Annotated in this window: 87 protein-coding genes (2 of these 87 cut by a window edge); 36 read left to right on the top strand and 51 right to left on the bottom strand. The window is 73.2% G+C overall.

The window, feature by feature from the left end; all coding sequences use genetic code 11:
• Together WMF33_RS20850 and WMF33_RS20845 are read right to left on the bottom strand one after the other, a co-directional pair.
• Positions 1-248, bottom strand: the beginning of a protein-coding gene (locus WMF33_RS20850) for a parallel beta-helix domain-containing protein (RefSeq protein WP_437338785.1). Its footprint begins 1,027 nt before the window's first position; the window shows 248 of its 1,275 coding nt (coding positions 1-248); its start codon is at positions 246-248; the stop codon falls past the left edge of the window.
• A 330-nt stretch (positions 249-578) separates the two neighbouring features.
• Positions 579-1,295 (bottom strand): SDR family oxidoreductase, encoded by a 717-nt coding sequence (locus tag WMF33_RS20845; protein WP_437338784.1) that lies wholly within the window; start codon positions 1,293-1,295, stop codon positions 579-581.
• Between the two features lie 49 nt (positions 1,296-1,344).
• Here WMF33_RS20845 and WMF33_RS20840 point away from each other — a divergent pair, with 49 nt between their 5' ends.
• Positions 1,345-2,244, top strand: a complete 900-nt coding sequence (locus WMF33_RS20840; protein WP_437338783.1) for a LysR family transcriptional regulator — start codon at positions 1,345-1,347, stop codon at positions 2,242-2,244.
• 26 nt (positions 2,245-2,270) lie between these two features.
• Here WMF33_RS20840 and WMF33_RS20835 read toward each other — a convergent pair whose 3' ends face one another.
• The gene (locus WMF33_RS20835) at positions 2,271-4,670 is read right to left on the bottom strand and encodes a glycoside hydrolase family 31 protein (RefSeq protein WP_437338782.1); all 2,400 of its coding nucleotides are present in this window, start codon (positions 4,668-4,670) and stop codon (positions 2,271-2,273) included.
• Between the two features lie 106 nt (positions 4,671-4,776).
• Here WMF33_RS20835 and WMF33_RS20830 point away from each other — a divergent pair, with 106 nt between their 5' ends.
• Positions 4,777-6,372 carry a protein kinase domain-containing protein gene (locus tag WMF33_RS20830; protein WP_437338781.1) on the top strand — a complete coding sequence of 532 codons (1,596 nt, stop codon included), beginning with the start codon at positions 4,777-4,779 and terminating at the stop codon, positions 6,370-6,372.
• Between the two features lie 136 nt (positions 6,373-6,508).
• On the opposite strand, the gene WMF33_RS20825 is transcribed toward WMF33_RS20830, so the two are convergent.
• The 5 genes from WMF33_RS20825 to WMF33_RS20805 form a co-directional block, all read right to left on the bottom strand.
• Positions 6,509-8,824 (bottom strand): peptide ABC transporter substrate-binding protein, encoded by a 2,316-nt coding sequence (locus tag WMF33_RS20825; protein ID WP_437338780.1) that lies wholly within the window; start codon positions 8,822-8,824, stop codon positions 6,509-6,511.
• A 45-nt stretch (positions 8,825-8,869) separates the two neighbouring features.
• Positions 8,870-9,886, bottom strand: coding sequence for a UDP-glucose 4-epimerase GalE (gene galE / locus WMF33_RS20820; protein ID WP_437338779.1), 1,017 nt, complete (start codon positions 9,884-9,886; stop codon positions 8,870-8,872).
• 170 nt (positions 9,887-10,056) lie between these two features.
• Complete coding sequence (locus WMF33_RS20815) at positions 10,057-12,462, bottom strand: peptide ABC transporter substrate-binding protein (protein WP_437338778.1); 2,406 nt, start codon at positions 12,460-12,462, stop codon at positions 10,057-10,059.
• Positions 12,463-12,603: 141 nt separating this feature from the next.
• Positions 12,604-12,981 carry a type II toxin-antitoxin system RelE/ParE family toxin gene (locus WMF33_RS20810; protein WP_437338777.1) on the bottom strand — a complete coding sequence of 126 codons (378 nt, stop codon included), beginning with the start codon at positions 12,979-12,981 and terminating at the stop codon, positions 12,604-12,606.
• A complete protein-coding gene (locus WMF33_RS20805) occupies positions 12,978-13,256 on the bottom strand; it encodes a type II toxin-antitoxin system Phd/YefM family antitoxin (protein WP_061629788.1) in 279 nt (92 codons plus the stop codon). Before WMF33_RS20805 ends, WMF33_RS20810 begins: the two co-directional genes overlap by 4 nt.
• Before the next feature lie 141 nt (positions 13,257-13,397).
• Between WMF33_RS20805 and WMF33_RS20800 the strand changes: the two genes are divergently transcribed.
• A complete protein-coding gene (locus WMF33_RS20800; protein WP_437338776.1) occupies positions 13,398-17,801 on the top strand; it encodes a hypothetical protein in 4,404 nt (1,467 codons plus the stop codon).
• Positions 17,802-17,827: 26 nt separating this feature from the next.
• Here WMF33_RS20800 and WMF33_RS20795 read toward each other — a convergent pair whose 3' ends face one another.
• Positions 17,828-18,832, bottom strand: coding sequence for an OmpA family protein (locus WMF33_RS20795; RefSeq protein ID WP_437338775.1), 1,005 nt, complete (start codon positions 18,830-18,832; stop codon positions 17,828-17,830).
• Between the two features lie 234 nt (positions 18,833-19,066).
• Entirely contained in the window at positions 19,067-20,113 is a 1,047-nt protein-coding gene (locus WMF33_RS20790) for an RNA polymerase sigma factor (RefSeq protein ID WP_437338774.1), read from the bottom strand.
• 331 nt (positions 20,114-20,444) lie between these two features.
• Here WMF33_RS20790 and WMF33_RS20785 point away from each other — a divergent pair, with 331 nt between their 5' ends.
• Both WMF33_RS20785 and WMF33_RS20780 read left to right on the top strand, forming a co-directional pair.
• Positions 20,445-20,870, top strand: coding sequence for an EVE domain-containing protein (locus WMF33_RS20785; RefSeq protein ID WP_437338773.1), 426 nt, complete (start codon positions 20,445-20,447; stop codon positions 20,868-20,870).
• A gap of 32 nt (positions 20,871-20,902) precedes the next feature.
• Positions 20,903-21,712, top strand: coding sequence for a hypothetical protein (locus tag WMF33_RS20780; protein WP_437338772.1), 810 nt, complete (start codon positions 20,903-20,905; stop codon positions 21,710-21,712).
• 402 nt (positions 21,713-22,114) lie between these two features.
• On the opposite strand, the gene WMF33_RS20775 is transcribed toward WMF33_RS20780, so the two are convergent.
• The 18 genes from WMF33_RS20775 to WMF33_RS20690 form a co-directional block, all read right to left on the bottom strand.
• Positions 22,115-23,614, bottom strand: coding sequence for a DUF6519 domain-containing protein (locus WMF33_RS20775; RefSeq protein WP_437338771.1), 1,500 nt, complete (start codon positions 23,612-23,614; stop codon positions 22,115-22,117).
• Between the two features lie 21 nt (positions 23,615-23,635).
• Positions 23,636-25,792, bottom strand: a complete 2,157-nt coding sequence (locus WMF33_RS20770) for a hypothetical protein (RefSeq protein WP_437338770.1) — start codon at positions 25,790-25,792, stop codon at positions 23,636-23,638.
• On the bottom strand, positions 25,789-28,806 hold the full coding sequence (locus WMF33_RS20765) for a baseplate J/gp47 family protein (RefSeq protein ID WP_437338769.1): 3,018 nt from the start codon (positions 28,804-28,806) through the stop codon (positions 25,789-25,791). The genes WMF33_RS20770 and WMF33_RS20765 overlap by 4 nt, the downstream gene beginning before the upstream one ends.
• A complete protein-coding gene (locus WMF33_RS20760; protein WP_437338768.1) occupies positions 28,803-31,451 on the bottom strand; it encodes a putative baseplate assembly protein in 2,649 nt (882 codons plus the stop codon). Before WMF33_RS20760 ends, WMF33_RS20765 begins: the two co-directional genes overlap by 4 nt.
• Positions 31,448-31,810 (bottom strand): GPW/gp25 family protein, encoded by a 363-nt coding sequence (locus tag WMF33_RS20755; protein WP_437338767.1) that lies wholly within the window; start codon positions 31,808-31,810, stop codon positions 31,448-31,450. Before WMF33_RS20755 ends, WMF33_RS20760 begins: the two co-directional genes overlap by 4 nt.
• Positions 31,811-32,152, bottom strand: coding sequence for a hypothetical protein (locus WMF33_RS20750; protein ID WP_437338766.1), 342 nt, complete (start codon positions 32,150-32,152; stop codon positions 31,811-31,813).
• Between the two features lies 1 nt (position 32,153).
• Positions 32,154-32,723, bottom strand: a complete 570-nt coding sequence (locus WMF33_RS20745) for a phage baseplate assembly protein V (protein ID WP_437338765.1) — start codon at positions 32,721-32,723, stop codon at positions 32,154-32,156.
• Complete coding sequence (locus WMF33_RS20740) at positions 32,720-33,838, bottom strand: hypothetical protein (RefSeq protein WP_437339505.1); 1,119 nt, start codon at positions 33,836-33,838, stop codon at positions 32,720-32,722. Before WMF33_RS20740 ends, WMF33_RS20745 begins: the two co-directional genes overlap by 4 nt.
• A 2-nt stretch (positions 33,839-33,840) precedes the next feature.
• A complete protein-coding gene (locus WMF33_RS20735) occupies positions 33,841-34,131 on the bottom strand; it encodes a LysM domain-containing protein (RefSeq protein WP_437338764.1) in 291 nt (96 codons plus the stop codon).
• A 13-nt stretch (positions 34,132-34,144) separates the two neighbouring features.
• Positions 34,145-34,798, bottom strand: a complete 654-nt coding sequence (locus WMF33_RS20730) for a hypothetical protein (protein ID WP_437338763.1) — start codon at positions 34,796-34,798, stop codon at positions 34,145-34,147.
• A complete protein-coding gene (locus WMF33_RS20725; protein WP_437338762.1) occupies positions 34,795-35,040 on the bottom strand; it encodes a hypothetical protein in 246 nt (81 codons plus the stop codon). The genes WMF33_RS20730 and WMF33_RS20725 overlap by 4 nt, the downstream gene beginning before the upstream one ends.
• An 11-nt stretch (positions 35,041-35,051) precedes the next feature.
• On the bottom strand, positions 35,052-37,028 hold the full coding sequence (locus tag WMF33_RS20720) for an ATP-binding protein (RefSeq protein ID WP_437338761.1): 1,977 nt from the start codon (positions 37,026-37,028) through the stop codon (positions 35,052-35,054).
• Positions 37,028-38,269: a DUF4255 domain-containing protein gene (locus tag WMF33_RS20715; RefSeq protein ID WP_437338760.1), complete on the bottom strand. Its 1,242-nt coding sequence runs from the start codon at positions 38,267-38,269 to the stop codon at positions 37,028-37,030. The genes WMF33_RS20720 and WMF33_RS20715 overlap by 1 nt, the downstream gene beginning before the upstream one ends.
• Before the next feature lie 6 nt (positions 38,270-38,275).
• Positions 38,276-39,349 (bottom strand): hypothetical protein, encoded by a 1,074-nt coding sequence (locus WMF33_RS20710; protein WP_437338759.1) that lies wholly within the window; start codon positions 39,347-39,349, stop codon positions 38,276-38,278.
• Positions 39,346-40,077: a phage baseplate protein gene (locus WMF33_RS20705; RefSeq protein ID WP_437338758.1), complete on the bottom strand. Its 732-nt coding sequence runs from the start codon at positions 40,075-40,077 to the stop codon at positions 39,346-39,348. Before WMF33_RS20705 ends, WMF33_RS20710 begins: the two co-directional genes overlap by 4 nt.
• A gap of 2 nt (positions 40,078-40,079) precedes the next feature.
• Positions 40,080-40,607, bottom strand: coding sequence for a phage tail protein (locus tag WMF33_RS20700; RefSeq protein ID WP_061624199.1), 528 nt, complete (start codon positions 40,605-40,607; stop codon positions 40,080-40,082).
• Positions 40,608-40,618: 11 nt separating this feature from the next.
• The gene (locus WMF33_RS20695) at positions 40,619-42,448 is read right to left on the bottom strand and encodes a phage tail sheath family protein (protein ID WP_437338757.1); all 1,830 of its coding nucleotides are present in this window, start codon (positions 42,446-42,448) and stop codon (positions 40,619-40,621) included.
• Positions 42,449-43,108: 660 nt separating this feature from the next.
• Entirely contained in the window at positions 43,109-43,930 is an 822-nt protein-coding gene (locus WMF33_RS20690; RefSeq protein ID WP_437338756.1) for a fatty acid desaturase family protein, read from the bottom strand.
• 334 nt (positions 43,931-44,264) lie between these two features.
• On the opposite strand from WMF33_RS20690, the gene WMF33_RS20685 reads away from it, so the two are divergent.
• Positions 44,265-45,347 (top strand): fatty acid desaturase family protein, encoded by a 1,083-nt coding sequence (locus WMF33_RS20685; protein WP_437338755.1) that lies wholly within the window; start codon positions 44,265-44,267, stop codon positions 45,345-45,347.
• A gap of 13 nt (positions 45,348-45,360) precedes the next feature.
• Positions 45,361-46,221 (top strand): hypothetical protein, encoded by an 861-nt coding sequence (locus WMF33_RS20680; protein WP_437338754.1) that lies wholly within the window; start codon positions 45,361-45,363, stop codon positions 46,219-46,221.
• Between the two features lie 59 nt (positions 46,222-46,280).
• Here WMF33_RS20680 and WMF33_RS20675 read toward each other — a convergent pair whose 3' ends face one another.
• Complete coding sequence (locus WMF33_RS20675) at positions 46,281-46,943, bottom strand: HAD family hydrolase (RefSeq protein ID WP_437338753.1); 663 nt, start codon at positions 46,941-46,943, stop codon at positions 46,281-46,283.
• Between the two features lie 302 nt (positions 46,944-47,245).
• On the opposite strand from WMF33_RS20675, the gene WMF33_RS20670 reads away from it, so the two are divergent.
• On the top strand, positions 47,246-49,849 hold the full coding sequence (locus WMF33_RS20670) for an efflux RND transporter permease subunit (protein WP_437338752.1): 2,604 nt from the start codon (positions 47,246-47,248) through the stop codon (positions 49,847-49,849).
• A 541-nt stretch (positions 49,850-50,390) separates the two neighbouring features.
• Here WMF33_RS20670 and WMF33_RS20665 read toward each other — a convergent pair.
• From WMF33_RS20665 to WMF33_RS20655, 3 genes are all read right to left on the bottom strand, one after another.
• Complete coding sequence (locus WMF33_RS20665) at positions 50,391-50,867, bottom strand: SRPBCC family protein (protein WP_061624192.1); 477 nt, start codon at positions 50,865-50,867, stop codon at positions 50,391-50,393.
• A gap of 94 nt (positions 50,868-50,961) precedes the next feature.
• Positions 50,962-52,002 (bottom strand): hypothetical protein, encoded by a 1,041-nt coding sequence (locus WMF33_RS20660; protein WP_437338751.1) that lies wholly within the window; start codon positions 52,000-52,002, stop codon positions 50,962-50,964.
• The gene (locus WMF33_RS20655; protein WP_437338750.1) at positions 51,983-53,011 is read right to left on the bottom strand and encodes a hypothetical protein; all 1,029 of its coding nucleotides are present in this window, start codon (positions 53,009-53,011) and stop codon (positions 51,983-51,985) included. Before WMF33_RS20655 ends, WMF33_RS20660 begins: the two co-directional genes overlap by 20 nt.
• A gap of 346 nt (positions 53,012-53,357) precedes the next feature.
• Here WMF33_RS20655 and WMF33_RS20650 point away from each other — a divergent pair, with 346 nt between their 5' ends.
• The 5 genes from WMF33_RS20650 to WMF33_RS20630 all read left to right on the top strand — a co-directional run bounded on the left by WMF33_RS20650 (position 53,358) and on the right by WMF33_RS20630 (position 56,784).
• Positions 53,358-53,642 carry a hypothetical protein gene (locus tag WMF33_RS20650; protein ID WP_437338749.1) on the top strand — a complete coding sequence of 95 codons (285 nt, stop codon included), beginning with the start codon at positions 53,358-53,360 and terminating at the stop codon, positions 53,640-53,642.
• A gap of 67 nt (positions 53,643-53,709) precedes the next feature.
• Positions 53,710-54,582 (top strand): MNIO family bufferin maturase, encoded by an 873-nt coding sequence (bufB, locus tag WMF33_RS20645; protein WP_437338748.1) that lies wholly within the window; start codon positions 53,710-53,712, stop codon positions 54,580-54,582.
• Positions 54,566-55,453, top strand: coding sequence for an HvfC/BufC family peptide modification chaperone (locus WMF33_RS20640; protein WP_437338747.1), 888 nt, complete (start codon positions 54,566-54,568; stop codon positions 55,451-55,453). Before bufB ends, WMF33_RS20640 begins: the two co-directional genes overlap by 17 nt.
• 9 nt (positions 55,454-55,462) lie before the next feature.
• Positions 55,463-55,894, top strand: a complete 432-nt coding sequence (locus WMF33_RS20635; RefSeq protein ID WP_437338746.1) for a secondary thiamine-phosphate synthase enzyme YjbQ — start codon at positions 55,463-55,465, stop codon at positions 55,892-55,894.
• A gap of 137 nt (positions 55,895-56,031) precedes the next feature.
• Complete coding sequence (locus WMF33_RS20630; RefSeq protein WP_437338745.1) at positions 56,032-56,784, top strand: lysophospholipid acyltransferase family protein; 753 nt, start codon at positions 56,032-56,034, stop codon at positions 56,782-56,784.
• A 119-nt stretch (positions 56,785-56,903) separates the two neighbouring features.
• Here the strand turns inward: WMF33_RS20630 and WMF33_RS20625 are convergent, their stop codons facing one another.
• On the bottom strand, positions 56,904-57,776 hold the full coding sequence (locus WMF33_RS20625) for an SGNH/GDSL hydrolase family protein (protein ID WP_437338744.1): 873 nt from the start codon (positions 57,774-57,776) through the stop codon (positions 56,904-56,906).
• 148 nt (positions 57,777-57,924) lie between these two features.
• Here WMF33_RS20625 and WMF33_RS20620 point away from each other — a divergent pair, with 148 nt between their 5' ends.
• Together WMF33_RS20620 and dut are read left to right on the top strand one after the other, a co-directional pair.
• Complete coding sequence (locus WMF33_RS20620) at positions 57,925-59,304, top strand: site-2 protease family protein (protein WP_437338743.1); 1,380 nt, start codon at positions 57,925-57,927, stop codon at positions 59,302-59,304.
• 50 nt (positions 59,305-59,354) lie between these two features.
• On the top strand, positions 59,355-59,810 hold the full coding sequence (gene dut, locus WMF33_RS20615; RefSeq protein WP_437338742.1) for a dUTP diphosphatase: 456 nt from the start codon (positions 59,355-59,357) through the stop codon (positions 59,808-59,810).
• Positions 59,811-59,824: 14 nt separating this feature from the next.
• Here the strand turns inward: dut and WMF33_RS20610 are convergent, their stop codons facing one another.
• Together WMF33_RS20610 and WMF33_RS20605 are read right to left on the bottom strand one after the other, a co-directional pair.
• Complete coding sequence (locus WMF33_RS20610; protein ID WP_437338741.1) at positions 59,825-60,733, bottom strand: LysR family transcriptional regulator; 909 nt, start codon at positions 60,731-60,733, stop codon at positions 59,825-59,827.
• Between the two features lie 8 nt (positions 60,734-60,741).
• Entirely contained in the window at positions 60,742-62,241 is a 1,500-nt protein-coding gene (locus WMF33_RS20605; RefSeq protein ID WP_437338740.1) for a serine/threonine-protein kinase, read from the bottom strand.
• 513 nt (positions 62,242-62,754) lie between these two features.
• Here WMF33_RS20605 and WMF33_RS20600 point away from each other — a divergent pair.
• Positions 62,755-65,496, top strand: coding sequence for a phosphoenolpyruvate carboxylase (locus WMF33_RS20600; RefSeq protein ID WP_437338739.1), 2,742 nt, complete (start codon positions 62,755-62,757; stop codon positions 65,494-65,496).
• A gap of 296 nt (positions 65,497-65,792) precedes the next feature.
• Positions 65,793-66,992 carry a 6-phosphofructokinase gene (locus WMF33_RS20595; RefSeq protein WP_061622868.1) on the top strand — a complete coding sequence of 400 codons (1,200 nt, stop codon included), beginning with the start codon at positions 65,793-65,795 and terminating at the stop codon, positions 66,990-66,992.
• A gap of 13 nt (positions 66,993-67,005) precedes the next feature.
• On the opposite strand, the gene WMF33_RS20590 is transcribed toward WMF33_RS20595, so the two are convergent.
• From WMF33_RS20590 to WMF33_RS20580, 3 genes are all read right to left on the bottom strand, one after another.
• Positions 67,006-67,884 (bottom strand): NmrA family NAD(P)-binding protein, encoded by an 879-nt coding sequence (locus tag WMF33_RS20590; protein ID WP_437338738.1) that lies wholly within the window; start codon positions 67,882-67,884, stop codon positions 67,006-67,008.
• Between the two features lie 103 nt (positions 67,885-67,987).
• A complete protein-coding gene (locus WMF33_RS20585) occupies positions 67,988-68,995 on the bottom strand; it encodes an inorganic phosphate transporter (protein WP_061621731.1) in 1,008 nt (335 codons plus the stop codon).
• Complete coding sequence (locus WMF33_RS20580) at positions 68,992-69,609, bottom strand: DUF47 domain-containing protein (protein WP_437338737.1); 618 nt, start codon at positions 69,607-69,609, stop codon at positions 68,992-68,994. The genes WMF33_RS20585 and WMF33_RS20580 overlap by 4 nt, the downstream gene beginning before the upstream one ends.
• Positions 69,610-69,740: 131 nt before the next feature.
• Between WMF33_RS20580 and WMF33_RS20575 the strand changes: the two genes are divergently transcribed.
• Entirely contained in the window at positions 69,741-71,540 is a 1,800-nt protein-coding gene (locus WMF33_RS20575; protein ID WP_437338736.1) for a HAMP domain-containing sensor histidine kinase, read from the top strand.
• 34 nt (positions 71,541-71,574) lie between these two features.
• On the opposite strand, the gene WMF33_RS20570 is transcribed toward WMF33_RS20575, so the two are convergent.
• Both WMF33_RS20570 and WMF33_RS20565 read right to left on the bottom strand, forming a co-directional pair.
• Positions 71,575-72,066, bottom strand: a complete 492-nt coding sequence (locus WMF33_RS20570) for a hypothetical protein (RefSeq protein WP_437338735.1) — start codon at positions 72,064-72,066, stop codon at positions 71,575-71,577.
• A gap of 179 nt (positions 72,067-72,245) precedes the next feature.
• On the bottom strand, positions 72,246-72,761 hold the full coding sequence (locus WMF33_RS20565; RefSeq protein ID WP_437338734.1) for a peptidylprolyl isomerase: 516 nt from the start codon (positions 72,759-72,761) through the stop codon (positions 72,246-72,248).
• Between the two features lie 168 nt (positions 72,762-72,929).
• Here WMF33_RS20565 and WMF33_RS20560 point away from each other — a divergent pair, with 168 nt between their 5' ends.
• Positions 72,930-73,586 (top strand): hypothetical protein, encoded by a 657-nt coding sequence (locus tag WMF33_RS20560; protein WP_437338733.1) that lies wholly within the window; start codon positions 72,930-72,932, stop codon positions 73,584-73,586.
• A 383-nt stretch (positions 73,587-73,969) separates the two neighbouring features.
• Here WMF33_RS20560 and WMF33_RS20555 read toward each other — a convergent pair whose 3' ends face one another.
• Together WMF33_RS20555 and traA are read right to left on the bottom strand one after the other, a co-directional pair.
• The gene (locus tag WMF33_RS20555; protein ID WP_437339504.1) at positions 73,970-75,844 is read right to left on the bottom strand and encodes an OmpA family protein; all 1,875 of its coding nucleotides are present in this window, start codon (positions 75,842-75,844) and stop codon (positions 73,970-73,972) included.
• A gap of 2 nt (positions 75,845-75,846) precedes the next feature.
• A complete protein-coding gene (gene traA / locus WMF33_RS20550; protein WP_437338732.1) occupies positions 75,847-77,934 on the bottom strand; it encodes an outer membrane exchange protein TraA family protein in 2,088 nt (695 codons plus the stop codon).
• A 390-nt stretch (positions 77,935-78,324) separates the two neighbouring features.
• Here traA and WMF33_RS20545 point away from each other — a divergent pair, with 390 nt between their 5' ends.
• From WMF33_RS20545 to WMF33_RS20535, 3 genes are all read left to right on the top strand, one after another.
• Positions 78,325-79,143 (top strand): SDR family NAD(P)-dependent oxidoreductase, encoded by an 819-nt coding sequence (locus tag WMF33_RS20545; RefSeq protein WP_437338731.1) that lies wholly within the window; start codon positions 78,325-78,327, stop codon positions 79,141-79,143.
• Positions 79,144-79,240: 97 nt separating this feature from the next.
• Positions 79,241-80,902 carry an SBBP repeat-containing protein gene (locus tag WMF33_RS20540; protein ID WP_437338730.1) on the top strand — a complete coding sequence of 554 codons (1,662 nt, stop codon included), beginning with the start codon at positions 79,241-79,243 and terminating at the stop codon, positions 80,900-80,902.
• A 246-nt stretch (positions 80,903-81,148) separates the two neighbouring features.
• Positions 81,149-81,277, top strand: a complete 129-nt coding sequence (locus tag WMF33_RS20535; RefSeq protein ID WP_020736078.1) for a hypothetical protein — start codon at positions 81,149-81,151, stop codon at positions 81,275-81,277.
• A gap of 18 nt (positions 81,278-81,295) precedes the next feature.
• Here WMF33_RS20535 and WMF33_RS20530 read toward each other — a convergent pair whose 3' ends face one another.
• A complete protein-coding gene (locus tag WMF33_RS20530) occupies positions 81,296-85,597 on the bottom strand; it encodes a DNA topoisomerase 3 (protein WP_437338729.1) in 4,302 nt (1,433 codons plus the stop codon).
• A gap of 887 nt (positions 85,598-86,484) precedes the next feature.
• Here WMF33_RS20530 and WMF33_RS20525 point away from each other — a divergent pair.
• From WMF33_RS20525 to WMF33_RS20490, 8 genes are all read left to right on the top strand, one after another.
• Positions 86,485-86,922, top strand: a complete 438-nt coding sequence (locus tag WMF33_RS20525; RefSeq protein ID WP_437338728.1) for a chemotaxis protein CheW — start codon at positions 86,485-86,487, stop codon at positions 86,920-86,922.
• Entirely contained in the window at positions 86,919-88,508 is a 1,590-nt protein-coding gene (locus tag WMF33_RS20520; protein WP_437338727.1) for a CheR family methyltransferase, read from the top strand. Before WMF33_RS20525 ends, WMF33_RS20520 begins: the two co-directional genes overlap by 4 nt.
• A complete protein-coding gene (locus WMF33_RS20515) occupies positions 88,505-89,077 on the top strand; it encodes a chemotaxis protein CheW (RefSeq protein ID WP_437338726.1) in 573 nt (190 codons plus the stop codon). Before WMF33_RS20520 ends, WMF33_RS20515 begins: the two co-directional genes overlap by 4 nt.
• A complete protein-coding gene (locus WMF33_RS20510) occupies positions 89,074-90,546 on the top strand; it encodes a CHASE3 domain-containing protein (protein WP_437338725.1) in 1,473 nt (490 codons plus the stop codon). The genes WMF33_RS20515 and WMF33_RS20510 overlap by 4 nt, the downstream gene beginning before the upstream one ends.
• A gap of 9 nt (positions 90,547-90,555) precedes the next feature.
• Entirely contained in the window at positions 90,556-92,625 is a 2,070-nt protein-coding gene (locus tag WMF33_RS20505; protein ID WP_437338724.1) for a hybrid sensor histidine kinase/response regulator, read from the top strand.
• Entirely contained in the window at positions 92,622-93,728 is a 1,107-nt protein-coding gene (gene cheB, locus WMF33_RS20500; RefSeq protein ID WP_437338723.1) for a chemotaxis-specific protein-glutamate methyltransferase CheB, read from the top strand. Before WMF33_RS20505 ends, cheB begins: the two co-directional genes overlap by 4 nt.
• The gene (locus WMF33_RS20495; RefSeq protein WP_437338722.1) at positions 93,725-94,864 is read left to right on the top strand and encodes a response regulator; all 1,140 of its coding nucleotides are present in this window, start codon (positions 93,725-93,727) and stop codon (positions 94,862-94,864) included. The genes cheB and WMF33_RS20495 overlap by 4 nt, the downstream gene beginning before the upstream one ends.
• A gap of 167 nt (positions 94,865-95,031) precedes the next feature.
• Positions 95,032-95,826 (top strand): hypothetical protein, encoded by a 795-nt coding sequence (locus WMF33_RS20490; protein ID WP_437338721.1) that lies wholly within the window; start codon positions 95,032-95,034, stop codon positions 95,824-95,826.
• A gap of 7 nt (positions 95,827-95,833) precedes the next feature.
• Here the strand turns inward: WMF33_RS20490 and WMF33_RS20485 are convergent, their stop codons facing one another.
• Positions 95,834-97,081 carry a pectate lyase family protein gene (locus tag WMF33_RS20485; protein WP_437338720.1) on the bottom strand — a complete coding sequence of 416 codons (1,248 nt, stop codon included), beginning with the start codon at positions 97,079-97,081 and terminating at the stop codon, positions 95,834-95,836.
• Positions 97,082-97,100: 19 nt separating this feature from the next.
• Entirely contained in the window at positions 97,101-98,270 is a 1,170-nt protein-coding gene (locus tag WMF33_RS20480) for a pectate lyase family protein (protein ID WP_437338719.1), read from the bottom strand.
• Positions 98,271-98,791: 521 nt separating this feature from the next.
• On the opposite strand from WMF33_RS20480, the gene WMF33_RS20475 reads away from it, so the two are divergent.
• The 3 genes from WMF33_RS20475 to WMF33_RS20465 all read left to right on the top strand — a co-directional run bounded on the left by WMF33_RS20475 (position 98,792) and on the right by WMF33_RS20465 (position 102,861).
• Positions 98,792-100,015: a pectate lyase family protein gene (locus WMF33_RS20475; RefSeq protein ID WP_437338718.1), complete on the top strand. Its 1,224-nt coding sequence runs from the start codon at positions 98,792-98,794 to the stop codon at positions 100,013-100,015.
• A 119-nt stretch (positions 100,016-100,134) separates the two neighbouring features.
• Entirely contained in the window at positions 100,135-101,634 is a 1,500-nt protein-coding gene (locus WMF33_RS20470; RefSeq protein WP_437338717.1) for a pectate lyase family protein, read from the top strand.
• 117 nt (positions 101,635-101,751) lie between these two features.
• Positions 101,752-102,861 carry a vWA domain-containing protein gene (locus WMF33_RS20465; protein WP_437338716.1) on the top strand — a complete coding sequence of 370 codons (1,110 nt, stop codon included), beginning with the start codon at positions 101,752-101,754 and terminating at the stop codon, positions 102,859-102,861.
• A 175-nt stretch (positions 102,862-103,036) separates the two neighbouring features.
• Here the strand turns inward: WMF33_RS20465 and WMF33_RS20460 are convergent, their stop codons facing one another.
• Entirely contained in the window at positions 103,037-103,696 is a 660-nt protein-coding gene (locus WMF33_RS20460) for a hypothetical protein (protein ID WP_437338715.1), read from the bottom strand.
• A gap of 303 nt (positions 103,697-103,999) precedes the next feature.
• Here WMF33_RS20460 and WMF33_RS20455 point away from each other — a divergent pair, with 303 nt between their 5' ends.
• Positions 104,000-105,085, top strand: a complete 1,086-nt coding sequence (locus WMF33_RS20455; RefSeq protein ID WP_437338714.1) for a pectate lyase — start codon at positions 104,000-104,002, stop codon at positions 105,083-105,085.
• 49 nt (positions 105,086-105,134) lie between these two features.
• On the opposite strand, the gene WMF33_RS20450 is transcribed toward WMF33_RS20455, so the two are convergent.
• A complete protein-coding gene (locus WMF33_RS20450) occupies positions 105,135-105,764 on the bottom strand; it encodes an HD domain-containing protein (protein ID WP_437339503.1) in 630 nt (209 codons plus the stop codon).
• 86 nt (positions 105,765-105,850) lie between these two features.
• On the bottom strand, positions 105,851-106,840 hold the full coding sequence (locus tag WMF33_RS20445) for a diguanylate cyclase (RefSeq protein ID WP_437338713.1): 990 nt from the start codon (positions 106,838-106,840) through the stop codon (positions 105,851-105,853).
• A 132-nt stretch (positions 106,841-106,972) separates the two neighbouring features.
• On the opposite strand from WMF33_RS20445, the gene WMF33_RS20440 reads away from it, so the two are divergent.
• A complete protein-coding gene (locus WMF33_RS20440) occupies positions 106,973-108,298 on the top strand; it encodes a sigma 54-interacting transcriptional regulator (protein WP_437338712.1) in 1,326 nt (441 codons plus the stop codon).
• A 269-nt stretch (positions 108,299-108,567) separates the two neighbouring features.
• Positions 108,568-108,939 carry a hypothetical protein gene (locus WMF33_RS20435; RefSeq protein WP_437338711.1) on the top strand — a complete coding sequence of 124 codons (372 nt, stop codon included), beginning with the start codon at positions 108,568-108,570 and terminating at the stop codon, positions 108,937-108,939.
• Between the two features lie 846 nt (positions 108,940-109,785).
• Here the strand turns inward: WMF33_RS20435 and WMF33_RS20430 are convergent.
• From WMF33_RS20430 to WMF33_RS20420, 3 genes are all read right to left on the bottom strand, one after another.
• On the bottom strand, positions 109,786-110,463 hold the full coding sequence (locus tag WMF33_RS20430) for a leucine-rich repeat domain-containing protein (protein WP_437338710.1): 678 nt from the start codon (positions 110,461-110,463) through the stop codon (positions 109,786-109,788).
• Positions 110,460-114,353, bottom strand: a complete 3,894-nt coding sequence (locus WMF33_RS20425) for an RHS repeat-associated core domain-containing protein (protein WP_437339502.1) — start codon at positions 114,351-114,353, stop codon at positions 110,460-110,462. Before WMF33_RS20425 ends, WMF33_RS20430 begins: the two co-directional genes overlap by 4 nt.
• A gap of 283 nt (positions 114,354-114,636) precedes the next feature.
• On the bottom strand, positions 114,637-115,343 hold the 3' portion of the coding sequence (locus WMF33_RS20420; protein ID WP_437338709.1) for a hypothetical protein. 115 nt of this gene lie beyond the right edge of the window; 707 of the gene's 822 nt are visible here — the last part of the coding sequence; its start codon lies off the right edge, out of view — the gene reads right to left on this strand; it ends in the stop codon at positions 114,637-114,639.

The following is a 115,343-nucleotide window of genomic DNA, read 5'->3' as shown; positions in this document are numbered from 1 at the left end:
CCCGCCTCGAAGCAGACCGTCGCCCCGGGCGCGGCGTCGATCAGCGCCGTCTGCACCGCCGTCGTGTCGTCGTCGCCCGGCGCGAGCCGGATCGCGCACGCGTCCTCGCCCCCCGCTCCGCCGCCGCCCCCCGCCCCGCCGGTGCCGCCGCCCGCCCCGCCGGTGCCGCCCCCCGCCCCGCCAGTGCCGCTGGCCGGGGTGACCCCTTCCTCGCTGCTGCAGGCGACCGCCGCGAGCGCCAGGCTCATGCAGGCTCCCAAGAAGACATTTCGCTGGAATTTCACACCGAGCAGGCTACCGGAGCGCGCTCGGGTTGTCCAACCTCGCTCCGCGGTCGAATCGCGCACAAGTTAGCGCAATGACACAACAAATCGGCGAGCTCTCCGGCGGTGAGCCCCGTCTCTGCGCCTCGCGCCTCGCCGCTTCCCGCCGCGTCACGCCGCCTCGGCGGGGTAGTGCTCGAATCTGCCCGGAGAGAGCTCCCCTGAAGGCGGGAAGGCAGGAAGATCATTGATCTTTTCTTCCCACCTTCCCGCCTTCATGTTCGATTTTTTGAGCACTGCCCCCGGCGGACGGGCTCAGACCAGGCGGTGCCCCCCGTCGACGTGCAGCGTCTCGCCGGTCGTGAACCCGTTGCCCATCAGGAAGAGCGCGGCGTGCGCGATGTCCGCGGGCGCGCCGACGCGCCGGGCCGGCAGACGGCGCGCGTGCTGCTCGAACCGCTGCTCCTTCTCGCCGCCGGCGATGGAGTCCCAGATCGGCGTGTCCACCCAGCCCGGCGACAGCGCGTTCACGCGCACCGGCGCGAGCTCGATGGCCAGGGCGCGCACGAGCGCCTCGAGCGCGCCGTTCGCCGCCGCGATGACCGCGCCGCCCGGCCCCGGCCGCGCCGCCGCGATGCCGGTGGTGAAGACGAGCGAGCCGCCCGGCTCGATCCGCGCGTGCTTGGCGATGTGGAGCGCCGCCACGAGCTTCGAGTCGATCGTGCGGCGCGCGGCGGCGACGTCGAGCTCGCGGATCGGCTGGTAATGGCCCTGCACCGCCGTGACCACCACGTGGTGCGCCGGCGGATGCTCGCTGAACAGGCCCTGCACCTCGGCCTCCTGGGTCGCGTCGGCCGCGACGGTGCGCACGCGGCGCCCCTCCCCGAGCTCGGCCGCGGCGGCGGCGAGCCTCTGCGGCGAGCGGCTCACGAGGGTCAGCGTCGCGCCCCGCGCGAGGCAGGCCCTGGCCACGCCGAGGCCGATGCCCGACGAGCCCCCGATGATGACGACATGCTGGTGTTCAAGGTTCATGAAGGAGGGGTAACGCGCGCGCCCCGCGAGCACCATGGGACGATATGGCATGCTTCGTCCCATGAACGGGATGATCTCCCTCGAGGACGTGCGGCTCTTCGCGGCCGTCGCGCACCACCTGAGCTTCGTCGAGGCGGCGCGGCGCACGGGGGTGCCCACCAGCACCGTGAGCCGCCGGGTGGCGCTGCTGGAGGAGGCGCTGGGGGTGCGGCTGCTCCAGCGCACCTCCCGCCGCGTCGGCCTCACCGGCGAGGGCGCGCGGCTGCTCGAGCGCGCCGGGCCCCTGCTCGACGAGCTCGGGTCGGTGCTCGACCGGGTCGCCGATCGCGAGGACGAGCCCGCGGGCAGGCTCCGGGTGACGGCGCCGGTGATGACGGGCGCGCAGCGCATCGCGCCGGCGCTGTCCGCCTTCGCCGCCCGGCACCCTCGCCTGACCGTGGAGCTCACGCTCACCAACGCGGTGGTCCCGCTGGTCGAAGAGGGCATCGATCTGGCGTTTCGCGCGGGGCCCGTTCAGGACGCCGAGCTCGTGGCGCGGCGCCTGTGGTCGCTCCCGTACGCGCTGGCCGCGTCGCCGCGCTTCGTGCAAGAGGCCCTGCGCGGCCGCACGCGGCTCGCGCGCGCGTCGCTCGGCGACTTGCCCGCCGTCCTGAGCCGCGCGGACGCCGCGTGGCGCCTCCGCCGGCGGGACGGCTCCGTCGAGGAGGTCCGGCCGCGCGCGCGCTTCTGCGTCAACGATCCGCGCGCGGCGATCGCCGCGGCGGCGCAGGGGCTGGGCGCGGTCTGCGCGCCCCGCGAGGTGATCGCGCAGCACGGCGAGGCGCTCGTCGAGCTCACCGTGGCGGGCCGCACCGTCGAGCCGCGCGAGCTCTTCGCGGTGTACCCGTCGCGGCGGCTCCTCCCCGCGCGGGTGCGCCTGGCGCTCGACTGGGTGATCCGGCACGGCTGAGCGCCCCGCGCCGGCGCCGCCGGCGCTCAGGACGCCCGGAGCTCGATCCGCCGCCAGTCGGCCGCCACCTCGAGCTCGACGCCGCCGTCCAGCGCGCGGTGCGACCTCGCCCCGACCACGGCGCGCGGCGGCGGCACGCCGTAGATCCGGATCGTCTCCACCTCGCGCGCCGCCGGCGCCGGCAGCTCTCCCTCGACGCTGCGCTCGAGCGTGAACGCCGCGCCGTCGAAGCCGCCCGAGAGCCGCGTCGTGCGCGACGCGCCGTGCCCGTCGCCCTCGTCCTCGTAGAGGCGGCCGCTCACCCGCTCCGCGGCGTGCACGTGCCAGGTGATCTCCTCCCAGCGCGCGCTCGTCGTGTGCATCCGCGGCGCGGTGAGCGCGACCGCGCCCCCGGCGCGCAGCCATACGGGGACCACCCCGAGCGGCGCATCGGCGATGACGTGGCGCCCCCCCTCGTCCACCCTCCCCGCGCGCTCCAGGTTGGCGAAATCCATCCACGCGCCGGCGGGCAGGTACGACAGCCGCTTCGACTGCCCCGGCCGCACCACCGGCGCGACGAGCAGGTCGTCGCCGAAGAGGAACTGATCGTAGGCGTGGAGCGCCTCGGGATCCTCGGGCGCCAGGAGGGACAGCGGCCGCATGACCGGCAGGCCCGTCTCCGCCGCCTCGCGCATCAGCGTGTACAGGGTCGGCAGGAGCCGGTAGCGCCGCTCGAGCACGGCGCGCGCGAGGCCGAGGTACGGCTCGCCGAAGCGCCACGGCTCCTGCGCAGGCCGGCCCCGCGCCGCGTGGTTGCGCATCAACGGGTAGAACAGCCCGGCCTGCATCCAGCGCACGAGCAGCTCGCCGTTGGCGCGGCCGACGAAGCCCGGGATGTCCGCGCCGACGAACGGCACGCCCGAGAGGCCGAGGCCGAGGAGCATCGGGATGGACGCTTCCAGGTGCGTGAAATTGCTGGCGAAGTCGCCGGTCCACACCGCGGCGTAGCGCTGGATGCCGGCGAAGGCCGCGCGCGTGAGCACGAAGGGGCGCCGCTCCGGCGCGTGGCGGGCGAGCCCCTCGTGGGCGGCGCGCGACATGCCGAGGCCGTAGACGTTGTGGACCTCGAGGTGCCGGCGGGCGCCGTGGCGCGCGTCGTAGGGGAGCGTGCTGCCCTCGATCGTGCCGAGGCCCGAGGTGCGCCCGCCGTTCGGCGCGGGCAGGCCCCGGTCGGGCCGGACGGAGAAGCACGCCGGCTCGTTCATGTCGTTCCAGATGCCGGCGACGCCCGCGTCGATGAAGGCCTTTTGCAGATCGCCCCACCAGCGCTGCACGTCCTCGCGCGTCAGATCCGGGAAGACCGCTGGATCGGGCCAGACCTCGCCCACGAGCGTGTCGCCGCGCGACAGCCGGACGAGGAAGTCGCGCGCGCGCGCCTCTTCGTACACGGCGTAGCCCACATCCGCCTTGATCCCGGGGTCGACGATGGTCACCAGCCTGACCCCCTCGGCCGCGAGATCGCGCGCGAGCCGCGCCGGGTCCGGGAAGCGCGAGCGGTCCCAGGTCCACACCCGGTAAGCATCCATGTAATCGATATCGAGGTGGACCACGTCGAGGGGGAGGCCGCGCGAGCGGTAGCCGCGGACGACGCCGCGCACGTCGTCCTCGTTCTCGTAGCCCCAGCGCGACTGGTGCGCGCCGAGGCTCCAGAGGGGCGGCATCGCGGGGAGCCCGGTGAGCGCGGCGTAGCGCCGGAGGACGTCGGCCGGGCGCGGGCCGGCGAGGAGATAGACGTCGAGCTCGGGCCCCCGCGACTCCCATTCGATGCGATCCGGGTGGCTCAGGGCGATATCGACCTCCGAGCGCCACGGCTCGTCGAGGAAGAAGCCCCAGGCGGCGCCGCCGCGGAGGGCCAGGAAGAAGGGAATCGAGGCGTAGAGCGGGTCGGACTCGACGTGCGGCGGGAAAGCGTCGGTGTTCCAGAAGGTGAAGCGCAGGCCGCGCTTGTCGAGGGGCCCGACCTTCTCGCCGAAGCCGAGGTAGGCCTCGCCGGGCGGCGCCGCGAGCGAGAGCCGCGAGCGGAATTCGTCGACGGGGAAGGCCGGCCGGACCTCGCCGGACACGCCCTCGCTGCGCGCGAGGGCGCGGCCCTCTCCGTCGCCGAAGGTCCATGTGCCCGAGGCGAGCGAGACCTCGAGAGAGGCGCCCTCGGCGCTCACGTGGAGCGCGTCCCCCTCGCGGCGCGCGGAGAGCGGCAGCGCGCCCTCGGCCACCACGGCGAAGGAGCGCTTGGGCGGCAGATCGGGGTGCGTGAAGCCCGTCACGGCGGACGAGGGGGCGTGGCGCACGCGCAGCACGCCGGGGCCTGGACAGCGGATCTCGACGGCGGCGCGCGCGCCGGAGAGGAGCACGTGAGTCGCGCCGATCGCGGCGTCGGTGAGGAGCATGCGGCGACTCTAGCCGGGGCCCGCCGCGCTCGCCACGATCGCCGCGCGGCGCGGAAATGCGGGCCTGCTGTTGCAAGCGCCGGCGAGGTTCTCCTACGCTCGCGCCGTGGTCGGGGAGACGCTCGGCGGGAAATACAGGATCATTCGCCTGCTCGGCCAAGGCGGGATGGGCGCCGTCTACGAAGCGCAGCTCGCCGCGTCGGAGCGGCGGGTCGCCGTCAAGGTCATGCACGGCGCTGCCCTTCAGGGGGGTGGCCTCGCCCTGAAGCGCTTCCAGCGCGAGGCGCGCACCGTGGCGATGCTCGACGACCCGCACATCGTCAGCGTGATCGACGCCGGGGCGGACCCGGCGACCGGCGCTCCCTTCATGGTCATGGAGCGCCTCGAGGGCGAGGATCTGCACCAGCGGCTCCGCCGCGCCGGCGCCCTCGCGCCGGAAGCCGCGCTCCGGATCGCGGCGCAGGCGTGCCGCGGCCTGTCGCGGGCGCACGAGATGCGCATCGTCCACCGGGACATCAAGCCCGCCAACCTGTTCCTCGCGCGCGTCGATCAAGGAGAGATCGCCGTCAAGCTGCTCGATTTCGGCATCGCCAAGATCAAGGAGCAGGCGGCGCAGGGCCTCACGACGACGACCGGCCTCACGCAGAGCGGGGCGATCCTCGGCTCTCCCCACTTCATGTCCCCGGAGCAGGCGCGCGGGCTCCGGGACATCGATCATCGAACCGACATCTGGTCGCTGGGCGTCGTGCTCTATCACGCCCTGACGGGCCATGTGCCCCACGAGCATATCCACGCCCTCGGCGACCTCATCCTGGCGATCTGCACCGAAGGGCCGCCGCCGATCCGGGCGCGGGCCCCGTGGGTCCCGGCCGAGGTGGCGGCGCTCGTGCAGCGCGCGCTGGAGCGCGATCCGGACCGGCGCTTCCCGAGCGCCGCGGCGATGCTGGACGCGATGGGGCCGCTCTTGCCGGCGGGCGGCTGGGCGCTCGACGAGCAGCTGCTGGCGCGTCCGGCGCCGCGCGAGGTGGCCGCGGCCCCGGCGCCGGAGGCCGGGCGGGACGCGCCGACGGTCGTCGGGACGGTCGAGGGCGTGGAGCGGTGGGTGGTGCAGGTCGGCGGCGCTTCGCCGGTGAGCGGCACCGACACGACGGTTCCGGCGCCGGGGCCCGCGGGGGGCGTGGAGCCGACGGCGCCCAGCGAGGCCGCGGGCGCGCCGGCGGCGCGGCGGAGGGCGCGCGCCTCGCTGGGCGCGGGGGAGCAGGTCGCCCGGCGGCTCCGCCACGGCCCGTTCAGGGCCCGGGCGAGCCACGCCGCCGCGCTCGCGCTGGCGGCCACGGTGGCGCTCGGCGTGGCGTGCTTCTTCCTGCTGTCCGGGACGACGCGCACGCTCACGCCGACGTCGGCAACGCGTGCCGAGAAGATGCGAGAGCGCGTGAGCTTGGCGGCTGGGATCTCCGTGCCGGCTGTGCCGTCTTCCGTGGTTGACCCCTCAGGGACTTCACCGGCGTCCCCTTCGGGTCGCGTTCCTGGAATCATGGGTCCACGAATCATGGGTCCACCACCGGCAGCTTCGCCTGCCGGAACCAGGGTGCGCGGTCCGCGTAAGCTACCGGTGACGGCCCCTTCGGCTCGACCTGTTGCCAAGACCAACGAAGACGACTCTGCCCTGGAGGGCCCCATCGATCCGAGGTTGGGATACTAGGAGACGCCCTCCAGCGATCGCGCGGTGGCGCCTCTCACGGCGTGCCGACCGCGCGACCCGGGTGTCCGGTCGGCGAGGGCGCGCTCGACGGCCGGGCAAGCCCGGAGCCGGTGGCCGCGTGCATCGCGTCGACCGGTCACGGCGGCGGCGCGCCCGGCGCCGCCCCCAGCCGCCCCGGCGGCGGCAGCTCCAGCACGGGCGGGGGCTCGCCGGCCGGCCGGTGCTGCCAGTCGGGGTCGATCCAGAGCCATTTGACGAGCTGCGTGTTCCGCGCGTTGGGGATGTACCCCCTCACCCACGGCTTCACCAGCGTCGTCTTCTCCTCGAAATAGAGCGGGATCCGGCACATGCCGTCGAGCGCCCGCCGCTCGGCCGCGCGGAAGCGACGGATGCTCTCCCGCGGATCGGCGATCGCCGCGGCCCGGCGGAGCTCCTCGTCGAACTCCGCATCTGCCCAGCCGCTCCGGTTGTTGGGGCTGTACGAAAGGAAGTTGCCGAGCCACGTCTGCGGATGGTTGTAGTCGGCGTACCAGGCCAGCCGGATCACCTGGAAGTTGCCGTCGCGGAGGTTCTTGAGCATCACCCGCCACTCCTCGTTCCGCAGCGTCGCGGAGATCCCGAGGTGGCGCTTCCACATGTCCTGGATGGCCACGGCGACCTGCCCGTGCCCCTCCCCCGTGTTGTAGAGGACCTCGAGCGGCGGAAACCCCTTCGCGCGGAGCTCGTCCCCCTCGCGGACGACCTCGTACCCGGCCTCGGCGAGCAGCGCGCGAGCGCGCGCGGGGTCGTGGCCGACCTCGGGGCTCGCGAACGGATCGGCGCCGCGCGCCCGGTCCTCCGCCACCTGCTCGGCGTAGCCGGATCCGGTGATGTCGGGCACGTAATGCGTCGCCGGCTTCCCCACCCGCGTGATCTTCTCGACGAGCTCGCGCTTGTCGACGGCGAGGTTCAGCGCCCACCGCACGCGCGCGTCGTCGAGCGGCGGCTTCGCCGTGTTGACCTCGTAGTACACGGTGGAGAGGTACTCGATCCGCCGGAGGTCCTTCTTCCCGGACAGCCAGCCGAGGTGATCGTACGGGAGCTCGGAGTTGTCGCCGAGGTAATCGAGATCCCCCGCCTTGTAGAGCTGCAAAGTGGCGTTGTACTGGGCGATCTCCATCCAGACGATCCGGTGGATCCGGAGGGCGTCATGGGCCCAGTACGCCGGATTCCGCTTCATCGTGATCTCGTACCGGAACTTCCACTCGTCGAGCTGGTAGGGCCCGTTGACGACGATGTTCTCGGCGCGAAACCAGAGCTCCGGCTCGCCGCGCGCCTCGAACGGCTCGATGACGTCGCGGCGCACCGGGAACAGCGTGACGAAGCTCGTGAGATCGGTGAAGTAGGGCGTGGGCTGCTCGAGCTCAACCTCGAGGGTGAGGTCGTCCCGGGCCCGCACGCCCACGGCGGCGTCGTCCTCGACGAGCTCCGAGGCGGCGACGAACCCGGTCACCCCGCCGCCGGAGGGCGGCGACGACCGCGGCGCGGCGGGGTCGTACGTGGGGAGGCTCGCGTGGGGCGCGACGAGCGCGTACGCGGCATCGTCGGCGGGCCCGAGCAGGCAGCCCGGGAGGAAGCCGCGGCCCTGGGGGCCCTCGATCTCGAACCAGCGGTCGGCCGCGCCGTTGCAGGCGACCGGCGGGCCGGCCGCGAGGAGGGCGACCTCGGCGCCGCGCCACGCGCCGTCGGCGGCCGCGTCGACGGGCGCGGGCGCCGGGGCCGAGCCGACCGCGCCGAACGAGAGCCGCTCGCCGGCGCCGGTCTTCTCGTCGGGCTCGGCGTACGTCACCGAGGCGACCCCGGGAGGCGGCGCCGCGAGGGGCGGCACCGCCGACGTCACCCGGGCGGGCGACTGGCCGAGCACGACGACGAACGCGCCCCGCGGCAGGGCGAGCGCGGGCGGCGCGTCGGGCCGCGGCGCCGCGCGCAGCGTCGCGGCCTCGCGCAGCGCCTTGAGCTTGCCCAGGTTGAAGAGCTCGCCGTTCTTGAGGACGTGCAGGTTCGTCGCGGCGAGCGAGGCGGTGGAGGGGCGCAGCACGCGCTTCCACGCGTACTCGAAGTCGCGCGCCGTCACCGGCTTGCCGTCCGACCAGCGCGCCTCGGGCCGCAGGTGGAACCGGAAGATCCGGTTGTCGTCGCTCTGCTCCCAGCGCGTCGCCACCCCCTGGACCGGGCGGAGGTCGCCGGGGCCGTAGGCGGTCAGCCCCTCGAACATCTGCTGGAGCAGCGAGATGCTCACCGAGTCGACGGCCTTGCCGGGATCGAGGTATTCCGGCTCCTCGCCGTTGTTGACGTAGAAGGTCGCTGCGTCCTTGCCGGTGCGCGCCGTCGTCCCGACGTAGCCCTCGCCCTCGCTCGTGCAGGCCGCGAGCGTCGCGAGCAGCGCGCCGAGGACTGTGCCACTGTGGTTCAAATTCCACCCATCACGGATCCAGCGACGCGCTCGAGAGATGCGGTGTCAGTCGGCGAACCCCTTCGGGTTCTGCTCTTGCCAGCGCCAGCTGTCGCGGCACATGGTCTCGAGGTCGCGCTCCGCGCGCCAGCCGAGGAGCTCCGTCGCGCGCGCCGGGTCCGCGTACACGGAGGCGACGTCCCCGGGGCGCCGCGCGACGATCTCGTAGGGGACCCGCTTGCCGCTGACCTTCTCGAACGCGGCCACCACCTCGAGCACGGAGTTCCCGCGCCCGGTGCCGAGGTTGACGGTGAAGCTGTCGCCGACGGTGAAGATGCGGTTCAGCGCGGCGAGGTGCCCGAGCGCGAGATCGACCACGTGGATGTAGTCGCGCACGCCGGTGCCGTCCGGCGTCGGCCAGTCGCCCCCGAACACCCGGAGCTTGTCGCGCCGCCCCACGAGCACCTGCGTGATGAACGGCGTCAGGTTGTTCGGAGTGCCGTTCGGGTCCTCGCCGATGAGCCCGCTCTCGTGCGCGCCGACCGGGTTGAAGTAGCGCAGCGACGCGAGCGACCAGCCCCCGGTGGCCGCGACGTCGCGCAGGATGTACTCCACCATGAGCTTGGATTGCCCGTAGGGGTTGGCCGGCCCGAGCCGGCACCCCTCGTCGAGCGGCACGCGCTCCGGATCCCCGTAGACGGTGGCCGACGAGCTGAACACGAGCTTCCGCGCGCCCCGGGCGTCGAGCGCCTTGAGCAGGGACACCGTCCCGGCGACGTTGTTCTCGTAATAGGCGAGCGGCTTCTCGACCGACTCGCCGACCGCCTTGAGCCCCGCGAAGTGGATCGTCGCGTCGATCGGGTGCTCGGCGAGCAGCCGATCGAGCAGCGCCGCGTCGCGGATGTCGCCCCGGACGAACGTCACCTGCTTGCCGGCGATCCGCTCCACGCGGTCGACGGCCGCCTTGCGGCTGTTGCAGAGGTTGTCGAGGATGACCACTCGGTAGCCCGCGCGGAGGAGCTCCACGCAGGTGTGCGAGCCGATGTAGCCCGCGCCTCCGGTGACCAGGATCGTCTTGCTCATGTCGTTCTCCCGAGAGGGTCCATGCTGCTCTCCGGTGGATGAGGCCATGGCCCAGGCCAGCGCGTCAACGGGGACGTCTCCTCACCCCGCGGCCGCTCGGCCCGCGAAATCGTTGCGCCGCATCATCGCGCCGCGCGGCCCGCGGGCGCTGCCGCGGCTGCCTGTCGCGCTCAGGGCGCGGTCGGCCCGCCCAGGGCCGGGCCGAGCCGGCCCGGCGCGGGGAGCTCGAGCTGAGGAAACGCGATCTCGTTCGACGGGTCGTCGCGCCAGCGCGGGTCGATCCAAAACCACTTCACGAGCTGCAAGCTCCGCGCGTTGCCCTTGAACCCCTTGACCCAGGGCTTCACCAGCGCCGACTTCGTGTAGAAGTAGAGCGGCATCTTGGGCATGCGGTCGACGGCCCGCTTCTCCGCCTTGCGGAACGCCCGGATGCCCTCCGCGGGATCGGACGTCGCCGCGGCGGCGCGCATCAGCTCGTCGAACTCCTTGTCGGCCCAGCCCGTCCGGTTCTGCGGGCTGTACGAGAGCAGCGTGCCGAGCCAGGTCGCCGGGTGGTTGTACTCGCCGATCCAGCCGAACCGCACGACCTGGAAATGGCCGTCGCGCACGTTCTTGAGCATCACCTTCCACTCCTCGTTCCGCAGCGTGGCGGAGACGCCGAGGTGGCGCTTCCACATGTCCTGGACCGCGACGGCGATCTGCTTGTGCCCCTCGCTCGTGTTGTAGAGGATCTCCAGGGCCGGGAAGTTCTTCGCCCGGTATCCGTCGCCCTCGCGGACGACCTCGTAGCCCGCCTCGGCGAGCATCGCGCGCGCGCGCTCCGGGTTGAACATGACGTCCGGCGACGAGAACGGATCGACCCCGAGCCGCCTGTCCTCGGCGACCGCCTCGGCGTAGCCCGAGCCCGTGTAGTCCGGGACGTAGTGCGTGGCCGGCGTCTGCCCGCCGCGCGTGATCTTCTCGACGATCTGCTGCTTGTCGACGGCGAGGTTGAGCGCCCGGCGGACGCGGACGTCGTCGACCGGCGGCTTCCTCGTGTTGAACTCGAACCAGTACGTGGAGAGGTAGGGATAGCGCTGGAAATCCTTCTTGGTCGACAGCCAGTCCAGGTGCTCGGAAGGAAGCGAGGAGTTGTCGCCCGAGTAATCGAGATCGCCCGCCTTGTAGATGTTCATCGCGGCGTTGTACTGCTCGATCTCCAGCCAGACGATGCGGTGGATCTTCAGCTTGTCGCGGTTCCAGTACATCGGGTTCCGCTTCATCGTGATCTCGTAACGGAACTTCCACTCATCGAGCGTGTAGGGGCCGTTGACCACGATGTTCTCGGGGCGGAACCAGAGCTCGGGCTCGCCGCGCTGCGCGAACGCCTCGATGACGTCCTTGCGCACGGGGAAGAGGGTCACGTAGCTCGTGAGATCGGTGAAGTACGGCGTGGGCAGCTCCAGCTGCACGTCGAGGGTGAGGTCGTCGCGGGCGCGGACGCCGACGGCGCTGTCGTCCTCGACGAGGAGCGCGTCGGGCACGAACCCGACCGGGGGCTCGCCCTGCGCGGGCGCCGGGGCCGCCGCGGGCTCGTACGTGGGCAGGTCCGCGTGCGGCGTGACGACCGCGTACGTCTCGCGGGGCGCCGCGCCCGCGCCGGCCTTGCCCGCGGCGGGGGGGACGAGCAGGCAGCCCGGGAGGAAGCCGCGCGCGCCGTCCCGCGCGACCTCGAACCAGCGGTCGGCGGCGCCGTTGCACTGGCACGGCGGGCCCGCGCCGACGATGTCGACCACGGCGCCCTGCCAGCCGCCGCCGGCCGCCGGGCCGAGGGGCGCCGCGCCGCCCTCCCCGAACGAGAGCCGGTCTCCGGCGCCGCCTTTGCCGTCGCCCTTCGCGAACGTCACCGCGGCGGCGCCCTCGGGCAGCGCCGCGAGCGGCGCGATCGCGGTGTCGACCTGGATCGGCGAGCGCGCCAGCACCACGACGAACGACCCCTTGGGCAGCTCGAGCGCGGCCGGGGCGTCCGGCCGGGGCGCCGCGCGCAGCGTCGCGGCCTCGCGCAGCGCCTTGAGCTTGCCGGCGCTGAAGAGCTCGCCGTTCTTCAGGACGTAGAGGTTTGTCGCGGCGAGCGAGGCGGTGGAGGGGCGCAGCACGCGCTTCCACGCGTACTCGAAGTCGTGCGCCGTCACCGGCTTGCCGTCCGACCAGCGCGCCTCGGGCCGCAGGTGGAACCGGAAGATCCGGTTATCGTCGCTCTGTTCCCAGCGCGTCGCCACCCCCTGGACCGGGCGAAGGTCGCCGGCGCCGTACGTGGTCAGCCCCTCGAACACCTGCTGGATCAGGGTGGCGCTCGCCGAGTCGTTCGACTTTCCCGGATCGACGTACTCCGGCTCTCCGCCGTTGTTGATGTAGATGGTCGTCTCGTCCTTGCCGACGCGCGAGGTCGACCCGGCGTATCCGCCTTCGCCCTCGCTGCACGCCGCGAGCGCGAGGCCCGCGAGCCCGAGCGCCGCGAAGGCCCCCCGCGCCGCTCGACCGGCGCTCCCGCCGCCCCCCTCGCCGCCGGCACCTCGTCGCTCCGGAGCCCGTCGCATGCTGCGGAAGTAGCACGGGGCGGTAGGGGCAGGAAGACCGTGGCTGCGCGGCTCGGACGTGGCGCAGGCGACGCGCGTCCTCGTCGTGGGCGGCCGCGCGGGCGGACCTCCACGGTCGCACGGAACATCGAAGGCGTGCGCTCACCGGCGCCAGAGCGCCTGCAGATCGAACGACAGCTGGCGATGGTGCTTGATGGAGAGCAGATGAACGCGCTCGCCGCTGAGCGTATAGAGCAGCAGATAGTCGCCGACGATATACTCCCTCAGCGACGAATCGGGGCCTAGACGGCGCCGGAGCGCCTGAATCCGCGCGTCGGCCTCAATGGATTGCGGCGCCCGCGCGAGGAAATCGAACCCGATCTGAGGAGAGACCTCCAGGCTCGGGATCACGTCGTCGAAGAGGAGATCCAGCAGGTCGCCGAACGCCGAGGAGAGCTCCGCCTCCTCGAGAAAGCGCCGGATGTCGTCCAGGTTGCGCTCGAAGTTCTCGGTGACCCGAACCGCGGCGCGACGGCTCATCGGCCGTGCTTTTCGCGGAGCTCCTCGACGCTCAGCGTCCGCCCTGCCTCGAGATCGTCGAGACCGCGCTCCGCCTCATCCAGGAGGGTGAGGTGGACATGCTCCCGTTCCAGGCGATGGTAGTGATCGAGCCTGCGCGCATCGACGAGGGCGATGTAGCTCTCCCCGTCGCGCGTCAGGATTTTCTCGTGACCCGCGCGAACCTGGTCTGCAAGCTCCGTGAGCCGAGCCTCCGCCTGGCTCAGCGGCACGATGTCCTCGGGAGAAATCGCCATGCGGTGCTCCTGTCGCGTCGAGGTGCCCCGATCTTCTAACGGATCCCCGGGTCGTCGCAACCCGGCGGAGAGCCGGCCCCATCCGATCCGCGATCCCATCGCAGCCCTCCCGCGGTCTTCGTGGTAGGTCGCGCGCTCGTCATGCTGCACGCTCGCGTGATCGTCTCGTCGGCCGCTCTCTCGGTCTGCTCGGCGCTCGCCCTCGGGCTCCTCGCCGCCGGCTGCGGCGGCGCGAGCCCCGCGGGCGGCGCGCCCCCGCCGGCGGCGCGCTGCGATCCCGCGCACCTCGACGCGTGCGAGCGCGCCCTCGCCGCGGCCCTCGCCGAAGGCCGCGCGCCGCGCGAGCTCGCCCTGGGGTACGTCGAGGCGCGCGCCGCCCGGGACGAAGGCGATCCGTGGGCGCGCCTGCTCCGCGACCTCGACCGGCGCGGCGGATCGAGGCCTGGCGTCGCGATCGTCGTCGAGGCGGGCGCCGAGGGCGCCGGCAAGGCGCCGCGCGGGGGCGCGGCGGACGCGGCCTGGATCCGCGCCGCGCCGCTGCCGGACCCCGGCGCGCTCGGCGCCGACGCGCTGCTCCTCGCGCTCGGCGAGGCCCTCGGGTACGAGCACCTCATCCACGCGCGCGCTCGCGGCGGCGCGGTCCAGATCTTTCCGCGCGACCCGCTCGGGCCGTTCATGGCCGGCCTCGCGCCGATCGCGCGCGGCGAGGCGGCGCTCGCGCGCGCCGCGGACGACATCGCGCTCGCGGCGCTCGTGCGCCGCGCCTTCGGCGCCGCCGGCGCCTTCCGCTACGTCGAGGCCGCCCGCGCGGCCGACGCCCTCGCCGCCGCGCTGAAGGGGCGCGACCCGAACGACGAGCCCGCGCTGCGCGGCCGGTACGCGCTGCAGCTGCTCGGCGCGGCCGGCGTCGCGCTCGAGGACGACGGCGACGCGACCGGCGCCGCCGGCGCGCCCGCGGGGGGTCCTCCGCCCGCCCCGGGCGACACGCCCTACGGCGATCTGCTCCGCGTGCGCACGGCCCGCGACGGCCGCGCGGCGTGGCGCGCCCGCGGCGCGGCGGTGCTGCGGGCCGTGCCCGCGGACCGGCGCGCCGCGCTCGACGACCTGCTCGGCAAGGCCCCGGGCTGCGGCCGGGACCTCGCCCCGCCCATGGACGGGCCCCGCGACCTCGTGTTCGCCGCCGCGCTCGCCGGCGCCCTCGCCCCGGGCGACGCCGCGCCCGCGGCCGGGAGCTCCGGGGCGGCGGCGCCGGGCAGGCGGCTGCCGCTCGACGCGTGGCTGCCGCGCTACGAGGCGCTCGTCCGCGCCGTCGACCAGACGAGCACCGCGTGGGCCCACGCGCCGAGCCTGCTCTACGAGCGCGGCCCCGCGCCCGCCGCAGGCCAGGCGGGCAGCGCCGTGCGCCGCCGCGTCACCGAGCTCGGCCTCGCGCACCTCGCCGCGCTGCGCGCGCTCGCCGAGGCCGAGCCGCGCCGCTACCGCGCGCTCGCGCAGATCCCCCTCGCCTACAGCCCCGGGGTGCTCGCCGACGAGCGCCTCCGCGACGCCATCGTCGACCTCACGCAGGTCGCCGTCCAGCGCCGCATGGCCGACGCGCGCGACCCCGAGGCGGTCCTCGGCGCGGCGCTCGCCGGCGTCTTCGCCGGCATGTCGTACCCGCCCGAGGTGCAGCCCGCGCACTTCCTGGCCCTCCAGGGCGCGCTCACCGCGAAGCTGCGCGGCGACCTCACCGCGCAGGCCGGCTGGGGCGTCGCCGGCCTGTACGCGGCCGACGCGGCGTACCGGCTCCTCTCGGATCAGGCGCCCGACCTCGCGTTCTCGTCGGCGCAGATCGAGCGCGCGCTCGCGCCCGCGCCGGCGCTCCCCTACCCCGGCCTCGCGGCGCTCGCCGCGAGCCTCTCGCGCTACGCCGCGCTCGGCGCCGCCGGCGCGCTGGATCCGCGGGCGACCGACGCGGCCCGGCTCCCCCCGGAGCGCCGAGCGGCGCGCGACGCGCTCCGCCGCGCGGTCGCGGGGCTCGCGGCGCCCGGAGCTCCGGGCGGCGACGCGGCGGGCGACGCGGACGCGCCCCCGCCCGGCCTCGTGGAGGACATCACCGCGCTCGCCGACGGCGTCCTCGCCGTGGTGCTCACCGAGCGCTCGCGCAAGCCCCCGCCCGCGAAGGACGCGTGCGCCGCCGCCGGGCGCGGGCCGACCCCCGAGGCGCGCCGCGCGCTCGCGCGGCTCGGCGACGTCCGCGGCCGGATCCTGCTCGCGCCGCGGTACCGGCAGGGCGACGGCGCGTGGGCGCGGCAGGCGCGGCTCCTCGTGACGCTCCTCTCCGACGCGATCGACCTGCTCGCCGCGCCAGGCGCGGGCCGAGCCCCGCGCGCCGGCGCGCAGGAGCCGCGCGTGCGCTTCACCGTCCCCGACGCCGACGCCGAGGCCGCCGTCGCCGCGGGCCTCGACGGGCTCGGCGACCCTGGCCTCGCGGACGCGCTCACCGGCGGCTACGCGCTCGCCCGCGCGCTCTTCTCGTCCGCCACCGCGGACCGCTTCGCGCAGCAGAGCGGCGCGCCGCTCGGCCGGGTGCTCCGCGGGCTCTCCGCGGCGCTCGGCGGCGGCGCGTCGCCGCGCGGCGCCGGGCAGGGCCCGGCCGGCGTCGCCCTCCTCGACGCGCTCGCGTCGCTGCCCGCCTCCCGGGCGGACGGCGACGTCCGGGGCCTCTTCGTCGGCTACGCCAGCGCGCTCTCGGCGCTCGGGCTGCGCGACCAGGCCGACCTCGCGCTGCTCACCTCGCTCCTCGGCGCGGCCGTGCTGGGCGGGCCGCCGTCGCCGGAGGCCGTCGCGCTCGCGAGCGAGCGCGGCAGCCGGGTCGCGTGGGCGCTCTCGTACCTGAGCGAGATCGCGAAGGCCCGGCGCGGCGTCGCCCCGGACCCGTCGGCCTACGCGGACGCGATGCGCGCGGCGTCGGACGACGCCTGCCAGACAGCCGACGCGGGCGACGTGCTCGCGGTCATGGGCGCCGTGCGCGACTTCGCCGGCGGCCGGCGCGCCGAGGCGCGCGACGCGCTCGACCGCGTCCTCGCGTCCGCCGACGCGCGCGGCCTGCGCGTCCCGCGCATGACCTACCGCTACGAGGAGAAGACCGCGACCCGCGTGTTCTCGCTCAGCTTCGACGTCTCGTACGGCGCCGGGCTCCTCGAGGGGTCGACCGGCTTCCAGCTCGGCCTCGGCCTCCGCACCCGCGGCGAGCCCGAGGGCGCGCTCACGGCGGCGCTCGCGCCCGAGGGCTCGCCCCAGAGCGACGAGGACGCCGCGCGCGCCTACGTCGCCGCGGCGGCGCTCGCGGCCGCCTACCACTTCCTCGACGGCGACGCCGAGCGCGGCGCGGCCGCGGCGCGCCGGGCCATCGCCGCGCTCTCGTTCGGCCTGCGGCTCGGGCCGCGGGCGCTGCGCCCCGAGCAGCCGCTCGCCTGGGGCCACGACGCGCGCGCGCTGCTCGCGATCGACGCCCAGCTCGCCGCCGAGGCCGGCCACCCCTTCCTGGCCGGCGATCTCTGGACGCTCGTGCGCGGCCTCCTGCCGCCCGACGCGGACGACGCCGCGGTCCGGGCGCTGCTCGATCCGCTCCCCGCCGGGCTCGCCGCGGCGCCGGGCGTCGGCCCGCTCGTCGCGAGGACCGCGCGCTCGCTCGCCGCGGTCGCCGGCCCGCTCGCGTGCACCGAGGCGAAGGTCGAGCTCGGCGGCTACGAAGAGCCCGCGTGCGGCACCTATCCGCTCGCGCTCTCGCTGCGCATCGCGGACGTGCTCGGCAGGCTGCCGCACCTCCGGCGCGCGGGCAGCGCCGCGGCGTGCCCCGTCCTGCGCAGCCTCGACGGCTTCCTCACGGCCGCGGAGCGGGGCACGTACGACCCCGACGCGTTCACGGCCGCGGTGGAGGCGCTGCGCCGGAGCGGCCGGCTCTACGACGCCGGCGTCCTGCTCACGCGGCAGCGGCGCGAGGGGCACTGCGGCCCGCTCGTGCTCGCCGCCGCGCGCGCGCTCGGCCGCGAGCCCGCCCTCGGCCCGGCGCTGCGCGCCGACCTGCTCAGCGTCGCGGTGCGCTGCGCGGCCGCGGCGCTCGACGCGAGCGTCGTCGACGACGTGCTCGCGCTCGACGGCGAGACGCGCGCCCTCCCGGACCTCGGCCGCAACCTGAAGGTCGTGCTCTTCGCGACGGAGCTCGCCGTGCGCGCGGAGCGCTGGGACGTCCTCGCGCGGCTCGCGAAGCAGCCCGAGTTCGTCGATCGGTGGACGGGGGAGAGCGACGACGCGGCGGCGACCGCGCACCTCATCGAGGCCGCCGCGGCCGCGCTCGCGGGCGAGCCGCCGCCGCGCAGCGCGCGGGCCGACGGCGCGCACGCGCGGCTCTGCGGCGAGCCTCCCGCCGATCGCGCCGCGCTGTGCGCCGACGTCGAGCGCCTGCGCGCGGGCGCGCTGCCCGACGCGCAGCGGAGGCAGCGCGCGAAGGAGGCGCTCCTGCGCCTGCTCGCCGCCGCGCGCGGGCAGGCCGACGACCGGTAGCCGCCTGCCCGCCCGCCGCCTCGCGCCTACTTCACGCTGGCGGGCTTCGTCTCGGCCGGCTTCTGATCGGCGGGCTTCGCCGCGGCGGGCTTCGTGTCCGCGGGCTGCGCGGGCTGCGCCGCGGCGGGCTGGGCGGCGGCGGGCTGGGCGGCAGCGGGCTTCGCGTCCGCCGGCTTCGCCGCGGCGGGCTGCGCGGCGGCGGGCTTCGCGTCGGAGGCCTTCGGGGCCGGGGCCGCGGCTGCGGCGCCCTTCGGCGCGGTGGCGGGCACGCCGGCCGGCTTGAGGCCCTTGGTGACGGCCGCGGCGCACGCGAGCTCGACGCCCGTGTCCTTGCCATCGAGCCGCATGATCTTGATCTCGACCCGGCGGTTCTTCTCCTTCGCCTCCTCGGTCTCGCCCGCGTCGGACGCGCAGTGCGCCCCGTAGCCGGCGGCCCGCAGCCGGTTCTTCTCGACGCCGAGCGCGGTCAGCGCCTTCACCACGGCGTCGGCGCGCTTCTTCGTGAGCGCCACGGTGGCGGCGTCGTTGCCGACCTTCTCGGAGTAGGCCGCGACCTCGACGAACTGGATCTGCGGATGGTCCTTGAAGATCTGGGCGATGTTGGCGAGGAGCTCCTGCGAGGCGGGCTCGATATCGGCCTTGCCGGCGGCGAAGGCGATCTTCGCGTTGAGCTTCACCTCATTGTTGGCGAGCTCGACCGGGGGGACGTCGGGACAACCGTCATCGTCCTTGTAATTGTTCTTGACCTCGGCCTCGTTCGGGCACTTGTCGGCCTCGGCCACGAAGCCGTCACCGTCCGGGTCGGTGGATTTACATCCGTCCTTGGCGTCCGGCGGCAGGCCGTCCTCTTTCTCGGCGACGCACTTGTCGGTGCCGTCGTCGAGCACGCCGTCCGCGTCCGCGTCCGGCGGCGGGGCCGGCGGGGCCGGCGGCGGGGTCGGCTGCGCCGGCGGCGCCGGCGGCTGCGCCTGCATCTGGGGCTCTTTCGCGCAGCCGGCGTTCGCGGCGAGCAGCGATACTGCGAATGCCATTCCAAGCCATCTCGTGGTTCGCATCTCCTGGGCTCCTCTCCTTGGCGTCCTTGATTGCGCCGAGCGCCAGCGTGTTTAGACGACTGCGCCGGAAACTGCGAGATTTAAACGCACGGCGAGGCGCGCGTCTCCCCCTCGGCGGCGCGTCGGACCCGCTCCGGAGACGACAGCACCGCTGGCGAGCCATCGAGATCGACTCCCCCGGGCGCGACGTGGCTCGCCTGGCGGGCGGAGCTAGCGTTTCTCGGGCGGGAAATCCATTTTTTCGAATGCACCACTGCGCTTCAGGTCAGGCGCCTGTGGCTTCTTCGACTTGAGCAGCGGCCTCACAGGCGCCGACAAGGTGGGCGTCGGGGCGACGTCCTGGCGGGGCGGGGGCGCGGGGCGAACGTCGGTCTCGTCCCGCGCTTTCGACTTCTTGACGGGCAGCTGCTCCTGGATCGGCCGCGGCGCCGGCGGCTTGTCCGTCGGCGCGCGGAGCCCGTCGAGCGCACGCTCGCGCGCCGCCGCGACGTCGGGCGCGGCGCCGCCTCGCGGGTCGAGCCGGTCCGCCTCGTCGAGCTGCTCGAGGCACCGGCGCCACGCCGCGTCGTCGCAGGCGCGCAGCGCCTCGGCCCTCAGGGAGCGCGCGCGCTCCAGCGGGTCGAGCCGCTCGAGCGGCGGCGGCGCCTCGACGGGCGGGGCGCTCGGCGGCGGCTCGGGCAGCGGCGCGACCTCGGGCAGGTCCCTCGTCGATCGCAGGAGCCGGACGATCACGATCGCGAGGATCGCCAGAGCCGCGGCCGCGGCGAGCTCCGCGAGCCAGCGCTCCCGCATCCACCGCCGCATCCGCGACACGCGCTGCCGCACCCGGGCGGCGGGCACCTGCTCCTCGGCGGCGATGCTCTCGAGCTTCTCTCCCTCGCCTTCGCGGGCCATCCACGAGAGCGTCTGCCGCCCGTCGCGGTTCGCCGCGGCCTGCTCCTCGGCCCAGCGCGCCAGCTCGCGCGCCTCGACGGGCGGCGGACCGACCGGCAGGTCGGGCAGCTCGGTCGCGGTCTCCCGGAACGAGCGCCGGTGGTGGTCGGCCACCTTGTGGCGCGCGATCCCGAGCAGCCATCGCCGGAGCTCCGTCGGGTCGGCCGGCCGCGCGGGCGAGGCGAGCGCCTCGCAGAGGACGGTCTGCACCACGTCGTCGACCTCGCCGCTCGGCACCCGCCGTCGCACGAACTCCTCGAGGGCGCGGCGGATCCCTGGCTCGGCCAGGGGGTTCGTCGCGGGGGGGCTGGGCTCGGTGGTCATCGTCGTGCTCATCGCCCCTGCATCGCGCGGCGGCCGCGGAGTGTGACGCGCCCGCTCGAGAATACGGCACACGTCGCTCGGGCGTCACACGCCGTGGCGCGGCGCGCGGTGCCGACCGTCGGGCATGGTCCTCCGGCCCCCTGCCGCTCGACGGCGACGAGGTTGACGAGGGCGCGGCCCGGCGGGACCTCGCCGGACGGCGCCAAGATCGTGATCACCGACGGAACGGGGGGGTGCTAGGGTACCCGGTCACATCGACGGGCTGTCCGTCGAAGATGGGGGCGCGACGGCCCGACCGCCGCCGCCCTCATGCCCGCCCGGGAGATCGTGCATGTCTCGCCGTTACTGGCTGATGAAGAGCGAGCCTCAAAAATATTCGTTCGCGCAGCTCATACGCGACGGCCAGACGATGTGGGACGGCGTCCGGAACTTCGAGGCCCGCAACAACATGCGGGCCATGAAGCCGGGGGATCTCGTGCTCTTCTATCACTCGAACGAGGGCAAGGCGGTCGCGGGCGTGGCGCGCGTCAAGCGCGAGGCGTACCCGGATCCGACCGCCGAGGCGGAGGAGGACTGGAGCGTGGTGGACATCGAGCCGGTCGCCCCGCTCAAGGTGCAGGTGACCCTTGACACGATCCGCGGCGACGAGTCGCTGGTCGAGATCGCGCTCTTGAAGAAGTCCCGGCTGAGCGTGGTCCCCGTCTCGAAGGAGCACTTCGACCGGGTGCTGAAGCTGGGCAAGACCAAGATCGCTTGACGCGGGCACCCGGGGTAACGACTAATCCCGGCGTGAACCTCCGCCCTGGAGCCCGAGCCCTCGCCCTCCTCCTCCTCTCCAGCGCCGCGTGCGGCGGCCCGCCCACGCCGTCCCCGGTCGAGGGCGAGCCGATCTGCCCCGACTTCGAGGTCGGGGCGACGCGCGCGCCGATGCGCGGCAGCCTTCGCTTCCCGGTCGCGCTGACGGTGCGCGACGGCAAGGACCCGATCACGCGCGCGACGCTCACCGGGCGCCGGTCGAAGGACGATCCGGTGAGCCGCATCCTGCTCGCCGACGAGGACGCCGAGTACGAGCTCGAGTGGGCGCAGTGCGAGAACGAGCGCGCGCCGAGGGCGCGCACGCTGTCGCGCGAGACGAAGGACGCCGCCGAGTACGCGTGCGGCAACGCGACGGTGTACAAGACCGACAAGCTCGTCACCCGGAAGGGCGACGCCGCGTCGCGCACGGTCCACTTCGCGGCCCCGCCGAAGCCGGAGTGCTGGGAGAGCGAGCTCCCGGCGGCGCCCGCTCCCTCGCCCGACGCGGGCGCCGAGCCGGCGCCGACCGACGCGTCCGCCGCCGAGCCGACGGCCGCCGACGGGGGCGCGGTCGACGCAGGCGCGGCCAGCGGGGGCGCGGTCGACGCAGGCGCGGCCAGCGGGGGCGCGGTCGACGCGGGCGCGCGCGGCGAAGGCGCCACGCCGGCGGACGCCGGCGCGCCCCGCGACGCAGGCGCGCCCCGCGACGCCGGCGCCGCGCCGCGCGACGGGGGCGCGGGCGGCGCGCCGAAGCCCCCGAGCGCCGGGGCCGGGGACGCCGGCACGCCCGCGCAGGGCAGCTAGCCTCGACCCGGGCGCTTCTTGCCGGCCGGGCGGCGCGGAACGGCCTGGATTGGAAGGCGGCGCGCACGTTCGCACGGGTCGCCGGAGGCGCCGCGACCCGCCGAAACCCGGCGGATGCACGGGTAATCCTCCCAATAAGGGCCGACGCACAGACGATCTGAGAGGGTACGTCACCGCGTGCCTACTCCGCTGTCCCGAGCGCCTCGCTCAATCCTTTCGTCTCTTCCGGGGGGCCCTCCTCAATCCAGTATTTGACGTCCTCACTGATGAAGTGGGCGGCGCGAAGCTCCTCGGGCACCAAGGGCACGCTCTCGGCCGTGACAATGCGGAATCTGTCCGCCGACTCGCGCCGGAACACGACGCGCGCCCACTGCGCCTCGTTGCGGCGCCGCCGGCGCGCCGTCAGGTGGGCGGCACCTGCGCCAGCGCAGCAAAGCGCTTTCGCACGTCCGCCACATTGGATATCCGCTGCCCGGCTCCCAGCGTCACGAAGGCCAGCGGCGCGTGGTGCAGGACGACGCCATGAGGCGGACGGAAGCTCGCCTCCCGCGCGCCCTGGCCGCTCGGGGGAGGCTCCGTCGGCCAGAGCACGTCGCCCGTCGCCGTGCGCGCCGGGATCAGCCAGAAGTCCCCCGCGCGGAGGACGCGCAGGCCCTTGTCCTTCTCGGGCCTCTCGAAGCGCACCTGCACGCCGTCCTCCAGCGGAATCCACGTCCCGAGCTGTGACAGCGTCACGGGGAGCGCGCCCGCCTCGAGCGCCTGCGCGCCGCTCGCGCCGTGATCCCAGCGGCGGAGATACGGGTGCAGGGAACGGACGCAGATCTTGGCGATCTTCGAGCCGATCACGGTCACGGTCACGTCCCGCGTCTCGGGATCGATCGCCGTCACGCGACCGAGCGCGCCCGCCTGGCGCAGGTCGTCCTGCCCCTGCTCGTGGACCGCGACGCCGCCCCGCGTCACGCCGTCGTGCACGAACTCCACGATGTCGCCCGGCGTGAGCCCGAAGCGCGCGTCCCGCCCCAGGTGAGCCACCTTCACCGTGACCGAGATCTCCTTTCCCTCCTCGACGCGATCGGGCCCGCTGTACGACTCGATGGGAAACACCACCGAGCCATTGTCGCGCGACCACTTGAACGTAAAGAGGGTCTGATCGTCCAAGGGCTCTTCGCCGGCGAAGGCGGCCTGCGACACCCCGCGGTGGATCTCCAGGCGATAGAGCTGGTTCTCGTGACCGCGATAGCGGGCCCCGGGCGCCAGCTTGCACGGGTCGCTCGAGGCGTCCTCCGCAAAGGCCCGGGCCGCGAGCCGCAGGCTGCGCCGCGACCGGAGGTGATCGCGCAGGAGCTCCTCGGCTCGCTCCGAGCGGTTCACGTCGTCACTCGTGCCGTCATCGCGCTCCAGCCGGAGCAGGTTGACCCGCCACACGACCTCCGCGCGCGTCGCCGTGTCAGGCCCGAGCAGCGCGATCTCCCGGATCGCCGGATCCTCGACGGCGTTCACATGGCGCTCCCAGACCTCGAGATAGGCGAGGAAGCTGGCGCCGTTCTGCCCCGGGCTGATGCCGGTCTCCACCCGCCGCCACTCCGGCAACGCGATCCGTATCCCGTCCACATAATAGGTGCCCTGGCTGACGAAGAAGTCGATATCTGCCTTGTCCGTGTTCGGGTTCACGCGGCTCGCTTCCACGCCGTCCGGCAGCTCCGCCGCGATCTGGAAGCCCAGGTCGCCCGCGGGGCCCCCGTGCTGTCCGATGATGTCCTTCAGCGCGAGCCGCAGCGCGCGCGTGTGGATCGCCCACTGCTCGTTCCAGTCCGCGTCGAGCTGGACGCGGCCCTGCTGCATCAGGACGCCGCTGTAGCTCCGATCGGGATCGTCACTGCTTCGCGTAAAGTCGCCTTCCATCTCGCTCACCCCGTTGGCTGATCACGTCACAAAGAAGATCCCGGCCTCGGTACCCGCGGGCACGTACTCCGAGAGCCGCGCCGCGAGCGCGTCCTCCCGCTGGGGGAGGTAAAGATCGTGGAGCGCGCCCATCTCGCCCTCGTCGTCGGCGCCGCGCGCGATCTCCCGCGCGACGTCCCGCCAGAGCTGCACGTACGCCGGATCGCCGTAGCTCCGGCTCGTCCACACCGGCCTCACGCGCTGCGCCGCGAGCTGCCGCTCCGCCTCGCCCTTGACCGCCTCCAGCGCCAGATCGGGCTGGCAGTGGTAGCGCCGCGGCGTGCGCGACCCCTCGGGCACGTAGCAGAAGCGCATGCAGCCCGGCTGCCGCCGCGCGACCTGCACCTCGCCCGAGAAGATCGAGTTCTCCGCCAGCGCGATCGCGTGCGCCATCACCCGGCCGAGCACCGTCGTCGTCCGCACCGTGAGCGCCGCGCGCGCGATCCTCCCCTCGCCGTCGCTCACCGCCTCGTCGTCGTCGTGCCCCGCGTCGACGACGCTCCCCACGATCTCCACGCGCGCCGGCTCCACGGACGCGGCCTCGCCGTGGCTCGAGACGATCACCGGCCCGAGGATCGACCGCTCGATCCGCACGTCCCCCGCCACGCCGTCGAGCACGAGGCTCGCCCCCGGCCCCGCCTCCCGCGGCTCCTCCGAGCGCCCCGCCGGCAGGAGCGTGGTGTGCCGGATCACCACCTGCTCGAGCGGGCCGCGCACGTCGACGCCGCGGCCGGCCACCAGGAGCCCGTCGAGCACGAAGCGGCTGCCGCGCTCGCCCCGCACGTGCATCGAGTCGGCGCGGTCCGCCTCCTCGTCGAGCAGGCGGATCACGGGGCGGGACCGGTCCGCCGCGCGCAGGACCAGCGTCTCGCCCGCGGGCAGCTCGATCGTCACGCGCCCGGTCTGCGCCCCGCGCGTCGCCACCTCGATGATCGACCGCGGCGGGATCGCCGGATCGTCGCGCCGCTTCGCCGTGTCCGCGCGCCACCTCGAGAGCGCGTCGCGGAGCGTCGCGCACTGCCCCGGGCCTTCCCCCACGACGTAGCACCGGTGCGCCTCCGCCGGGCCGATCAGGTCGCGGTCGTACTCCCCGCCGCCGATCGCCGCGCTGAAGCCGTAATGAAAGCCCACGCGCGCCTTGCGCACCTCGCCTGCCACCTTGAAGCGGCCGAGCTCCGGGTCGACCAGCACCGCGTCGGCGGGGACGCGGTACCGCCAGTCGGTCAGGTCCGCGGCGACGATCCGCGCCGCGGGCACCGGGGCGAGGCCCTGGCCGTCGCGATCGAGCCAGATGCACAGGCTCCGGTCCTCGCCGTAGTACCGCTCCTTGTCCCGCTCCAGCATGCCGCGCGTGAGCGGCGCCGGGACGTGCCACGGCTCGGAGAGCGTGTGCGCGTCGGGCTCGGCCTCGGGGCGCACGAAGAGCGGCGTGTCGTCGCCGAGCACGTTGAACGAGAAGCACCCGAGGCCGCCCCGCCCGATGTTCTCGTGCAGGTACGCCTGGCAGCGCGTCACCGGCCACGCCCGCAGGCGCCACACGAACACGCCCACGCTCGGGATGTTGTGCCGCCCGCGGCCGCGCGCCGACGTCGGGCGGCGGATGTCCGCCGTGTGCGCCGCCGCCCCGAACGCGCCGCCCAGGGCCTCGAGCGCGGCGCCGTCGCGGAGATCGATCGTGCGCCCGCGCTCCAGGCGCTGGTGGCGGATCGGCTGCGTGTACGAGAGCTGCCGGTAGAGCTCCACCGCGTGCGCCGGCCACCCCGCGACCATGCGCGCGAGCTCCTCGAGCAGCGGCAGCGTGCCCTTGCGACGGCGCTGCGCGAGGGTGCGGGCGATGTCGCTGCGCGGGGCGAGCGTGCGGCGGAGGAGCATGCCCTCGGCGCCCTGGACCTCGCCCGGCTCGCCCGCGCTCGCCACGGCCCGGAAGCCCACGAGATCGCCGAGGTACGGCACCACCCAGTCGTCGCAGGTCTCGATGAACCAGTTGTCGTAGAGCCGATCGAGATCCCGCTCGATCACGGAGGCCTGCTCCTCGATCACCCGCAGCAGCGTGCGCAGGGGGTGGCCCCGCTGCGCGTCGCGGAAGCGGTAGACGTAGGGCAGCAGCGCGTAGAGCCGGTCGTTCACGGGGGCGGTCATGGCGTCACCTCCTGGAGGCTCACCGCGTCGGGGAGCGAGCGCGCGAAGTAGAGGACCTGGTCGCGGGCCGCGGCGAAGCTCCACACCGGCCCGCCGCGCGCCTCCTTGAGGCGGGTGACGAGCCCCCAGAAGCGCCTGACGAGGCTCGGATCGATCGCGCGCGGCGCGCCGCCGGCGGACGGCGCCGGCGGCGCGATCTCCTCGCTGTACATCGGCCCGAACACGTCGATGTCGACCGAGCGCACCCCGGCCACCGACTGCATCACGTCCATGACCCGCGAGCGCCACGCGGGCTCCCCGATCGACCGGGCGGCCCAGCCCTGGCGCGCGTACAGGGCCTCGCGCAGCGCGGGCTCCACGCGCGACCACGTGTACCGCGGATCGAGCCCCACCCTGGCCTGCAGCGCGAGCGGTACGCCCTGCGCGACCTTCAGGTGGAGGCGCGTCGACGGATCGCCGTACCGGCGGAACGCCTCGCGCAGGTTCACGAACAGATCCGACGTCTCGTCGATGGGGACGTCCTCGTCGCCCGCGATGACGACGGTGACCGTCGCGCCGCCGTGCGGATCGGCGCCGAGCCAGGCGCTCGCCTTGTCGACGCCGGCGGAGTTGAGCGCGAAATCCGCGTGATCCTGCACCGAGACGAGGCGATCGATCGCGCGCGCGGCGATGGGGATGCGCTCGCGGATCTCGTCGCGGCCGTCGGGGTCGGCGCCCCCCGAGGCGCGGAGGGGGTTCTTCACGTCCTGCACGCCCATCGGCCGGGTCACCAGCGTCGTGATGAGCCCCGCGCCGACGTTGCCGGCCGCCCCGAGCCCCGCGCGGTACCGCGCGGTGAGGTTCTCGACCCCCGTCGGGAAGCGGGCCCCCCGGTGACCGTCGCCGCCCATCACCTCGTCGCGCCCCTCGCCGGTCGTGCGCGTCACCACCACCTCGTCGCGCGGCCCGAGCCCCGTGGGCGACCGCGCCTCCGGCCAGAGCACGCCGCTCGCGCGCACCTCCAGCGTGCTGGCCACGCCCGACGGCGTCGGCGCCGACACCCACGTGCGCGGCGGCTGCCGCAGCTCGAAGCGCTGGCTCGGCGCGGAGGCGTCGCCGCTGCCGAGCACCTCGTCGCGCGTCTCGCCGTGCGTGGCGCGGGCGACGTTGCCCCGGACCACCACCGACGCGCGCGCGTACGCGGACGAGAGGGGCTCGACGAGGTGGATGCGCGTGAACGGCGCTGTCGGGATGGGGGCGTCGTCGTCCCCTGTCGCGTCCTCGGTCGTCCTCGTCTCCGCGTACGCGACGCGCGCGAGCTCGGCCGAGGCGACCCCCGAGGCCCCCTGCACGGCGCGCTCCCCCTCGACGATCAGCCAGCGCCCCGCCTCGAGCCCGTCGATGATCCCCTCGACGTCGATGAAGCTGCCGGATACGTCGGCCTGGATCGGCTCGCCCACGAGGGCGATCGGCTCGCTCTGCACGTACACGAGCGCGCTCCGGATGGCGGTGATCTTGTTCCTGCTCTCTCCCTCGACAGGCGCCCACCACGGGGCCCCGAGCTCCAGGCGGGTCGTCTTGCCAGACAGCCCGTACGCGTAGCGCGACCGCACGGACACGCCGTCGACCCGGATCAGCTTCGTGCGGAAGTCGGCGTCGGTCGGGCCGAAGATCGAGCGCACCACGACGTGGTCTCCCGCCCGGATCGTGGGGAAATCGCCGTCGAGGAACATCACGTCGCCGTCGACGTCCTCGTCGGCCGCGGCCTCCCACTCGTCGTACGTCGTCGTCACGGGGACACCGCTGTCCTCGTTCGTCGTCACGGTCATCCGCAGCGGGGCGTTGTGGCCGAAGACCTGCGCGGTCGCGCGGAGCACGTAGGCGCCGGGCTGCTCGGGCGCCGGGGCGCCGCGCAACGCCGCCGCCAGGCTGTCGCGGAGCGCTGGGCTGTCATACGCCAGCAGGCTGAGCAGACCCGGGCGGCTCCGGAGGTACGCCACCGCCCGGCGCCACCGCTGCTCCGGCTCGCCCTCCCGGTCCGGCTCGCCGTCCCCGTCCGGCTCGCCGTCCCGGTCCGGCTCGCTGAAGAGGTGGGCGGCGTCGCCCCCGATGAAGCGCTCCTCCAGGCTGCGCGTCGGCGGCGCCGCCACCGTCGCCCGCGCCGGCTTCATGGCCGTGGTGACCGCACCGAGGTTGAAGGGGGCCGGCGCGTCACTCCAGCTCTCGGGGAAGTTGAGCCCGTCGAACAGCACCATCCGCAGCGTGGTCTGGTCGCGCGCGACGTCCGGACGGCTCGCCGCGACACGATAGATCGAGAGGAGCTCGGATTCGGAGGAGGACTCCTGCAAGACCACGACGTCGCCAGCGTGCACGTTCTGATCGATCCCCTTCAGGAAGATCTCGATCCTGCCGGTAGGCTGCGTCTTGTACGTCTCGCGCCGGATGAACAGCCCCCGCGCCTGCGCCCTCGCCGGGAGCGCGTTCCACTGCGCGCGGGCGATGAGCGGCTCGGTCGTCTCGAACGTCTGCGCGGTCTGCCCGGGCCGCGGCACCGACTGCACCTTCGTCCGCGCGGGCACCTCGCCGTCGAAGCTCTCCTGCACCGTGAACGCGAGGCGCACGCTGGCCGCCACGCCCGGCCGCGGCTCGTAGCCCGTCAGCCGGCCGAGCTCCACCACCGACCGCCGCTCCGTCGCGGTGCGCAGGTACCCCTCGTTCGCGATGCGCTCCTGGTAGAACGTCAGCACGTCGGCGACGCAGGCCCAGCCGTCGAGCAGCGCGGTCGCAGCCTCGGGCTCGCCGCCCGGCAGGAACGTCACGTGCGACTCGCCCAGGCACCCGTCGCCCGCGGGGCCCTGGCCCCCGGGCGCGACGTCGGCCGCCGCCCGGAGGGCCGAGAGCCGCGCCAGCATCGCGCTCAGGAAGGTCCCGTGCGTGCCGACGCGGTACGACAGCGTCGGCTGTCCGGGCGGGTTCTCGATCGCCTCCGGCCCGCTGGACGGGCCCCCCTCGCAGCAACCGCGGTCGTCGCTCATCGCCCCCCTCGCATCGTGATGTCGAGCACGCCGTCCTCCGGTCGCGCCGGGTCGTTGTCGAGCCGGACGATCTCCAGCGGGCCGACCGCCAGCTCGCCGGCGTCGAGCTCGCCGCGGTCGCCCTCGAACATGCGCGCGAGGCGCGTGACCTGGACGTCGAGCACGCCGGGCACCGCGTGCACCGCGGCGACGAGCGCGCTGAGCGACACCGCCTGCCCGAACGTGAGCCGGTCCGGATCGAAGAACCCGCGCGACGTCGCCGTCCCCACCAGCGCGCCCGCCACCGCCTTGCGGACGTGCGCGCGCAGGTAGCCGGGCTCCACGCACACCGTGAGCGCCACGTCCAGCGGGACGTACCGCGCCCCCGCGACGCGGAGGTCGTGGCCGATGCGCCGGTAGCGCTCGAGGCGGCGCTCCACCGCGCCGCGCAGCGCCGGGGGCGTCTCCTCGGAGCCCAGCGGATCGATGGCGACCAGCGCCTCGTACCAGCTCCCCGTCCACCGGAGGGCGCCCGCGGCGCGATGCAGCGCCGCGTGATCCCGCGCGGCGATCTCCGCGTAGTCGTCGGCCGTCACCGCGCGCTCGCGCCGCGCGCGCAGCCCCTCGGGCGCCAGGAGCCGCACGTCATCGACGGGCTCGGGCGCGGCGCCCCCCGCCGCGGGCAGCGGGTTGCGCACGCGCACGGACACGCCGCTCAGCCCCCCGCGCAGCGACACATGCGCGATCGCCTCGGCCGCCACGTTGCCCGACGGGCCGCACCCGACGCGGTAGCGCGCGACGAAGCCCATCCCCGGCTCCGGCGCGCGGCCGTTCACCCCGTCGCCGAACCGCACGTGGGCGTAGCCCTCGTCGTCGATCTCGACCGCGATGTGCGCGTCGTCGCCGCTGCTGTCGAGCAGGTCGAAGCGGGCGGTCCAGTCGATCGTCTCCAGCGCCGCGGAGCACGCGACGCACGCGGGCGGCGGCTGCGCGTCGCGGGGGCGCCGCCGGGCGACGCTCCCGCGCGGCTGCTCGGCGCCGCAGGCGGTGCAGCGCGCGCAGCGGCGCTCGTCGCCGCAGGGGGTGGACCGGAGCGAGACCACGGGCAGCGCCTCGCGCGGATCGTGGCGGAGCGCCGCGCTCGCGGGCGGCGGGACGCGGACGACGTTCCCCTGCGCGTCGAGCGCCTCCCACGCCAGGAGCGGCGCGCGGAACGTCACGGGGCGCTCGCGCAACGTCGGCCGGTACGGCCGCGCCCGCGGGCTCGTCAGCGCGGTCCTCCCCGGACCGTCGCACACCGGCGGCGCCTCGTCGCCCTCGACGCAGCCGAGGTCCTCCTCGCGAAAGCGGCCGTGGTCGACGAGGATCACGTTGCCCCGCGCGACGCTCACGTCGCGGATCGGCGCGCACCCGCGCGCGGCGTCGAGCGACGACAGGCGCAGCGGGAACGGCAGCGCGTCCTCCGCCATCCACTCGACGTCGTAGAGCGCGACCTCCTGCTGCGGGCCCTCCCCGGGCCCCGCGCCGCGCTCCGCCAGCGGGTCGCGCACCTCCGTCACGCGCGCGAGCCGCACCGGGTGGCGGTGCGCGGGATCGGCGTGCTCGGGGAGCCCCGTCGCCGGTCCGACCACCTCCTCGAGGATCAGCACGTCCCCGGGCGCGAGGAGCGGCTGCTCGCTCCGGGGGAGCGCGAGCGTGGCCCGCGTCGCGCCGCGGGGCAGGCAGCACTCCTCCCCGCCCCACGTGTAGAACGAGATGCGCCCGAGCGCCGCGCGCAGCGTGATCTCCGCCCGGTCGGTCACCGGCAGGAAGACCTCGTGGCGCTCGCCCGACGCGGCGATCTTCTCCTCGGCGACCGCCGAGGAGAGCCCGGTCACCTTCGTGTAGAACGCGACGTCCTCGGCCTTCCAGGTCACGTCCTGGTCGACGCACACGGTCACCCACGCGCGGGCGTTCGCCCCCTCGTGCATGCGGTAGTCGACCAGCCGCGCGTGGCGTCGCACGGAGATGCGCTTCCTGGCCGTCTCGAGGTACGCCTCCGTGGCGACCGCGTCCTGCTGGTAGCTCAGGTGATCGGCCGCGTACGCCATGAGCTCGACGAGCGCCACGCCCACGTCGGGCGCGTGCGTCTCGCGCCAGGCGGGCAGCGTGAGCGAGAGGCGGTCGAAGAGGAGCCGCCGGAAGCTCGCGTAGTCCTTCGCGAGGTAGTCGAGCACGGGCCCGCCCCCGCCGGCGTCCGCGCGCGGCGCCCGCGCGCCCTCGCAGTCGATGTCCGCCGGGCAGTCGAGCTTGAAGCTGAAGCTCGCCCGGTCGTACCTCGGATCGACGCCGTCCGGGAGCGAGCGGTCCCGGTCGGCGTCGCGCACGAGGCGCACCGTGTACGTCGACGGGTCGCCCTCGGCGTCGAGCTGCAGCGCCACCGCGGGGTCGGCCTCGTCGCCCCGGACGCGCGCGAGGCTGACCACCCGGATGCCCGTCACGCGCCGCCCGCCCTCGATGACGAACGACCGCGCGGTGATCCCCTGCGGCAGCGGGCCGAGCAGGTGCACGGTCAGCGTCGGCGCGGGCGCGCGCGCGTAGTCCACGTAATCGATGCCCGTGAGGCGCGGCGCCTTCCGGACGCGCGCCCGGCGGTCGCTCGATCGGCAGCGGAGCGCGTCGCTCATGGCCCGACGCTCCAGGTGAAGGTCTCGGCCCTGCGCTCGCCGGTCCTGCGGCGCGCGTAGCTCACGGTGACCCGCAGCGCGCCGTCGTCGGCGGTGACCTCGACGGCCTGCGGCTCGATGATGTCGCCGAGCCAGCGGAGGATCGACGCCTGCACGGTGAACTGCACGCCCGCCGCGAGCTCGAGGCTGTTCGGCTCGAACACCTGGCGCAACAGCCCGCAGCCGAAATCGGGGCGGTTCACGCGCTCGCCGGGGCTCGTGAGCAGGAGCTGCTCGAGCATGTCGCGCACGTGGTCGTCGTCGTCGGTGGTCGCCGCGGCGCCGCGCGGATCGAACCGAAACGGGTGATCGATGTTCATCTACTTCCCCCTCGCGCGCGTCTGCGTCACCGCCGTGCAGAGGCCCTGCGCGATCTGCTCGGCGCTCTTGCAGAGGCCCTGGCTCGATTGCAGCAGCGCGAACGAGCCGTTCACCTTCACCCGGGTCGCGGGCCTGCTCCACTGGATCGTCACGCACGGCTGGGGCTTGGTCGTCGCCCCCGCGGGCACCTGGAACGGACAGCCCGCGATCTGCCACCCATCGACCGCCGTTGCGACGGCCATGCCGCTCACCTTCACGCGCGTGTTGGTCGACGCGTCGCTCGCCTTCGCGAGGTGAGGGCAGGTCACCTGGGCGTTGACGTGCAGGAGGGGATTGCCCATGTCACGTCACCTCCAGCGCGTTGCCGTTGATGGCGGTCGTGTTGCCCGACAGCTCGATCGTCGCGCACACCAGCGGCTTGGCGCCGGGCGTGGGCTCGTTCGTGAGCTTGAGGCTCGTCCCGTCGATCTTCACGCGGGCGCGCGGCACGAGGGCCGAGACGTGCTCGATCTTGAGCGAGTCGTCCTCGACCGTGATCACCCACGATCCGACCTTGAGCACCTTCTTGGCGGGATCGATGCCGTTGAGCGGCGCGAGCGACGCCCTGATGGCCGCCAGCGCGGTCTCGTCCGCCGGGAAGAAGCACCCCGTCCAGATCGGCCGCTCGGGGTCGCCGTGCTCGAACTCGGCCCACACCCAGGCGTCCTTCGGAGGAATCAGGAAGAGCCCGACGCCCTCGCCGGGCGTCAGGCTCGGGGACGCGTACGGGAACGACGGGAGCGCCCAGCCCGAGACGTTCGTCCCGAGCACGTCGGGGATGATGAGCTGGAGCCGCCCGAGCTTGTAATCGTCCTTGTTGCTGTGGACCCGCGCGCGGTACTTGCCCCAGAACTGTCGTCGCGACTCCGTCATGGCATGACCACCGGGATGGGCGAGATGAACCCGCTCCGCTTGAGGGTGAACTGCTGCTTGTACTCGCCGCGCTGGAGCCGGTGCGTCACCTGCTCGACGGCGTAGAGGCCGTCCCACGTGAGGCCCATCCCGCGGACGCCGACGAGCCTGCGCGTGCGCAGCACCGAGCGGTAACGCACGCCGTCGACCTCGCCCGACACCCGGACCGGATCGCTCCCGCGCGCCGCCGACGCGAAGCCCTCGAGCGCGGCCTGGACCGGGCTCAGGCCGGCGGTGTTGCGCGCGAGCGTCCTCCGCATCGGCGCCGCGGGGCGCACCACCGGTGGGACGGCGAGGAGCTGCGGGACCGGGATCGGGATCTCGACGCCCGTGTTGGGCTCCGTGACGGTCACCACGGGGGTCGACGCGCTCAGCGCGTCGAAGCGCCCCTGGAGCGCGCCTTCCGACGATCGGTGGCTGTCCATGCCGACGTTGATCGCCGGCTGGACGCTCGTCGGCGCGTCGGGGCCCCAGTAGGCGCGCGACACGCCCGGCAGCATCGGCTCGACGTAGAACACGAAGCCGTTGCGCGAGGCCAGGTGGCGGACGTGCGCGAGGTCGGTGCCGTGCTGCGACGGCATGCGCTGCGTCGACAGGGGGATGTCGGCGGTGGGCGTGATCGCCGGCACGATCTGGAAGCGCGCCATGTACGGCGCGAGGATCTCCGTGACGATCGCGGCGTCGGGGCGGAGCTCGAAGGTGCGGTTCTTCTCCTCGAGGTCCATCATCAGGGTCAGGTCCTCGCCGGTGACGTGGAGGGTCGACTGCCCGGGCTCCGGCGACGCGCTGAACTGCACGTCGGTGATGATCCCGTCGATCAGCACCTCGGGCATCGCGCCCATCAGGAGCGACACGACGATGCGGCTCGGCGGCTCGAGGATGCCGCTGGCGACGAGCGACGCGTCGATCGGGGTGTCGTGGCCCACCGCGAAGGTGAGCTGGAAGCCGTCGCGGCCGTCGTTGCTCATCCTCACCTCGACGGAGCGCAGCGCCTCCGCCACCGGGAACGGCGCCGGCAGCGGGAGCGTGGGCCCGACCTGGAGGAGGACCTGGATCCCGAGGACGTCGAGCAACATCGTCACGGACCCTGGGGCAGCGGGATCACGATCGTCCGGCCGACGCGCTCGGTGAGCTCGTCGGGCCGCACGGCGCCGTTGGCGTCGCACACGCGCCAGAACTGCTCCGGATCGCCCAGGTGGCGCGCGGTGATGTTGTCGAGCCGGTCGCCCGCCGCCACCACGTGCTCGGCCAGCGCGACCGGCGGGGCGCGCGGGATGAAGCGCCTCCGCACGTAGAGCACCGTGCGCCCGTCGGGGGCCGTCCACTCGGCCCGTTCCAGGTTGTAGTACCGGCTCGTTCGCTGGAGCATCGTCGCGCCTCCTTCAGAACAGCTTCAGGGACGTCCCCGCGTTGGCGATCGACCAACCGGTGTTGGTCACCGCCAGCGCCTCCTTCGTGATCTGGTGCACCAGGAAGAGCGCCCACCCGGGGTTGGTCGGGTGCAGGTCGTAGTAGCTGAGCACGTGCATCGAGAGATCGACCTTCGCCCGCACCGGGTTGAGCAGGTTGTCGTGGGCCTCCTCGGTGATCGTCATCTCGGTGATGCGCACCGGGACGACGCGGGTCGGCCCCCACACGAACAGCGTCAGCGGCGCCTCGGGCGCGATGAAGTTGATGATCCCGGCCTGGATGGTCGCCATGTTGGCGATCACGAACGCGCTCTTCGGGTAGAGCAGCATCTCCAGCGCGGCGAGCGGCGCGTGCACCCCGACGGCGGACGCCGCGCCCCCGGCCTGGTCCGCGGCGTCGACCTCGATGTTGACGCTGATGGTCTCCTGCGGCGGCCCGCCGAGCCGCTGCGCGTCCGACCGCGCCCCCGCGTCGCCGCCGCCCGCGCGGCCCGAGCGCGCCTGGAGCCGCCGCGTGATGGTGTCGGGGTTGTACTGGAACACCACCACGCTCGCGAGCGGGTTCCACTTGTCCATCCCGATGATGGCGCCCTTGAGCATCCGCGGAGAGATCGGCGTGCCGCTCACGGTCGCCCCCGCGGCGCGGCGGCCTGCGCGATGGCCTCGCCGATCCCCCTCCACGCGCTCCCCGAGCCGCGCGGATCCGGCGTGTGGGTCGCGCGCAGGAGCGGCGCGTCCTGCGAGAACGCGCGCGGCGCCCTGCCCTCGGAGAACGAGGCAGCGATGCCCGCGCGCACCTCGTCCGCGAGCGCCGCGACGTCCGCGCCCTCGGGCGCGTCGATGACGATCTTGTCGATGCGAATGATCATCCTGGGAGACGTCACACCCACCCCCCGATCTCGGCCGCGGACACCGACTTCTCGATGCGCGCGCACTCGTCCCTCGCCGCCATGAAGAGGTGCGCCATCCGGACGGGCGCGCGCTCGGCCGCGGCCAGGAAGGCCGCGTGGAGCGCGATGTTGCGGATGCTGGCGCCCGTCGCCTCGAGGCGCGCGAGGCGGTCGACGTCGAGGCCCTCGCGCGGCGCGGCGGCCGGCAGCGCGCGCCGCCACATCTCCCGGCGCTCGGCCGCGCCCGGGAACGGGAACGCCACGACGAAGCGCAGCCGCCGCAGGAACGCCGTGTCGAGCGACTGCTTGGCGTTCGTCGTCAGGATCGCGAGGCCCCGGAACGCCTCCATGCGCTGGAGCAGGTAGCCGACCTCGATGTTGGCGTAGCGATCGTGGCTGTCCTTGACCTCGGTGCGCTTGCCGAAGATGGCGTCGGCCTCGTCGAAGAGGAGCACCGCGCCGCCGCGGTCGGCCGCGTCGAAGATGCTCCGCAGGTTCTTCTCGGTCTCGCCGATGTACTTGCTCACCACCTGGCTCAGATCGACCCGCACCAGATCGAGGCCGAGCCGCCCCGCGATCACCTCTGCCGCCAGCGTCTTGCCCGTGCCGCTCGGCCCGTGGAAGAGCGCCGTCACCCCGAGGCCCCGCGCCTCGCGCCGCAGGAAGCCCCAGTCCTCGAGCACCGTGCGTCGGTAGCGCACGTGCAGCTCCAGCTGCCGGAGGATCTCCGACTGGGCCTCGGGGAGCACGAGGTCCTCGCGGCGGGCGACCGGCACGCTCACGTGCGCCAGCCCCTCGTAGCGCCCGCGGTTCGCCGCGCGCAGGCGCCGGCGGAGCGGGTGCTCTTCGGCCGGGTCCGCGGTCTCCCCCGCCTCCACCCGGCAGCGCCACTCGTCCGCGACGCGCGCGATCTCCTCGGGCTCCGGGCGGAACTCGCTGACCAGATCGTCGAGCACGTCCTCGGCCACCGCGGCGCCGCCGAGCGCCTCCACCCAGATCGCGCGCTGGCCCGCCGCGTCGAGCGCCGGGAGCGCCACGCTCACCGTCGGCCCCTCCAGCCCGAGCTCGCCCCCGACCGAGACCACCACCGGGTGATCGCTCCCCTGCGCGAGCGAGCGCGCCGCCGCGATCCGCTCGGCGGAGCTGCCCGGCGCGGCCTCGAGCAGGAGCCCGCCGCCGCGCAGCATGAGCTCCCGGCGCACGAGCGCGACGAAGAGCTCGCGCTCGGCGGGCTGCGCCGGCACGTCGCCGACGCGCGCGACGAGCGGCGCCGCGCGCCTCGCCCGGAGGGCCGCGCACGCGACCGCGGCGCGCGACGCCGCGCTCCCGCCGCTCACGACCACGACGGGGGCCGACGGCGCCTCCAGGCAGCGGGCGATCTCCTCGACGGCGCCTCGGTACCGCGCGGGGACGCGGGCGCCCTCCGGGATCGTCACGACGCCCCGCAGGCGCTCGTCGAGCGAGGTCACGCCCGCGATCTCGTGGAGGATGCGCTCGTCGATGCGCAGGGCGGCGTCGGTGATGCCCCCCTCCTGCAGCGTGACGAGCTGCCACCTCCGCAGCGCCGCCTCGGGGCTGAGGGCGCTCCAGTCGGCGTTCGGCAGCACCCAGAGCGCGAGCCCGAACGAAGCGTGGCGCCGGCGCGGATCGCCGTGCAGCGCCCCGCACGCCTGGCCCACGGCGCCGGCGAGCTCCACCGCCGCGACGAGGAGCAGCACCTCGTATTCGAACGGGCTCAGATCGAAGACCCGCCGGATCCGCTCGAGCGCCGCGGGGACGGGCATCGCCTGCGCGAGCTCCCGGAGCTGCCGCGCGGCCTCGTCCCCCGCGCCGTCCGGCGGCGCCTTGTCGTCGATCCGCCGCGCCGCGTCGGTGAGGCGCGCCTGCACCAGCCGCACCGCCGCGGAGACGTAGCGCTGGTTGGCGTCGATCCAGGCGCTCCCGGCGCCGGCGCCCGCGCCGTCCATCACGCCACCACCTCGACGAAGGGCGACGCCACGGCGCCCGGCGCGGTCGGGTCGGGCGGGTCCGTGAGCGCGCTGGTCGCCCGGTCGACCTCCACGCGCACCGGGTGACGGCCGGCGCCGACGGCCGCGGGCAGCGTCACCTCGATGGTCGAGAACTCCGTCGGCCCCCCGGGCGACGGCGCCGGCGGGGCCCACGCGGCGGCGTGCCTGCCGACGATCACGCGCACGGCCTGCGCGCGCCCCACCGGGGGCTCGACCGCGAGCGAGAGCGCGCCGCCGACCGTGGCGGCGAGCGGCGAGGCGCTCGTGATGGCCGGCGCGAGCACGAACGGCAGCGCGTTCGACTCGAGCTCGAACGGGCGCGCCTCGCCGGCGTTGTCGAACGCGTGGGTGACGAGCGCCTGCGCCACGTGGACGCCGGCGCGCAGGTCGTCGGGGACGGCGACCACGACCTCCGCGTCGTCCGCGGAGATCGCCGCGACGGGATCGAGGGGGCCGAGGCGCACGCGCGTCGACGCGCCGCGGAGCGCGGCGCCGGCGAGTGTGAGGCGCGCGCGGCCCCCCGCGACCGTGCGCGGCGTCAGCTGGGGGCTCACCGCGGTGAGGGACGGCGGCCGCGGCGCGCCCGAGTAGATGCCGCGCTCGCGCACCGGCGGGCGGGGCGCCGGGGTGAGCGGCGCCTCGAGCAGCAGCACCGATGCCTGCACCCCGACGGAGAGCTGGTACGGCGTCTGGAAGAACACCGACCAGAGCTTGGAGAGCTCCTCCAGGTTCATCGCGGCGAGCGAGAAGCGCACCCGCTCGACCTGCTGCGCGAGGTCCGCCTGGCGCAGGTAGCTCCCGGGCGCGGCGTTCATCACGATCGCGTCGATCTTCTCCGCGGTGAGCTCGGCGCGCGCGTGGAGGCCCGACAGCGCGACGCCCATGATGCGCTGCGGCTCGAGCGACGTCTCGTCGCCCGTGAACGTGAGGAGGTAGTGCAGGTCGAGCGCGAGCTGCGGCCGCCGGATCAGCTCGCCGCTCGCCCGCCGCGTCGGCAGATCGGCGTTCCTCAGGGCGACGTTCGGCGTCACCTGGTAGAGGAACGCGTTCACCCCGCGCGCGCCCGCGTCGAGCGTGTGAGGCCGCACGGAGGTCACGACCGCGCCGGCGACGCTGACGTCTCCCGCCTCGAGGAAGGCATCGGAGAGCAGGGCCTTCAGGCCTTCCGTGGCGACCGCGATGGCGATTCCGTTGCTCACTGTCCCTCACCCCTGCTCGCGTCGCCGGAGATACTCGCCGAGGTCGACCACCGGACGAGGCGGCGCCGCGGCGCTGCGCGGCGCCGCGCGAGGCGCCGGCGCGACGCGCACCTCGATGCGGCCGATCGAGACCTCGACCGTCGGCCCAGCGCCGCTCGCCTCGGCCGCCGGCGGGCCGGGCGGCGGCGAGGGCCTCCCGTGCGCCCCGGGCGCCTCCCCATCCCCTGTCCGCGCCCCTGGGGTGGCGCGTTCGCCGTCGGGACCGCGCTCGCCCGCCCACGGGGCGGGGCGCGCCAGCGGCCGCCCGTCCGCGGACCACGCCCCTCCGGCGCGCGTGCGCCGCGCCGCCGGGCGTCGATCCAGGAGCGCCTCCGCGTCGATCGGCGCCACGGACGACCATGTCCCGGCGCCGGATTCCCCTGTCGCTCCAGGCGGCGGCGCCTCCACGGCGATGTCGGCGAGCGCCTGCCCCGCGACGCGCGGCTCGCGCTGCGGCGCCAGGCGGCCCTCGCCGGACGGCGGCGCGGCGCGCCCCTCGACGGGCGGCGGTGCCGCGAGGCGATCTCCGCGCGGCGCCGGCTTCGCCAGCGGCGCCGCGGCGGGCTCGCGTCCGGCCGGCGCCTCGGCGCGCGCGCGCCCCCCTGGCGCGGCGGGCTCGATCGCGGCGGGCGCGGCCGACGCGGGCGGGTGCGCGCCGCTCCCGAGGAGGCCGCTCGCCGGCGCGCGCGGGCCCGGCGGCATCGCCTCCTCCGCGCGCGCAGCGCCGTCGGACGCGCGACCGACCGAATCGACCGGGGCGGCGAGCGCCGTCGGCTCCTCGAAGGAACGCGCTCCCGGCGCCGCGGCTGCCGCGGCGCGCGGCGCGGGTCCGCGCGCCGCCGGGTGCAGCGGGAGCGCGCTCGGCGCGCCCGTCGCCTCGTCGGTCGCGCGCCCCGCGGGATCGGCCACGGCGGCGTGCGCCGTCCGGTCGTCCCACGCCTCTGCGCCCGGGTCGGGCGCCGTGATCGCGGGCGTGAACGGGCGCACGACCGCGCGCTCCCCGCGCGTGTGCTGCACGAGCCGCGAGAGGTAGCCGCTCATCGCCCCACCATCTGGAGGTACGCCTCCCGGCGGCGCCCGGACATCGCGAGGATGTCCGCCTCGCGCCAGCCGTAGCTGCGGGCCAGGGTGTGGACCTCGTACACGAGCCGCCGCGCCCTCGCCGTCACCTCGCGAAAGAGGAACTCCCCCGCGTCGAACGCCAGCACCCACCGGTGCTCGCACCGCGCGCAGGCGAGCTCGATGAGCGTCTCGGCGTTCTCGTCCATCGCCGCGAGCGCGTCGCCGACCCGGGCGAGCACGGCCTCCGGGAGCGCGGCCGGGTCGCACGGCTGCCCGCCGCGCGAGGCCGACAGGACGCAGCGGCGGACGAGCACGCGCAGCGCCTCGTCGGCGTCGTGGCACCAGGTGAGCGCCGCCTGATCGCGGCTGTCGGGCACCCGCACGACGAGCTCGTGGTCGAGGACCGTGAGCGCCACGGGCTCGCGGGGCGCCTCCGGGGCCGCGAGGATGGCGTCGATCGGCGGATCCACCTGGTACACCTCCCCGCAGCCGGGGCACTCGCCCACCCCCTCGCATCGCGGCCCGAACGTGTGCACCCGCAGGGCCGCGGCGCGGCGCTCGCGCTCGCCGATCGGCAGCGCGGCGAGCGCCTCGGGGGCGTCGTGCGGCCACCCTGCCTGGAGCATCGCGAGCGCGCGATCCACCGGGTGCAGCGAGGCGCACCGCTCCCACAGCTGGAGCACGTCGACGGCCGTGAGCGCGCGCACGATCACCTCGGGGTCGCGTCGGGTTCCTTCGGCTCCGTGACGCTCTCGTCGAGCTCCCAGCCCTCGTTCTCGATCTTGATGTGCTCGAGCGCGACGGCGTTCGCGTTGGCGTCGAGATCCGGGAGCGCCTGGTACTCCGACACCCAGCAGCGATAGACCTTGTAGGCGAGCACCTTCTGTCCGGACTCGTTGTAGAGCTCGATGATGATGTCCTTGCGGAAGTTGCCGAGCCCCATCTGCTCCGGGGAGCTGCCGACGACGTTGAACGCCTGCGCCGCGCGGGCCCAGTTCTGGAACTCCTTGTCGTGCGTCACGCCGCGCTCGAGCGTGATCGCCTCGTACTCGGTGCGGCCCGGCGACTTGCGGCTGCTGGAGAAGTCGCCGCCGTCGCGGTGCTTGACCACCTCCGTCGTCCGCTTGAGCGCGCCGACCTTGCTCACGCCCGCGACGACGTCGTTGCCGAAGCGCACCCGAAACTTGAAGTTCTTGTAGGGATCGAGCCGATTGGGATTCTGGGTGAACTGCGCCATGACGCCCCTCCTTAGACCTGGACCTGGCCGGCGAGCTGCTGGATCTTGATCACCACGAACTCCGCCGGCTTCAGCGGCGCGAAGCGGACGACGATGTTCACGACGCCCCGATCGATGTCATTCTGCGTCGTGGTCTCGCTGTCGCATTTGACCTCGTACGCCTCGCGCGCGGTCTTTCCCTGAAACGCCCCCTGGCGGAAGAGCGAGTGCATGAACGCCCCGACGTTGAGGCGGATCGAGGACCACAGGGGCTCGTCGTTCGGCTCGAAGACGACCCACTGGGTGCCGCGGTACAGGCTCTCTTCGATGAAGAGGGTGAGCCGCCGCACCGGGAGGTACTTCCACTCGGAGGCCAGGCGATCGGAGCCCTCGCGGGTGCGCGAGCCCCACACCACCCGCCCGGCGCCGGGCATCGCGCGGAGGCAATTGACGCCGAGGGGGTTCAGCTGACCGATGTCGTCGTCGGTGAGCTTCACGGAGAGATCCGGCGCGCCGACGAGGGTGGCGGCGAGGCCCGCGGGGGCCTTCCAGACGCCGCGCTCGCCGTCGGTGCGCGCGATGACGCCCGCGACCGCGCCGCAGGGGGCGAAGTCCTCGAGCTGGTTTTCCCGCAGGGGATCCGGGGCGCGCAGCCTGGGGAAGAAGATCGCCGCGTTGCGGCTCACGCTGCCGATGGGCGCCGTGTCGATCGTGGTGGCCGGCGCGTCCGGGGTCTTCCACGCGAGCGGCGGGTCGATGATGAGCACCGCGCGGCGCTTCTGGCAGTACGCGATCGCGTCCTCGACGAGCGCGCTCTCGATGTCGGTCTCGCGATCGTGCGGCGGGATGCAGAGCATGTTGAAGAGATCGGCCTTCTCCAGCGCGTAGAGCCCCGTCCGATCGCTCGCGGTCGTGCCCCCGGTGAGGATCGCCTGCGTGAGCGCGGCCCCGTCCGATCCGGCGCTCCCGCCGACGTCGATTCCGACGCTCGTGGTATTGCCCGAGTTCCTCCCCCAGAGCGGGTTTTGCGACGTGGGCTTGGCGTGCGCGGCGGGCCGCGTGGCCGCGCCGGTCGCCGGGGTGAACGACGACGGCGTGCACGCGAGCTGGGACTCGGCCGCGAGCACGCGATCGACGCGCCGCCGGTGCGATTCCATGAGCGATACGTTCCGGAAGACCTCGATCTCCGAGACCGCCTCGACCTTGCCGTTCGCGTCGTGTCGAACGAGCGCGAGCGTGAGATTGAAGAGCGACGCGTCGCCGGGCGCCACGTCGTAATCGACCCGCGCGCGCAGCGCGTCGCCCCACGCGCCGGGGCTCGCCGCCTCCAGCGTGAGCGACGAGTCGATTACGATACGGGACGCGCCGGTCGTCGTGCCCGTGCCGGTGCCGGTGCCTGTTCCGGTGCCCGTGCCGGTGCCCGTTCCGGTGCCGGTGCCGGTGCCTGTTCCAGTGCCCGTGCCGGTGCCTGTTCCGGTGCCCGTGCCGGTGCCTGTTCCAGTGCCCGTGCCGGTACCTGTTCCGGTACCCGTTCCGGTGCCCGTTCCGGTACCCGTTCCGGTGCCCGTGCCTGTTCCGGTGCCCGTGCCCGCGCCGTCGTTATAGGCACGCACGATGAGCGCTTGTCCGCCGCCGTTGCGGAAGAAATCGCGCACGGCATAGCTCATGGTGCTGTCGGCCCATAGCCCGCCGAATTTGCGCTCGAAATCGCCGAAATTGTTGATTAAAACAGGGACATCGGTCGGCCCCTTCCGAGCGCGCCCGACGAACGCGGTGATGGACGTCGCCACCCCCATGATCGTGCGAACGCCGCTCGGAATCTCCTCGATGTACACACCGGGATATGTGAGCGCACTGGGCATGGCGACCCCTCCTCATTTTCGGCGCAATCCAAGCACGGGACGAACACGCTCGCTCGCGCGGCAGCCCCCCGCCGATCGCCCGATTCATTCAAGGAAAACGTCTACTGTCGTTGCGTCCGGCTCGGACCACGACGTAATGACCTGTACGAGATTGCATTGCCTTGTGTCAAAATATTTTTCCGCGCCCATCTCGATTAACGTTCAACTTCATGAATCTACTTCGTTTATTCTCGTTCATCCCGGCCGGCGAGCTGGCCGCGCGGGCGTCCGGCGCGGGCACGCCCTTCGGAGGCGGCTAGCGCTCAGGCTTCTCCACCGGCTCTGGGCGGCTGCTCCACGCCCGAGGGCGCGTTGTCTCGGCGACCGCGTGGCGTTGCTCTATTGCGAGCGCGGCTGCCCCCGTCGGTGCCGGGGGCGAGACCCGGGTCGGAGGGCGGGCGGGCGCGAAGCGTCAGTCGGCAGGGAAGGGCTTCATCGGCGCGCCCTCGGCCTCCAGGCGGCGCCACAGGCGCAGCTGGTCCACGCCGGCGTCGTCCCTCGATACGACGTCTCGGGCGAGCTCGGCCGGCCTCCGCCGGCGCGACGAACGCCCTCCCCGGGGGGGCCGGGCGGCCCGGCAAGACCTCCTGCGCGACCGGGGACGCGCGAGGCGACGCCGAATCAGGACGCCCCCGGCCTCGTGATGGGCAGCCCCGGCGTCAGCTTCGCCGGGTTGAACAGGCCCGCGCGCTTGTGGTGGTTCGCGTGCATGTAGATGCCGTGCCAGAGGAGGTTGCCGAGCCAGTAATACCCGTGGTTCAGGTTCACCGGCTTGAAGTCGCCGCCCGGCGAGGACGCGTTGTGCGTCGACCAGTTGAAGTGCACGAGGTGCAGAAAACCCACGATCGACGCGGGCACGAAGAGGAAGAAGAACGCGACCGGGCCGAGGAACACGTACCAGCACGCGATGAGCAGCAGATTCGTCGCGTAGCTCACGTACGCGCGGACCCGCTCGTAACGGCGGCTCTCGGGCGTATCGCCGTAAAGATCGAAGTAGATCTGCTGGAGCTGGCGCTCCACGTTCACCACCGTCTGCACCAGGAACGCCCAGTAGCTGGCCACGACCGGGTGCGGATCCCTGTCGACGTCGTCCGAGTAACGATGGTGGCGCTGGTGGATCACCTCCCAGGAGGCGAACCGCGTGAGCACCACGAGCCCGCAAAGCTCGCCGACGAGCCGGTTGATCGGCCGCGGAAAGTTGTTGTGGGTCGCGTTGTGGATGAACACGCTGCAAAGGATCTGCGCGTGGCAGACCAGCGGCAGGAGCAGCCAGAGGCGGCTGTCCCATCGCTCGATGAGCGGCTCGTGCCCGCCGAGGAGCATGCACGCGAGGAGGGCCACGCACGCGAGCGCGTAGAACCCGTCGTAATAAAGATAGAAATATCGGTTTCGTCGGAGCTGCGTGAACGGCAGCGACGTCAACGTGGAAACGATCACCGACATGTGCTTGAGCCTCCCCCGCGCCCGAGGCGGCGCTGCCCTGGCGCGGAGATGGCCCCACGCCGAGGGCCGCTCCGCCTCGCCGCGAACGCCGTTGTCGAGACATCTGGATTACACCGGTTCCTTACTTCCGTCCATAGATTGTCCGCGCTCCCGCCGCGCCGAGCTGGATTTCGGCGCGCCGCTGGGGCCCACGCGCAGATCGGCCTGCGAACGTGAGTTCGCAGCGCGGCGCGACTCCCAGGAGCGGCGGCGCGGGCGACGCGACCGTGCGAGGCGCCTCCGCGCGGCTCGCTCAACGTTGTTGGATCTGGGCAACAGTGATAGTGACGGTGGGGTGACAGCCGAAGTCGCCACACGAGCTCCAGCGTCCGGCGGCGAGGAGCGCCCCGGCGCGGCCGGGGCAATGGGGAGGGACGCGTCGCCCGCTCCGGGGGAGCGGGCGGGGCAGCAGGGCGCGGACGCGCGCGGCCAGCCCCGGCGCTCGCGGCGCGCGCCGTGGCTCGTGAAGCACCCGGCCGAGTGGCGCCAGATCGGGATCGTCGCCGCCTACCTCGGCCTGCTCGCGGCGATGTTCTGCGCGCCCGCGTGCCGCAACGTCGTCGTGTTCGCGGCGGCGTGCTGCCTGAGCTTCCTGAACGCCGTGGTCATCCACAACCACCTGCACCAGGGCATCTTCCAGAGCCGCCGGCTCAACATGCTCTTCCGCTGCGTGCTCAGCTTCGGCGCGCTCTACCCGGCGTCGGCGAACGTCCCCTCTCACAACCTGGTCCACCACCATTTCGACGACGAGGGCGAGCCCGACTGGGCGGCGCCGGAGCACGTCTCGTTTCGCTGGAACCTCCTCAATCTGATCCATTTCCCCAACGTCGCTGGGCCGAACACCTTCGCCGGCGTCGCGCGCTGGAACGCGCTGGTCGGCCGGCCCGAGCACGTCCGGCAATACCGGCTCGAGACGGTCTTCGCCTTCGGGCTCACCGGGGCGCTCCTCCTCGTCGATTTCTGGACGGCGCTCTTCTTCGTCGTGCTCCCGCAGCTCTACGGCGCGCGCTGCATCCTCCGGATCAACCTCATCCAGCACGACGGGTGCGACGTCCGGAGCGAGTGGAACCACTCGCGCAACTTCGTCGGACGCGCCTTCAACTGGATCATGTGCAACAACGGTTATCACACGATCCACCACAACCGCGCCGGGCTGCACTGGTCGGTGCTCGCCGAGGCGCACCAGCGCGAGGTCGCCCCGCGCATCGATCCTGGGCTGAACGAGCCGAGCATGCTCGGCTACCTGCTCCGGACCTACGTGCTCCGCTTCGATCGGCCCGCCCCGCGCGACGTCGCCCAGGCGGAGCGGTCCGCTCCGCCGATCGCGCTCTCGCCCCGCGAGCTCCGCCGCGCGGAGGCCGAGGCCGCCAGCGTGTAAGGCGCGCCGAGCGATGCTGACGCGCGAGCTCATGGGCGCCCTCGCCCTGGCCATCCTCTGGGTCAACACGCTGCTCATCGCCGCCGCCGCGCTCAAGCAGCTCGCGGCCGTCGCGGCGACGCTCCGGCGGCTCGGCGCGCGCCCTGATCAACGCGGCGCCGCGCTGATCGAGGCGCGCGTCCTCCGCGGCGACGGGCGCGGCGGCGCGCTCGCCGGCCACCGGATCGAGCAGGTGGGCCGCGCGGGCGCCGGCGGCTCGGCGCGCGAGGAGATCGTCTTCGCCGACAGCGGCCGCGGCGGCGAGATCTACGGCGGCGCCGTCGTCGCGGGCGGGCGGGAGATCGCGATCGCGCCCGCCGTGGAGGGCGAGGTCTGGGTGTCGCGGGCCGAGATCCGCGCGGCGTCCGCGTGCCCCTCCGAGGCGCGCTTCGACGAGGCCTACCAGCATGCGCGCAAGCCGCGCGGCTTCTCCCGGACCGTGGAGGCCCGGATCGGCCCGGGCGCGCCGGTGTGGCTGCTCGGCGACGTGGAGCGCGCCGTGGACGGCGCGGGCGGCGCGGATCGCATGCGCCCCGCGCTCGTGTCCAGCGTGGACCCGCGCGCCCTTTGCCGGCGGAAGCTCGCGCTGCTCTCGCTCGGCGTGGCCGGCGTCCTCGGCGGCCTCGTGGGCTGCACCGCGCTCGCGCTGTCGCGGCCGCGCTTCGGGCCGCTGAGCACCGCGGGCGGCGCGCTCTGCCTCGCCTTCTTCCTGCTCGTCCAGCCGCTCGGGACGGCCCTGCGCGACGCCGCGCGCCTCCCGAGCGCCGCGCCCGCGCGCGGCCGCTGGGTCCGCAGGCGCGCGGGCGGCGCGTCGCCGCGCGCCGCCTCCAGCTAGGCGCGAGGCGCCGATCGAACGAGCGCGCGAGCGTCGCCTCGCCCTCGCTCCCGCTCGCTCTAGCCGGGCGACAGGAGCCGATCGAACGCGTCCTCGGGGAGCTCGTCGAGCCGCTCGACCGAGAGATCCGCGTCGAGCGCCGCGTGCCGTGGGCCCACGCCGATCACCTTCATGCCGCCGCGCTTGCCGGCGAGGGCGCCGGCGGGCGCGTCCTCGACCACGACGCACCGGCCCGGCGGGACGCCCACGGCCTCGGCCGCGCGGAGGAACACCGCGGGGTGCGGCTTGCCGTGCGACACCTCCTCGCCGCTGACGACGGCGTCGAACGCGCCCGCGAGCCCGGTCGCCGCGAGGATCGCGTCGAGGTTCTCGCGCGGCGCGGAGGACGCGATCGCCATCCGGAAGCCGCGCCGGGGGAGCGCGCTCAGCCACGCGCGCACGCCGGGCAGCGGCTCGATCCCCGACGCGGCCACCCGCTCCCGGTAGCGCCGCTCCTTCGCGCCGGCGATCCGGGCGATCTCGGCTTCCGGGATCCCCGGATCGATCATTCGGCGGAGCAGATCGTCGTTGCGCATCCCGAACACCGCATCATGGTCGCTGCGGTCGTAAGTGCGCCCCTCGGCCGCGAGCGCGTCTCGCCAGGCGGTGAAATGGAGCTCGCTGGAGTCGATCAGCGTCCCGTCCAGATCCCAGAGAACGGCCTTCGGCTGCGAGAGCGACATGGAAAGACACTAGCACCCGCCGCACCGCGGAATCTCCACGGCGCCGGCGCGCACGCCCGTTCGCTGCTCGCAGGGTTCCCCGCCGGCGACCGGTCGCTGCGTCACGGATTTCTGCTATCGCTCCCCCGCGATCCTCGGGCCGCCTCCCGACGTCGGCCGGGCCCGGCCGCCTCGCCGAGCGCGCTCCGCTGTTCCGCGGGGAAGCTGTTCCCTAGGTAGGGCGTAGCTCACTCCGGCGCGCTCGCGCGCTCACCGTTTTCAAGCCCCCCGGATCCCCTGACCTCCTCATGCCCTCTCCGCAGATGCCACCCGCGACGCCTCGCTCGCCAACCTCGCCATCCCACGCCTCCTCCCCCCACGCCGCGCCGCCCTCCTCGAAGGGCGGCGGGCTCGCCGCGCGCCTCGCCGAGCTCCAGGTGAACCGGCCGGCGCTGCCGCTGCTCGCGACCGGGCTCCTCACCGTCATCGCCCTCTTCCTGGCGACGCGGCTCACGGTGCTGACCGGCTTCGAGTCGCTCCTGCCGGCGTCCCGGCCCAGCGTGCAGGAGCTCGACCGGGTCGCGGCCAAGACCGCCGGCGTGTCGACGCTCTTCGTCGTGCTGCAGGGCGGCGAGGGCACGCCCACGGTCGCGCTCCAGAAGGCCGCGGACGCGCTCGTGCCCGAGCTCGAGCGGCTCGGGCCGCCGTGGGTCGGCAGCGTCGAGGACGGCGTGCACGAGGCGTTCCGCTACCTCTCGCCGCGCGCCGGGCTCTACGTCGATCGCGACCGGCTCACGAAGCTGCGGGACGACATCGAGGCGCGCTACGCCTACGAGGTCAACAAGGCGACCGGCGCGCTGCTCGACGAGGACGAGCCGCCGCCCGAGGTGAGCGCCCGCTCGATCGAGCAGAGCCTCGGCCTGAACGGGATCGACGCCGGGCGCTACCCCGACGGCTATTACCAGTCGAAGGACGGCAAGACCGTCGTCGTCGCCATCCGCTCGAAGGTGCTGGGGAGCGATTTCGCCGCCGGCAGCGAGGCGATCCGCCGCGTGCGCGAGGTCGTCGATCGCGTGCGCCCCGCCTCGTTCGACCCCGGGATCACCTACGGCCTCGCCGGCGATCTGCAGACCGGCATCGCCGAGTACGCGGCGATCAACGAGGACCTGACCGACGTCGGCGTCGCGGGCGCCGTCCTCATCGCGGCGGTCGTGTTCCTCTATTACCTGCGCGTGCGCATGCTCGTCGCCATGCTGATCACGATCGGCACCGGCGTCGCCTGGACGTTCGGGGTCACGCAGCTCGCGATCGGCCACCTCAACATGGCGACCGGGTTCCTCTTCTCGATCGTCGCCGGCAACGGCATCAACTTCGGCATCATCTACATGGCGCGCTACCTGGAGGCGCGCCGCGGCGGCGCGAGCCTGCTCGAGGGCGTGCGCGTCGCCCACCGCGAGACCTGGCTGCCCACGCTCACGGCCGGCTGCGCCGCCGCGGCCGCTTACGGCTCGCTGCTCGTCACCGAGTTCCGCGGCTTCCACGACTTCGGGCTGATCGGCAGCGCCGGCATGGTGCTCTGCTGGGTCGCCACGTTCCTCGCGCTGCCGAGCGTCCTCGCCGTGATGGAGCGGCTCAGCCCCCTCGATCGGGAGTCGCCGGGCCTGCTCGGCAGGCTCCGGCGGCGCACCCAGGGCGGCATCGCGTTCGGCGAGCCGTTCGCGCGGCTCGCGGCGCGGAGCCCTGTCGCGCTGACGGTCGCCGGCCTCGCCCTGGCCGCGGTCGGCCTCGTCGCGACGGTCGCGTACGTGCGCGCCGATCCGATGGAGTACGACCTCCGGAACCTCCGCAACGACGAGAGAGCGCGCGCCGAGGAGATCCGGCTGGGCGCGCTCGCGGAGGAGATCACGGGCTACGTGGGCACCGACGGCATGGCGATCCTCGTGGATCGGCCCGAGCAGGTCGAGCCGCTCCGCGCGGCGCTCTACGCGCGGCGCGACGCGGCGCCCGAGGGCGAGAAGCCGTTCAAGGAGATCTACGCCCTCCAGGATCTGGTCCCGAAGGATCAGACGGCGAAGATCCCGTTGCTCCTCGAGATCAAGGAGCGCGTGCTCCGGGCGAAGAAGCGCGGCCTCATCGGCGACGAGGACTGGAGCCGGATCCAGGCCGTCATTCCGCCGGACGATCTCGCGCCGTTCGGGATCGAGGACCTGCCGGCCGGGGTGGCGCGGGCCTTCACGGAGACGGACGGGACGCGCGGGCGCATCGTGTACATCAGCCCGATCACGCCCGAGAGCGTGCACGACGCGCACTACCTCTTCCGCTGGGCGGACGCGTACCGCGAGACGCGGCTGCCGGACGGCAGCGTCGTGCGCGGCTCGGGGCGCGCGGTCATCTACGCGGACATGTGGGCGGCGGTCATCGACGACGTGCCGCCGGCGGTGCTCTTCTCGCTGGCCGCGACGGTCCTCGTCGTGCTCGTCGCCTTCCGCGGCGGCCGCCCGGCGTTCGCGGTGCTCGGCGCGCTGCTCGTCGGCGTCCTGTGGATGGCGGGGCTGCTCGTGCTCTTGGGCGTGAAGCTCAACTTCCTGAACTTCATCGCCCTGCCGCTGACGTTCGGCATCGGCGTCGACTACGCCGTGAACATCGTGCAGCGGTATGTGCGCGAGGGCGCCGGCGGCGCGCTGACCGCCGTGCGCGAGACGGGCGGCGCGGTGATCCTCTGCAGCCTCACGACGACGCTGGGCTACCTCGCCCTGGTGCGCTCGCAGAACCACGCCGTGCGGAGCCTCGGCGTGTCCGCCGTCATCGGCGAGCTCGCCTGCCTCTTCGCCGCCGTCCTCGTGCTGCCCGCCGCGCTCCTCTGGCGCGACCGGCGGCGCCCGAAGGGCGAGGAGAGCTTCCTCGCCGTCGGCCGCCCGACGACCTGAGCGCGGCCACGGCGGCCCTGCCCGATCGCTCGCGACACGCTGAGTTCGCCCCCGCCGGCGGGCACGATCTGTAGTCGCCCCCTGCGCCAGCCCCTGCGGGAGCACTCAATCCGTTACAGCCCCCCTGCGCCGGGCCCTGCGGGAGCGCTCGATCCTTTACGGGCCCCCTGGCGCCAGATCCTGCGGGAGCACTCGATCGTTGCGCCCCCCTGGCGCCGACCCCTGCGGGAGCACTCGATCCGTTACGACCCCCCTGGCGCCGGCCCCTGCGGGAGCACTCGATCCGTTACGACCCCCCTGGCGCAAGCCCCTCCCGACGGTTGCGATCCGTTACAACCCCCCCGGCGCCAGCCCTCCTAACGGTTGCGATCCGTTACGCCCCCCCCGGCGCCAGCCCCTCCTAACGGTTGCGATCCGTTACGCCCCCCCCGGCGCCACCCCCCGTCAACGGATCCGCTCCGACGTTAGCCCCCGCGGCCACCCCTCGCCGGACCGTGCGTGCTCGACATGGGCCCGCGCGCTCCACCGGGGCCGCTGCCTATCACCCGGAGCGGCGCCGCTGCGCGAAGTACTCCTTGATGGCGACGAGCTCCTTCGCGGTGAGGGCGGCGATCGACGGGGCGACCTTCTCCGGCTCGTGGCCCGGCGCAACGCCGAATTCCCGGGACCACTCGAGGAACGTCTTGCCCGGCTCGCTCGTGACGGGGCGGAGCCGATACGTCGCGATGTACCCCTCCGCGCCCAGGACCTGCCCGAGCAGCCGGTACGTGACGGAGCGCTCGGTCTCGGATCGCGCGACCACCTCCTCCAGGGCCCTCTCTCCCGACGGATGGAGCGTGAACTCGAAGCGCGACGGGATCTTCTCCGCCGACCCGCCGTCGATGTACCGGTAGTCCTTGACGGCGTCGCCGAAGACGATCGGCAGGAGCTTGACCACGTCGCGGAGCTCTCGCCATGCGTCCTCGACGGGCGCGTCCACCACCGCCGAATCGTAGACGTGATACCGGGCTGCGAGCATCGATGTTCCTCCCCGCGGCGTCGCACGAGCGCGACTTCCTTCCGCGCAGCGGACGATGCTACCAGATCGCCCCGCGCCGCCGTGAACGCACCCCTCACGGCGTCTCGCGCAGATCCGCGCAGCAGCGCACGCCGGTCGAGTAGTCGAAGTACGTGAAATCGTGCGACGCGACGCGCGCCATGCACCCCTCCCGGGTCGCGCGCGCATAGAACCCGCCGACGAAGGTCCCCTCGGGATCGTCGATCCACTCGTCCAGGTTCCCCACCATGTCGGCGATCGCGTCGCCCTCCCACGCGCTCGCGCACGTCGCGGTCTCGCCCGTACGCCGCAGAAGAGGCGCCCCGGCGACGCGCACCAGGTTGAGCCGCGGATCGCTGTGCCCGAGGCTCACGTCGCGGTGGAGCACGCCGGCCGGGTGCGCCTCGCGGAAGACGTTGCACTTCCCGTCCGCGTACGTCGGCCCGTACGGGAACTGCTCGTCGCGCTCGCCGCGGCACGCCGTCCGCCACTCGTCGAGCGTGCAGAGCCGCTTGCCCGCGTTCCGGCACGCGAGCTCCGCCTGCGCGCCGGTCGTGTAGCCCTGCGGGAGCACGCCCCGGCGCGACACGGCGCGCGGCTCGAACTCGCGCTGCTTCTGCCACCCGGGCAGCAGCGGCAGCTCCATGCTCCGCGCCTCCGCGTCGCCGAGCTGGAGCCGCATCTTCGACCACGCGCGCTCCACCGACGCGGCCGCCTGCCGCGACGGCGGGTAAAACGCCGATATCTCGAGCCCCGTCTCCCGGTCGAGCAGCACCGCCTCGTAGCGATCCACGCAGAACCGGCGCGCCACCCGCACCATCTCCGGCGGGCAGCGCGGCTCCGCGACCGGCGCCGGCGCCCTCGGGCCGGGCGGCGCCCCCACGAGCGGCGGCGCCGCCTCCACGGCGCCGGCCCCCGCGTCCACCGCGCCAGCCCCGCCGTCCACGGCGCCGGCCCCCGCGTCCGCCGCGCCGCCGTCTCGCTCCGAGCGGCAGCCGGCGAGCGCCGCGCACGCGAGCGCCGCGGCCGCGAGCGACGCGCGCCCGCGCGCCGCGGCCGCGAGGCGGCGACGGACGGCGCGAGGCCGCGCGGAGCGCTCAGCGGATCGCGCCGGCATAGGGATCCATGGACGCGGGCGCCCGGCAGAAGAAGCGGCGGAGCACGAGGTAATGGTGCACCGGCAAGAGCAGCGTCTGCTCCCGCATCGAGAGCCCCATCCGGCTGATCTCGGCGCCCGGGAACGGCGTCTTCGGGTAGCAGCGGACGATCCCGGAGAGCGCCTCGTACTCGTCGAGCAGCCCGAGCACGTGCCCCACCTCGTGCGCGAGCACCGGCAGCGACCAGCCGGCCCGCATCGCGCTGAAGTACGGCGTCCGCCCGCAGGTCGGCGAGAGCGGCACCGCGAGGTCCACCCGGAGCGCCCTCCCGCGCGCGTCGTCCCCGAGCACGAAGTCGAAGTCGTACCGCACCGGCAGCCCGAACGCGCGCGCGTCGCGGTTCCAGTACCCCTCGACCTCGGTCGACCAGCGCGAAAGCAGCGCGCGGATCGCGGCCGGCGTCGCCCGGGCCGAGAACTCGCCGGAGCCAGGGCAGGCGTCCGTCGAGCCGGAGCGCGCGTACGGCGTCCCGCGGCACGCGATCGCGCCCCCGAGCGCGCCGGCCAGCCCGCAGTCGGGCAGCTCGAGCCAGGCGCCAGCGCCCGCCGGCGGATCGACCGCGATGCGGACCTCGACCTCCCAGGCGCCGCCGCGCCGCCGCACGAGGTAGCTCATCGGGCCGAAGAAGAGGCCATAGTGCGGCATCATCCCGGCGATCCGCCGCTCCCCCTCCGGCGCCTCCCCGTGGAAGACGTCCCGCGGCGCCGGCAGGCACAGGTAAGCGTCCTTCGCGATCGTGTCGGCCAGGATGTCCCGGAACGTGGCCTCGCGCCCTTCGAGGACGGCCCCGCTCATGGCCTCGAGCTCCGCGGCCGCCGCCGCGATCGAGACCTCGCGCCCGGCCGCATCGGCCCCTTCGCCCGCAGCCCCGCTGCAGCCCGCCGCGCTGAGCGCGACCGCCGCGAGCGTCGCGAGCGTCGCGACCACCGCGCGCACCGCGAGCACCGGCCGGGCCGCGCCGCCGTGCACGCTTTGTCTTGCGCGAGCGCTCCGAAGCAAGCTACGTCGTACGTGGAACGCCGCGCGCTGGCCGGCCGTCCGAGCCGCAGAGGACACGCCGCCGGACGCGGTGCGCGCAAGGGGGGCTCGCGTGGGCCTGGAGGTCAACGCCGCTCACTTACGGGGAGTTGAAGGAAGAATCAACGCGTCCGAGGTGAAACCGCGCAGCCGGTCGGCCGTAAGGACGCGTAGCGAAGGGCTCGGCGCGGTCGAGGAGACCGGCGAGGCCCGAGGAGCCCACACGCGCGGGCCGCCATGCGGGCGAGGCGCGCGATGGGCTCGGTGCTCTCGATGAATGACGAAGGTGGAGGCTCCGATGGCGATGGACATGGGCAAGTCGTTGGCGTTCACGGCGGTGTCGGGCATGGTGGCGGGCCTCGCGGGCTGTGCCTCGTCGCCGCCGCCCGAACCCGAGACCGGGGCCTCCCCGGCCGAGCCGGCGGCCGCCGAGGCGACCCCGGCCGGCGCCAAGGAGTGCTGCGCCGGCAAGAACGAGTGCAAGGGCAAGGGCGGCTGCAAGAGCGACACCCACGGGTGCGCGGGCCAGAACGAGTGCAAGGGCCAGGGCGGCTGCAAGCCGGCCGACTGCGGCGGCCACTGAGCCGCTGAGCCGCGCGGCGCCCGGACCGCGACCCCGCGGGCCGGGCGCCTTCGCGACGTGGTGACCCATGGCGAACCTCGAGCGCGCGAACCTCGAGCGCATGCGGCTGGGGCTCCCCGACCTCGGCGTCGGCGTCGGGCTGCGCATCCCGCACTACCGCCACATCTTCGAGCACCGGCCGCGGGTCGACTGGTTCGAGATCATCAGCGAGAACTTCATGGTCGACGGCGGCATGCCGATCGCCAACCTCGAGCGCGCCCTCGCGAGCTACCGCCTCGTCCAGCACGGCGTCTCGCTGTCGATCGGCAGCACCGATCCGCTCGACTTCGACCACCTGCGCCGGCTGAAGGCGCTCCTCCGCAAGGTGGGCTCGCCGTGGGTGAGCGATCACCTCTGCTGGAGCGGCGCGCACGGCGTCCACCTGCACGACCTGCTCCCCCTGCCCTACACGGACGAGGCCGTGCGGCACGTCGCGGCGCGGGCACGTGTGGTGCAGGACTTCCTCGAGGTGCGGCTCGCCCTCGAGAACGTGTCGAGCTACCTGACCTTCACCTCGAGCCGGATGAGCGAGTGGGCGTTCCTCTCGGCGGTCGTCGAGGAGGCCGACTGCGGCATCCTGCTCGACGTCAACAACGTCTACGTCTCCTCGCACAACCACGGCTTCGATCCGGGCGCCTACATCGACGGCGTGCCGCACCACCGGGTCGTGCAGATCCACCTCGCCGGCCACACGGACCAGGGCAAGTACATCCTCGACACCCACAGCGATCACGTGGCCGACCCCGTGTGGGCGCTGTACCGGCGCGTGCTGGGCCACACGGGCGACGTCTCGACGCTGATCGAGTGGGACGACGATCTGCCGGCGTTCGAGGTCCTCGCGGCCGAGGCCGAGAAGGCGCGCGCGATCCGGGAGGAGGTGGCGCGTGCGCGCGCCGCGTGACGCCGCGCCCCCGCCCGGGCTCGCCGCGATGATGGGCGAGCTCGCCCGCCTGTTCACGGCCGGCGCGCCGCTCCCCGACGACCCGGAGCTCGCCGCGCGGTGCCGCGCGCACGTCGCCGGGAGCTGTCGCCTCACGCCCGCCGAGCAGGCCGACATCTACCGGCGGCAGTTCTGGCTGCGCCACCAGGGCGCCCTGCGCGAGGACTTCCCCGCGCTCGCGCACGTCCTCGGCGACGACGGCTTCGACGCGCTCTGCCGGGCGTACCTCGCGGCGCACCCGCCCGCGAGCTTCACCCTGCGCGATCTCGGGCGGCGCGTCGCCGACTTCGCGGCCGCGCACGAGGGCTTCCCCCCTGCCCTGCGGGATCTCGCGCGCGACGTGGCGCGCTACGAGCAGGCGCTCGTCGATCGGTTCGACGGCGCGTCGCCGCCGCCGCTCGATCCGGCGAAGGTGACGGGCATGCCGGAGGACGGCTGGTCCACGGCCCGGATCGTCCTCCATCCGCTGCTCGCGCTGATGCAGCTCCGCTACCCGGCGCACGCCCTCCGAAGCGAGCTCCGGCAGGGCAGGTCGCCGGCGCTGCCCGCGCCGCGCCCGGTCCGGCTCGCCGTCTTCCGCAGCGACGCCGATCTCACGATGCGCTGCGAGGAGCTCGAGCCCCCGGCGTTCGCGCTCCTCGAGGCGCTCGGGCGGGGTGTGCCGCTCGTGGCGGCGTGCGAGGAGGTGGCCGCGGGCGTCGACGAGGCCGCGGGCGCTCGCGAGGCGGCGAGCGCGGCGCTCGGCGCGCGGGTCGGCGCCTGGTTCCAGCAGTGGACGAGCTGGGGGCTGATCGTCGACGTCGCGCCGGGCTCCGGCGCCGAACGCGGCTAAGATGGCGCGGTGACCACCATCGTCCAGCGCACGCTCGAGGTCCGCACGAGCGGCCGCGGTTTCATCGACATCACGCGCGAGGTCGCGCGCGTCGTCGCCAGCGCCGGCGTCGACGTCGGGCTCTGCGCCGTGTTCCTCCAGCACACCTCGGCGAGCCTCGTCATCCAGGAGAACGCCGATCCGGCCGTCCTCCGCGATCTGGAGCGCTGGATGTCGCGCCTCGCGCCGGAGGGCCGCGACTACGAGCACGACGACGAGGGCCCCGACGACATGCCCGGTCACCTCCGCAGCGCCGTCACCCGATCGAGCGAGGTGATCCCGATCTCCGGCGGCCGCCTCGCGCTCGGGACATGGCAAGCCCTGTATGTCTGGGAGCACCGTAGTTCTCCGCACGTGCGCCGCGTGGTGGTGACGGTAACGGGCACCACAGCTGCGGGTTGAGTGGTATACTCGAAGCGTTCGCACGCCGGATGACGGATGAGCACGGCGCCCCCGCGGAGGGCCGCTCGTCCGCCGCGCCCGGCAGGGCCTGATCGCGCGAGCGCGCACGCGACCCCTCACCCAGCGGAACCAGAGCGATGAGCCTTCATACGACGTTCATGGGAATCTTCGACACGGCCCGGATCTGCGTTCCGACCGTGGTGGACGCGATGATGGGCCGCGTGACGCTCGAGCGTTGCGATGAGCGGCTGGACTGGTGGGCGCGCAAGGTCCTCGAGGACGCCGACGTGGATCTCGTGGTGCGCGGGCGCGAGCATGCGGCGGGGATGCGGCCGTTCGTGGTGATGTCGAATCACCAGAGCCTCTTCGACATCCCGGTAGTGTTCCGGGCGATCCCGGGGCGGCTCCGGATGATCGCGAAGAAGGAGCTGTTCAACGTCCCCGTCTTCGGCCAGGCGATGAAGGCGGCCGGGTTCATCCGGATCAACCGGAGCGACCACGTCCAGGCGAGCGCGAGCCTGCAGGTCGGCGCCTCGATGCTCCAGGACGGCACGCGGGTCTGGATCGCCCCGGAGGGCACGCGGAGCCGGACCGGCGCGCTCCTGCCGTTCAAGAGCGGCGGGTTCAGGATGGCGATCGAGACGAACACGCCGATCCTCCCGGTCGCGATCGACGGGACGCGGCACGTGCTGAGGGCGAAGGATTTCGTGGTGCAGCAGCACCACCGGGTGGTGGTCACGATCATGCCGCCGATCGATCCGGCGCCCTACGGCGCGGGCGGGCGCAACCGGCTCATGCGGGACGTGCGCGCGGCGATCGCGGGTGCGCTCGGGCATGATCCGGGGCTGGTCCACCGCGGGGTCGGGGTGGCGACGTCGTCGCCGGCGTAGGGGGTTGCGGCGGGCTTCGCGCTCGGGCGGCCCATGGTGCCGTCTTCCGTCTCCCCTCTCCCGTCCTCGTCTGGCATCCCCGTGCGCGTGCGCGTGCGCGAGATCGTGCCCGGAGCAATTCAGAGCCGCTCGACGTGCCGAGCGGCGGCCGGCTCTCCCTGCTGGAGCGCGCTCTCCGGCGGCTGCGCCCGCGATCGGTGCTCCTCCGGCGGGGACGGCCGGAGCGCCCAGGGGCTGCGCTTCGTCGCCTCGCCGTCCTCGCCCTCGCCCGGCGGCAGGTGCTCCGCCATGAGCCAGGCCCAGAAGGCGTCGGCCCAGCGCGCGCCGCCCACCTCGTTCGGGTGGATCTTGTCCTTCTTGCGCGGGAGGGGGCCGGGGACCAGCGCGTCGGAGTCGAAGAAGCGGCACGGCGCCGAGTTGGTCCGGATCACGTCGATGATCCCGGTGTCCTTCCGCCAGAGCGGCGGGGAGACCCACACGCACGGGCGGCCGCCGATCGCCTTGACGATGCGCCGGACCGCGCCGGCGTGGGCCGGGGGATTGACGTTCTCGACCTCGTTGGCGCCGAGGCTGATGATCACGAGGTCCGGCTGGTAGTTGGCGACCAGGAGCTCCATCCTGGAGGCCCACGTCACCGTGTACGAGCTGGTCTCCGCCTTCACCGCGTAGCGGACGCGGTGCGCCTCCATCCGCGGACGGAGCGCCTGCGCAAAGCCCGCGAGCGCGAACGAGTCGCCGATGTGCAGGACCGCCGTGTTGGGCGGAACCGAGAACTCCGGCGGCGCGGCCGGCGGCGGCGCGACGGCGGCCGCGGACGCCGCGGACGGCGCGGCGGCCTCCGGAGGGCGGGCCGGGGCCGGCGCGACCCCGGACGGCGGCGCGTCCGGAGGCGCCGGAGCGGGCGGCCCCGGCGGCGGCGCGGCGCCGCACGCCATGCCCGCCGCGGCAACCCCGGCGAACGCCCATTTCCTGACCCGGATCCCGCTGCCCATGCTCGCTCCCAACGCCGCGTCGAGCGCGCGGCCGGAGGCGCCGGAGGGGCACGCGGCCGCGCGAAAAGGTCGCGCGGCGCACTCTAGGGCAGGCCGCGTCCGCACGGCAATCATTGAGCAGACGGCCCGCAGGCCTTATTACATGCGCATGAGCTTCCGTCTGTTTGGAGTCTCGGTCGACGTCCAGCTCGGGTTCTGGCTCTCCGCCGCGCTGCTCGGGTTCGGGATCTTGGCCAGGGAACAGTACCAGCAGTTCCTCGTGTGGGTCCTCGTGGTCTTCCTGTCGGTCCTCATGCACGAGTTCGGTCACGCGTTCGCCATCAAGCGGCACCGGATCGAGCCGGAGATCACGCTGCACTTCATGGGGGGGACCACGACATGGCGGTCGCTCCTGCCGCTCGGTCGGCTCCAGCACGTGATCATCAGCCTGGCCGGCCCCTTCGCCGGGTTCTTCGTCGCCGGCGTCCTGCACCTCCTGCTCCTCTATGTTCCGGCGCTCTACGCCCTCCCGATCATGGTGCTGAGCGGGATGGAGATGCTCATCACGGTCAACGTGTGGTGGGGCATCCTCAACCTGATCCCCGTGCTCCCGTTCGACGGCGGCCACGTCCTCGAGCACGCGCTCGGCCCGCGGCGGGGCCGGCTGACGGCGGGGATCTCGGGCGTCGCCGCCGTCCTGCTCGCCATCTTCTTCCTCCGCGCGGGGTTCTTCTTCTTCTCGCTGATCCTCGTCATGTCCGCCTTCCAGAGCCTGCAGCGGTTCCGCAGCGAGCCGGCGGCCTCGTCGCCGGCGATGAACCGCCGGCGCGCCGCGCTCCACGAGGAGCCGGTGCCGCCCGAGACGGCGGTCCTGCTCCAGCGGGCGCGCCGGGCCGTGGAGGACGAGCGGACGGACGAGGCGATGGCGCTGGCGAACGAGGTGCTCGCGCAGTCCCCGGCGCCGCCGAAGCGCGCGATCCGGGAGGCGCACGAGCTCATCGGCTGGTCGCACCTGCTCCTCGGCGACACGACGCGCGCGGGCGAGTCGCTCGCGCAGGCGCGCAAGCACGGCGAGCCGGATCCGGCGCTGGTCGGCGCGGTGCACCTCGCGCTCGGCGAGCTCCGGCAGGCGCGCAAGGTCCTGGAGGCCGCCCGCGAGGCCGGCGACGACCGGAAGGAGGTCGCTGGGCCGCTGATCCGCGTGCTCGTCGAGCAAGGCGAGGTGGCGCGGGCGGCCGCGGTCGCGCTCGACATCGTGGAGCAGCTCTCGGAGGACGACGCGCGGAGGATGGCGGAGATCGCGTTCGCGCACGGCGCGTTCGACTGGTCGGCGCGGCTCTACGAGGCGATCTTCCGCCGCGCGGGCCAGAGCGAGGACGCCTACGGCGCCGCGCGCGCGAGCGCCAAGGACGGAAACCTGGAGGGCGCGCTCGAGCTGCTCCGGCGCGCGGTCGAGGCCGGCTTCTCGGATCGGGCGCGGGCGTGGTCGGACACGGCGCTCGAGGCGCTCCGCGGCTCGGGGCTCGAGGCGGTGCTGCCGCGCCCGTGATCGCGGAAATCCTGACGGGATCGCCGGGGCGCTGAACTAGGCTCCGGCGCGTGCGCATCCAGGTGCCTTTCCTCCAGGTGGGATCCGTCGAGGTCCCGCCGCCCGCCTACAAGTCCGAGGGAGCCGTCGGGCTCGATCTCTGCGCCGCCGTCGACGCGCCGGTGACGCTCGCGCCCGGGGAGCGGAAGCTCCTGCCCACGGGCTACGCCGTCGCCCTCCCCGACGGCTACGAGGGGCAGGTGCGCCCGCGCTCGGGGCTCGCCCTCCACCACGGGATCACCGTGCTCAACTCCCCCGGGACGATCGACCCGGATTACCGCGGGGAGATCAAGGTCGTCCTGATCAACCTCGGCGCGAAGCCGTTCACCGTGAGCCGGGGCGATCGGATCGCGCAGCTCGTGATCTGCCCGGTCGCCCTCGCCGACGTGGTCCTGGTCTCCGCGCTCGCGCCCACCGCGCGCGGCGCGGGCGGCTACGGCTCGACGGGCGTACGCCGCGAGCCCTAGCGCCGCGCGCCGGCTCACCGCGACCTGAGCTCCTCGACCAGGAAGCTCCACACCGCGGACACGCGGGGGACGTCGCGCAGGGCGCGGTGCCCGACGAGCCAGAGGTGGTCGGTCGGCCACTCGGCCGCGCTCGCCTCGAGCGCGCCCGCGAACCCGAGCGGCGTGAGCGCGTGCACGCGCAGGTACGGCTCCGGGACCAGCGCGGCGCCGAGGCCGAGCTCGGCCGCGGTGATCTGCGACCGGAAAAAGCTCGTGCGCAGCGCGATCTCCGCGCCGGGGGCGTGGCGCGCGAGCCAGAGCGCCGGAGGGAAGCTGGCGAGGTCGCGATCCCAGGTGATCCACGGCAGGGCGTCCCACGCCTCGACGCGGCCGGCGTCCCGCGCGAGCTCCGCCGAGGCCGCGGCGACCCAGCGCCCCGACGCGAGCTTCGTCGCGACGAGGTCGGCGCCCTCCGGCCGGACCGAGCGCAGCGCGAGATCCGCCTCGCGCCGGGTGAGATCGAGCACGCGCACGGACGCGTCGAGCTCGATCCGGATCCCGGGGTGACGCGCGCGGAGGCGCACCAGCGTCGGCACGACGAACGAGTCGGCGAACCCGGGGGCGACGCTGAGGCGCACGACGCCCTCCGCGTCCGCCTCGGCGCCCGAGGCGTCGCGCGCGAGGCGCCGGTGCGCCGCCTCCATCGCCTCGGCCGCGGGCAGCACGAGCTCGGCGACGCGCGTCGGGACGAGGCCCTCGCGCGTCCGATCGAAGAGGCGCGCGCCGAGCGTCGCCTCGAGCGCCGTCAGGCGGCGGCTCACCGTCGAGGTGTCGAGGCCGAGCCGCACGCCCGCCTGGCCCAGGCTGCCGTGGCGGTGGAGGGCGAGGAAGATGCGGATGTCGTCCCATCGCGCGTCGCCGAGGTCCTGCGATCTCGCGGCCATGGAGCGCGCTAGCGATCCGACGCGAACAGCCGGAAGACCGCGATCCCGATCCCCAGGACCACGAGGCCCACCGCGAGGTGGAGGAGCCGGAGCGGGCCCACGCCGATGCGCTCGCCGTCGAAGAGCAGCGACGCGGCCCCGAGATCGAGGAGCGTGATGACGACGGCCGCGCCCGCGAGCCGCACGGGCAAGGCGAACATGGCCATGAGCTCGCCGGCGCTCAGGCTGGGGCGCGCGGGCGCGCGGGCCATCATCGGGGGCGGCATCCGCGACGGCGCGTACGACGGCCGCGCGAAGGGCGGGGGCGCCGGGGGAGACCAGTCGAGCGCGAGCGGCACGACCGGCTCGGTGGGCAGGCTGTGCGCCGGGAGGCGGCCGCCGCGCTCCGGCAGATCGAGCTCCCGCGTGGCCTCGTCCGCGAACGACGCCGGCGACGTGAGCCCGGCGCCCGGGCGATCCCGCGCGCGCGTGGATAGCGCGGCCGCGGGCGACGCCGAGGGGCGGCGGGCGCCGGGCGGCGCGGGGCCGCGGCCGGGCAGCGCGATCGGCGGCGCGCTCTGCGGGAGCCCGAGCGCCTGCTCGACCTCGTCCCAGAACGCGCCGAGGTCCCGGAAGCGATCGCGCGGATCCACGGCCAGCGCGCGCCGGAAGGCGCCCTCGAGCGCGTCGGGCACGAGGACGCCCTCGCTCCTCGGGGTGGGGCGGCGCTTCTCGTCGAGCACCGTGCCCATCATGGCGACGTGATCCCCGGCGATGATCTCGCGGCCGGCGAGCGCCTCGACCGCGGTGACCGCGAGGCCCCAGATGTCGGTCCACGGGCCCGTCTTGCCGAAGCGCTTCGGCGCCCACTGCTCGGGCGCGCCGTACGCGGGCGTGAACGCCGTCGAGAGGCCGCCCGACGTGGTCGCGGTCTGGCCGGCCATGACGGTCGCGGCGTCGCGGGCGCGGGCGATCCCGAAGTCGAGGATCTTCACGACCTCGGCGCCGTGGGTCTGGGCGAGGAAGATGTTGGCCGGCTTGAGATCGCGGTGCACCACGCACGTGGGGCCGCTCGGCCCGGGGAAGCGGTGCGCCACCTCGAGCGCCCGCGCCACCGGGGTGAGCAGCCGGATCACCTCGATCGGCGAGAGCGGCGGCCGCCGCTCTGCAGCGCGGGCGGCGATGTGGCTCGCGAGCGTGCTGCCCTCGAGCCACTCCAGCGCGATGAACGGGACGAAGACGCCGCCCGCGGTCGAGATCACGTCGTGGTGCAGCGGCCGGACCACCGCGGGGATCGCGGCCGAGAGGCGGAACAGGAGCTCCGCCTCCTCGCGGAATTTGTCGAGGAACTGCGCGCGCAGCTCCTCGGGCAGCGTCCCGGGGACCTTGAGGCACTTCAGCGCGACCGGCGCGCGGAACGCCTCATGGTACGCGCGGTACACGACGCCGAACCCCCCTTCGGCGACGACCCGCTCCACCTTGAACGCCCCCTGGGTCGTGCCGACGATCCCGAAGACGTCATCGGCCATCCGCCGGAGCGTACACGAGCTCGGCGCGGCCTCGAAAGGCCCGGGAGCATCGACCTCGCGGCGCCTGCCTCGCCTGCCCTGGCTGCGCTGCCTGCCTGCCCGCCTGTCTGCCTACCCGCGCGCACTGGGCGCCTCGAGGGCCGGGCTCCTCGCCCGCCACGGTTCCGCTCCCGCCTCAACACGAGCGCCCGATCGGAGCGCGCTTCCCCCGCGATGTCGGGCGGAAACGCAAGAGAAAGAGCAATCATTCTCACGACTTTCATCTTCACGTGAAATCTTCCTTCTCAGCAAAGGCCCTCGCGAGCTCAGCCGGCAGCCCCCGCTGCCGCTCGCCAGGGCGCTCCCGGCGCGCTCCGCGGCCGCCGCGAGCGCCCTCGCTCCCCTGCCCCGGCACCCCGGCCGCGCCCTCGCGCCGCCGGTGAGCTCCATCACCTTCCCCCCGGGAGCGCCCGACAGTCCGCCCGGGCCACACTCGGTGGTCCGTTTTACGCCGCGTCGCGCTAGGCTCGCCGCATGCCGCCGCGTCGCCGCGAGGTCGATCGACCTCTTCGTAAAGAAGTTCGCCTGCTTGGCCGCCTGCTCGGTGAAGTGCTGATCGAGCAGGAGGGAGAAGATCTCTTCGCGCTCGAGGAGCGCATCCGCACGCTCGCCATCCGGAGGCGCCGCGGCCCGAGCGACGGGCGCGCGCACGCGGAGGCGGAGCTCAGCAAGCTGCTCGCGAGCCTGCCGCACGATCGCATCGAGCCCGTCATCCGCGCGTTCACCGTCTACTTCCGCCTCGTCAACCTGGCGGAGCAGCACCACCGCATCCGCCGCGCGCGCGCGTACGCGACCGACCCCGACGCGCGCCCGCAGCGCGGCTCGCTCGAGGCCGCGATGCGCGCGCTCAAGGACGCGGGCGTGCCCGCGGAGCGCGTGCGCGCCGCCCTCCGCTCGCTCGACGTCACGCTCACCCTCACCGCGCACCCGACCGAGGCCGCGCGGCGCACCGTCCTCGAGAAGCTCTACCGCATCGCGCGCAACCTCGAGGAGCGCGACCGCTGCAAGCTCACGCCGGACGAGTCGGCGAAGAAGCTCGCCGAGATCCGCGAGGAGATCACCGCGCTCTGGCAGACCGACGAGGTGCGCCGCGACCGGCCCACCGTCGGCGACGAGGTGAAGAACGTCGCCTGGTACATCGAGGAGATCCTCTGGGACCTGCTCCCTGAGCTCCCCTCCGCGATCGGGCGCGCGTTCGAGGCCGCCTACGGCGAGCCGCTCGACGCCGAGTTCGTGCCGCTCCGCATCCACTCGTGGGTCGGCGCCGACATGGACGGCAACCCGCTGGTCGTGCCCGCCGTGCTCGAGGACGCGCTGTTCGCCTACCGCATCCGCGGCCTGCGCCGGCTCATCCGCGCCGCGCGCGAGCTCGGCGGCGCGCTGTCGCAGTCGCTCCGGCACGTGACGCCGCCGCCCTGGCTGCTCGCCTCGATCGAGGAGGACGCCGCCGCGATGCCGGAGGTGGCCGCGCACTTCGGGCCGCGCACCGAGGGCGAGCCGTGGCGCCGCAAGCTGCGCTTCATCGAGGCGCGCCTCACCGCCACGCTGGAGCACGCCGAGCACGGCCGCGCCGAGGCCCGCGCGCGCTACGGCCAGGGCCCCGCGCGCGAGGGGCGCGCGTTCGTGCGCCCGGAGGAGCCGACGCTCGCCGCCCCGTACCGCGAGCCCGCGGAGCTCGAGCGCGACCTCGCGCTCGTCGCCGACAGCCTCCGCGCCGCGCGCTCCGGGCACTCCGGCGAGCGGCGCGCCCGCGCGCTCCTGTCGCAGGTGCGCGCGCTCGGGTTCGCGCTCGCCGAGCTCGAGATGCGCGCCCCCGCCGAGGACGCCCGCGCCGCGGCGGCCGAGGTCGCGGAGGGCCGGATCGAGCCGGCGCAGATGGGGCCGGAGGCGCGCCGCGTCTTCGAGGCGCTCCAGCGGATCGCCGCCGCCCAGCGCGACAGCGGCGAGTCGGCGTGCCGCACGCTCGTCCTGTCGATGACCCATAGCGAGAACGACGTCCTCGCCGCGCTCGCGTGCGCGAAGGCCGCCGGGCTGTGGGACGAGGCCCGCTCGTGCGCGCGCATCGACGTGGTCCCGCTGTTCGAGTCGCTCGGCGCGCTGAACGACAGCGCGCGGATCCTGCGCGCGCTGCTCGCCCACCCGGAGTATCGCCCGCACGTCCTCGCCCGCGGCGTGCAGGAGGTGATGATCGGCTACAGCGACTCCGGCAAGGAGGTCGGCCTGCTCGCGGCGAGCGCGGCGCTCCGGCGCGTGCAGGAGACGCTGCCGAAGATCGCCGCCGAGGCCGAGCTGCCGCTCCGCGTCTTCCACGGCCGCGGCGAGTCGGTGGCGCGCGGCGGCGGCCCGGCGCACCAGGCGCTGCTCGCCCTGCCGGCCGGCAGCGTCGGCGGCCGCTACAAGGCGACGGAGCAGGGCGAGGCGCTCGACCACAAGTACGCCCGGCCCGAGCTCGCGATGCGCACGCTGGAGCTCATGCTCAGCGGCGTCATCCTGCACACGCTGGGCGCGCAGCCGCGGCCGCCCACCGCGTCCGAGCTGCGCTACGCCGCCGCGTTCGACGAGCTCGCCGAGACGGGGCGCCGCGTCTACCGCGGGCTCGTCTGGGAGGAGCCCAAGTTCGTGGAGTTCTTCACGGCGGTGACCCCGATCGACGAGATCGCGCGCCTGCCGCTCGGCTCGCGCCCGAGCAAGCGGCGCGCGGGCGGCCTCGAGTCGCTGCGCGCGATCCCGTGGGTCTTCGCGTGGACGCAGAACCGGGCGATCCTCCCGGGCTGGTACGGCGTCGGCAGCGGCCTGGAGGCGATGGGCCAGCGGCCCGAGGGCGCGGAGCTGCTGAAGGAGATGATGGCGTCGTGGCCGTTCTTCCGGGCGGTCATCGACAACGTCGAGATGGTGCTCGCGAAGGCCGACATGAACATCTTCGCGGGCTACGCCGAGCTCGCGCCGGCCGCGGCGCGGAAGGCGGTCGCGCCGAGGATCATCGCCGAGTACCGGCTGACGCGGTCGTGGCTCAAACGGCTCACGGGCAACCGGCGGCTGCTCGACAGCAACCCGACGCTCCAGCGGTCCATCTCGCTGCGCAATCCTTACGTCGACCCCCTTTCATTCCTGCAAGTCGAGCTCCTGCGGGCGAGCCGCGGCGGGGACTCCGATCGCGATCGCTCGCTCCTGCTCACGCTGAACGGCATCGCCGCCGGCATGCGGAACACGGGGTGAGCGGCGCGCCGCCGCGTCGCTCGTCGACGCGGCGCGCTCGCTGACGACGCGTCGCTCGTCGACGCGGCGCGCTCGCTGACGACGCGTCGCTCGTCGACGCGGCGCGCTCGCTGACGCCGCGTCGCTCGTCGACGCGGCGCGCTCGCTGACGCCGCGTCGCTCGTCGACGCGGCGTGCTCGCACGACACCACGCGGCGCGGCACGATCGGTCGACGCCCAGCGTCGCCGGGCGACGGCGTCGAACGCGTGACAATCGCTCGGCCAACGCGGGCGTCGCGTGGTAGAAGGCCGGCGCCATGACCAGCATCGTCGAGTTCGGACGTCCCGACACCCTTCCGGCATCGGACAAGCGCCTGCTGCTCGTCTTCGACGGCGGCAATGCCCCCGGCTACTCCTCGGTCGCTGTCGCGCTGACCGAGGAGGCGGCGCGACGAGGCTTCGAGGTGTGGGCCGCGACCGAGGGCTTCCGCTCCCTGACCGCGGACGCGCGCGCCCAGCCCCATTTCGAGCGCCTCATCATGAGCCGCCGCCAGCGCTACTCCCTGCTCGCGCAGGGCATCCCGGCGCGCTCGATGGGGCGGCGCGTGCTCGACGCCGGCAGCGACTTCCGGAGCGAGCGCTACACCGGCTTCCTCGATCGCGAGAAGCGCAAGCAGGCCGCTGTGACGTTCAAGGAGCAGGGGTTCACGCACCTCATCTGCGTCGGCGGCAACGGCACGTTCGAGGGCATCAAGGCGTGGCTCGACGAGTTCGAGGTCCGCCCGCAGTCCGGCTTCGTCAACGTCTCCATCGACAACGACCTGGAGGGCGATCGCGCGATCGGCTTCCTGTCGGGCGTGGAGACGGGCGCCAACATCGCGCGCGGGCTCTACGAGGACGCGTACACGCACAAGCGCATCTACATCCTCGAGATGATGGGCAACCGCAGCGGGCGGCACGCGCTGCACTGCGCGGTGGCGGCGCGCGCGCACCTCATCGTGCTCCCCTTCTTCCGCTTCCCCCAGGACGTGCTGGGCGAGCTCGCCGAGGGCCTCGGGCGCGCCGACTACGCGCTCGTGATCGTCGCGGAGGGCTACGAGGCCGAGCGCCGCCGCAAGGAGCACCCCGGCGTGTCGGCGAGCGTCTTCCTGAAGCAGCAGCTCGAGGGCGCGGGGCTCCGCGACACGCCGGACAAGCGCGTCATCGCGGAGCCGTTCAGCCGGTACATCCGCGGCATCCGCCCCGCCTTCCTCGACGTGTCGGCCGCGTTCCTCAAGGCGTCGCTGCTGCTCTCGGCCTTCGACGAGGGGCGCACCGAGGTGATGCCGTACGTGCTGGCCGCGAACGACGTCGGCGTGCTGGATTTCGCCTCCATCCGCCGCGAGGACGGGGTCGAGCGCGCGTTCCTGCCGCTGCTCGATCGGCTCGACCTGCAGCGCTTCAAGACCTGGATCCTCGACCACTTCATCAGCCTCGGGGGCGGCCGGACGAGCCGCGCGCCCGGGTCGCACGGCTGAGCCGCGCCGGCTCTCAGGCGACCGCGCGGGTGAGCGCGCCCGCGAGGTGCTCGCGCGCCCAGTCCTCGAAGCGCCGCCACCCGACCTCCGGGGACAGGGCGCGGAGGGCCGCGATGTCGACGCCGGGGCCGCCGCGGGCGAGCCAGCGGAACATCGCGGCGAGGCCCTCGCTGCGCGCGCGCACCTCGGCGAGCGGCACCTCGGCGTAGCGGATCTCGCGGCCGGCCACGCGGGACAGCGCCGCGCCGGCCTCGGCGCCGGTGAGCTCGTCGGACGCGAGCTCGACGCGGCGCCCGAGGAAGTCGCGCCGGCGCTCGAGCACGAGCGCCGCGAACCGCCCCAGGTCGTCGGCGGCGAGCTGCTGGAGCCGGCAGCCCGCCGGGAGCGGGACGGCGTAGACGCCGCGCTGGAGGCCGAGGAGCGCCGCTGGCGAGAGCAGGTCCTCCATGAGGTGGACGGGCGCGAGGATCGTGCAGGGCACGCCGAGCGCGGCGATGCGCCGCTCGGCGGCCGCCTTGCTCTCCAGCTGGGGGATCCCCGTGCCCCGGTCGGCGCCGGCGGCCGAGGCGTAGACGAGGTGCGCGCCGCCGGCGGCCCTAGCCGCCTCGGCGGCGGCGAGCCCGCGCCGCACCTCGGCGTCCCACGCGCCGGGGCCGCCGTCGAGCGGCGCGCCCACGGCGAAGACCGCGTCGACGCCGGCCGCCGCGCGCGCGGCCGCGCGCGGCTCGTCGAGGCTCCCCTGGACGACCTCGGCGCCGAGCTCGATGAGCCGCGCCGCGCCCGGGTCGCCGGGCCCGCGGGAGAAGGCGCGCACGCGGTGGCCTCGGGCGAGCAGCGCCCGCGCGATCGCCCCGCCCTGCGCCTCCGCCGCCCCCGTCACCAGCGCCCGCATGGCCGCGCTATGGGGACGCGGGGCGGGCTCCGTAAGCCCTCGCCGCGCCGGGCGAGGGCGCCGGGAGCGCCGGCGCGGCGAGCCGCCGCGCCCGGCCGGGCGGTCAGGGCACGCCGCTGATGAGGCGCGCGACGGTGTAGACGGTGGCGGCGAGGATGGCCGAGGCGGGGATCGTGAAGATCCAGGCCCAGACGATGCGGCCGGCGACGCCCCAGCGGACGGTGGAGAGGCGCCCGCTGGTGGCGCCGACGCCGACGATCGCGCCCGTGATCGTGTGGGTCGTGCTCACGGGGATGCCGAGCGCCGTGGCGCTGAACAGCGTCGCCGCGCCGGCCGTCTCGGCGGCGAAGCCGCCCACCGGCTTCAGCTTCGTGATCTTCATGCCCATCGTCTTCACGATGCGCCAGCCGCCGGAGAGCGTGCCGAGGCCCATCGCGGCGTGGCAGACGAGCACGACCCAGAGCATCGGCTTCGGCTCGTGGCCGCCTTCCTGGAGGCCGGCGGAGATGAGGAGCGCCGTGATGATGCCCATCGTCTTCTGGGCGTCGTTGCCGCCGTGCCCGAGCGAGTAGGCGGCGGCGGAGAGCAGCTGCAGCCGGCGGAACCGGGAGCTCACCTTGCCGGGCGTCCAGCCCTTGGCGAGCAGCCGGATGCCGTGCATGAGCGAGAACCCGATGATCGCGCCGAGCAGGGGCGACACCAGGATGAACGCCGCCGTCTTGCCGAAGACCGTCGCGTCGAGCACCGACAGCCGCCCCGCGCTCTTCACCGCCGCCCCCGCGAACGCGCCCATGAGCGCGTGCGACGACGACGACGGCAGCCCCCACCACCAGGTGAGCAGGTTCCAGATGATCGCGCCGAGCAGGCCGCCCAGGATGACGTTCGGGGTGATGAACGCCGGCTCGACCCCCTTCGCGATGTTGCGCGCGACCGTGGGCTCGAACAGGGCGAACGCGATGAAGTTGAAGGCGGCGGCCCAGATGACCGCGGTGCGGGGCGACAGGACGCGCGTCGAGACGACGGTCGCGATCGAGTTCGCGGCGTCGTGAAAGCCGTTGATGTAATCAAACACCAGCGCGATCACGAGGATGGCGAGGATGTAGGTCGTCATGCGTGCTCGAGCACGATGCCCTCGATGATGTTCGCGACGTCCTCACAGCGGTCCGTCGCGTTCTCCAGGAGGTCGTAGATGTCTCGCCACTTCATCACGAGCAGCGGGTCGTTCCCCTTCTTGAACAGCGCCGCCAGCGCCGAGCGATAGTGCCCGTCGGCCACGTTCTCGAGCTTGTTGATCTCGACGCAGAGCTCGAGGAGCTTCGGCTGCCCCTTCAAATCTTTGAGCGACTGGACGGCCGAGCTCATGGCGGTGCACGAGTCGACCACCGCCTGCGCGAGCTGCCGCGCCTCCGGGAGGGCGCTGCCGACCTCGAAGAGCACGATCCGCACGCTCGCCGCCTCGATGCAGTCGAGGACGTCGTCGAGCCGGGTGATGAGCGCGTGGATCTCCTCGCGGTCGAGCGGGGTGATCCAGGTCTGGTGGAGGGCGGCCAGACATCCGTGGGTAATTTTGTCGCCTTCGTCCTCGAGGTCGGAGATCCGCCTCGCCAGCGCCGGCGCCTCGTCGAGCTGGTCGAGCATCTCCAGGAGGAGCTCGCTTGCCGCGACGCTCCGCTGCGCGTGGTTGGCCAGCGCGTCGAAGAAGACGGCATCACGGGTCAGTCCCATGGAGCGGGCCGTTTACCCGTCTCCCCGCATCACGTCAACGAGTCGTCACGGACCAGACAAAACTAGGTAACATCATCCACTTCGCGCCGTCGCGCACGTGGCGCGCGCCGGGCGCTCGGCACGCGGGTGACATGGGTATTCGGAGCAAGCTCATCGCGTTCGCCGTGGGGATCGCGGTCCTCGCGGCGGTGGTGTTCGACGGTTACGTCGTGAAGACGCTGGGCGCGGAGCTCGGGGAGCACACGGCGGCCGATCTTGCCGTGCGGACGGCGCTCGTCACCGAGGCCGCGGCGAGGGCGGTCGACCTCGCGGCCGAGGCGCCCGCGCTCGCGTCGGCGCTGTCGGCGAGCGCGGGGGCGCGCGTCACGCTCATCGATCCGAGCGGCGCGGTGCGGGGCGACTCGTCGGTCGCGCCGGAGCGGCTCGGCGGCCTCGAGGCCCACGCGACGCGCGACGAGGTCGCCGACGCGCGGCACCACGGCACGGGGCGCAGCGAGCGCGTGAGCAAGACGACGCGGATGAGGATGCTGTACGCGGCGCAGCGGCTCGACCGGCCGGACGGGCCCTGGGTCGTGCGGCTCGCGTTCGAGCCGGTCGCGATCGACCGCAGCCTGTCCGCCGCCCACACGCGCGTCGTGGAGGGGACGATCCTGGCGCTCGTGCTCGCCGTGGGCGCGGCGCTCGCCGGGGCGAGCGCGCTCTCCGGGCGGCTCGTCTACCTGACCGGCGTCGCGCGGGAGATGCGCGCCGATCTGGGCCGGCGCGCGCGCGTGCAGGGGCGCGACGAGATCGCCGCGCTCGGCGGCGCGCTCGACGAGCTCGCCGAGAGCCTGGAGCGCTCGCGGCGCGAGCTCGGGGGCGAGGGCGAGCGGTTCGGCGCGGTGCTCGAGTCGATGCGCGAGGGCGTGCTCGTCACGGACGAGCGGGGCGACATCACGCTGGTCAACCCGGCGCTCTCGCAGCTGCTCGGCATCCGCAGGGACCCGGTCGGTCGCCCGCCGCTCGAGGTGCTCCGCTCCGCGAGCCTGCACGAGCTCATCGAGGAGGTCGCGCTCGCGCGCGCGGCGGCGACGCGCGAGATCCAGATCGCGCCGGCGTCGCCGGGCGCGGCGGGGCCGCCGGGGCGCCGGATCCTCGTCGTGAACGCGGCGCCGCTCGCGCTGCCGGCGCAGGGCCGCGGCGCGGCGGGGGTCGTCGCCGTCTTCTTCGACGTGACGGAGCTGCGGCGCATCGAGGGGCTGCAGCGCAACTTCATCGCCAACGCGTCGCACGAGCTGCGCACGCCGGTCGCGTCGATCCGCGCGAGCAGCGAGACGCTGCTCGGCGGCGCGCTGGACGACCCGGCGGCCGCGCGGGATTTCGTCGAGGTGATCGAGCGGAACGCGGCGCGGCTGCACCGGCTCGTGAACGATCTGCTCGACCTGTCGCGCATCGAGGGCCGCGAGCGGTCGCTGTCGCCGGGCACGCTCGACCTCGCGGCGCAGGCCGAGGCCGCGGTGGCGCTGCTGCGCGGGCGCGCCCGGGAGAAGCGGACCGAGGTGACCGTCGACGTCGCGCGGGGCACGCTCGTCGAGGCGGATCCGCGCGCGCTCGACCAGGTCCTGACCAACCTCGTCGACAACGCGATCCACCACACGCCGGAGGGGTCGCGCGTGGAGGTGCGCGCGAGGGCCGCGAACGGGCGCGTGATCCTGGAGGTCGAGGACGACGGCCCGGGCATCCCGGCGGCGCACCAGGCTCGCGTCTTCGAGCGGTTCTATCGGGTGGATCCGGGGCGCTCCCGCGCGTCGGGCGGCACCGGGCTCGGCCTGTCGATCGCGAAGCACCTCGTCGAGGCGATGAGCGGCGACATCACGGTGTCGACCGGCGAGGCCGGCGGCGCGCTCTTCCGCGTGACGCTGCCGGGCGCGGCGGCCGCGGCCCCGAGGTAGCCCGGGCTGCCGCCCCCTGCCCGCGCGGCGGGCGCTACGGCGCGCAGGCGTCGCGGCAGTCGTCGAACGACTTCTGGCACGCCGCCGGATTTTCGATCTTCGGCAGGCCGCCGTCCGCGGGGAATTTCGGCGTGAGGCAGGTCTGGAGGATCGACTGGCACTTGGCGCCGCACGCCGCGAGCTTGCCCGAGAGCGCCCCCGCGTCGAGCGTTCCAGTGGGGCCCCCGTCCTTCGGCGCGCCGCCGTCGCCGCCGTCGGGCGAAGCGCCCGCGTCCGCCTTGGTGCCCGCCGCGGGCTGCGCCGGGGAGGCCTTCGCGGGCGCCGCGGGCGCGGCCGGCGTCGCCGGCGTCGCGGCGGGCACGGTCCCGGTCGCCGCGGGCAGCGGCGCCGTCGCGGTCGGCGCGGCGATGTCGGCCGGCGCCGGGCCCGCATCCTCGGGAGCGTCGCTCGACTTGCACGCCGCGATCAGCAGCGCTGGCGAGGCGATCATCACGGCGAGGGCGGCGAAGAGCTGGTGGGCGCGCATGGGTGCTTCATGCTGCGCCTCCGCCGAGAACGCAACCCTCGGGCGAGGCGCGCGGCGCTGGGCAGCGCGCGCGGCGCGAGAGACGCGCGTGGCGCGAGAGACGCGCGGCGGCGCGAGTCGCGCCCGGGTAGCGTGGAGTAGAGCGGTCGCGAACAGGGGCCCTGCGCGCGGCAGGAGGGCTATTCGGTCCTGAAGATCACGTGGAACCCATAGCGGGTCTCCACGACGTCGCTGAGCTGGTGGAGCTCGAGCTCGAACGCGGCGTCGGCGAAGGGCGGCAGGACGTCGGCGCGCTCCACGGTGCCGAGCGAGCCGCCGCGCGAGGCGGCGCCCGCCTCCTCGCTGTACTGCGCCACCACCTCGTCGAAGTCGGCGCCGCCGCGGATCTTGTCGCGCGCCTCCATCGCGCGCAGGCAGGCCTCCTCGCGCGTGCGCGTCGCGCCCTCGGCGCGATCTGCGCCGGCGTAGCGGACGAGGACGTGCTTCACGCCGATGCGCGCCGGCTCGTCGGCGCGGGGTTGCCGCTTCGCGTTGGCGGCCGCGAGGCATGCGGCGGCGCTCGGGGCGCTCGCCTCGACGGGGGCGGCCTCGCCCGGGGCGGCGCGCGGCGCCGGCTGGGGCGCGCCGCACGCGGCGGCGAGCGCCACGCCGAGGACGAGAGGGACGAGACGAGGGCGTCGTTCGAGCGGGCGCATCGCCCGCGAGCATAGCCAGGCGTTCACGCGATCGGAACACGGGCGCGCGCGGGTGCGCGCCCGCGTGGCTGGTGGTCTGCCTGCCGGGAGGCGCCTGTCCTGCGGATCGGCATCGTTCGCGATGCGCGGGGTTTGCATCGCGCGTCTCATCGCTGGTAAGAAGGCATCATGCAGCGCCTCCTCCTCTCGGCGGCACTGGGTGCCGCGCTGATCGCCGGTTGCAGCACCCCCTTCCGGGACAAACGCACGCCTTCCGGTGAGTTCTGCAGCGACATGCACGTCGTACCGGCAGGCCAGCTGCCCGATCGCGAGTACCATCGCCTTCAGCCCATCGCGAGCGATCCCGAGGCTCGGACCGAGGCGGAGCGCCTCGAGTCGCTCCGCAAGGCTGCGTGCGCCGTGGGCGGCGATGCGGTCATCGAGGCGGTGAACGAGGAGATCCGCACCGAGGACGGCCGTTATGCCAGCGTCGCGAGCGGGACCGCGGTGATCTGGGTCCGCCGCACGGACGGCGAGGCGAAGCCGCTGACGTTCCATCCGGCGGCGAAGCCCGGCGACTCCGCGGCGGCTCCCGAGCCGGAGGCGCCGCCGGCGGAGGAGGCTGCGCCTGCGTCCGACGAGCCGTACGAGGACGCCGCTGCGCCTGCGGCTTCGACGGCGCCGGGCAAGCCCGGGCAGCCGCCCAAGCCTGGCGCGAAGCCCTCGTCGCCGTCCGCGGCCACGTCGGCCAAGCCGTCGTCGTCCGCGCCCCTGCCGTCGCCGTCCGCGCCCACGTCGGCCAAGCCGTCGTCCCCCACGCCCCCGAAGACCGCGCCCAAGAAGTAACGCGACCGGCGCTTCGAGCGCCGCTGCGCTCTTGTGACCGAGGCGGCGCGCGCTCGACCTGCGCGGTGGATCCCGTGCGCCGCGCGAAGCACGCTGCCACCGCGGGCCGGGCAGCCTGCCGCGGCCCGTCGTCCCTCCGCTCTCCTGCCTAGCTAGAGCAGCGCTCGAAAGAGCAGAAGCTCGAACCACCAAGCCGCCAGGATCTTTTTCTCTTCTTGGCGTTCTTGGTGGTGACCCAATATGCCTCGGAGCGATTCCCATGAAGACGGGAAGGCAGGAAGATCATTGATCTTTTCTTCCCGCCTTCCCGCCTTCATGTTCAAATCCGGCCACCACCGCGTTCTTGGCGGTTCATCTCTCGGCCATCGACGCGATCGACGCCTCTAGCGCGGCGCCGGCGGCGGCGCCGGCGGCTGAGCCGACGAGGAGGGGGCCGGCGGCGTGGTGCTGCCGGACCTCGGCAGGACGCCCGACTTGCTCGGGAGCCCCCCCGCCTCGCCGCGGTTCGGCAGCGGCGCCGCGCCGCCGGGCACCGCGCCCGCTGACGGGAGCGCCGATCCGCCGCTCGGCAGCACGTTCGGCTTGAGGACCCCCTGACCCGGCAGCGTGCCCTGGGTCGGCAGCGTGCCCTGGCTCTTCTGCGGCAGCACCCCGCCCGACGGCAAGATCTGCTCGCTCCCCTCGGGCGACCCGGTGAGCGGCTTCGGCGCCGCATTGCCGTAGCGCAGGATGCGGAAGACCACGCGCCGGTTCTTCGACGTCATGAACTGGCAATCGGGCGTCAGCTGGTCGTCGCGCCCGACGCAGCCCGTGTCGTCGTAGATCGGTTGCGTGTGCCCGTACCCCTTCGCCTGCAGGCGCGACGGGTCCACGCCCTTCGCGATCAGGTAGGCCATGACGCTCGCCACGCGGCGCTGGGACAAGGCCAGGTTGTAGACGTCCGTCGCGCGCACGTCGGTGTGGCCCTCGATCCGCACCTCGCGGATCTCGGGGTTGTCGATCAGCACCTGCGCGACCGCCTCGAGGGTCGGATTCGAGTCCTCCAGGATGATGTCCCTGTCGGTCGCGAAGTGGACCTGCTCGGTGATCACGATCTCGTCGCCCCGGACGAAGGCGAGCGGGCAGCCGTCCTTGCCGTGCGGGCCGGCGGGCTTGTCGGGGCACTTGTCGTCGCGATCGAAGATGCCGTCGCCGTCGGTGTCCAGGTCCGGACAGCCGAAGTTCTCGGGGCTCCCGGGGACGTCGGGGCAGCGGTCCGCCGCGCCGATGAGGCCGTCGCGATCCGGATCGTCGTTGTCGCGCTGCTGCAGGCGGTTGATCTCCTCCTGCTCCTGCGAGGTCTTCGGCTGCCACGTGATGACGTTGAAGAAGCGGATCGCGGGCGCGCCGAAGCCGCACGCCGCGCCGAAGCTGCCGCCGAAGGTGATCGTGATGCCGTGCTTGGTCTGCCAGCGCAGGCCGAGGAGCGCCTCCGCGGGGATCTGCCCGGGGTCGTCGGGGTAGCTCGTCATCGACGGGTAGCCGTACACCTCGCCGATGACGGACAGCCCCCAGCGCTGCACGACGTACTGCTCGGCCGCCACGCCGAACTGCGCCATGTCGCCGACGCGCACGCCCGCGAACTGGTTGTCGGGCCGCAGCCAGATGCCGGCGTTCGCGGCGAGGAGCAGCCCGAAGTTGAACCGGTAGTCGGCGATGAGCGTCGCGCCGCCGCTCAGCGCGCCGTCGCTGGCGAACGCGTTCTGGTCGCCCGTGGGGAAGTTCAGGTTGCCCGCGATCGCCATCCCGAACCCCTCCTTGACCTGCTCCTTCCGGTTCAGGTACGGGAGCGAGACCTTCGTGGAGAGGCGGAGATCGCCGACGGTGGTGCTCTTGACCGACCCCTCGGTGCCGAACCGACGCAGGTTGCCGCCCTCCTGGAAGAGGATGAGCGGCATGGTCATCGTGACGTCGAACACGTCGAAGAAGCCGATGCCGGCGAGGAGGGCGAGCTCGAGCCGCCCGGTGATGGCGTTGACGGCCTTGTTCGTGTCGTCGCCCGCGAGGAAGAGCACGAGCGGGTCGGCCGCGATGTCGCTGTAGAGGCCGACGGTCGGCGAGAGGTTGCCGATGACCTCGGACTTCTGGACCATCACGAGGTCGCGCGGGGCGGCCGCGGGGCGGAAGACCTGGGCGTCGAAGCGCCCCTCCTCGGCGAGCGCGGGGCGCTCGGCGAGGAGCCCGGCCAGCGCGAGGAGCGGGAGGAGGAGCCGGCGCATTCTCACGAGGCACCTCCGCTGCGCCGGCGGCGCGTCCGTTCGAGCAGGGCGAGCATCGCGAGGGCGAGGAGCCCGGCGGGCCGCCGCGGATCGGCGCCCTTCTCGCCGACGACCGAGACGCTGCAGATCTCGGCGAGGGTGCCGCCGCACGCGACGTTGTCCGGCATCGGGCCGAGCGCGCACTCCTTGGCGTCCGCCTCGTCGGTCCAGCGGCAGTGCTCGTTGCCGAGGCAGTCCAGGTTCGACTTGCAGGAGATGTCGCAGGTGTTCGTCTCCAGGTCGCAGGTGTTGCCGCAGGGGCACTGGGTGTCGGCGTAGCACTCGACGCACCGCTGGCCGTCGCAGTACGGGGTGTCCTCGCCGCAGGTCGCCATGCACCCGGGGTCGCACTCGTGCGTCTCGGGGTTGCACGTCGTGCCGGCGCACTGCTCGTCCGAGGTGCAGCGCACGCAGACGGCGAACTCGGCGAACTGGCCGGAGCAGAACGGCGTGTCACCGCCGCAGCTGTCGCACCGCGTCCCGCAGCGCCGGTCCTCGACGCACGCCTTGCACTCGCCGCTCAGGCAGTACTGGCCCTCGGAGCAATCCATGTCGTTGCGGCACGCGGCGCACGCCGTCCCGACCGGCCCGGGCAGGCAGAACGGCACCGGGGGTGTCTGCGGGTCGTTCGGGTCCTCGGGGTGCATGCAGTCGACGCAGCCCTCGCCGCAGCAGTTGGGCAGCGCGTTCGTCGGGAGGGGCCTGTCGACGCAGTGGCCCGTGGGCACGTGGCACACCTTGTCACCGGGGCACTGCGCGTCGGTGAGGCACTCGACGCACATCTCGATCCCGCCCGGCTCGACGGCCGCGCAGTCCATCTGCGTGCCGTTGATCCCGTTCGGACAGCAGTTGCACGAGTTGCCGGCGCACCGGTCGGCCGTGTCGCACGGCGTGCAGGTGTGTTCGACGCAGATCTCGCCGCGCGGGCAGTCCGGGTCGACGTTGCACTCGTTGCAGACGTGCGTCTCGGGGTCGCAGCTGAAGCCCTCGTCGCAGTCGGCGTCGGTGCGGCACTCGGCGCACTGGAACTCGTCGTCGAGGTTGATGCAGAACTGCTTGTCGCCCTCGCAGCGAGAGCAGGATTCCCCGCAGAAGAACGCGGTGTCGCACGGGGCGCAGAGCGCGGCCTCGTTGCAGTAGTAGCTGCCGGGACAGCCGTGGTTGCCGGGATCGCCGATGAAGGCCCGGTTGCACTGCTGGCACTGGTCGAGATCGGGGAACGACGGCGAGCCGCTCAGCGTCTGGAAGAACTGGGTGGGCTGGAAGAGGGTGAAACCATCGCTCGCCAGGCTCCGGGCTCCAGGCTCACTCGTGCCGAGCTCGTAGTCGGTGAAATCACCGATCAGGTACGACATCTCGAGCGCCGAGTGCTCTGCGACCGCGACGTAGAGGATCTCGACCGGGTACAGACCCGGCTTTTCGAACGTCACGGTGTTCGTGGTGCGCCAGGTAGGCTGGCCGAGCCTCGTCGGGCGCACGAGCACGGTGACGGCGCCGAGGTTCAGGTCGTAGAACGTCAGGCTTACGGCGTCGTCCGTATAAAAGCCGAAGTGAATCGGCTTGCCCGAGAGATCCGGCGTGACATTCAGAAAGCCCCGGAAACGCGTGGCGAACGACGTGTTCGGATCGTTCAGGTCGTTGACGTACTCGCCAGGATTGTCCGGATCGGGCTCCCGGTAGAATGCGCACCCGCCGAACTCGCATTCGGGCGACATCGACCCCGTGAAATCGCCGTGGCTCAGCTGGAGTCCGGTATTGTTGTTGTTGCTGAGATCGAAGACGGTCCGGACGACCTTCTCGAATCGCCCCTCCTCGTAGGTCTTGTGCTCCTCCATGAAGGCGTTGACGCCGGAGTTGTACGTCTCTGCAGTGAGCAAGCCGAAGTCACGGAGCGGATCCGTCGAGATGGCCGACGCGGAGCAGAGACCGGTGCCCTCGATCTCCAGCGGATCCATGTAAGGTGTGTAGAGCTTTACCGGCACGGCGTAGGCAGACGCCGGGAGCAGCGTGAAGAGAGCCGCGGTGGCCAGAACAGCTCGTCGATTTCGCATGGCTCTGCCGGTCTTTAGCATCGACTCTCCAAGAGCACGGTCAGTAGGCTAACCGGTGGCCACAGCGCTCCGCAAGAAAAGAAGGCGGGGCGCGCCGTCTCCAGGTGTAGGCGACGGCCCTCCACTCGCTCGTGCTTCCATGCCGGCGGGGACGGCCGGCGCACCGCGGCGGCAAGCGCTCGCTCCCGGGGAAGCGTGGGCGCTATCACCGCAATGCGCTGATGCGCGTGCAGGGAAGTGCGCCCGCGTCGGATGACGTACGCGTGACCGTGCGGCTAACGCTCTGCGGCAAGATGACGGCGGCGACCTCTCTCGAGCTTCCGCGCTCGCCCTATCCAGGAACAACAGTCTGCTCGCGATCCTGGACGGCTCGGCGTAAAGGAGTGCGCCATGACCACAACCTCGGGTCTTGCCATCGTCACGGGCGCGTCGTCCGGCATCGGCGCGGAGCTCGCGCGGCAGCTCTCGGCGCGCGGGCAGCCGGTGCTCGCCATCGGCCGGCGGGCCCACCGCCTGGAGGAGCTCTCCGCGCGGGCGCGCGCCGCCGGCCATGCGCCCGTCCACCCGTTCGAGCTCGACGTGACCGCCGAGGGCGCCGCGCAGCGGGTGCGGGACCGGGCGCGCTCCCTGGGCGGCGCGGGCTGGCTCGTCAACAACGCGGGGGCGACGCGGCTCGGGTCGTTCCTGGAGGGCGATCCCGCGGCGCATGCCATGCTGGTGCGGCTCAACTGCGAGAGCGTCGTCGCGCTGTGCGCTGCGATCGTCCCTGACCTCGTGGCGCGCGGCGGAGGGCGCGTGCTCAATGTAGCGTCGCTCGCAGCGTTCCAGCCGACCCCGGGGCACGCGGTGTACGGTGCCACGAAGGCGTTCGTGCTCTCGTTCTCCGAGGGCCTGGCCACGGAGCTCGAGGGGAGCGGCGTCACCGTGACGGCCCTGTGCCCGGGGCCGGTGACCACGGAGATCTTCGACACAGGCGCGCCCGGGGTACCGCGCCGGAAGCTGCCGTTCGAGCTCTCGGCCGAGGCCTGCGCGTCCTTCGGCATCGCGGCCGCCGATCGCGGCGACGTGGTCGCCGTCCCGACCGTGTTGAGCAAGGCCACGGCTCAGCTCTCGCGCGTGCTGCCGCGCGCGGCGATACGCCGGCTCTCGGCGCGAATCGGGCTCCCGCTCCTCGGCTATGGCGCGCCTCCGCGAGGCGGCCGCGGCTAGGACGAGAGCGCGATCCGCGGCGACCCATCGATCCGCGGACGCGGCGCGCGCGGCTCTGCCCGTGATAGCCTCCGTTCCGGCGCCCGCGCTACTGCACATGCGGCGGCTCTCGGGCGCGCGGAAGGTCATGCGAGCACGAGCACAATCTCACGTCCTGGTTTCCCTCCTCGGCCTGGGCCTCTGCGGCAGCGGGTGCGCCCTGCTGCTCGGCCTCGACGAGTTCGCGGATCGGCCACCGGACGGCGCGGGCGCCGGCGGCACGGGCGGCGCGGGCGGATCCGAGGGTACGACCCCGACGTGCACGCCCGATGCTTCGGAGGCGTGCTACGCCGGTCCGCCGGCGACCAGGAACGAGGGCGCTTGCCGTGAAGGAACACGCACCTGCGGCGCCGAAGGAACCTGGGGTGTGTGCGAGGGCGAAGTCGTGCCCGCGGTAGAGCGCTGCGATGCCGAAGAGGATGAGAACTGTGACGGGCTGGAGTGCATCGTGTGGGCGGCCACGTATGAGCAAACTGGGGACGTCCATCCCATGGGCATTGCAAGTGATGCCGAGGGTGACGTGTTCGTCAGTGCCGCCTTCTATGGTACGATCACCGTCGGCAACAAGACGTTCTCCTCGGCCGATACCACGGATATTCTGCTCCTGAAGCTGAGCGCATCCGGGGATGTCCTGTGGGGCACGAAGTTCGGGGACTCTTCCGCTGACAACCCGTGGGGTATGGCCGTCGGCCCCAACGGGAACACGGTCCTCGCCGGCCAGACGAGCAGCGGGGCTACCGACTTCGGCGACGGGCCGATACCATCGGGCGCGTTCGTTGCGCAGCTCGACACACAGGGCAAGCACGCCTGGAGTCATGGCATGGGCGGGGGTTCGAATGGAAAGATCACGGCCGTCGCGATCGACGCAAACGACGACGTCATCGCGGTAGGAACGTTCAATCGGCCGATCGACTTCGGCGGGGGGCCAATCCCGCCTGAAGACGGCTCAGACATCATCGTGGCGAAGCTCGACAGCGAGACCGGCCTCGCGACTGCGCCGGGCTGCTGGACGCGCCAGCTCGGCGGCACAGGGTCGCAGGGTGCGAGCGCCGTGGCGGTGGATCGCTCCAACAACATCTTCCTGGCTGGCTCGTCGAGCGGAGCGCTCGACTTCGGAGGGGTGGTCAAGATTGAAAACAGCAGCTTCGTCATGAAGCTGACCCCATCCGGGATAACGGCTTGGGTCGCGACCATGGGCGACCCGGCGTCCGTGCAGGCGGCGGGTATCACCGTGGACGCCGCAGGGCGACCCGTCGTGGTGGGATATTTCAGGGACGAGCTGAAGGTGGGGCCGCACACGCTGACAGCCGCAGGCAGCAACGACACCTTCATCGTGCAGTTCGAGCCCGATGGCACCGTCGGCTGGGTGCGCACGTTCGGCGGCGACGATGAACAGTGGGCGGGCGGAGTCGCTCTGGATCCCGCGGGCAACATTCTCGTCGCAGGATATGCCACCAGTCAGATCGACTTCGGCGACGGCCCGCTCATGCTGAACGATACGCAAGGCTTCCTCGCCAAGCTCACCCCCGACGCCGAGCTCGTATGGAGTCGCGTCCTGGGCGGCGGCGTCAACCTGGAGGCCGTCGCCACCTCCCCCGAAGGCGAGACCCTCGTCGCGGGCCGGACCAAAGCGGTGGACGCCGACTTCGGCACGGGCCCCCTCCCCTGGACCAGCGACGGCACCCTCCAGCACCTCGTCATCGCCAAGCTAGGCCGGTAACGCGCCGCCGCTCCGGGGTCGCCGCGCCGTCTCCAGCGACCGCTCTCGTCGCCCCTCGCCGCCCCAACGTCAACGCCCCACGCCCCCACGAGCGTAGCGAAACGCCCCAGTGTGGCGCCCGCGCCGACGTCCCCACCGCCCAGCGAGCGAGGCCATCGGCTTCCAGCCCGAAACTCCGACCTCTCGAGATGGCACCTCTGTTGCTTTTCCGATCGAGCACCCCGACACGGGGCCGGAGGTCCATCGATGAGCAAGATTCTGCGTGGGATTGCGGCAGGCTATGGCGCGAAAAAGCTCGGGGGCGGGTGCTTCAGCACCATCCTCATCTTCGTCCTGCTCTGGTGGGTGCTGGGGCACTTCGGCATCTTCCGCTGATCGCCGCCCGCGCGCCCCTCAGCGCGACCGGCCCTTCTTCCGCTGCGCCTTGCGCGCAAAGAACGCCCGCCGCGCGTCCGACGATTTCGCGCCTTGCCGCTTCTTCACCTTCGGCGGGGTCTTCGCGAGCGGGACGTCGACCGGCGGCTCGCCGAGGCGGCCGCGCGGCGTGAGCGACGCGCGCTGGTAGGTAATGAGCTCGCCCGCCTTCTCGAACGAGTCCTCGCGCACCTCCACGAGGCCCGCCCGCACGAGGCCGCCGAGGAGGTGCTCGAAATCGCGCCGCTCGAGCGATCCGCCGGCGAACGCCTCGCGGTAGAGCCGGCCGGTCGGCTGCTCGCCGTCGCGCAGCGCCGAGAGGATCCTCGTGATCGCCTGCGCCTCGTCGCGGCTCGGCGCCCGGAACTCCCGCGCCACGCACGCGGCCGGCGCGCAAACGTCGCAGAGGCCGCAGGGCTCGCCGCTGTCCTCTTGGTCGCCGAAATGGCGGACCAGGTGCAGCATGCGGCAGCCGTGGCTCTCGGTGAACCGCGCCATCTGCACGAGCTCGGCGAGCTTGTGGCGCCGCTGCGCCTCGTAGGGCCCGCGCCACCCCGGCTCGCCCAGGGCCACGCCCCCGTCCGGATCCACGCGCGCGCCGCCGTGGATCCAGAGCTTCTCCAGGGCCTTGTCCGCGACCTCCGGTTCCATCCCGAGATCGCCCAGTATCTCCTCTCGCGGGCGCGGCTCCGCGGAGAGGGCCCCCTCGATCCGCTGCAAGACCGCCGGATCAGGGTAGTCGCGCTCGTGGAAGAACTCGTGCATTCGCCGGTCGACATACGAGTGCATCAGCACGGCCCGCGACGGGAGCCCGTCGCGACCCGCTCGGCCGATCTCCTGGTAATACCCCTCCAGGCTCCCGGGCAGCCCAGCGTGGATGACCGTGCGGACGTCGGGCTTGTCGATGCCCATGCCGAACGCGATCGTGGCGACGATGACCTCGGTGCTGCCGTCGAGGAACGCCGCCTGGATCCGGTCGCGGACCTGCGGGGCGAGGCCCGCGTGGTACGCCTCGGCGGGGAGATCTTCCGCGAGGCCGGCGGCGAGCGACTCGGCCTCCTTCCGGGTCGGCGCATACACGATCGCGGGCGTGCGGCCCTCCTGCCCGAGCAGCGCGCGCACCCGGGCGAGGCGCTCCCCCGGGCTGACCTCGAGGAGCTCGATACCCAGGTTGCTCCGCCGGAAGCCGTGAATGAAGCGCGCCGCGGAGGTGAGCCCGAGCTGCTCGACGATGTCGTCCTGCACGACCGGCGTCGCGGTCGCGGTGAGCGCGATGACCGGCGCTGGACGGAGCGCCGGGAGCCGCTGGCCGAGCATGCGGTAATCAGGGCGGAAGTCGTGGCCCCACTTGGAGATGCAATGGGCCTCGTCGACGGCGACGAGCACCGGCTTTCTGCGGGCGAGCAGCTCGGGGAAGCCGGGCACGCGGAGCCGCTCGGGGGCGATGAACAGGAAGTCGAGCGCGCCGTCCAGGTAATCGATACAGGCCTTGCGGGACTCGGGCCGGCTCCGGCCGGAGTGGATCCGCTCGGCGGCGAACCCGCACGCCCGGAGCTTGGCGGTCTGATCCTCCATCAGGGCGATGAGCGGGCTCACGACGAGCGTGGTGCCGCCGCGCGCGATCCCGGGGAGCTGGTAGCAGAGCGATTTGCCGGCGCCGGTGGGCATGACGAGGAGCACGTCGCTCCCCGCGGCCGCCGTCCGGCAGACCGCCTCCTGGTAGCGGCGGAACGCGCGGAAGCCGAAGCACTGCTGGAGCAACTGGAGGAGATCCGCGGGCCGGCGCGCCGGCGGTGACGCAGCGATCGATGCGCCCGCCGTGGCGCGCGGAGGCGGCTCGACGATCGCGGCAGCGCGCGACGACGGTGGAGGCGAGAGCGGCGCGACTGCCGCGGCGGCGCGCGCCGGAGGTGACTCGACGGCTGCGGCGCGCGCCGGAGGTGACTTGACGGCCGCGGCGCGCGCCGGCCTGGGCGCCGCCGCCGCGGCGACCGCGCCCGCCGCGGCGGACGAGCGCACCACGGCCGCGGCGCGCGCCCGGGTCGGCAGCGGGGATGCGGCCGCCCCCGCGAGCGCCGGAAGGGCGCCGCGCGACGCGGTGCCCGGCGCGCTCCCCGCGCCGCCGGCCGGCGCGCGCCGCGGCGTCGCGCGCGGCGCCTCGCGGTCGCGCCGGGCCTCCGGCGACGCGGTCGCGGCGCCGCGGCCGCTCCCGAGGCCCGGCCGCTCGCCGCGCTCCGGAAACGGAGACGACCGCTCCTCCGGCCGGGGCGCCGCGCCCCCCGCCGGGCGCCGCCCGGCGCTCACCTCCTCCACCACATGGCGCACGTACGACTCGATGCCCGCCATGAACGAGGCCAGATCGCCGCCGCCCCGGGCCATGCGGGCGAGCTTCGCCTCCCACGCGCCCGTCATCGCGGGGCTCTTCACGTCCGCGTGGACGACCTCGATCAGCCCGATGCCCTTGTCGGTCGCGTGCAGGAGCTTGCCCTTGCGCACGAGGTACTCGCGCCGGAGGAGCGTCTCGATGATCGCCGCCCGCGTGGCCGGGGTGCCGAGGCCCGAGTCCTTCATCGCCTCGGAGAGCTCCTTCTCGTCGAGGCTGCTGCCCGCGGTCTCCATCGCGGTGAGCAGCGTGGCCTCGGTGAAGCGCGGCGGCGGGCGCGTCTTCTTGGACAGCGCCTGCGCGTCGAGCACGAGCTGGACCTGCCCCCGCGCGAGGCCCGGCGGGAGCAGCTGATCCGCGGTCTCGCGCTCGCCCTCCCCCTCGTCCGCCTCGCGCCCCTCGCCTCCCTTGGCGTCCGATTCCCCCTTCTTGCGCGGCCTCGCCGGCGGCTTGCCGAAGCCGATGTCGAGCACCTTCCACCCGACCTTCTCCACGACGCTGCCCGCGCTGTGGTAGCGATCCACGATCGGCGCCCCGGCGCCCTCGCCCCGGGCGCGCGTGGTGATCGCGGTGATGACCGTGGTGATCGCGGTGACGTGATCCTCGTGCCACGCCGAGAGCAGGCGGCGGCAGACGAGGTCGAAGATCTTCTGCTCGTCCGGCGAGAGCTCCGCGCGCGAGGCCCGGGCGCCGGTGGGGATGATGGCGTGGTGATCGCCGATCTTGCCGTCGTCGACGAAGCGCTTGCCGAGCGGCCGGATCCCCGTCCCCGGCGCGAGCATGCCCTGGTAAGCGCCCTCGATCGCCTGCACCACGGCGCCGAGCGTGGCCGCCACCTCCGTCGAGAGGTGCCGGCTGTCGGTGCGCGGATAGCTGATGAGCTTCCTGCGCTCGTAGAGCGCCTGCGCCACCTCGAGCGTCTTCTGCGCGGAGAAGCCGTAAAGGCGGTTGGCGTGCCGCTGGAGCTCGGTCAGGTCGTAGAGCAGCGGCGGCGGGAGGCGGCGGGACTCGGGCCTCACCGCCTCGACGCGCGCCTCGCCGCGCCGGGCCCGCTCGATGATGCGCCGCGCCTCCTCGCCGTCCGGGGGGAGGCGCCGCCGCGACGGCGCGGTCTCGGCCTTCTCGCCCTCGCCCGCGGGGCCCGCCGGCTCGCGCGGATCGCTGGCGAGCGGTTGGTCCCGGAAATACGTGCCCTTGTACGACGCGTCCGCGGCGCCCTCGCCGCCCTCCCGGAGCGGGCAGAAGGTCGCGACGACCTCGAGGTACGGCTCCGGGACGAACCGTCGGATCGCGAGCTCGCGCTCGACGACCATGGACAGCGTGGGCGTCTGCACGCGGCCGACCGAGAGATCCTGATCGAAGACGAGGCTGTAGGCGCGCGAGAGGTTCATGCCGACGAGCCAGTCGGCCCGGCTGCGCCCGCGCGCGGCGTCGGCGAGGCCGTCGTAGCCGCGCGCGTCGCGCAGCCGCCGCAGGCCGTCGCGGATGGCGTCGGGGGTGAGCGACGAGATCCAGAGCCGATCGACCGGCTTCTTGCAGGCGGCCGCCTCGTAGATGTAGCGGAAGATGAGCTCGCCCTCGCGGCCCGCGTCGGTCGCGCAGATGACGCGCTCGACGTCGCGCCGGCCCAGGATCTTCCGGACGATCTCGAACTGCGCCCGCGTCCCGGGGAGGACGACGAGCGGGAACCGCGCGGGCAGCATCGGAAGGAGGTCGAGCCGCCAGCGCTTCCAGGCGGGGTCGATCTGGTGCGGCTCGGCGATGGCGACGAGGTGCCCCACCGCCCACGTGACGACGTAGCCGCCGCCCTCGAGGAAGCCCTCGGCGCGCCGCGAGGCCCCGAGCACCGCGGCGATGTCGCGGGCGACGGCGGGCTTCTCTGCGACCACGGCGATCATGCGAAGACCATGCGACCACCGGGAGCCACGGGCGTCGCCCGCGCCTCCCGCGGGGCGTTGATAGCGCGTGCCGCGCTCGGGCGGTATGGAGAAGCGCGCCGGACGGCCGCGAGCGGCGCGCGGACGGGCGGGTGGCGCCCTCAATCGCCCCGAGAAATTCCACGGAACGGCGGGAACGCAGCGCCGAGGCCGATGCCCCTCGAGGCTCCCCTCCCCGCCTCCGCGCTCCGACGACGGCGCGCCCCCCGCGCGTCGCGCGCTGTCTCCGGCCGCCTCTCGAAACGCGGTCGACATGGACTCGGCCCTATCGTGAGCCGTCGCGCGTGGCCGCCTGTCGTCCCCGAAGGACGGCGATGACACGACGTCGTCCGCGCGCCACACACACCACGCATCGGTCGACTCCCGATCTCTCCATCCACGCTTGACGGCCGCTCACCGCCGCTGCGAGCATCGGCGCTCTGCAACGATAAGCACCCTTTCAATGGCGAAGCTCTGCGCGTGGCGGTGGTTGCTCTGCCTCCTGCGCCACCACGCAGATCCCCACCTCGCACGGCATGCTGGTGCGCGCCGCCTACGCGGAGGAGCGCCCCGAGGTCGTCGTCGGCCTGCCCCGCGCGATCATCGAGGCAGACCGCATCTTCGAGGGCGATCCCGAGCGGTAAAGCGAGCTCATCGAGCATGTGACCGGGGTCGGCGCCGAGGTGGCCGACATGTCCCACGGCCCCCTCGGGACGTCGCCGCACGCTGCGTCTACGCCTTCAAAAGGATTCGAGAATTGGGTAACGTGACGAGCGGGTCGCGCCCGGGCGCGGCAGGTCCCTCATGAGGCACGTTGCAGGAGACCCCACCGCGCCGCCGAGACCTGCGCGTCGGAGGAGGAGAGGCGGTTGAGAGCCCTGGTCGTCCGCGCCCGCTCGTGGGCTTGCGCGCTCCCGCTCACCGCCGTGGTCGAGACCATGCGCGCCCTCGACGTCCGGAGCGTCCCCGGCGCGCCGCGGTTCGTGCGCGGGCTGGCCGTCATCCGCGGGGCGCACGTGCCCGTGATCGACCTCGCGGCGCTGTTCGGCGTCGCGGACGGGCAGCGCGGGGCGCGCCTCGTCTCGGTCCGCGCCGGAGCGCGGCCGCTCTCGCTCGAGGTCGACGAGGTGCTCGGCATCAAGGAGCTCGACCCGGCCGCCCTGGCGCAGGCTCCGCCGCTCGTCGCCCAGGCCCTGCCGGAGTGCGTGGACAGCCTCGGCACGCTCGACGGGCAGGCGATGGCGCTGCTCGAGACGGCGCGGCTCCTGCCCGAGGCCGCGTGGTCGGCCGTCCGAGGCACGGCGTGAGCTCCGCCGAGCGCGACCTCGGCCCGCTCGAGGAGCTCCTGGAAGAGCGCCTCGGGCTCTCGCGCGCGTCCCTGCACCTCGGCGCCGATCTCGAGGCCGTGCTGCGCGAGCGGATGCGCGCCCGGGGGTGCTCCGATCTGGGCGACTACCGGCGAGCGCTCGACCGGCCCGAGGTCGCCCGCGAGGAGCTCCACGTGCTCGCGGGCCAGCTCACGGTCGGGGAGACGTACTTCTTCCGCGAGTGGCAGCAGATCGAGGCCTGCGTCGAGATCGCCCTGCCGGAGCGCTTCGCCGCGCGCCAGGGCGGCGAGCCGATCACCGTGCTCTCGGCGGGCTGCGCCTCGGGCGAGGAGGCGTACACGCTCGCGATCGCGCTCCACACCGCGTACCCGGGGCTCCTGCCGCACCGGATCAAGGTCGTCGGCGTCGACGTCAACCCGGGCGCCATCCAGAAGGCGCAGCGGGCGCGGTACTCGGAGTGGGCCCTGCGGGCGGTCCCGGACGACATGCGCCAGCGCTTCTTCGCGCGCGCCGGGGCCGACGTCGCGCTGCGCCAGGAGATCGTCAGGCTCGTCGAGTTCCAGGTCCGGAACCTCCTCGACGACGACCCCGCTTTCTGGAGGCCCGGCGCGTTCGACGCGATCTTCTGCCGCAACGTCCTCATGTACTTCGCGCCGCAGAAGGTGGCTGAGGTGCTCGACCGGCTCCACGCCGCGCTCGCGCCGCGCGGCTTCCTGTTCCTCGCCTCGAGCGAGTCGCTCCGCGCCGCGAGCGCCGCGTTCGAGGCGGCGCACTCGCACGGCATCTTCTACTACCGGCGGAGCAGCGCGCCCCCCCGCCACGCGCGCGGCGACGCCCCGCGCGCGAGCCGCTGGGTCGCGCGCATCCACGAGGCGTCCGCGCGCGTCGCCGAGGTGGCCCAGCGCGTGTCGCCGCCCCCGCGGGGCGACGCGCCGGCCTCGCCGACCGCGCAACGCGCGTTCCCATCGACGAGGCCCCCGCCGACGAGGCCCCCGCCGACGAGGCCCCCGTCGACGAGGCCCCCGTCGACGAGGCCGCCGGCGCTGGCCGAGCTCGCGGCGATCGACAGGGCGCTGGAGCTCATCGGCGGCGAGCGGTTCACCGACGCGATGGCGGCGCTCGGGGCTCTGCCCCAGCGGGCCGCGTCGAGCGCCCGGGTCGAGCTCCTGCGCGCGGTGATCCTCTGCCAGCAGGGCGAGCTGGCCCGCGCCGAGCGCGCCTGCCAGCGCGCGCTCGACGCGGGCGACGCCGGGGACAGCGGCGCGGCCCACTACGTGCTCGGCCTCTGCCAGGAGCAGGCCGGCGACGCCGCGGGCGCCGCGCAGCACTACAAGGCCGCGGCGTCGCGCGATCCAAGCTTCGCCATGCCGCACCTCCGGCTCGGGCTGCTCGCGAAGCGCGCCGGCGACCTCGCGACCACGCTGGACGAGCTCGGCCGCGCGGCGGCGCTGCTCGTCTCGGAGCGGCAGGAGCGCCTCGTGCTGTTCGGCGGCGGCTTCCCGAGGTCGGCGCTGATCGGCCTCTGCCAGGCCGAGCTCACGGCCCGGGGAGGGCGCGCCGGATGAAGCGCGCCCTGCTCGCCGAGCGCCTCGCCGCGCTGCAGGCCGCCTTCGACGCGTCCTTCGCCGAGCCCGCGCGCACCCGCGCCGAGGAGCCGGCGCGCGCGCTCGCCGTCCGCGCGGGCGACCGCAGGCTCCTCGTGCGCATCGAGGAGCTCGCCGCCGTCGAGCCGTGCCGCCGGATCGTGCCGCTCGCCGGCGGCCCGCCGGGGCTGCTCGGGCTCGTCGGCCTGCGCGGCCGGCTCGCCGCGGCGTACGACCTCGCCGCGCTCGTCTCCGGCCGGCCGCGCGCCAGCGTGGGCGCGGCGGCGGCCGGGCCGGCGCCGCGCTGGCTCCTCGTCTGCGCCGAGCACCCCGACATCGCGCTCGCGTTCGACGAGATCGAGGGCCACGCCAGCGTCCCGCGCGAGGGCGCGCGCTCCGCCGCCGCCGAGCGCGAAGGCGCGGGCGAGCTCGTCACGGAGGCCGTCGAGGTCGACGGCGAGCCGTGGGGCCTCCTCCGCGTCGCCGCCGTCGCGGACACCGTCTTGCGCCGGGCCGAACGAGGCGCAGAGCGTCCCAAGGAAGATCGATGAAGACCACGTGGACCATCCCGCAGCAGATCGCCGCCAGCCTGTTCTTCCCCCTCGTCGTGCTGATCGTGCTGGGCGTCGTCTCCGTCCACAAGACGGCGAGCCTGCTCGAGATCAGCCAGGAGCTGAAGCACACCTACCGGGTGCTCACCGAGCTCGACGAGCTCCACGCCCACTTCCTCGACGCGGAGACGGGGCAGCGGGGGTTCATCATCACCGGCGACGACGCGTTCCTGGAGCCCTACGAGATCGCGCTGCACTCGATCGACGCCGACTACGAGGAGCTGCGCCGGCTGACCGAGGGGAACCTGGGCGCGCAGGAGCGGCTCGGCCGGCTCCGGCCGCTGATGCGGGAGAAGCTCGAGGAGATGCGCCTCTCGGTCGAGCAGCGCCGCCGCGAGGGCGCCGCGGCCGCCGCGGCGACGGTCGCGAGCGGCCGCGGCCGGCGGGCCATGGATGACATCCGCGCCGTCGCCGGCGAGCTCCGCGCCGAGGAGATGCGCGCCCTCACGGCGCGAGAGCAGGAGGCCGCGGCGAGCGAGCAGCGCCTGCTCGTCACCCTCACCGCGGGCTCCGCGCTCACCGTCCTCGTCGTCGCCGCGGTCGGCTTCCTGATCATCCGCGGCATCAACCGCCGCATCCACTCGGCGACCCGCCGCATCGAGAGCTCCGCGACGGAGCTCCAGGCCGCCGCCACGCAGCAGGCGCAGGGCTCGAAGGAGCAGGCGACCACCTCGACCGAGGTCTCCGCCACCATGCGGGAGCTGCTCTCGACGTCCCACCAGATCGCCGAGAGCACGCAGCGGGTGACGCAGATCGCCGCCGACACCGCCGCGGCCGCGCGCGCCGGCGACGAGACCGTGAAGCGGGCGCGCGAGGGCATCGACGGCGTCCAGCGCCAGGTCGAGCAGATCGTCCTCCACATGCTCGATTTCGGCAAGAAATCCCAGGAGATCGGCGGGATCCTCCAGATCATCAACGAGCTCGCCGAGCAGACGAACATCCTCGCGATCAACGCGACCATCGAGGCGGCCGGCGCCGGGGACGCGGGCCGGCGCTTCGGGGTGGTCGCCGACGAGATCCGCAAGCTCGCCGACCGCGTGGGCGGCTCGACCAAGGAGATCCGCGCGCTCATCGACGAGATCCGCGCGGCCGCGAACACGACCGTGATCGCGACCGAGAGCGGCTCGAAGGCGGTCGACGCGAGCGCGCGCCAGTTCGGCGAGGTCGCCACGAGCTTCCGGCAGATCTCGGAGCTCGTCAGCAGCACCGCCGAGGCGTCGCGCGAGATCGAGCTCAGCACCAAGCAGCAGGCCACGGCGGTCGAGCAGGTCAACGCGGCGCTGCTCGACGTGGCGCGCACCGCGCGCGAGACGGAGGCGAGCTCGTCGGTCACGCTGAAGACGTCCTCCGAGCTCGCGACGCTCTCGAAGGACCTCGTCCGCCTCATCCAGCGGCCAGCCGGGGCGTAGGAGCACCGCTTGGGGAGCGATCTCTACAAATACTTCCGGATGGAGGCCCAGGAGCTCGCGGACGGGCTCGCGTGGAGGTTGCTCGATCTCAAGGAGCAGGGCGGCCAGGGGGAGCCGCTCGACCAGTGCTTCCGGCTGGCGCACACGCTGAAGGGCGCCGCCGGCGCGGCCAAGCAGCTCAAGATCGCCGAGCTTGCCCACACGGTCGAGGACGTGCTCACGCCGTTCCGGCGGGACCGCCAGCCGATCCCGGCGGAGCACATGGGCGAGCTGATGCGGCTCATCGGGCTCATCCGCGACGAGGTGTCCCGCCTCGCCGCGGAGGAGCCCTGCGACCCCGAGCGCGGCCGCCCGGCCCGGCGCAGCGCGCACGAGGAGGTGGCGCGCGTCGATCTGGCCCACGTGGGCGCGCTGGCCGACGAGATCGGCGAGGCCATCGTGCAGCTCGAGTCGCTGCGGAGCAGCGCGGAGGCGCTCGATCGGGCCGAGCGCCTCACCGAGGCGCTCGGGAACGTGAGCTCGCCGGAGGAGGCGGTGCGCAACCTGGGGGAGCTCGGCGCGCGGCGGGCCGGGGGGCTCTACCGCGAGCTCTGCGCCGCGCTCGCGGACGCGCGCGCCGAGCTCGCGCGGGGCATCGACCGGCTCTCCACCGAGCTCCGGCAGGCGCAGGCGCGCACGCGCGAGCTGCAGCTCCTGCCGTGCGCCGGCGTGCTCGAGGCGGTGGAGCTCGCGGTGCGCGAGGCGGCGGACTCGCTCGGCAAGCGCGTCGATTTCCAGGCGAGCGGCGGCGACATCCGGCTCGACAGCGCGGTGATCACGGCGCTGCGGGACGCGGCGCTCCAGATGGCGAGGAACGCGGTCGACCACGGGATCGAGCCCGAGGCCGCGCGCCGCGCCGCGGGGAAGCCGGCGGCCGGGCAGATCCAGCTCCGGGTCGAGCAGCGCGGCAGCCGGGTCGCCCTGATCTGCAGCGACGACGGCCGCGGCGTCGACGTGGCCGCGGTCCGGAGGGCGGTCGTGCGCGCGGGGCTCCGCCGCGAGGAGGAGGCGTACGACCTCACCGCGGAGGACGCGCTGGAGCTCATCTTCGGGCCGGGGGTGAGCACGTGCGAGGCGATCACCTCGCTCTCGGGCCGCGGCGTCGGCCTCGACGTGGTGCGCGAGACCGCGGCGAAGCTGAGCGGCACGGCGAGCGCAGAGAGCCAGCCCGGGCGCGGGACCACGATCGAGCTCGTGGTCCCGATCTCCCTCTCGTCGGTGACCGCGCTGCGGATCGAGGACGGCGGCCACACGGCGCTCCTGCCGCTCGACGCGGCGCGGCTCGCGCTCCGGCTCGACGCGGGCGCGATCGTCCGCGGCCCGGAGCGCGACGCGATCGTGATCGAGGATCGCCTCGTGCCGTTCGCGCGCCTCGCCGCGGTGCTCGGCGCGGCGGAGCCGGAGGGCGAGCCGCGCTGCGCGGTGGTCGTCGGCGCGGGCGCGTCGCAGGCGGTGCTCGGGGCCGATCGCCTCCTCGGCGCGGTGCCCGTCGTCGTGAAGCCGCTCCCCGCGGCGGCGGGGGCGCCACCCGCGGCGCTCGGGGCCAGCCTCGACGTGCGCGGCGACCCGGTGCTCGTCCTCGATCCGCGCGGCCTGGTCGAGCTCGTGCGCGCGGCCGGCCCGGGCGGCGCGCGGAGGCGCGAGCGGCGCCCGCCGCCGCCGATCCTCGTCGTGGACGACTCGCTCACCACCCGGATGCTCGAGCAGAGCATCCTCGAGTCCGGCGGGTACGAGGTCGATCTCGCGTCCTCGGGCGAGGAGGGGCTGCGCAAGGCGGCCGAGCGGCGTTACGGCCTGTTCCTCGTGGACGTGGAGATGCCGGGGATGAACGGCTTCCAGTTCGCCGAGCGCGTCCGCGCCGATCCGGCGCTGCGCGAGACGCCGCTCGTCATCGTGACGTCGCTGTCGTCGGCGGCCGATCGCCGCCGCGCCAGGGAGGCGGGCGCGGACGACTACATCGTGAAGGGCGAGTTCGACCAGCGGCGGCTGCTCGACACGGTGGCCGGGCTCGTCGCTCGAGCGCGGGGGGCCGCGTCGTGAGCCGCGCGCCGCAGGCCGAGCCCCGCGCCCCCTCGCGGAAGATCCGCGTGCTGGTGGCCGACGACTCGCGCACGGTCCGCAGGCGCATCGTCGCCGCGCTCGAGGCGGACCAGGAGATCGAGGTGGTCGGCGAGGCCGGCGACGGGGAGGCCGCGATCGCGCTGTGCGAGCAGCTCCGGCCCGACGTGCTCACGCTCGACATGATGATGCCCAAGGCGAGCGGGGTCGCGGTGACCGAGCACGTGATGGCCTACTGCCCCACGCCGATCCTCATCGTCTCGGCCTCGCTCGAGCGCGGGGAGGCGCTCGGGACGTTCGACGCGCTGGCCGCGGGCGCCGTGGACGTGCTCGACAAACCGGCGGCCGGCGACGAGGGCGACGCCTGGGATCTGCGGCTCGTGAGCGCGGTGAAGCTCGTCGCGCGCATCAAGGTGATCACGCACCTGCGCAGGAAGCTCCGGCCCGCGCGCCCCCTGCCCGCCGTGGAGGCGCCGGGCGGCGCGCGCGCGGATGACGGCTGGTGCCGGGTCATCGCGATGGGCGCCTCGACCGGGGGGCCGTCGGCCATCGTCGAGGCGCTGAGCCCGCTGCCAGCGTCGTTCCCCGTGCCCATCCTTCTCGTCCTGCACATCGGCGCGCCGTTCGCGCCCGCGTTCGCCGAGTGGCTGGCCGGGCGGCTCGCGATCCCGGTCTCGATCGCGACCGACGGGGAGCCGCTCCCGCGCGCCGGCCAGCCCGGCGTGAGGCTGGCGCTGCCCGACAGGCACCTCGTGGTCGAGAAGGGGCGGCTCCGCCTGACCGACGGTCCGGAGCGGCACTCGTGCCGCCCCTCGGTCGACGTGCTCTTCGCGTCGATCGCGGTCGAGGTCGGCGAGCGCGCCATCGGCTGCCTGCTCACCGGCATGGGCCGCGACGGCGCCGAGGGGATGCTCGCCATGAAGCGCGCGGGGGCGACGACCCTCGCCCAGGACGAGCCGTCGTCCGTCGTGTTCGGGATGCCGCGGGAGGCCATCGCGCGGGGCGCGGCGCAGCACATCTTATCCGCAAGCGCCATCGGCCCTACTTTGCTGGCGCTGTCCAGGAGCACGAGGAAATCGCCATGAAGCCGCACGTCCTGATCGTCGATGACAGCCTCACGATACGCATGGATCTCCGGACCCTGCTCACCACCGGCGCCGGGTTCGTGGTGACGGCGTGCGAGACCAAGGCGCTTGCCCAGAAGGTCCTGAAGACGAGGGCGTTCTCGCTGGTGATCCTCGACGTGCTCCTGCCGGACGGCGACGGGCTCGATCTCCTCCGGGAGATCCGCACCTCGGAGGATCTCGCGCACATGCCGGTCATCCTCCTGTCCACCGAGATCGAGGTGAGGCACCGGATCCACGGGCTGAGCATGGGCGCCGACGAGTATGTCGGGAAGCCGTACGACGGGAGCTACCTCGTGCACCGGGCGATGGAGCTCGTGAGCGAGCGCAGCAGCGCGCGCCGCGCGGCGGAGGGCGGCGGCTCGGGCCTGAGCGGCAAGAAGATCCTCGTCGTGGACGACAGCCCCACGTACCGCGCCTCGCTCGCGCACGTCCTGCGGCAGGACGGCTGCGACGTCATCCCGGCGCAGTCGGGCGAGGACGCGCTGAGCCTGCTCTCCGTCGAGGGGGTCGACTGCGTGATCATGGACCTCCTGATGCCGGGGATGGGCGGCATGGAGGCCGCGCGGCGGATCAAGCAATCGAGCGGCACGAGCCACATCCCCGTGGTCATCCTGACGGGGCACGACGACGCCGCGACGCGGGCGGAGGGCGCGCGCATCGGCGTCGACGACTTCGTGCTGAAGGCGCCCGAGCTGACGATGCTGCGGTCGCGGCTGCGGAGCCTGTTCCGGAACAGGCCTGCGCCGGCCGCGGGCGGCGGGGCCGCCGCGCGGCGCGCCGGGAGCAGCCCGGATCTCCCGCCGCCGAGCTCGCGGGCCGGCAGCCGCGCGCGCAGCGTGTTCCCGGGGGCCGGGTCGCTGTTCGATCAGGTCGTCGCGGTGAGCGGGCTCTCGAGCGTGATCGGGCCGAGCACCATCGTGCGGGCGTGCCGGCGCGCGGGCATCGAGCCGTGGTCGATGTCGCCCGAGGACCTCCACCGCGCGCTGCCGGCCATCCGCGAGACGCTGCGCATGTTCCTGAGCGAGGAGGACTCCGAGCGCGGCATCGCGGCCATCAGCCTGCTCGCGCGCGACGCGGCGTCCGCCGCGAGCTGAGCGGGCTCGCCCGACTTACGCAGTAGCGGACGATGTCGGACGCTGAAGGATGATGACGGGCGATCCGTGTCGTCGCCTTGACGCGCGCGCGCCGAGCGGGTTGACGTATTTCCTGGACGTTTGCCGCCGCGCCGGGGCGCGCGGCGGTGCGAGAGAGGGGCATCGCGATGCGGGACTTGAAGGGGATCGTCGAGGTGGAGCTGCTCGTCGAGGAGAACGGCGCGCTCGCGCCGGCGCGGGAGTACGTTCACCGCGACACGACGTACGTCGAGGGGCGGTCGGGCCAGCGCTATGCGCTGCGCGTGCGGAACCTGACGGGCGGGCGCGTGGAGGTCGTGCCCTCGGTCGACGGGCTCGACGTGCAGCGCGGTCAGGACGCCTCGTTCGACCTGCGCGGCCTCGTGATCGGGCCTCACGACGCGTTCGATTTCACCGGGTTCCGCATCAGCCACACCGAGGTCGCGACGTTCCGGTTCGGGAGCATCGAGCAGTCGTACGCCGCGAAGATCGGCAAGCCTCGCAACGTGGGCGTCATCGGCCTGGCGGCGTTCCAGGAGCTCGCGCCGCCGCCGCCTCCCCCGCCGCCTCCGTTCACGCCGCCGCCGCCGCCGGGCGGCGCGCCGCCCCCCGCGGCGACGCGCCCGCCGGCCCGGGCGCCGGGGTACGGCCCGCCGGCGCCCGGTGCCCCGCCGGCGCCCGCTGCCCCGGCGTACGGCCCGGCGCCCGCCGCGTCGCAGGGGCTCGGCACGACCTTCGGGGAGCGGCGCGAGTCGCACATCACGTCGACGCAGTTCAACCGGGCGACGCCGAATCCCGCCGCCGTGCTGGTGATCCGCTACGAGCAGCGCGAGGGGCTGCGGGCGCTCGGGATCGACGTGGACGGGCTCTCCCAGCGTGAGACGGCCAGCCCCTTCCCCGCGGAGACCGGCTTCGCCAAGCCGCCGCCGGGCTGGAAGGGGTGAGTCCGGCTCAGTGCTCGTCGCCGGTCAGCACCCCGGCGCCCGCGCCGGCCGGGACGAGCGTGGGGATCTCCTCGGCGGGATCGGGGGTCCACGCGTAGAACGTCGACGGGTCGAACCCCTGCCCGTTCGCGCTGGCGGGATCCGTGTTGATCACCACGTTGGTGTCGGTCCACGTGAGGTCGGAGCCGCCGTAATCGTCCGTGGCGGCCTCGGCGTCCTGGAGGTAGTTCCCGTCGGCGTAGATGGAGCAGCCCACGCCCTTGCCGATCATGTAGTCGCCGAGCCCGACGGCGAAGTTGTTGAACACGTGGGCGTGCCCGAAGCGGACGCGGGGGTGGCGCTGGTCGCTGTGATCGAACCAGTTGTGGTGGTAGGTCACATGCAATCGGCCCGTGTCCTGCGCGCCGTTGCCGTCGTCGTGGCCGAGCAGCATGGTCTTGACCGTCTCGTGGAAGTGGTTCCACGAGACCGTGACCCAGTCCGAGCCGCGCTTCACGTCGACGGACCCGTCGTGGCTGCGCTCGAACGTGTTGTGATCGATCCACACGTGGTGCGAGAAGCACGGGACGTTGATGGAGTCGTCCGCCGAGTTGACGAACGTGAGGTTCCGGAGGATGACGTTCGATACCGGCGTGTAGCCCTCCGGCGTGGCGGCCGTGCAGGTCTCGCCCGCGCTGGCCGCGAGCTCCTCCGTCCAGCCGCTCACGTCGAAGCCGAACCCGTCGATGGTCGCGTCTGCGCCCACGCCGATGAGGGTCTTGTTGGAGCGCACGCGCAGCATCGGCGCGCCGCCGCCCACGATCGTACCCGAGATCCGGATGACCCTCGGCGCGTCGTCTCCGAGCGCGGCGACCAGCTCGGCGTACGTCGTCACCGTGACGACCTCGCCGCCGGAGCCGCCCGTCGTCGTGGCCAGGCCGTCGGCGCTCACGGCCGCGAAGCCGAGCAGCGACGCATCGGCGGGGCCGCCGCCCGTGGACGACGACGTGGTCGCGCTCGCGCCGGCGCCCGACGAGGCGGCGCTCGCGCCGCCGCCGGACGCCGAGGACGCCGAGGAGCTCTGGGCGCCGCTCGCGACGCCCCACGCCGCCCCCGTCGACCCCGCGGCGGGCCCGCCGCCCTGGCCCGGCGCGGGCGCGCCGCTGCCGCCTCCGTTCGAGGCCGTGTCCCCTGCCCCGGCGCTGGCGCTGCAGCCCGTCGCGAGCGCGGCGTACCCGAGCGCCAGCGCCGCCAAGCACGATGTCCTGTTCTTCAAGGCTCCTCCTCTCGCGGCCTCAGATCCGGCCGGCCCCCGCGTAGCTCATGACCAGCGCCGGAACGTCCTCCGCCCGGTCCGCGTCGTAGGGGTACATCGCGACAGGATCGAACGCCGCGCCGCGCGTCTCGCAGACCGGCGTCGCGGGAGGCGGGGGATCGTTCGGGTCCTCGGACGGCGGAGGCGGCATGTTGGTCTCGATGACGTTGTTGCGTTCGACGATGTCCCCCGGCTCGGAGTCCGCATACCCCGCCCGGCACGGGAACCACGTGTTCAAGAAGTAGTTGCCCTCCACGACGACGTCGGCCTCCATGCGCGACGCGACCCCGTAGGAGAGGTTGCCGAGATAGTAGTTGTTGAGCACGTGCACCTGGCCGAAGCGGACGCTCGGGTGCCGCGTCTGGGTCCCGTCGAACCAGTTGTGGTGGAGGGTGACCTTGAGGAAGCCGGCGTCCGACGAGGCCGCGTCGGAGTGGCCGATGAGGATCGTCTTGTGGTGGTTCCTGAAGACGTTCCACGAGAGCGTCACGTAGGACGACTCCCGGACGATATCGATCAGGCCGTCGGCCGCGTTCATGAACGTGCAGTGATCGATCCAGACGTTCGTGGTCTCGGTGGTGATGCCGATGGCGTCCTCGTTCGCGTCCTGGAACGTGATGTTCCGGATGATGACGTTCTTCTCCCGGTACAGGTACAGCCCGCCGCCGACGATCTTCGCGTCGGCGCCGAGGCCGACGATGGTCTTGTTCGAGCCCACGTCGTTCATGCCGGACAGCTCGATGGTCCCGGAGATCTGGACGACGCGCGGCTCGGTGCCCGCCATCGCCTCCAGGAGCGCCTCCGCGTCCGAGACCGTCACCACCATGCCGCCTTCGCCGCCGGTCGTCCCGCCGTTCAGCGACGCGAACCCGACGGGGCCGTCCTCAGGGGCGGGCGGCGGTGGATCCGTGGGGGGATCACCGCCGGTCGACGCGCTCGAGGTGCCGCTCGCCGCGCTGGAGGCGGTGCTGCTGGCCGTGGCGCCGCTGCTGGCCGTGGCGCCGCTGCTGGCCGGGGGCGAGCCCCCGGAGCCGCCGGCTCCGTCCCCCGCTCTGGGGGTGGCTTCGTCGCCGCCGCACGCGCACAGGCCGAGCGCCAGCAGCGCGAACGGGAACACGAGAGTCCGACCTGACTTGCTCCTTGAGGTCATCCTTCAGCTTCACCTCTGCCTCGACGGGGATGCTGGCGTCATCGTGTTCTCCGTCGTCGAGGCAGCGGACGTCGGATCATCGATGGATGGCGCTCGCCGGCGGGGCCTCCTCCGGGCTCCCGCGGCGCGCCTCGTCTGTACCGCGCGACGCGCAGCGCGAAGCACACACGCAACCGTTGTGCCGTTCGCCGCCGCGCCCGCACGGGCGCGGTTCGTTTCAGAATTTTTCCGCGGGAGTGGCCGAGATGGCCGGCCCTGACGTGAGCAGCTGTCGATGAGGCGCTGGCGAACCTCCCGCCGATGGCTGTGGGTCAACGCGCGGTTGACGTGGCGTGCGCCGGCGCCGTCAAGCACGTCAACCCGCGGTTGACTCGGCGCGCCCACGGCGCGCTGCGACAAGGGCTCTGGCGCCGCGAGCGCGGCGCGGCTTCCAGCGGGCCGGAATGCCTGTCGGCGGGCGGCTCGGAGAAGGCGGCACCGACATTGCTTGTCGCCCCATCACGGTTCGAAAGGATGTGTTCATGCAAGGCGCTGTTCTCTCGTTGATCCTCCTGGGTTGCGCGGTCCTGGTCGGCTGCTCCGGCGCCGCGAACTCGCCCGGGGCGAGCGATGAGGCGGCCGGACAGGGCGGCACGGGAGGCGGCGCTCCGGGCAGCACGAGCGGACAGGGCGGCGGCGCAACCTCGGTCGGCCACGGCAGCGCTTCGGGCGCGGGCGGCAGCGGTGGGGGTGCTGGCACCGGTGCGGGCGGCCAGGGCGGCGGCGCGACCTCGAGCGGCCACGGCGGGGCCGGCGGCGCGCCGCAGGGGCTCGGGGACGGGCCGGACGGGTTCGCGAGCGTGGACGGTTATGGCGTCAGGACGACCACGGGCGGCGCGGGCGGGCCGGTCGTCACGGTCACCACGACCGAGGAGCTCCTCGATTACATCGCGCGCCCTGGGCCGTACGTCATCCAGGTCTCCGGGACGATCGCGCTGCCCACCGGCACCACCGACGGCATGCACGACGTGACGTCCCACAAGACGATCCTCGGCCTCGGCGCGGACGCGACGCTCACCGGCGGCGGCCTCAAGATCGGCCTGCCGGTGGACGACGCCATCACCTCCCCTCCGCCGGACGCGGTCCACAACATCATCATCCGGAACCTCAAGATCACCGGGGCCTCGGACGATCTCATCAACATCCAGATGTTCTCGCACCACATCTGGATCGATCACTGCGATCTCTCGAACGGGGGCGACGGCGCGCTCGACATCAAGCGGGGCTCGGACCTCATCACGGTGTCATGGAACCACTTTTACGACCACACGAAGACCTGCCTCCTCGGGCACGACGAGCTCGGCGCCCCTCAGGACGTCGGCCGGCTCCGGGTCACCTATCACCACAATTTCTTCGATCGCTCTGATCAACGCAACCCGCGGGTCCGCTTCGGCGAGCCCGTGCACGTCTACAACAACTATTACAACGACAACAGCTATGGCATCGCGTCCACCTGGAACGCCGGGGTTGTCGCCGAGGGCAACTACTTCTTCAGCGTCAACAACCCCGGCCGGGTGCTCTTCGAGGACAACGGCCCTGGCCGCATGATCGCGCGGGACAACACCCTCGTCGAGTGCAACCACGAGATCGAGGTGGCTGGCCCGGTGGTCGAGCCGAGCACCTACTACGACTACACGGTGGACAGCAGCGCGGATGTCCCGGCGATCGTGATGGCCGGCGCGGGCGTGGGCAAGATCGACCTTTGAAGCTTCCCTGCAAAGGCGGACCCCTCGGAGCTGGGTCCACCTCAACAACGGAGAGACCAGTGCACATTCGATTCCTCCGCGCGCGCCGGGCGTCCGACGCGGCCGCCTTGGCGATGCTCATGATTTTCGCGGCATGCTCGACCGATCCCGAGGGAGGCACGGCGACCAGCGGCTCGACCGGCGGCCCCGGCGGCTCGACCGCCATCGGCTCGGGCGGCGGCAGCAGCTCCGCCACCGTCGGCTCGGGCGGCGCAGGAGGCGCGGGCGGCGCATCCACCGTCGGCTCGGGCGGCGCAGGAGGCTCGGGCGGCGCAGGAGGCTCGGGCGGCGCAGGAGGCTCGGGCGGCGCAGGAGGCTCGGGCGGCTCCGCCACCGTCGGCTCGGGCGGCGCAGGAGGCGCGGGCGGCGCAGCCACCGTCGGCTCGGGCGGCGCAGGAGGCACGGGCGGCGCCGGCGGCTCGGGACCCGTCGAGGACGTGGGCACGGTGATCAAGGTGACGACCCTCGACGCGGACGGCCCGGGGTCGTTGCGCGAGGCGATCGAGACGCCAGGCCGACGCATCATCGTGTTCGAGGTCGGCGGCATCATCGATCTGAACAAGGCCCGCCTCAACATCACCGAGCCGTTCGTCACCATCGCCGGCCAGACAGCGCCCCCGCCGGGCATCACGCTGATCCGCGGCGGGATGAGGATCACCACGCACGACGTGCGGATCCAGCACCTCCGCTTCCGCATGGGCGACGCCGGCGCCGCGCCGGCGTCCGGGTTCGAGCCCGACGTCACCACGGACGGCCCCTCCGCGTACAACATCGTGGTCGACCATTGCTCGGTGGCGTGGGGCGTCGACGAGAACCTGTCCGTCTCGGGCCCCCGCTTCGACGGCCCAGCCGGCACATCGCACCGCGTCACCCTCAGCAACAACATCATCGCCGAAGGGCTCCACGAATCCGTGCACGCGAAGGGCGCGCACTCGATGGGCACCCTCGTGCACGACTACTGCACCGACGTCACCGTCGTCGGCAATCTCTACGCCCATAACTACGAGAGAAGCCCCTGGTTCAAAGGGTTCGCGACGGGGACGATCGTGAACAACGTCGTCTACAATCCCGGGAAATGGGCGATGCGGCTGGGCCCCGTCGTCCGGGAGTGGGAGAGCTCGGGCATCGCGCCGGAGCCTCCCAGGGTCAGCGTCGTCGGCAACTACATGAAGCACGGCGTGGACACGTTGCCAGGGCTCCCGATGCTGGGCACCAACTCGATGGGCTCGGCGTACCTGGAGGACAACATCGTCGTCGATGCGAGCGGTGAACCGGCGCTGCTCGTCTCCCCGGCGATCGTCATCCTCCCCGAGAAGCCCGTGTGGCCCGACGGCCTCGTCGCGCTCCCCGCGGCGTCGGTCCTGGACTCGGTGCTCGCGCACGCGGGCGCGCGGCCCAGAGAGCGCGACGAGATCGATCTGCGCATCGTCGCAGAGGTCGTGTCCGGCGGCGGCATGCTCGTGAACAGCCAGGACGAGGTGGGGGGCTACCCGACGGCAGAGCCGACCACGCGGCCGCTGGTCGTCCCGGCCGAGGACATCGAGGGCTGGCTCGAGCGCCTCGCCGACGAGCTCGAGTAGCGGGCGTCGCCCGCGCCGTCGCCGAGCCCCGGCGCGCGAGGCCGCCGCTCCCCACGAGCGGCGGCCTCGGGGCGCTCGCGCGGTGACGTCACCAGGATTCGGCTTGAAGGAGGCACCATGCTGAGAGGATCATCGATCTATTCCGTCGTCGTGTTGGCAGCGCTCTCCGGCTGTGCGTCAGGCAGCGCGAGCGACAGCAGTAGCAGCAGCAGCGACGAGCCGGGCTCGGGCGAGCCGGGCCCCGTCGACCCCGGGTACGGCGACGGGACGGAAGACCCGGGCGGCGCGCCCGGCGGCATCGATCCCAACGCCAACCCCGGCGAGAGCGTGGACTGCGGGCGTCAGAACTTCAACGTCGAGCGCAAACCGGCCAGCATCCTGCTGGTCCTCGATCGCTCGGCGTCGATGCAGGACGATCCGAACGGAGACGAGGGCACGCCGTCGAAATGGGAACTCGTCGTGCCCGCCTTGCAGGAGGTGATCGCGGCGACGAACGAGGCGGCCTCCTGGGGACTCAAGGTGTTCCCGCAAGGCGACCGGACCGGCACCTGCACCGAGGAGAGCTTCCCGCACGATATCCTGATCCCGATCGCGGGCAACAACGCGCCCACGGTGAACCAGGCGATCTCCAGCACGACCCCGGAGGGGGACGGCACGCCGACGGGCGACGCCATCAACAAGGCGGTCGAGTACCTGCAGACGATCCAGAACGACGACCCGAAGTACATCCTGCTCGCGACGGACGGCGACCCGTCGTGCCCCAAGAGCGACTCGGACGAGTTCGCGGTGCAGGCGGTGACGACCGCGGCCGCCGCCGGCTTCCACACGTTCGTGGTCGGCATCGCGTCGCAGGAGAGCAAGGTCAAGGCGCTCAACGGCCTCGCCGTCGCCGGGCTCGAGCCGCGCCAGGACCCGGATCCGCTTGCGCCCAAGTTCTACCTCGCGGCCACGAAGGACGAGCTCGTGACGTCGCTGCTGACGATCACGGGACAGGTCTCGACCTGCCTGTTCCCGCTGAGCGCGCCCCCGCCGAACCCGGACCACGTGGGCGTGTTCGTCGGGGATCAGGCGGTCATGCAAGACGCCACGGGCATGAACGGCTGGAATTACACGGGGCCCGACATGACGACCATCCAGCTTTACGGCGCCGCGTGCGAGCAGGTGGCGAGCAGCGGCGCCGGCGCGGTCAAGGTGATCTTCGGCTGCAAGGACGACCCGATCTACTGAGCCGCCGAGCGCGAGCCGGCCGGGCGCAGCGCTCGGCCGGCCCGCGGATCCGGCGCACGGATCCGGCTCACGGCTCCGACCGAGGAGACCGTCGTCGCCCGGAGGCGCCCTCCCCCGGAGCTCCGCGCCGCGGAGCTCCGCCCTCGTTCAAGAGATCATCCGCGCCTGCCCGCGGCTACTTGTCAAACCACTTGTTGACCGAGCCGCACTCCCACTGAAAGCCGGCGCCGAGATCCCAGCAGACACAGCCCCTGGCGCTGCCGGACTCGTTGCCGATGCACGACGTCCCCTCCTCCGCCGCGGTACAGGGGCTGTTCCGGATCGACGCCGCGCTGCCGTCGCCGCCCGCGGCGCTGCAGTCGACCGCGACCGGGTTGATGGGGTACTGCGCCGGATCGGGCGGCAGACACGGCTCGCAGTCGGCGACGCCGCCCGAGCAGGCGCAGGCGCGCGAGCCGAGCTCCTCGATGCCGCACGCGGAGGGGCACATCCCGGTGAACGTACACGGGTCGTTGTCGTCGAACTCCAGGGGCCCCGGGCACGAGCCGCCGCCACCGCTCGCGCTGCTGCTGGTCGCGCTCGCCGCGCCCCCGCCGCTCGTCGCGCTCGACGCGCTGCTGCTGCTCGCGCTCGCCGCGCCCCCACCGCTCGTGGCGCTCGACGCGCTGCCGCCGCCGCTGCCGCTCGTGGCGCTGCCCGCTCCGCTGCTGGCGCTCGCGCCGCCCGCGCCCCCGCTGCCGCCTCCGCCGCTATCGTCGCCGCACGCGGTGAGCGCCACCGCGAGCGCGACCAGCGCGCTCGTGGCCAGAGGATGGTTGGGTCGTCGTCGGTTCATGGTTTGATGGTCGTTCATGGCGCGGAGCCCTCGTGCACGAACCCGGCCGATGCGCGCGTCCCGGCGGCGCCCCGCGGAGCGGCGTTCCGTGCGGCGAGGGCGCGCTCCGCCCGCGCGCGGAGCGCCGGCGCGTCAACCGCGCTCGTCAACCGGTGTCGACCTGGCGTTGACACGGACGCCGCACCCCACGGCCGCGCGGCAGCCCGGCGCCCCGTGGCGCCCGCTGGATCGCCGCTTGCATTCCCGTAGACCGAGCGCTCCCGGCGCGGATCGTCCATCGTGAATCCAAAGAGAGGTAGCGAGATGAGATTCGGATTGAAGTCAGCTTTCACTTTGCTGCTCGTGCTCGGCGCCGCCGGCGCCTCCCAGCTCGGCTGTTCGGACGACGCGGCGACGCCGGACGACGGCGAAGGGGGCAGCAGCTCGAGCAGCAGCGCCGTCACCAGCGGCGGGAGCACGACCACGGGGAGCGGCGGCGGCGGCGGCGGCGGCGGCGGCGGCAGCTCGAGCAGCACGGCCGCGAGCACCACGTCGGCGAGCACCACGGCCGCGAGCACCACGTCGGCGAGCAGCACGGCCGCGAGCACCACGAGCAGCGGCACCGGCGGCGCGGGCGGCGAGGAGCCGCTCGGCGACGAGATCCCGATGGAGATCCCGACGCCCACGAACGGCGCCGGCGAGATCAGGACCCAGACGACGGTGCTGAAGAACGCGGCCAACGGCGGGCAGGACGTCTACGACTTCAACAACCAGAAGATCGGCGTGAACAACACCGCCGATTGCGACGACGGCGAGGGCCAGAAGACGGTGTTCGAGGTCGAGGACGGGGTCACCGTGAAGAACCTCATCATCGCGGGCGGCCTGCCCGCCGGCAACGGCATCGTCTGCAAGGGCGACTGCACCCTCGATCACGTCTACTGGGAGGACGTCTGCGAGGACGCCGCGACCAACAGCAAGGACGGCGCGACGATGCGCATCAACAGCTCGATCGCCCTGCACTCCGCCGACAAGATCTTCCAGCACAACGCCAAGGGCGGCTCCACGACCATCGTCACGAACTCGTACATCGCCGACTTCGGCAAGCTCTGGCGCTCGTGCGGCGACTGCACCGCCAACGGCGGGCCGCGCAACCTGATCATCGACAACGTCCGGGTGGACAAGGTCAAGACGACGGTCGCGGGCGCGAACCAGAACTACGGTGACACGGTCACGATCACGAACCTCTACGTCAAGGGGGGATACGACGAGGAGGACGACAAGCCGAAGATCTGCCAGGAGTACCGGGCCGTCACCGACCACATGGGCGAGTCGGAGAAGCTCCACGGCGGCGCGAGCCAGTGGAACACCGCCACGTGCCGCGTGAGCAAGAGCGACATCAAGAGCTGGTGAGCGCGTGACCGCGCGAGCGGCGGCGCCCGCTCCGCTCTGCCCCGCTCCGTTACGATCCCACCCCGAGCTTGCGGCGCAGGTTGTCGCGCGCGCGCGCCTCGAGGCGCTCCCGGAAATACGGCGACAGGAAGATGTGCTCCGCCGCGAGCAGCCGCTCGAAGAAGGCCCGCCGGCCCGCGGCGTAGCGCTCGGGCGGCACGGCGCCGTACTCCGCGGCGATCGCGCGGTCGTAGGCGTCGAACGCCGCCGCGTCGCTGCCCAGGATGGCCATGTCGCAGTCGAGGAACAGCGCCTCGTCCTCGCCGACGTCCGCGGGCGCGAGCGATCCGTGGCGCGCGGTGAGCAGGATGAGCCGCGCGATGAGGCCCTCGTCGAGCCCCTCGCCGGGCAGCCAGCGCGCGACGGCCTCGCGCGCGAGCTCGGCGCTCTGCTCCTCGTTGTCGCGGCGGCCTGGCGCGTATACGGCGTCGTGGAAGAGCGCGGCAAGGACCACTTCGCGCGGCCGCCGCCAGCCGACGTCGCGGCCGACCTCGGCCACCCGGCGCAGCACCTCGCGCACGTGGGCCAGGTCGTGGTACGCGCGCCCGGGCTCGCCGTAGGCCGCCCGCACGGCGCTCCACAGCGGCTCCGGCAGGGCGAGCCCGCCCGGCGCCTCCGGCGGCGCGCCGCCGGCGTCCACGGCAGCGCGCGCCTCTTCCGCGGCGTCCGCGGGCGCCTCCCCCGCTTCGCCCGCCGCGTCGGCGCCGCCCGGCCTCGCGGAGGCGGTCACGCGAGCACCAGGTCCTCGGGGCGGAACAGCTCCCCGTCGTACGTCGCGATGCGGCCCTTCTCCGTGGCCTTCGCGTGGTTCTTGGCCAGGTTGGCGCGCCCCTGGATCTCGCGATCCGTCAGGAAGCAGTCCACGTCCGCGACGCACAGCCCGGCGGAGATCGTCGGCGCCCGCTCGACGCGGCGGTAGCGGCGGCGGGCGAGCCGCGCCTGCAGCGCGCGCAGGAAGTCCACCGCCCACGCGCGCGTCGCGTTCGGCAGCGTGACCATGTACTCATCGCCGCCGAACCGGTACGCGTGCCCGTGCCCGAAGACGTGCGCCTCGATGCTCTCCATGAGCGGCGGCAGCACGTGCAGGTCGACCGCGGTCTCGGTGTGCTGCACGTTGAACGCCTTGAAGTCGTCGATGTCGATGAACGCCACCGCGATCGCGGCGCCGCGCAGCGCGCACCGCGCCCGGTAGTGCGCCAGATCCGGGAGGAAGAGCCCGGGCGCCTCGAGGATGTGGAACTTCTCGTCGTACTCGCGCGGCCGGAGCGGCGGCGCCTCCGGCAGCACGGCCTCGGCGTGCCGGATCGACATGTAGTCCGTCAGCCGCGGCACCTGGAGCGCGCGCGTGGCCGCGAACCACGGCGCGGCCATCAGCTGCTCCAGCGCGTGGATCTCGCGCCGGAGGTGCCGGATCGTGTCGGCGTTCACGGCCTTCTGCAGCGGCTCCTCGATCGCCGTGGCGCTGTCGCGCCGCAGATCGATCAGGATGCGCTTGAGCAGCGGGCCCTGCGTCTCGTGGATCGGCACGTGCGGCTGGCGCAGCTCGAGCTGCCGCCCGAGGAGGCTCAGCTGCCCGATGAGCTCCGTCACCTCCGGCGGCTCGTAGCCGCGGAACTCCCGCCGGATCACGTCCGCCACGTCGCGGCGGAACGCGTCCGTGAAGCGGGTGACGCACTGGGACAGGGTCTTGGCCTCGGCCGGCGTGAACTCGGGCATCGCCGCGAGGATACCCTGGCGATACCCCGGCGACGCGGCCGTCCGGCGCCCGGGGCGCACCGTGCGCTGGAAATCCGCCAGGAATTCGGAGATGCTGACCCTCCCCCTCGCTGCCCGTTCGCCGCCCGTTCCATGCACGACTCCACCCGGACGATCACGACCCTCCGAAGCGACGCGGTCGAGCTCCCGGACCTGCGCGTCCTCGTCACCCCCCAGAAGAGCCCGCCGATCGAGGCCACGCTCGGCGTCGCGCCGCTCGTCCTCGGCACGAGCGGCGAGTGCGATGTCGTCATCCCCGACTCGCGCGTGTCGCGTCGCCACTGCCAGCTCCGGTTCACGCCGCGCGGCGTCGCCCTCACCGACCTCGGCAGCAAGAACGGCACGTTCATCAACGACGTCCTGATCGTCGAGGGCTTCCTCACGCCGGGCGCCATCGCCTCGCTGGGCGGCGTCCCGCTCACCGTGCGCGTCGGCGGCGCCCCGGTCGTCGTCCCGCTCTCCACCTCGGCCAGCTTCGGCGAGGCCCTCGGCAGCAGCGTCCCGATGCGCGCGCTCTTCGCCCGCCTCGAGCGCGCCGCGGCCACCTCCGAGACGATCCTCCTCCTCGGCGAGTCGGGCACGGGCAAGGAGGTCCTCGCCCGCGCCATCCACGAGGCGAGCCCGCGCAGCGGCGGCCCCTTCGTCGTGTTCGACTGCAGCGCCGTCGCCCCGAACCTCATCGAGGCCGAGCTCTTCGGCTACACCAAGGGCGCGTTCACAGGCGCCCAGGCCGCGCGCGCCGGCCTGCTCGAGGAGGCGAGCGGCGGCACGCTCTTCCTCGACGAGATCGGCGAGCTCCCGCTCGATCTCCAGCCGAAGCTCCTGCGCGCCCTCGAGGCCCGCCAGGTGCGCCGCATCGGCGCCGCCGCGTACACGTCCTTCGACGCCCGCGTGATCGCCGCCACGCACCGCGACCTCCAGGGCCGCATCGGCGCGGGGTCGTTCCGCGAGGACCTCTACTACCGGCTCGCCGTGGTCGAGGCGGTGGTGCCGCCGCTGCGCGAGCGCAAGGAGGACATCCCGCTCCTGGTCGAGCGGTTTCTCGCGGCGCAGGTGCCGCCGCGCTCGCTCGCCGATCTGCCGCCGAACGCGCTGGAGCTGCTCCGCGGGCACCACTGGCCGGGCAACGTGCGCGAGCTCCGCAACACGGTCGCGCGGCTCGTGCTCTTCCCGCACCTGGCCGAGGAGGCGATCGTCAAGGTGGCGCCGCGGCCCGCCGACATGGGCGTCGTCCAGTTCGCCTCGCTGCCGCTCCGCGAGGCGCGCGACATGGTCGTCGAGCAGTTCGAGCGGACGTTCATCGCGATGAAGCTGCGGGACAGCGGCGGCAACGTCGCGCGGGCCGCCGCGTCGATGGGCGTCTCCCGGCAGCTCGTCCACCGGCTGATGGAGCGCTACGGCATCCGCAGCAAGGGGTGACGAGGCGGGCGGCCCTCAGGCCGTGGACGGTGAGGTTCGGGGAGCTCCGCGAGGTGAGCGCGATGCCGTCGATCCCCGCGCTCGAGAGCCGGCAGGGGCGCGCAGGAGGGGGCTGGCGCTGCGCAGGAGCCGTCCAACTGTAATGAAGGACACTCCACGGGCTGTGTAGGAGGAGCTCGGGGGCGGCGCAGGAGGCGCGCGATTGTAACAAAGGACACTCCGAGGGCGGCGCAGGGGGGCGGCGGGGCCGCGCAGCAGGGCGTCGCGGGATGCGCAGGAGCGCGGCGGGGGACGCGCAGGAGGGCGGCAGGGCCGCGCAGCAGGGCGTCGCGGGCTGCGCAGGAGCGCGGCGGGGGACGCGCAGGAGCGCGGCGGGGCGGCGCAGCAGGGCGTCGCGGGCTGCGCAGGAGCGCGGCGGGGCGGCGCAGCAGGGCGTCGCGGGCTGCGCAGGAGCGCGGCGGGGGACGCGCAGGAGCGCGGCGGGGCGGCGCAGCAGGGACGGCCGCAGGCAGCAGCAGGGCGGCGGCACCGCGCAGGCGCGCAGCCTCTGCGCACAGGACAGGATCCGGGCGCGCACGCTCACGTCGAGGCCGCAGCGGGACGCGCGGCGGACGCTGCGGCCCGGGTCGTTCACGATGTGATCCGTCGGCTGCTCGGGTTGGCATCGGAGCGGCGGGCGTCGCAGCAAGGGGAGAGACCGCAAGGGCGTGAGAGGCGCAACGGGACAGAGATGGATTTGTATTCTTCTCTTTCTCTTCCCCTTGCGTCCCTTGCGCCCTTGCGGTCCTCTTCCCATGAATCGATTTTCGCCGAATTTCAGCGGACGCCTGAGCCGCCTGGCATCCGCGGCGCCGGCCGCGATCCTGTGCTCAAGGGCTACCTTGACGCGCGCTGCGGAGCTTGTGGCGAGCGCCGGGCTCGCGTATCCTCCGAGCCGTGGTGGATGCACGTGACGCTTTGGCGCCGCGGGACGCTCGGCTCGCGGGTCACTGCCGCGAAGGGTATCAACTCGCGCTTCGCGATCCGACCTACCGTGCGGCCGTCCTCGCGAGACTGCAGCGTGAGATCGCTGGACCGCCGGACGACCTCTGGACAGCTATCCCATGGATCTGGACCGCCACGCTCGGCGGCGAGCTGGCGAGGGGCGCCATGATCGCTGCCGTCGAGGACGCTGCCCGAGTTCTTCGCGGATGGCTCGTGGGGATGGAGCCCCTCGAAGCGCTCGAATCGACGTGGGCGGCGTCCTCCTCGGCCTCGCTTGGCCTCGGCAGTACTCTGCGAGCACACCCGTTTGCTGACCTCCGCGCATGGTCGATCCGTCCGCCGTCCGTCGCATCGTGATCGACGCCGCGAGGCTCGTCAAAACGGGCGAGATCGTGGTGTTCGGCAGCGCATCCCTCGCCTTCTGGCTCGAGAATGCTCCCACGTCGCCGCGGTTCGCCATCCAAGCCACTCCCGAGGCGGACAAGCGTCCGCGACGCGAAGGGTCATACGACCTGAAGCGTCGGCCTCCCTCGCTTGCGCACGGCGTCTGGGACTTGCGCGAATTGCTCACCATCCAGGTGAAGCCACGCCAGCTTTGGTAGAGCCCATACCTCCTTGGGCAGAACCGAAAAGGGATTGTCGACGACCCAGAGCTCGACGAGCTCCTTCATCTGCCCTAATTCCCGTGGCAGGAGCTTCAGCTGATTGCCGCTTAGCTCCAGCTTGCGCAGTCTCGGCAGAGCAAAGAGCTCCTTCGGCAATCGTTCCAGCTTGTTGAACCCGAGATCGAGCTCTTCGAGATCGACGAGCGCGGAGATTGAGGCAGGAACCTCTTTAATAGCATTATCGCTCACGTTCAAGCTACGCAGGCTAGTCAGCCCGCAAAGGTTCGAGGGAAACCACTTCAGTTGATTCCGGCTCAAATCCAGCTTCGAGAGCTGACCGAGCGCCGCAAACGAAGACGGCACTTGTCTCAACGCATTGCTAGACAGGTCGAGCTCCTCCAGCATGGTGACCGTCCCGATCTCCTCAGGCAGTTCCTGGAGGCCCAGCGCGCGCAGATTGAGCGTCTTGCCTCCTTGACCCGCGGCGACGATGATCTTTTTGAGCGCGTCGCTCGCGGCGCCCTCGACGTCCGAGTCACCACGCGAGGATGACGCGGCTCTCGCAACTCTCTTCATCTTTTCCTCTCGTTCTTTTGTTGCTGTCGCAGCTTTTCATAGGTGGCGTCAGACTTGCCACTGAATGCGACACCATAATAGCCCTGTGTCGTCGCGGCCTTCGGGTTGGTAGCGGAGCCCAGGTTGTGGTCGTAGCCCGTGGCGACCTCCTTGCCCGCCACACCCTTCCCCTTGACCTTGCAAGAACCGTTCTTGTTGCCCTTGTAGCTGACCTTGTTCTGCACACCTTCTGGCTGCTCCCACACATAATCTACGGTCGAGTTCGTGTCGGCGGCCGCGCGCATCAGCGCCGCGTGACAGGTGGGGCACGGCGGGAACTTGCCTTCGAGTTTGTACTTGCGCTGCCGGCGCGGCAGCTCCCGCGCTTGCTGAGTCTTTCCGAACGCGAGCAGCTCCTGAGCAAACTTCTGCTCACCGCATCCGTTGTTGCGCGGATTGAAACCGGCGGCGGGCGCGTTCAGACCCGGCGATGCCACGCCGCCGGACGGAAATCCGCTCGGGTTACCCGCGAAGTCCTGGAAGGCCGCCGGCGCGCCCGTCAACTGGGCGATGACCAGCCCCAGAGGATCGGGCCAACCGATCGGATTAGGGCCGTAGGCGAACAGGTTGAGCCCACCGAAGTAGCCGATGGGGTCGGGGCTTATGTACCTCCCGAGCTCGGGGTCGTAGTAGCGATAGCGGTTGTAGTGAAGGCCGGTCTCAGGATCGTCATACTGGCCGGGAGCGCGAAATTGCGTCGTCACCTTCGAGCCGGGAGCAGGCCGGGCCTTCCCGAAGATCGAGCGCTCGAGCCTGCCCAGCAGCCGGCCGGTCGCATCCACCAGGTCCGTCGGCGCGCCGATGACGTCTTCGACGTAGTAGACCCACGCGCCTCCTGACGCGTCGCGGTGCCCGAGCGGCATCGGGTCATCGGAGTCCTCGAACAGGTACGTACGGACCGACTCAGGAGCTCCTGAATCACTGACCTTCACCTCGTGAATTAAGGACATGAGGTCCCAAACATAGTGGTATCGGGCGGTGATGCGGCCGTCTTGCAGCGTCCGTTTGGCGACGCGACGCGCGAATGCGTCGTACAGGAACTCTACGCGCATTCCGTTGGGGCGATCGACGCTCTCCAGAAGACCATATGCGTTCCAGGTGTAGCGCCATGTCTCCGGCGTCGGCGATGCCGGGTTTCGCACTGTCTTCTTGATGAGGTAGCCTCGCGCATCGTGGGTGTACTGGGTGTCCCCACGCGTCGTGAGGACGTTGCCCTGCGCGTAGCTGCGCTCGAGACCACGGGCGCCGATCTCGCTGTAATTAGAGCAAGGATCGACATGAAGCTCCTCGCGCGTGCCATCGCCGCGCTGCTTGCAGATAAGCCGCTTCCTGGCGTCGTACTCGAACACATCGGCCTGGCCGGCAGCGGTGGACATGCTGCGGAGCTCGTCAACGTCGGTATACTCGTAGCGGTGATCGACCGCGCCTGCGCGATCGAGCCCGATCCACTCTGGCTCGTGCCTTCGTTGACCCTCTGGCGGCCTCTCGACGTGGCGGCGCCGCAGGCGATTGGCGGCGTCTCGTGCGTCAATGATGGATCCGCCGCCGGCGAGGTCGATGCGCTGCACGGAGCCGAGCGGGCTTCGCGTGATGGAAAGGACGCGACCGTCGCGGTCCTCCAGGGCTGCGACGCGACCGTTCGCGTCTCGCTGCACGCGCAGCTCGTGGCCCAGCGACGTCCGAAGCGACAAACGATCTCCGGATTCGTTGCGCCAGCTCTGGACGACGTAGGTCATTCCTTCCACGGTGACGGATTCTTTGGTGATCCGGCCTGCCGCGTCACGCTCGAACGTGAGCTTAACCTCCGCCGATGAGGCCGTTATCAGCTCGCCACGCGCATCATACTCAAAGCGCTGCGCGGAGTCGTCGGGCGCTATGTGCTCGAGGATCTGCCCCGCCGGGCTGAGCTTCAGCTCGTGCAGGCCGTCGCCTTCGTCGTATCCCGTAATGCGCCCGAGCAGATCGCGCTGGTAGCGGATGCTCGCGCCATGAAACTGGCGCTCCGAGGCGAGGTTCCCGTCTGGCAGGTACGATCGCTCGGACTTCTCGCCTCTCTCGTTCAGGTGGTGTAGCAGCCAACCCTCGCGGTTGTAGGACGCGCGAAGCTCGGATCCATCGGGATGCACGACGCGCGTGAGCCAATTCAGCCCACCGTACTCATAGGTCGTCGTGCGGCCGTCCGGTTCGGTGGTCGAGACCAGATTACCCATGCCGTCGTAGCGATAGCTCGTGGTTCGCCCGAGCTGATCCACAAGGTGCGTAAGCCGCCCCGATCGGGTGTAACGGAGATGAATTTCGTGACCGAGCGGGTTCACGATCCGGAGGAGGCGTCCCCAGTAATCGTACGTAAACTGGTAACGTGCCCCGTTCGGGAACGTGCGAGCGGTGCAGTTTCCATGATGATCGTACTCGAACAGGTGCCTTCCGCCGCGTTCGTCGACAAACTCACGCGGAACACCGCGATCGACGCGATTCAGCTGGATCACTCCACCTCTCTGATCGCGCATGTAGACAACTTCGCCGGAACGGTCACGGTGAATCACAGTGGCGCCGCCGGCGGGATCGACGATTTCAAGCTCTCGTCCAAGCGCGTCGCGCTGGACGTGGAGGGACTGACCGTCGGGATTCGTCTCCCGAACGATCTCATCCATCTCGTCGTATTGCCATATCCACGTAGCCCCTGTCGGATCGGTGAGCGACGTCATGCGGTCTCGGTCGTCGAAGGTGCGCGTCGTGACGCCGCCTCTAGCGCTCACGGCTTTGCCGATTTCGTCCGCAGGCCCACGAAAGAAGCGCTGCCGCCGCACCGAGTCCACAACCTCGGTATAGTCGCCGTCATATTCAAAACGGCAATGATAAATGCCTTTGGCCGGGCGCCCGTCACGCAGGACGGCCGGCGCTTCATGAGCCAGTGCGGGATCGGCGTGTCCCGGATAGTTTCCCCAAGTCTCAACGCAGCGTCCTGCGTCATCGTAGACGAAGTGGAATACGATCCCGCTCGGGTATTCGAGGCGCTGTAGGCGGTGACGCTCGTCGTATGCGTAGCGAGTTGAGGAACCATCGACATCGATGGCCTCAATCAGGTCGCCGCGAGCATCGTACTCGAAGCGGGCGAAAGTAAGCGATCCCCCGTTCGGATCCGGCACGGCGATGGAACGGATTCGACCCTCCGGCGTACTGTTGAAGACGATGGAGCGCCCTGCAGAATCCATCACGTTTGTCAGGCGCCCGGCCTCATAGCTCAAGCGCAGCCAGCCACGGGCTCGATAACTGACCGCAACTAGCCTGTATAGGAAGGACGTCGGCTCTGTCTTGGCGAAGTAATGTATGAACTCGTTGCCGGGCCGTACCACATAGCCCATCTCAGTGCGTAAGATTCCCCACGGCCCGACTGACGCCTGCTCGCCGACGCTATCCAACGCCGGAAGGGTCTCCACGCCGCCGTCACCTGATCGGAGGACAAGCCCGCGTCGGGTCTCTTCCAGAGTCCAGGCCAAGCTGTGTCTCCAGCCGAATCCAAGCCCTACATCCTCGTCGCGTTGAGCAGAGGAATACGCGCGGGTGATCTCGAGGTTGAAGAACCCTGGCAAGAAGACGTCCATCTCGGGGATCGTGAAGACCTCTCCCGAGATGACGTCGACGGGATCTCCTTTGGAGATACTTCGGCTGCAGTTGGTGCAGCCGCCGTTGGCGCCCGGACCGCAGCCTTTGGCGTTCTTGCCACCACCGCTAGGGTCTCCTTGGCCATTCTTACCGCCTGCACCCTGCTTCCCGCCACGCCCACTGCCACTGTTTCCGCGTCCTCGTCCGCCTCCACCGCCTCCACCAGCGATGAAGACACCGGGGTTCATGCCAGGAATCGCGGGGATATTCGGTACGGGTGCGGTGCGTGCCATCGCTGTGTTTCCGGAAGATCCGGGGTAGGCGGATCAGGGCGATCATGGTAGCCGAGCAGCGAGGTGCCGCGATGGCAAAAGGCCGCCCGTGGAGGATGGAAGCTGCAGCCAGCGCGCCGAATGCCAGAGCAGACCTCGGCACGGACGTTGCCGCGCCCCGAGGCGCTCTGGCGACCTGATGACTCGTAGAGTAGCCCCCGGCGCCCCAAGCGAGGGCCGACGGGCCTCCCGCGGGCGCTCAGAAGGAGCCGCGCAGCGAGAGCACAGCGCCGTCCGGCAGCAGGGCGGAGCCCGTGGCCGGCGCCGCGGGGATCATTGGATCGAGCTGGAAGTACAGCACCGTCCCCACCCCCGCGACGACCAGCCCCGCGCCGGCGCTGATGGCGCCGGCCGTCCAGAGGGTGTCGATCGCCTCGACCTCGTCCGCCGTACACCCGGGCGCGCACCTGCTGCGGAGCTCGCTCCGGTCGACGTGCCCCTTGATGCCGAGGAACGCGCCCACGCCGACCGCCACCGCGCCGACGCCGGCGAGCACGAGCGGCCAGCGCTGCCGCACCGGCGCCGCGCCGCCGCGCGCCGCGGCCGGCGGCGCGGCCGCGGGGAAGCGCACCGCGATCGGCAGCGCCTTGTCGCCCGGCGACACCGTGACCACGGTGACGACGCGCGTCCCCGCCGCGTCCTCGAAGGTCAGCGTGTGGCGCCCGGGATCGAGCTCGATCGGATCCTTCGGGAGCGCCTCGACGAGCGGCGCGCCGTCGAGGAGCACGCGCACGCGGCCCGGCGCGTGGCCGTCCGCGGACGTGGCCGACAGCGCGACGCTGGGCATATCGCGCTCGACCCGCTCGCTCCAGCTCTGGCAGTCGCGGGCGAGCGTCGCCGGACACGAGCTCACGCACTGACGGAGCTCGGCCCGGGCGCGCCGCAGCGCCCGGTCGCGGACGAGCT

Origin of the sequence: Sorangium sp. So ce394, from assembly GCF_051474665.1 — a bacterium.
Lineage (GTDB): Bacteria > Myxococcota_A > Polyangia > Polyangiales > Polyangiaceae > Sorangium > Sorangium cellulosum_D.
Note: the sequence above shows the minus strand (reverse complement) of the source record. Positions and strands in the feature narration are given on the sequence as shown.

Bases quoted from the DNA above. Each gene is read 5' to 3' on its own strand.
- WMF33_RS20800 (WP_437338776.1), top strand. From the start codon at position 13,398: ATGCTGCACGCTCGCGTGATCGTCTCGTCGGCCGCTCTCTCGGTCTGC.
- WMF33_RS20620 (WP_437338743.1), top strand. From the start codon at position 57,925: ATGAGCTTCCGTCTGTTTGGAGTCTCGGTCGACGTCCAGCTCGGGTTC.
- WMF33_RS20840 (WP_437338783.1), top strand. From the start codon at position 1,345: ATGCTTCGTCCCATGAACGGGATGATCTCCCTCGAGGACGTGCGGCTC.
- WMF33_RS20845 (WP_437338784.1), bottom strand. From the start codon at position 1,295: ATGAACCTTGAACACCAGCATGTCGTCATCATCGGGGGCTCGTCGGGC.
- WMF33_RS20580 (WP_437338737.1), bottom strand. From the start codon at position 69,609: ATGGGACTGACCCGTGATGCCGTCTTCTTCGACGCGCTGGCCAACCAC.
- WMF33_RS20610 (WP_437338741.1), bottom strand. From the start codon at position 60,733: ATGGCCGCGAGATCGCAGGACCTCGGCGACGCGCGATGGGACGACATC.
- WMF33_RS20750 (WP_437338766.1), bottom strand. From the start codon at position 32,152: ATGGGCAATCCCCTCCTGCACGTCAACGCCCAGGTGACCTGCCCTCAC.
- WMF33_RS20670 (WP_437338752.1), top strand. From the start codon at position 47,246: ATGCCACCCGCGACGCCTCGCTCGCCAACCTCGCCATCCCACGCCTCC.
- WMF33_RS20625 (WP_437338744.1), bottom strand. From the start codon at position 57,776: ATGGGCAGCGGGATCCGGGTCAGGAAATGGGCGTTCGCCGGGGTTGCC.
- WMF33_RS20605 (WP_437338740.1), bottom strand. From the start codon at position 62,241: ATGGCCGATGACGTCTTCGGGATCGTCGGCACGACCCAGGGGGCGTTC.
- WMF33_RS20630 (WP_437338745.1), top strand. From the start codon at position 56,032: ATGAGCCTTCATACGACGTTCATGGGAATCTTCGACACGGCCCGGATC.
- WMF33_RS20790 (WP_437338774.1), bottom strand. From the start codon at position 20,113: ATGACCACCGAGCCCAGCCCCCCCGCGACGAACCCCCTGGCCGAGCCA.
- WMF33_RS20795 (WP_437338775.1), bottom strand. From the start codon at position 18,832: ATGGCATTCGCAGTATCGCTGCTCGCCGCGAACGCCGGCTGCGCGAAA.
- WMF33_RS20765 (WP_437338769.1), bottom strand. From the start codon at position 28,806: ATGAGCGACGACCGCGGTTGCTGCGAGGGGGGCCCGTCCAGCGGGCCG.
- WMF33_RS20660 (WP_437338751.1), bottom strand. From the start codon at position 52,002: ATGCCGGCGCGATCCGCTGAGCGCTCCGCGCGGCCTCGCGCCGTCCGT.
- WMF33_RS20575 (WP_437338736.1), top strand. From the start codon at position 69,741: ATGGGTATTCGGAGCAAGCTCATCGCGTTCGCCGTGGGGATCGCGGTC.
- WMF33_RS20430 (WP_437338710.1), bottom strand. From the start codon at position 110,463: ATGAAGAGAGTTGCGAGAGCCGCGTCATCCTCGCGTGGTGACTCGGAC.
- WMF33_RS20435 (WP_437338711.1), top strand. From the start codon at position 108,568: ATGCGCAGGAGCGCGGCGGGGGACGCGCAGGAGGGCGGCAGGGCCGCG.
- WMF33_RS20665 (WP_061624192.1), bottom strand. From the start codon at position 50,867: ATGCTCGCAGCCCGGTATCACGTCTACGATTCGGCGGTGGTGGACGCG.
- WMF33_RS20710 (WP_437338759.1), bottom strand. From the start codon at position 39,349: ATGAGCGGCTACCTCTCGCGGCTCGTGCAGCACACGCGCGGGGAGCGC.
- WMF33_RS20465 (WP_437338716.1), top strand. From the start codon at position 101,752: ATGCTGAGAGGATCATCGATCTATTCCGTCGTCGTGTTGGCAGCGCTC.
- WMF33_RS20600 (WP_437338739.1), top strand. From the start codon at position 62,755: ATGCCGCCGCGTCGCCGCGAGGTCGATCGACCTCTTCGTAAAGAAGTT.
- WMF33_RS20440 (WP_437338712.1), top strand. From the start codon at position 106,973: ATGCACGACTCCACCCGGACGATCACGACCCTCCGAAGCGACGCGGTC.
- WMF33_RS20680 (WP_437338754.1), top strand. From the start codon at position 45,361: ATGCTGACGCGCGAGCTCATGGGCGCCCTCGCCCTGGCCATCCTCTGG.
- WMF33_RS20760 (WP_437338768.1), bottom strand. From the start codon at position 31,451: ATGAGCGACGCGCTCCGCTGCCGATCGAGCGACCGCCGGGCGCGCGTC.
- WMF33_RS20755 (WP_437338767.1), bottom strand. From the start codon at position 31,810: ATGAACATCGATCACCCGTTTCGGTTCGATCCGCGCGGCGCCGCGGCG.
- WMF33_RS20545 (WP_437338731.1), top strand. From the start codon at position 78,325: ATGACCACAACCTCGGGTCTTGCCATCGTCACGGGCGCGTCGTCCGGC.
- WMF33_RS20530 (WP_437338729.1), bottom strand. From the start codon at position 85,597: ATGATCGCCGTGGTCGCAGAGAAGCCCGCCGTCGCCCGCGACATCGCC.
- WMF33_RS20565 (WP_437338734.1), bottom strand. From the start codon at position 72,761: ATGCGCCCGCTCGAACGACGCCCTCGTCTCGTCCCTCTCGTCCTCGGC.
- WMF33_RS20590 (WP_437338738.1), bottom strand. From the start codon at position 67,884: ATGCGGGCGCTGGTGACGGGGGCGGCGGAGGCGCAGGGCGGGGCGATC.
- WMF33_RS20560 (WP_437338733.1), top strand. From the start codon at position 72,930: ATGCAGCGCCTCCTCCTCTCGGCGGCACTGGGTGCCGCGCTGATCGCC.
- WMF33_RS20735 (WP_437338764.1), bottom strand. From the start codon at position 34,131: ATGCTCCAGCGAACGAGCCGGTACTACAACCTGGAACGGGCCGAGTGG.
- WMF33_RS20445 (WP_437338713.1), bottom strand. From the start codon at position 106,840: ATGCCCGAGTTCACGCCGGCCGAGGCCAAGACCCTGTCCCAGTGCGTC.
- WMF33_RS20650 (WP_437338749.1), top strand. From the start codon at position 53,358: ATGGCGATGGACATGGGCAAGTCGTTGGCGTTCACGGCGGTGTCGGGC.
- WMF33_RS20515 (WP_437338726.1), top strand. From the start codon at position 88,505: ATGAAGCGCGCCCTGCTCGCCGAGCGCCTCGCCGCGCTGCAGGCCGCC.
- WMF33_RS20700 (WP_061624199.1), bottom strand. From the start codon at position 40,607: ATGGCGCAGTTCACCCAGAATCCCAATCGGCTCGATCCCTACAAGAAC.
- WMF33_RS20490 (WP_437338721.1), top strand. From the start codon at position 95,032: ATGCGGGACTTGAAGGGGATCGTCGAGGTGGAGCTGCTCGTCGAGGAG.
- WMF33_RS20695 (WP_437338757.1), bottom strand. From the start codon at position 42,448: ATGCCCAGTGCGCTCACATATCCCGGTGTGTACATCGAGGAGATTCCG.
- WMF33_RS20690 (WP_437338756.1), bottom strand. From the start codon at position 43,930: ATGTCGGTGATCGTTTCCACGTTGACGTCGCTGCCGTTCACGCAGCTC.
- WMF33_RS20480 (WP_437338719.1), bottom strand. From the start codon at position 98,270: ATGACCTCAAGGAGCAAGTCAGGTCGGACTCTCGTGTTCCCGTTCGCG.
- WMF33_RS20570 (WP_437338735.1), bottom strand. From the start codon at position 72,066: ATGCGCGCCCACCAGCTCTTCGCCGCCCTCGCCGTGATGATCGCCTCG.
- WMF33_RS20540 (WP_437338730.1), top strand. From the start codon at position 79,241: ATGCGGCGGCTCTCGGGCGCGCGGAAGGTCATGCGAGCACGAGCACAA.
- WMF33_RS20810 (WP_437338777.1), bottom strand. From the start codon at position 12,981: ATGAGCCGTCGCGCCGCGGTTCGGGTCACCGAGAACTTCGAGCGCAAC.
- WMF33_RS20455 (WP_437338714.1), top strand. From the start codon at position 104,000: ATGAGATTCGGATTGAAGTCAGCTTTCACTTTGCTGCTCGTGCTCGGC.
- WMF33_RS20805 (WP_061629788.1), bottom strand. From the start codon at position 13,256: ATGGCGATTTCTCCCGAGGACATCGTGCCGCTGAGCCAGGCGGAGGCT.
- WMF33_RS20470 (WP_437338717.1), top strand. From the start codon at position 100,135: ATGATTTTCGCGGCATGCTCGACCGATCCCGAGGGAGGCACGGCGACC.
- WMF33_RS20720 (WP_437338761.1), bottom strand. From the start codon at position 37,028: ATGGACGGCGCGGGCGCCGGCGCCGGGAGCGCCTGGATCGACGCCAAC.
- WMF33_RS20785 (WP_437338773.1), top strand. From the start codon at position 20,445: ATGTCTCGCCGTTACTGGCTGATGAAGAGCGAGCCTCAAAAATATTCG.
- WMF33_RS20535 (WP_020736078.1), top strand. From the start codon at position 81,149: ATGAGCAAGATTCTGCGTGGGATTGCGGCAGGCTATGGCGCGAAAAAG.
- WMF33_RS20815 (WP_437338778.1), bottom strand. From the start codon at position 12,462: ATGCGACGGGCTCCGGAGCGACGAGGTGCCGGCGGCGAGGGGGGCGGC.
- WMF33_RS20495 (WP_437338722.1), top strand. From the start codon at position 93,725: ATGAAGCCGCACGTCCTGATCGTCGATGACAGCCTCACGATACGCATG.
- WMF33_RS20585 (WP_061621731.1), bottom strand. From the start codon at position 68,995: ATGACGACCTACATCCTCGCCATCCTCGTGATCGCGCTGGTGTTTGAT.
- WMF33_RS20835 (WP_437338782.1), bottom strand. From the start codon at position 4,670: ATGCTCCTCACCGACGCCGCGATCGGCGCGACTCACGTGCTCCTCTCC.
- WMF33_RS20745 (WP_437338765.1), bottom strand. From the start codon at position 32,723: ATGACGGAGTCGCGACGACAGTTCTGGGGCAAGTACCGCGCGCGGGTC.
- WMF33_RS20510 (WP_437338725.1), top strand. From the start codon at position 89,074: ATGAAGACCACGTGGACCATCCCGCAGCAGATCGCCGCCAGCCTGTTC.
- WMF33_RS20555 (WP_437339504.1), bottom strand. From the start codon at position 75,844: ATGCGCCGGCTCCTCCTCCCGCTCCTCGCGCTGGCCGGGCTCCTCGCC.
- bufB (WP_437338748.1), top strand. From the start codon at position 53,710: ATGGCGAACCTCGAGCGCGCGAACCTCGAGCGCATGCGGCTGGGGCTC.
- WMF33_RS20460 (WP_437338715.1), bottom strand. From the start codon at position 103,696: ATGAACCGACGACGACCCAACCATCCTCTGGCCACGAGCGCGCTGGTC.
- WMF33_RS20740 (WP_437339505.1), bottom strand. From the start codon at position 33,838: ATGTTGCTCGACGTCCTCGGGATCCAGGTCCTCCTCCAGGTCGGGCCC.
- WMF33_RS20475 (WP_437338718.1), top strand. From the start codon at position 98,792: ATGCAAGGCGCTGTTCTCTCGTTGATCCTCCTGGGTTGCGCGGTCCTG.
- WMF33_RS20425 (WP_437339502.1), bottom strand. From the start codon at position 114,353: ATGAACCCCGGTGTCTTCATCGCTGGTGGAGGCGGTGGAGGCGGACGA.
- WMF33_RS20775 (WP_437338771.1), bottom strand. From the start codon at position 23,614: ATGGAAGGCGACTTTACGCGAAGCAGTGACGATCCCGATCGGAGCTAC.
- WMF33_RS20770 (WP_437338770.1), bottom strand. From the start codon at position 25,792: ATGACCGCCCCCGTGAACGACCGGCTCTACGCGCTGCTGCCCTACGTC.
- galE (WP_437338779.1), bottom strand. From the start codon at position 9,886: ATGAGCAAGACGATCCTGGTCACCGGAGGCGCGGGCTACATCGGCTCG.
- WMF33_RS20595 (WP_061622868.1), top strand. From the start codon at position 65,793: ATGACCAGCATCGTCGAGTTCGGACGTCCCGACACCCTTCCGGCATCG.
- WMF33_RS20725 (WP_437338762.1), bottom strand. From the start codon at position 35,040: ATGATCATTCGCATCGACAAGATCGTCATCGACGCGCCCGAGGGCGCG.
- traA (WP_437338732.1), bottom strand. From the start codon at position 77,934: ATGCGAAATCGACGAGCTGTTCTGGCCACCGCGGCTCTCTTCACGCTG.
- WMF33_RS20675 (WP_437338753.1), bottom strand. From the start codon at position 46,943: ATGTCGCTCTCGCAGCCGAAGGCCGTTCTCTGGGATCTGGACGGGACG.